Annotated in this window: 100 protein-coding genes and 1 other RNA gene (1 of these 101 running past the window's edge); 61 read left to right on the top strand and 40 right to left on the bottom strand. The window is 33.9% G+C overall.

The genetic code is table 11. From position 1 onward, the window contains the following. Positions 1–384, top strand: the 3' portion of a protein-coding gene (locus VOI54_RS16370; protein ID WP_326284208.1) for a head GIN domain-containing protein. The gene continues 342 nt to the left of window position 1, outside the view; the window shows 384 of its 726 coding nt (coding positions 343–726); its start codon lies beyond the left edge, outside the window; its stop codon occupies positions 382–384. 46 nt (positions 385–430) lie between these two features. Here the strand turns inward: VOI54_RS16370 and VOI54_RS16365 are convergent, their stop codons facing one another. Both VOI54_RS16365 and VOI54_RS16360 read right to left on the bottom strand, forming a co-directional pair. Further along, complete coding sequence (locus tag VOI54_RS16365) at positions 431–1,723, bottom strand: MFS transporter (RefSeq protein ID WP_326284207.1); 1,293 nt, start codon at positions 1,721–1,723, stop codon at positions 431–433. Positions 1,724–1,794: 71 nt separating this feature from the next. Further along, positions 1,795–2,616 (bottom strand): M48 family metallopeptidase, encoded by an 822-nt coding sequence (locus VOI54_RS16360; RefSeq protein ID WP_326284205.1) that lies wholly within the window; start codon positions 2,614–2,616, stop codon positions 1,795–1,797. Between the two features lie 160 nt (positions 2,617–2,776). Between VOI54_RS16360 and msrB the strand changes: the two genes are divergently transcribed. Next, the gene (msrB, locus tag VOI54_RS16355; protein ID WP_326284204.1) at positions 2,777–3,250 is read left to right on the top strand and encodes a peptide-methionine (R)-S-oxide reductase MsrB; all 474 of its coding nucleotides are present in this window, start codon (positions 2,777–2,779) and stop codon (positions 3,248–3,250) included. 17 nt (positions 3,251–3,267) lie between these two features. Next, positions 3,268–3,819, top strand: a complete 552-nt coding sequence (locus VOI54_RS16350; protein WP_326284202.1) for a DUF1572 family protein — start codon at positions 3,268–3,270, stop codon at positions 3,817–3,819. Positions 3,820–3,881: 62 nt separating this feature from the next. On the opposite strand, the gene VOI54_RS16345 is transcribed toward VOI54_RS16350, so the two are convergent. Continuing rightward, the gene (locus VOI54_RS16345; RefSeq protein WP_326284201.1) at positions 3,882–5,165 is read right to left on the bottom strand and encodes an NAD(P)/FAD-dependent oxidoreductase; all 1,284 of its coding nucleotides are present in this window, start codon (positions 5,163–5,165) and stop codon (positions 3,882–3,884) included. 106 nt (positions 5,166–5,271) lie between these two features. On the opposite strand from VOI54_RS16345, the gene lpdA reads away from it, so the two are divergent. Beyond that, the gene (lpdA, locus tag VOI54_RS16340; RefSeq protein ID WP_326284199.1) at positions 5,272–6,648 is read left to right on the top strand and encodes a dihydrolipoyl dehydrogenase; all 1,377 of its coding nucleotides are present in this window, start codon (positions 5,272–5,274) and stop codon (positions 6,646–6,648) included. A 117-nt stretch (positions 6,649–6,765) separates the two neighbouring features. Here the strand turns inward: lpdA and aroQ are convergent, their stop codons facing one another. Further along, entirely contained in the window at positions 6,766–7,182 is a 417-nt protein-coding gene (aroQ, locus tag VOI54_RS16335) for a type II 3-dehydroquinate dehydratase (RefSeq protein WP_326284197.1), read from the bottom strand. A gap of 195 nt (positions 7,183–7,377) precedes the next feature. On the opposite strand from aroQ, the gene xerD reads away from it, so the two are divergent. Beyond that, positions 7,378–8,274, top strand: coding sequence for a site-specific tyrosine recombinase XerD (xerD, locus tag VOI54_RS16330; protein WP_326284302.1), 897 nt, complete (start codon positions 7,378–7,380; stop codon positions 8,272–8,274). Between the two features lie 108 nt (positions 8,275–8,382). Here the strand turns inward: xerD and rny are convergent, their stop codons facing one another. The 4 genes from rny to VOI54_RS16310 all read right to left on the bottom strand — a co-directional run bounded on the left by rny (position 8,383) and on the right by VOI54_RS16310 (position 10,776). Then, the gene (rny, locus tag VOI54_RS16325; protein WP_326284195.1) at positions 8,383–9,957 is read right to left on the bottom strand and encodes a ribonuclease Y; all 1,575 of its coding nucleotides are present in this window, start codon (positions 9,955–9,957) and stop codon (positions 8,383–8,385) included. 56 nt (positions 9,958–10,013) lie between these two features. After that, positions 10,014–10,120: non-coding RNA, 6S RNA (ssrS, locus tag VOI54_RS16320), on the bottom strand. Between the two features lie 56 nt (positions 10,121–10,176). Next, a complete protein-coding gene (locus VOI54_RS16315) occupies positions 10,177–10,470 on the bottom strand; it encodes a cell division protein ZapA (protein WP_326284194.1) in 294 nt (97 codons plus the stop codon). A 15-nt stretch (positions 10,471–10,485) separates the two neighbouring features. Further along, positions 10,486–10,776 carry a coiled-coil domain-containing protein gene (locus VOI54_RS16310; RefSeq protein WP_326284192.1) on the bottom strand — a complete coding sequence of 97 codons (291 nt, stop codon included), beginning with the start codon at positions 10,774–10,776 and terminating at the stop codon, positions 10,486–10,488. Between the two features lie 176 nt (positions 10,777–10,952). Between VOI54_RS16310 and VOI54_RS16305 the strand changes: the two genes are divergently transcribed. Both VOI54_RS16305 and VOI54_RS16300 read left to right on the top strand, forming a co-directional pair. Further along, the gene (locus VOI54_RS16305) at positions 10,953–12,638 is read left to right on the top strand and encodes a M23 family metallopeptidase (protein WP_326284191.1); all 1,686 of its coding nucleotides are present in this window, start codon (positions 10,953–10,955) and stop codon (positions 12,636–12,638) included. Between the two features lie 12 nt (positions 12,639–12,650). After that, a complete protein-coding gene (locus tag VOI54_RS16300) occupies positions 12,651–15,110 on the top strand; it encodes a TonB-dependent receptor (protein ID WP_326284190.1) in 2,460 nt (819 codons plus the stop codon). Positions 15,111–15,138: 28 nt separating this feature from the next. Here the strand turns inward: VOI54_RS16300 and VOI54_RS16295 are convergent, their stop codons facing one another. Beyond that, positions 15,139–16,284 (bottom strand): cysteine desulfurase family protein, encoded by a 1,146-nt coding sequence (locus tag VOI54_RS16295; RefSeq protein WP_326284188.1) that lies wholly within the window; start codon positions 16,282–16,284, stop codon positions 15,139–15,141. 137 nt (positions 16,285–16,421) lie between these two features. Between VOI54_RS16295 and VOI54_RS16290 the strand changes: the two genes are divergently transcribed. After that, entirely contained in the window at positions 16,422–17,330 is a 909-nt protein-coding gene (locus tag VOI54_RS16290) for a hypothetical protein (RefSeq protein ID WP_326284186.1), read from the top strand. Here VOI54_RS16290 and VOI54_RS16285 read toward each other — a convergent pair. Together VOI54_RS16285 and VOI54_RS16280 are read right to left on the bottom strand one after the other, a co-directional pair. Continuing rightward, entirely contained in the window at positions 17,327–17,893 is a 567-nt protein-coding gene (locus VOI54_RS16285) for a DUF8465 domain-containing protein (RefSeq protein WP_326284185.1), read from the bottom strand. The two genes, VOI54_RS16290 and VOI54_RS16285, sit on opposite strands and share 4 nt — an antisense overlap. A 2-nt stretch (positions 17,894–17,895) precedes the next feature. After that, positions 17,896–18,087, bottom strand: a complete 192-nt coding sequence (locus VOI54_RS16280; RefSeq protein ID WP_326284183.1) for a hypothetical protein — start codon at positions 18,085–18,087, stop codon at positions 17,896–17,898. A 175-nt stretch (positions 18,088–18,262) separates the two neighbouring features. On the opposite strand from VOI54_RS16280, the gene VOI54_RS16275 reads away from it, so the two are divergent. The 3 genes from VOI54_RS16275 to VOI54_RS16265 are packed head-to-tail and all read left to right on the top strand — an operon-like array spanning position 18,263 to position 20,803. Then, a complete protein-coding gene (locus VOI54_RS16275; protein WP_326284182.1) occupies positions 18,263–20,134 on the top strand; it encodes a T9SS type A sorting domain-containing protein in 1,872 nt (623 codons plus the stop codon). A gap of 58 nt (positions 20,135–20,192) precedes the next feature. After that, entirely contained in the window at positions 20,193–20,468 is a 276-nt protein-coding gene (locus VOI54_RS16270; protein WP_326284180.1) for a DUF2752 domain-containing protein, read from the top strand. Positions 20,469–20,476: 8 nt separating this feature from the next. Continuing rightward, positions 20,477–20,803, top strand: coding sequence for a CCC motif membrane protein (locus VOI54_RS16265; protein WP_326284178.1), 327 nt, complete (start codon positions 20,477–20,479; stop codon positions 20,801–20,803). A gap of 60 nt (positions 20,804–20,863) precedes the next feature. On the opposite strand, the gene VOI54_RS16260 is transcribed toward VOI54_RS16265, so the two are convergent. The 4 genes from VOI54_RS16260 to VOI54_RS16245 form a co-directional block, all read right to left on the bottom strand. Then, positions 20,864–21,313 carry a DUF5362 family protein gene (locus VOI54_RS16260; RefSeq protein ID WP_326284177.1) on the bottom strand — a complete coding sequence of 150 codons (450 nt, stop codon included), beginning with the start codon at positions 21,311–21,313 and terminating at the stop codon, positions 20,864–20,866. A gap of 10 nt (positions 21,314–21,323) precedes the next feature. After that, positions 21,324–22,568 (bottom strand): ornithine--oxo-acid transaminase, encoded by a 1,245-nt coding sequence (rocD, locus tag VOI54_RS16255; RefSeq protein WP_326284175.1) that lies wholly within the window; start codon positions 22,566–22,568, stop codon positions 21,324–21,326. A gap of 157 nt (positions 22,569–22,725) precedes the next feature. Further along, complete coding sequence (locus VOI54_RS16250; RefSeq protein WP_326284174.1) at positions 22,726–23,112, bottom strand: DUF6768 family protein; 387 nt, start codon at positions 23,110–23,112, stop codon at positions 22,726–22,728. Continuing rightward, positions 23,102–23,656 carry an RNA polymerase sigma factor gene (locus tag VOI54_RS16245; RefSeq protein ID WP_326284172.1) on the bottom strand — a complete coding sequence of 185 codons (555 nt, stop codon included), beginning with the start codon at positions 23,654–23,656 and terminating at the stop codon, positions 23,102–23,104. Before VOI54_RS16245 ends, VOI54_RS16250 begins: the two co-directional genes overlap by 11 nt. 133 nt (positions 23,657–23,789) lie before the next feature. Between VOI54_RS16245 and rlmD the strand changes: the two genes are divergently transcribed. Genes rlmD through VOI54_RS16225 form a run of 4 tightly spaced genes read left to right on the top strand, consistent with a single transcriptional unit; the run spans position 23,790 to position 26,987 of the window. Then, positions 23,790–25,202: a 23S rRNA (uracil(1939)-C(5))-methyltransferase RlmD gene (rlmD, locus tag VOI54_RS16240; RefSeq protein ID WP_326284171.1), complete on the top strand. Its 1,413-nt coding sequence runs from the start codon at positions 23,790–23,792 to the stop codon at positions 25,200–25,202. Positions 25,203–25,217: 15 nt separating this feature from the next. Then, positions 25,218–25,760 carry a DUF6452 family protein gene (locus VOI54_RS16235; protein WP_326284170.1) on the top strand — a complete coding sequence of 181 codons (543 nt, stop codon included), beginning with the start codon at positions 25,218–25,220 and terminating at the stop codon, positions 25,758–25,760. Next, complete coding sequence (locus VOI54_RS16230) at positions 25,726–26,460, top strand: DUF6048 family protein (protein WP_326284169.1); 735 nt, start codon at positions 25,726–25,728, stop codon at positions 26,458–26,460. The genes VOI54_RS16235 and VOI54_RS16230 overlap by 35 nt, the downstream gene beginning before the upstream one ends. A 29-nt stretch (positions 26,461–26,489) precedes the next feature. Further along, complete coding sequence (locus VOI54_RS16225) at positions 26,490–26,987, top strand: YIP1 family protein (protein ID WP_326284168.1); 498 nt, start codon at positions 26,490–26,492, stop codon at positions 26,985–26,987. Between the two features lie 268 nt (positions 26,988–27,255). Here the strand turns inward: VOI54_RS16225 and VOI54_RS16220 are convergent, their stop codons facing one another. After that, positions 27,256–28,413: a THUMP domain-containing class I SAM-dependent RNA methyltransferase gene (locus tag VOI54_RS16220; protein ID WP_326284166.1), complete on the bottom strand. Its 1,158-nt coding sequence runs from the start codon at positions 28,411–28,413 to the stop codon at positions 27,256–27,258. Positions 28,414–28,724: 311 nt separating this feature from the next. On the opposite strand from VOI54_RS16220, the gene VOI54_RS16215 reads away from it, so the two are divergent. Genes VOI54_RS16215 through VOI54_RS16205 form a run of 3 tightly spaced genes read left to right on the top strand, consistent with a single transcriptional unit; the run spans position 28,725 to position 30,653 of the window. Continuing rightward, positions 28,725–29,456, top strand: coding sequence for a class I SAM-dependent methyltransferase (locus VOI54_RS16215; RefSeq protein ID WP_326284301.1), 732 nt, complete (start codon positions 28,725–28,727; stop codon positions 29,454–29,456). Positions 29,457–29,507: 51 nt separating this feature from the next. Continuing rightward, positions 29,508–30,182: a ZIP family metal transporter gene (locus VOI54_RS16210; protein ID WP_326284165.1), complete on the top strand. Its 675-nt coding sequence runs from the start codon at positions 29,508–29,510 to the stop codon at positions 30,180–30,182. A gap of 42 nt (positions 30,183–30,224) precedes the next feature. Beyond that, the gene (locus VOI54_RS16205) at positions 30,225–30,653 is read left to right on the top strand and encodes a DUF4268 domain-containing protein (protein ID WP_326284163.1); all 429 of its coding nucleotides are present in this window, start codon (positions 30,225–30,227) and stop codon (positions 30,651–30,653) included. Between the two features lie 21 nt (positions 30,654–30,674). Here VOI54_RS16205 and VOI54_RS16200 read toward each other — a convergent pair whose 3' ends face one another. Genes VOI54_RS16200 through VOI54_RS16190 form a run of 3 tightly spaced genes read right to left on the bottom strand, consistent with a single transcriptional unit; the run spans position 30,675 to position 32,479 of the window. Next, positions 30,675–31,172 carry a GNAT family N-acetyltransferase gene (locus tag VOI54_RS16200; RefSeq protein WP_326284162.1) on the bottom strand — a complete coding sequence of 166 codons (498 nt, stop codon included), beginning with the start codon at positions 31,170–31,172 and terminating at the stop codon, positions 30,675–30,677. 2 nt (positions 31,173–31,174) lie between these two features. Further along, entirely contained in the window at positions 31,175–31,801 is a 627-nt protein-coding gene (gene trhA / locus VOI54_RS16195; RefSeq protein WP_326284161.1) for a PAQR family membrane homeostasis protein TrhA, read from the bottom strand. Positions 31,802–31,804: 3 nt separating this feature from the next. Further along, positions 31,805–32,479, bottom strand: a complete 675-nt coding sequence (locus tag VOI54_RS16190) for a DUF4294 domain-containing protein (protein ID WP_326284160.1) — start codon at positions 32,477–32,479, stop codon at positions 31,805–31,807. A gap of 103 nt (positions 32,480–32,582) precedes the next feature. Between VOI54_RS16190 and VOI54_RS16185 the strand changes: the two genes are divergently transcribed. The 7 genes from VOI54_RS16185 (at position 32,583) to VOI54_RS16155 (ending at position 39,697) form a co-directional block, all read left to right on the top strand. Beyond that, positions 32,583–33,671 (top strand): M42 family metallopeptidase, encoded by a 1,089-nt coding sequence (locus VOI54_RS16185; protein WP_326284159.1) that lies wholly within the window; start codon positions 32,583–32,585, stop codon positions 33,669–33,671. Positions 33,672–33,713: 42 nt separating this feature from the next. Next, positions 33,714–34,868: an aminotransferase class V-fold PLP-dependent enzyme gene (locus VOI54_RS16180; protein WP_326284157.1), complete on the top strand. Its 1,155-nt coding sequence runs from the start codon at positions 33,714–33,716 to the stop codon at positions 34,866–34,868. 8 nt (positions 34,869–34,876) lie between these two features. Beyond that, positions 34,877–35,425: an NUDIX hydrolase gene (locus VOI54_RS16175; protein ID WP_326284155.1), complete on the top strand. Its 549-nt coding sequence runs from the start codon at positions 34,877–34,879 to the stop codon at positions 35,423–35,425. Between the two features lie 4 nt (positions 35,426–35,429). After that, positions 35,430–36,104 (top strand): PrsW family intramembrane metalloprotease, encoded by a 675-nt coding sequence (locus tag VOI54_RS16170; protein WP_326284154.1) that lies wholly within the window; start codon positions 35,430–35,432, stop codon positions 36,102–36,104. Between the two features lie 113 nt (positions 36,105–36,217). Then, on the top strand, positions 36,218–36,703 hold the full coding sequence (locus VOI54_RS16165; protein WP_326284153.1) for an acyl-CoA carboxylase biotin carboxyl carrier protein subunit: 486 nt from the start codon (positions 36,218–36,220) through the stop codon (positions 36,701–36,703). Positions 36,704–36,706: 3 nt separating this feature from the next. After that, positions 36,707–38,146, top strand: coding sequence for an acetyl-CoA carboxylase biotin carboxylase subunit (accC, locus tag VOI54_RS16160; RefSeq protein WP_326284152.1), 1,440 nt, complete (start codon positions 36,707–36,709; stop codon positions 38,144–38,146). 9 nt (positions 38,147–38,155) lie between these two features. Next, positions 38,156–39,697 carry an acyl-CoA carboxylase subunit beta gene (locus VOI54_RS16155; RefSeq protein WP_326284151.1) on the top strand — a complete coding sequence of 514 codons (1,542 nt, stop codon included), beginning with the start codon at positions 38,156–38,158 and terminating at the stop codon, positions 39,695–39,697. Between the two features lie 301 nt (positions 39,698–39,998). Here VOI54_RS16155 and VOI54_RS16150 read toward each other — a convergent pair whose 3' ends face one another. The 3 genes from VOI54_RS16150 to VOI54_RS16140 all read right to left on the bottom strand — a co-directional run bounded on the left by VOI54_RS16150 (position 39,999) and on the right by VOI54_RS16140 (position 43,031). Beyond that, positions 39,999–41,297, bottom strand: coding sequence for a hypothetical protein (locus VOI54_RS16150; protein WP_326284150.1), 1,299 nt, complete (start codon positions 41,295–41,297; stop codon positions 39,999–40,001). Between the two features lie 463 nt (positions 41,298–41,760). Then, on the bottom strand, positions 41,761–42,339 hold the full coding sequence (locus VOI54_RS16145; RefSeq protein ID WP_326284148.1) for a YceI family protein: 579 nt from the start codon (positions 42,337–42,339) through the stop codon (positions 41,761–41,763). Positions 42,340–42,446: 107 nt separating this feature from the next. Then, entirely contained in the window at positions 42,447–43,031 is a 585-nt protein-coding gene (locus VOI54_RS16140) for a Crp/Fnr family transcriptional regulator (RefSeq protein WP_326284146.1), read from the bottom strand. Positions 43,032–43,133: 102 nt separating this feature from the next. On the opposite strand from VOI54_RS16140, the gene VOI54_RS16135 reads away from it, so the two are divergent. Both VOI54_RS16135 and VOI54_RS16130 read left to right on the top strand, forming a co-directional pair. Continuing rightward, a complete protein-coding gene (locus VOI54_RS16135; protein ID WP_326284145.1) occupies positions 43,134–44,339 on the top strand; it encodes a multidrug effflux MFS transporter in 1,206 nt (401 codons plus the stop codon). Positions 44,340–44,448: 109 nt separating this feature from the next. Further along, on the top strand, positions 44,449–45,906 hold the full coding sequence (locus VOI54_RS16130; RefSeq protein WP_326284144.1) for an amidohydrolase family protein: 1,458 nt from the start codon (positions 44,449–44,451) through the stop codon (positions 45,904–45,906). A gap of 37 nt (positions 45,907–45,943) precedes the next feature. Here VOI54_RS16130 and VOI54_RS16125 read toward each other — a convergent pair whose 3' ends face one another. Beyond that, on the bottom strand, positions 45,944–46,465 hold the full coding sequence (locus VOI54_RS16125) for a DinB family protein (RefSeq protein WP_326284142.1): 522 nt from the start codon (positions 46,463–46,465) through the stop codon (positions 45,944–45,946). A gap of 11 nt (positions 46,466–46,476) precedes the next feature. Then, positions 46,477–48,249 (bottom strand): ABC transporter ATP-binding protein, encoded by a 1,773-nt coding sequence (locus VOI54_RS16120; protein WP_326284141.1) that lies wholly within the window; start codon positions 48,247–48,249, stop codon positions 46,477–46,479. A gap of 251 nt (positions 48,250–48,500) precedes the next feature. Here VOI54_RS16120 and VOI54_RS16115 point away from each other — a divergent pair, with 251 nt between their 5' ends. The 3 genes from VOI54_RS16115 to VOI54_RS16105 are packed head-to-tail and all read left to right on the top strand — an operon-like array spanning position 48,501 to position 51,729. Further along, complete coding sequence (locus VOI54_RS16115; protein ID WP_326284140.1) at positions 48,501–49,115, top strand: fumarylacetoacetate hydrolase family protein; 615 nt, start codon at positions 48,501–48,503, stop codon at positions 49,113–49,115. Between the two features lie 31 nt (positions 49,116–49,146). After that, entirely contained in the window at positions 49,147–51,063 is a 1,917-nt protein-coding gene (locus tag VOI54_RS16110) for a DUF294 nucleotidyltransferase-like domain-containing protein (protein ID WP_326284139.1), read from the top strand. After that, positions 51,064–51,729, top strand: coding sequence for a 3'-5' exonuclease (locus tag VOI54_RS16105; RefSeq protein ID WP_326284136.1), 666 nt, complete (start codon positions 51,064–51,066; stop codon positions 51,727–51,729). A gap of 136 nt (positions 51,730–51,865) precedes the next feature. Here VOI54_RS16105 and acs read toward each other — a convergent pair whose 3' ends face one another. The 4 genes from acs to VOI54_RS16085 all read right to left on the bottom strand — a co-directional run bounded on the left by acs (position 51,866) and on the right by VOI54_RS16085 (position 57,382). Continuing rightward, positions 51,866–53,773 (bottom strand): acetate--CoA ligase, encoded by a 1,908-nt coding sequence (acs, locus tag VOI54_RS16100; RefSeq protein WP_326284135.1) that lies wholly within the window; start codon positions 53,771–53,773, stop codon positions 51,866–51,868. 127 nt (positions 53,774–53,900) lie between these two features. Beyond that, a complete protein-coding gene (locus tag VOI54_RS16095; protein WP_326284299.1) occupies positions 53,901–55,598 on the bottom strand; it encodes a sodium:solute symporter family protein in 1,698 nt (565 codons plus the stop codon). A 16-nt stretch (positions 55,599–55,614) separates the two neighbouring features. Continuing rightward, on the bottom strand, positions 55,615–55,872 hold the full coding sequence (locus VOI54_RS16090; protein ID WP_326284133.1) for a DUF4212 domain-containing protein: 258 nt from the start codon (positions 55,870–55,872) through the stop codon (positions 55,615–55,617). A gap of 145 nt (positions 55,873–56,017) precedes the next feature. Further along, positions 56,018–57,382: an alanine/glycine:cation symporter family protein gene (locus VOI54_RS16085; RefSeq protein ID WP_326284132.1), complete on the bottom strand. Its 1,365-nt coding sequence runs from the start codon at positions 57,380–57,382 to the stop codon at positions 56,018–56,020. 195 nt (positions 57,383–57,577) lie between these two features. Here VOI54_RS16085 and VOI54_RS16080 point away from each other — a divergent pair, with 195 nt between their 5' ends. From VOI54_RS16080 to VOI54_RS16065, 4 genes are all read left to right on the top strand, one after another. After that, a complete protein-coding gene (locus VOI54_RS16080; RefSeq protein ID WP_326284130.1) occupies positions 57,578–57,943 on the top strand; it encodes a TfoX/Sxy family protein in 366 nt (121 codons plus the stop codon). A gap of 53 nt (positions 57,944–57,996) precedes the next feature. Beyond that, positions 57,997–60,360: a TonB-dependent receptor domain-containing protein gene (locus tag VOI54_RS16075; RefSeq protein ID WP_326284129.1), complete on the top strand. Its 2,364-nt coding sequence runs from the start codon at positions 57,997–57,999 to the stop codon at positions 60,358–60,360. Between the two features lie 140 nt (positions 60,361–60,500). After that, positions 60,501–61,292, top strand: coding sequence for a carbonic anhydrase (locus tag VOI54_RS16070; RefSeq protein WP_326284127.1), 792 nt, complete (start codon positions 60,501–60,503; stop codon positions 61,290–61,292). Between the two features lie 1,305 nt (positions 61,293–62,597). After that, a complete protein-coding gene (locus VOI54_RS16065; protein WP_326284125.1) occupies positions 62,598–63,029 on the top strand; it encodes a hypothetical protein in 432 nt (143 codons plus the stop codon). A gap of 649 nt (positions 63,030–63,678) precedes the next feature. On the opposite strand, the gene VOI54_RS16060 is transcribed toward VOI54_RS16065, so the two are convergent. After that, entirely contained in the window at positions 63,679–64,629 is a 951-nt protein-coding gene (locus VOI54_RS16060) for a phosphoribosylaminoimidazolesuccinocarboxamide synthase (RefSeq protein ID WP_326284123.1), read from the bottom strand. Between the two features lie 255 nt (positions 64,630–64,884). Continuing rightward, on the bottom strand, positions 64,885–65,838 hold the full coding sequence (locus VOI54_RS16055; protein ID WP_326284122.1) for a PhoH family protein: 954 nt from the start codon (positions 65,836–65,838) through the stop codon (positions 64,885–64,887). 154 nt (positions 65,839–65,992) lie between these two features. Between VOI54_RS16055 and VOI54_RS16050 the strand changes: the two genes are divergently transcribed. The 7 genes from VOI54_RS16050 (at position 65,993) to dnaN (ending at position 71,963) form a co-directional block, all read left to right on the top strand. Continuing rightward, a complete protein-coding gene (locus tag VOI54_RS16050; protein WP_326284120.1) occupies positions 65,993–66,889 on the top strand; it encodes an SAM hydrolase/SAM-dependent halogenase family protein in 897 nt (298 codons plus the stop codon). Next, positions 66,882–67,202 (top strand): putative quinol monooxygenase, encoded by a 321-nt coding sequence (locus VOI54_RS16045; protein ID WP_326284119.1) that lies wholly within the window; start codon positions 66,882–66,884, stop codon positions 67,200–67,202. The genes VOI54_RS16050 and VOI54_RS16045 overlap by 8 nt, the downstream gene beginning before the upstream one ends. A gap of 6 nt (positions 67,203–67,208) precedes the next feature. Continuing rightward, positions 67,209–67,754, top strand: coding sequence for a cysteine hydrolase family protein (locus tag VOI54_RS16040; RefSeq protein ID WP_326284118.1), 546 nt, complete (start codon positions 67,209–67,211; stop codon positions 67,752–67,754). A 52-nt stretch (positions 67,755–67,806) separates the two neighbouring features. Further along, complete coding sequence (gldF, locus tag VOI54_RS16035; RefSeq protein ID WP_326284117.1) at positions 67,807–68,526, top strand: gliding motility-associated ABC transporter permease subunit GldF; 720 nt, start codon at positions 67,807–67,809, stop codon at positions 68,524–68,526. Further along, the gene (locus tag VOI54_RS16030; RefSeq protein WP_326284115.1) at positions 68,523–69,011 is read left to right on the top strand and encodes a hypothetical protein; all 489 of its coding nucleotides are present in this window, start codon (positions 68,523–68,525) and stop codon (positions 69,009–69,011) included. The genes gldF and VOI54_RS16030 overlap by 4 nt, the downstream gene beginning before the upstream one ends. Continuing rightward, positions 69,004–70,671 (top strand): gliding motility-associated ABC transporter substrate-binding protein GldG, encoded by a 1,668-nt coding sequence (gene gldG, locus VOI54_RS16025; RefSeq protein ID WP_326284114.1) that lies wholly within the window; start codon positions 69,004–69,006, stop codon positions 70,669–70,671. Before VOI54_RS16030 ends, gldG begins: the two co-directional genes overlap by 8 nt. Before the next feature lie 173 nt (positions 70,672–70,844). Further along, positions 70,845–71,963, top strand: a complete 1,119-nt coding sequence (gene dnaN / locus VOI54_RS16020) for a DNA polymerase III subunit beta (protein ID WP_326284108.1) — start codon at positions 70,845–70,847, stop codon at positions 71,961–71,963. Between the two features lie 157 nt (positions 71,964–72,120). On the opposite strand, the gene VOI54_RS16015 is transcribed toward dnaN, so the two are convergent. Continuing rightward, on the bottom strand, positions 72,121–72,459 hold the full coding sequence (locus tag VOI54_RS16015; protein WP_326284106.1) for a DUF4870 domain-containing protein: 339 nt from the start codon (positions 72,457–72,459) through the stop codon (positions 72,121–72,123). A 169-nt stretch (positions 72,460–72,628) separates the two neighbouring features. After that, on the bottom strand, positions 72,629–74,665 hold the full coding sequence (locus VOI54_RS16010; protein WP_326284105.1) for an adenylate/guanylate cyclase domain-containing protein: 2,037 nt from the start codon (positions 74,663–74,665) through the stop codon (positions 72,629–72,631). 136 nt (positions 74,666–74,801) lie between these two features. On the opposite strand from VOI54_RS16010, the gene VOI54_RS16005 reads away from it, so the two are divergent. The 4 genes from VOI54_RS16005 (at position 74,802) to VOI54_RS15990 (ending at position 81,386) form a co-directional block, all read left to right on the top strand. Next, on the top strand, positions 74,802–76,634 hold the full coding sequence (locus tag VOI54_RS16005; protein WP_326284104.1) for a sigma 54-interacting transcriptional regulator: 1,833 nt from the start codon (positions 74,802–74,804) through the stop codon (positions 76,632–76,634). 176 nt (positions 76,635–76,810) lie between these two features. Beyond that, a complete protein-coding gene (locus VOI54_RS16000; protein ID WP_326284103.1) occupies positions 76,811–77,365 on the top strand; it encodes an OsmC family protein in 555 nt (184 codons plus the stop codon). Between the two features lie 65 nt (positions 77,366–77,430). After that, the gene (locus tag VOI54_RS15995) at positions 77,431–80,913 is read left to right on the top strand and encodes a 4Fe-4S binding protein (protein ID WP_326284102.1); all 3,483 of its coding nucleotides are present in this window, start codon (positions 77,431–77,433) and stop codon (positions 80,911–80,913) included. Beyond that, positions 80,910–81,386 carry a DUF4395 domain-containing protein gene (locus tag VOI54_RS15990; RefSeq protein WP_326284101.1) on the top strand — a complete coding sequence of 159 codons (477 nt, stop codon included), beginning with the start codon at positions 80,910–80,912 and terminating at the stop codon, positions 81,384–81,386. Before VOI54_RS15995 ends, VOI54_RS15990 begins: the two co-directional genes overlap by 4 nt. 54 nt (positions 81,387–81,440) lie before the next feature. Here the strand turns inward: VOI54_RS15990 and VOI54_RS15985 are convergent, their stop codons facing one another. Then, positions 81,441–84,815 carry a tetratricopeptide repeat protein gene (locus VOI54_RS15985; protein WP_326284100.1) on the bottom strand — a complete coding sequence of 1,125 codons (3,375 nt, stop codon included), beginning with the start codon at positions 84,813–84,815 and terminating at the stop codon, positions 81,441–81,443. A gap of 148 nt (positions 84,816–84,963) precedes the next feature. Further along, positions 84,964–85,809: a universal stress protein gene (locus VOI54_RS15980; RefSeq protein ID WP_326284099.1), complete on the bottom strand. Its 846-nt coding sequence runs from the start codon at positions 85,807–85,809 to the stop codon at positions 84,964–84,966. 172 nt (positions 85,810–85,981) lie between these two features. Between VOI54_RS15980 and VOI54_RS15975 the strand changes: the two genes are divergently transcribed. The 14 genes from VOI54_RS15975 to VOI54_RS15910 all read left to right on the top strand — a co-directional run bounded on the left by VOI54_RS15975 (position 85,982) and on the right by VOI54_RS15910 (position 102,634). Beyond that, positions 85,982–86,740 carry a DUF3108 domain-containing protein gene (locus tag VOI54_RS15975; protein ID WP_326284097.1) on the top strand — a complete coding sequence of 253 codons (759 nt, stop codon included), beginning with the start codon at positions 85,982–85,984 and terminating at the stop codon, positions 86,738–86,740. A gap of 50 nt (positions 86,741–86,790) precedes the next feature. Next, a complete protein-coding gene (locus VOI54_RS15970; RefSeq protein WP_326284096.1) occupies positions 86,791–87,150 on the top strand; it encodes an FUSC family protein in 360 nt (119 codons plus the stop codon). A 127-nt stretch (positions 87,151–87,277) separates the two neighbouring features. Next, entirely contained in the window at positions 87,278–88,330 is a 1,053-nt protein-coding gene (locus VOI54_RS15965) for a M28 family peptidase (RefSeq protein ID WP_326284094.1), read from the top strand. 66 nt (positions 88,331–88,396) lie between these two features. Beyond that, positions 88,397–89,401, top strand: a complete 1,005-nt coding sequence (locus VOI54_RS15960) for a M28 family metallopeptidase (protein ID WP_326284093.1) — start codon at positions 88,397–88,399, stop codon at positions 89,399–89,401. A 62-nt stretch (positions 89,402–89,463) separates the two neighbouring features. Continuing rightward, positions 89,464–90,141 carry a tRNA (guanosine(37)-N1)-methyltransferase TrmD gene (gene trmD / locus VOI54_RS15955; RefSeq protein ID WP_326284091.1) on the top strand — a complete coding sequence of 226 codons (678 nt, stop codon included), beginning with the start codon at positions 89,464–89,466 and terminating at the stop codon, positions 90,139–90,141. 360 nt (positions 90,142–90,501) lie between these two features. Next, entirely contained in the window at positions 90,502–90,852 is a 351-nt protein-coding gene (gene rplS / locus VOI54_RS15950) for a 50S ribosomal protein L19 (protein ID WP_326284089.1), read from the top strand. An 845-nt stretch (positions 90,853–91,697) separates the two neighbouring features. Then, a complete protein-coding gene (locus tag VOI54_RS15945) occupies positions 91,698–93,908 on the top strand; it encodes an NADP-dependent isocitrate dehydrogenase (RefSeq protein ID WP_326284088.1) in 2,211 nt (736 codons plus the stop codon). Between the two features lie 127 nt (positions 93,909–94,035). Continuing rightward, the gene (locus tag VOI54_RS15940) at positions 94,036–96,411 is read left to right on the top strand and encodes a TonB-dependent receptor (RefSeq protein WP_326284086.1); all 2,376 of its coding nucleotides are present in this window, start codon (positions 94,036–94,038) and stop codon (positions 96,409–96,411) included. 4 nt (positions 96,412–96,415) lie between these two features. Then, positions 96,416–97,234, top strand: a complete 819-nt coding sequence (locus VOI54_RS15935) for a DUF4249 family protein (RefSeq protein WP_326284085.1) — start codon at positions 96,416–96,418, stop codon at positions 97,232–97,234. A gap of 161 nt (positions 97,235–97,395) precedes the next feature. Further along, the gene (locus VOI54_RS15930) at positions 97,396–98,646 is read left to right on the top strand and encodes an efflux RND transporter periplasmic adaptor subunit (RefSeq protein ID WP_326284084.1); all 1,251 of its coding nucleotides are present in this window, start codon (positions 97,396–97,398) and stop codon (positions 98,644–98,646) included. Continuing rightward, the gene (locus tag VOI54_RS15925; RefSeq protein WP_326284082.1) at positions 98,646–100,004 is read left to right on the top strand and encodes an ABC transporter permease; all 1,359 of its coding nucleotides are present in this window, start codon (positions 98,646–98,648) and stop codon (positions 100,002–100,004) included. Before VOI54_RS15930 ends, VOI54_RS15925 begins: the two co-directional genes overlap by 1 nt. 100 nt (positions 100,005–100,104) lie before the next feature. Further along, positions 100,105–101,565, top strand: coding sequence for a TolC family protein (locus tag VOI54_RS15920; RefSeq protein ID WP_326284081.1), 1,461 nt, complete (start codon positions 100,105–100,107; stop codon positions 101,563–101,565). Positions 101,566–101,592: 27 nt separating this feature from the next. After that, positions 101,593–102,414 carry an N-acetylmuramic acid 6-phosphate etherase gene (gene murQ, locus VOI54_RS15915; RefSeq protein ID WP_326284080.1) on the top strand — a complete coding sequence of 274 codons (822 nt, stop codon included), beginning with the start codon at positions 101,593–101,595 and terminating at the stop codon, positions 102,412–102,414. Further along, entirely contained in the window at positions 102,326–102,634 is a 309-nt protein-coding gene (locus tag VOI54_RS15910) for a DUF6095 family protein (RefSeq protein WP_326284079.1), read from the top strand. Before murQ ends, VOI54_RS15910 begins: the two co-directional genes overlap by 89 nt. A 2-nt stretch (positions 102,635–102,636) precedes the next feature. Here the strand turns inward: VOI54_RS15910 and VOI54_RS15905 are convergent, their stop codons facing one another. From VOI54_RS15905 to VOI54_RS15885, 5 genes are all read right to left on the bottom strand, one after another. Continuing rightward, positions 102,637–103,143 carry a DinB family protein gene (locus VOI54_RS15905; RefSeq protein ID WP_326284078.1) on the bottom strand — a complete coding sequence of 169 codons (507 nt, stop codon included), beginning with the start codon at positions 103,141–103,143 and terminating at the stop codon, positions 102,637–102,639. A 123-nt stretch (positions 103,144–103,266) separates the two neighbouring features. Next, positions 103,267–104,658 carry a c-type cytochrome domain-containing protein gene (locus VOI54_RS15900; RefSeq protein WP_326284077.1) on the bottom strand — a complete coding sequence of 464 codons (1,392 nt, stop codon included), beginning with the start codon at positions 104,656–104,658 and terminating at the stop codon, positions 103,267–103,269. Between the two features lie 14 nt (positions 104,659–104,672). After that, entirely contained in the window at positions 104,673–105,782 is a 1,110-nt protein-coding gene (locus tag VOI54_RS15895; protein ID WP_326284076.1) for a twin-arginine translocation signal domain-containing protein, read from the bottom strand. Positions 105,783–105,792: 10 nt separating this feature from the next. After that, positions 105,793–107,295 (bottom strand): DUF1501 domain-containing protein, encoded by a 1,503-nt coding sequence (locus tag VOI54_RS15890; RefSeq protein WP_326284074.1) that lies wholly within the window; start codon positions 107,293–107,295, stop codon positions 105,793–105,795. A gap of 11 nt (positions 107,296–107,306) precedes the next feature. Beyond that, positions 107,307–110,549: a DUF1553 domain-containing protein gene (locus VOI54_RS15885; RefSeq protein WP_326284073.1), complete on the bottom strand. Its 3,243-nt coding sequence runs from the start codon at positions 110,547–110,549 to the stop codon at positions 107,307–107,309. 179 nt (positions 110,550–110,728) lie between these two features. Between VOI54_RS15885 and VOI54_RS15880 the strand changes: the two genes are divergently transcribed. Then, the gene (locus VOI54_RS15880) at positions 110,729–111,595 is read left to right on the top strand and encodes an AraC family transcriptional regulator (protein WP_326284072.1); all 867 of its coding nucleotides are present in this window, start codon (positions 110,729–110,731) and stop codon (positions 111,593–111,595) included. 12 nt (positions 111,596–111,607) lie between these two features. Beyond that, positions 111,608–112,480 carry a helix-turn-helix domain-containing protein gene (locus tag VOI54_RS15875; protein WP_326284071.1) on the top strand — a complete coding sequence of 291 codons (873 nt, stop codon included), beginning with the start codon at positions 111,608–111,610 and terminating at the stop codon, positions 112,478–112,480. A gap of 9 nt (positions 112,481–112,489) precedes the next feature. Here VOI54_RS15875 and VOI54_RS15870 read toward each other — a convergent pair whose 3' ends face one another. After that, positions 112,490–114,925 carry a helix-turn-helix domain-containing protein gene (locus tag VOI54_RS15870; protein WP_326284070.1) on the bottom strand — a complete coding sequence of 812 codons (2,436 nt, stop codon included), beginning with the start codon at positions 114,923–114,925 and terminating at the stop codon, positions 112,490–112,492. Positions 114,926–115,343: the final 418 nt, after the last annotated feature.

Genomic DNA, 115,343 nt, shown 5'->3' with positions numbered 1-115,343 from the left:
GTTTCTTTATCTGGCTCCGGGGACTTGATTAACAAAGATCAAATTACTGCAACAAATTTTGGTGTAGCCCTAGCTGGTTCAGGAGATGTAATTATTGATTTAAGCGCTACCTCTGTTAAAGGTGCCGTTGCCGGATCCGGAGATATGACGCTAAAAGGTAGTACCAATAACTTAGAAGCAAAGGTTGCAGGTTCCGGAGATTTTCATGGTTTTGACCTGGATGCCAATCATACTGAGGTTTCTGTTGCCGGTTCCGGAGATGCCAAAGTAGTAAGTAAAAAAACATTAAAGGCCAGAGTTGCAGGTTCAGGAGATATTGCCTATCGTGGTAATCCTGAAGTGGACTCTAAAGTTTCTGGTTCAGGAAGTATTTCCAATAAATAATCAGTTAAATAATTTTGAAAAAAAGGGTGGTTGTACCACCCTTTTTTTATTCGGTTTTTGGCATCTTAAATAATAAAATTATACCCATTAAAAAGAATATAAAAAGAAACAAAATAGCATTTCTCATGGTGCCCGTTATCTGATCAATAGTAGCAAAAATGACCATTCCTATAACTATTCCTATCTTTTCAGCAACATCATAAAAACTAAAATAAGACGTGGTGTCTTCTGTTTCAGGTAAAAATTTAGAGTATGTTGATCTGGCTAAAGATTGAATACCTCCCATTATAAGCCCAACAACAGCAGCAGCAATATAAAACTGTATTGGAGTTTCCATAAAATAAGCATAAAAACACAATCCCATCCAAATACCATTGATATAAATTAATGTCTTTATGTTTCCAAATTTAGCAGACGCTTTAGACGTTAATGTAGCTCCTAAAACAGCCACCAGCTGAATAACTAAAATACTAACAATCAACCCGGTAGTCTTACTGGAATCACTCCCCCATGCTATTTCTTCCTCTCCAAAATATACCGCTACCAGCATAATGGTTTGTACTGCCATACTAAATACAAAAAAAGCATATAGATAACGTTTTAATCTTAAATTTTTCTGTAAATCCTGCCACACTAAACGCAATTCTTTAAATCCATTAAAAACTACGGCTTTTGTTACTTTATGTCCTGTTGATGCCCCTTTAGGCAAAAAGTAAAACGAATACTGACTAAATAAGGCCCACCAAATACCAACTGTAATAAATGAATAACGCATCATCTGCATTTTAGATTCTCCATCAGCCTGGCTCATAACCATAACCAGATTTACTATCAATAATATAACACTCCCTATATACCCTAGTGAAAAGCCTTTAGCACTTATGCTATCCTGCTGTTCAGGAAATGCGATATCCGGCAAATAGGAATTATAGAATACCAAACTTCCCCAATACCCAATTAATCCCATAAAATAGAAGAGTAAACTTAAATGAATCTGCTCCAAGTTAAACCAGTATAACCCAATACAACCGGCACTACCAACATAACAAAAGAATTTTAAAAAGTTCTTTTTATTTCCAACATAATCTGCAATACCGGAAAGCAATGGAGATATAAATGACACAACCAAAAACGTAAAAGCCGTTACAAAAGTTATAAGTGCTGTACTTTTAAATTCAAGTCCAAAAGCACTAACTGTTTTTATTTCCGATAGAAATAAAGCTGAGTAAAATATTGGAAATATGGATGATGCAATGGTTAATGTATAAACGGAATTTGCCCAATCATAAAAAGCCCAGGCATTTAGGAGTTTTTTACTTCCTTTTTCAAGTTCTATCATATAAAAAAAGCTACCCTTTTATGAGCAGCTTCTAAAGTAATCAAATATTTTTATTTGAACACTAATTAATTCTATTCTCTAAACTGAGTAACTCCAAATTTTTTAGCTTCTTCAACAGCAGTAGGAGCCAATGCCGTTAAATTTGCTATACGGGAGTCGTTAGATGGATGCGTACTTAATATTTCCGGTGGAGCCTCTCCACTTCCGCTATTAGCTTTCATACGTTTCCAAAGCTCTGCTGCTTCACTAGGGTTATACCCTGCAATAGCCATAAGGTATAAACCTATTTTATCAGCTTCTGTTTCGTGGTTTCTGCTAAATGGGAGCATAACTCCAACTTGCGAACCAACGCCGTAATACTGATTAAAAGCGTCTCTTGCTTTGTCATCCTGAATGGCAATATTCCCTGCTACAGCCCCAAATTGCTGTAACATACCGGCGCTCATACGCTGTTGTCCATGATTGGCTAAAGCGTGTGCCACTTCATGTCCCATTATGGCAGCAACACCGGTTTCGCTTTTTGCTATCGGCAAAATACCCGTATAAAAAACAATCTTACCACCAGGCATACACCAGGCATTCACGGTTTTATCATCAACCAAATTATATTCCCATTTATAATCGTTCAAATAGCCATGGTAGCCATTTGCCGTTAACCATCGTTCTGCTGCTACTGCAATACGTTCACCCACACGGGTTATCATTTTTGCATCAGCTGTACCGGTTATTACCTTGCTCTCCGTTAAAAACTGATCATACTGAGCAAAGGCCGTAGGAAATAACTCTGCGTTTGAAACTAAAGCCATGGTTTTCTTTCCTGTAAATGGGTTTGTTGCACAAGAAAAAACAAGAACTGCCACAGCCAAAATTAAAATTGAATTTTTTATTTTCATCTTTAAGAAGGATTTTAATTGGATTTTTAAAAATACGAAAAATGTACCTTTTATAATAGGACACAATTTACATTTATTAGTCACAACATATATTAAAAAATTAATATTTATTTTTTTTGTTATATTATTATAGGATGACCGACTATTAGAAAAAATATTTATGAAAAAAATAGCAATACTTTTATTTAGCTTACTAATATTTAGCTGCAAAGGGAATTCACAAAAGACAATAAAAGAGCCATTTGAGGTCTCTAAAACTGAAAATGAATGGAAATCTCAGTTATCTGACCTTGAATATTATGTTTTAAGGCAAGCCGGTACCGAACGCGCATTCACCAGCCCTTTAAACAAAAATTATGACGATGGTACTTATGTGTGTAAGGGTTGTGATACACCTTTATTTAAAAGTGAACATAAATTTGACTCAGGCACAGGTTGGCCTAGCTTTGATAGAGAAATAAAAGGCAACGTGGCTTTTTCAACAGATTATGATTTGGGCTATGCCAGAACGGAAGAGCATTGTGCAGTCTGTGGCGGGCATTTAGGACATGTTTTTAATGACGGCCCAAGGGATACCACCGGAAAGCGTCATTGTATAAATGGGGTTTCATTAAAATTTATTCCCCAAAAATAAACCGTATATTTATTTATATGGAGAGTTACTTATCAGGCGTCTTAAAACAATTTGAATATTACAAAAGTTTAGGAGATAGAACTTTTGGCCAACTGACATTTGACCACATGCGTTGGCAAAGCTGTGAAAATTCAAATAGTATTTCCATTATTGTAAAGCATTTAACGGGAAATATGCTAAGCCGATGGACCAATTTTATGATTGAAGACGGTGAAAAAGATTGGAGACAACGTGATAGCGAATTTATTGGTAGTTTTGAATCTAAAGAGGACATAATTGCGTCCTGGGAAAGTGGTTGGACTTGCTTGTTTAAGGCTATAAAACCTTTAAAAGAAAATGACTTAGGACAAATTGTGTACATCCGAAATCAAGGACATACAATTACCGAAGCCATTAACAGGCAATTGGCTCATTATGCTTACCATGTTGGGCAAATTGTATTCCTGGGAAAACTTATTAAAGGCCCTGAATGGCAATCGCTATCTATCCCTAAAGGAGATTCTTCAACCTATAATAAGGATAAATTTAGTAAAGAAAAAGGACGACGCCATTTCACTGACGATTTATAAATTAAAGGTTTTTCTGAAACCAACTACTTTCAAGTCAGATCCTTTCAGAACATATTTCTAGATTATACCTTTCGCTTTTTCTTAAAAGGCCTGATTATTAACCTGGCTTCCCTATCAAAACGAATATAATTATACACCCAGTTTATAAATACCACCATTCTATTTCTAAAACCAATTAAAAAGAACAAGTGGACAAACATCCATACATACCAGGCAAAAACACCTTGAAACCTGATGTTTTTTAAATCTACAACAGCTTTATTTCTTCCAATAGTAGCCATAGCGCCTTTGTCCTTATATGCAAAAGGTGTCATAGGTTGCTCCTCAAGTAGTCTCAAAAGATTATCTCCCAACTGTTCTCCTTGCTGAATGGCCGGTTGTGCCATCATAGGTAACCCTTGTGGTGATTCATCCGCAATCATACATGCTATATCACCGATAGCAAAAATATTACTAAACCCTTTTATTTGATTGAACTCATTTACCAATAACCTGTTTCCCCTAGTCACAAATGTTTCAGAATCCAGCCCCTTTATTGTAGCTCCTTTTACTCCTGCCGCCCAAATTAACGTAGCAGTCTCAAAAGTCAACTCGGTGCTGGTAGTTACAGTCTTACCATCATAATTAGTTACCCGGACATTTTTCCAAATATTAACTCCTAACTTTTCTAAAAAATCCTCTGCTTTCTGGGAAGCTTTTTCGCTCATTCCCTTAAGAATACAATCTCCTGATTGTACAATATGTATTTGAGCCATTCTGGTATCCAGATCCGGATAGTCTTTTGGTAAAATACCTTTTTTTATTTCTGCCAATGCTCCGGCAAGCTCAACACCGGTAGGACCACCTCCTACAATTACAAAGTTCATCAAAGCATTTCTTTCATTCAAATCAGAAGTCAATAAAGCATCTTCAAAGTTTTCCAATATTAAACTTCTTAAATTTAAAGATTGAGGTATGGTTTTCATGGCCATACTATATTTTTCAATCTCGGTATTCCCAAAATAATTTGTTTTAGAACCTGAGGCTACTACCAAATAATCAAACTTTAAACTTCCAATATTGGTTCTAACTTTATTCTTTTTAATATCTATTTCCTCTACATTAGCCAATCTAAAGTAAAAATTAGGAAAGTCTTTCAATATTTTTCTAATAGGATACGCTATAGAATCCGGTTCCAAGCCACCAGTAGAAACCTGATAAAGAAGTGGTTGAAAAGTGTGATAATTATTCTTATCCAACAGTACCACCTGTACTTCTTGTTTTGATAATTTTTTAGCTAAGGAAACTCCGGCAAAACCACCGCCGATAATAACGATTCTAGGGTAACTTGTTCTAGGTATGTTCATAAAATAATACTTGCTTTACAAAGGTAGTACAAAGATGTAAAATTAAAGCCTTCTAAATTCTTTATTCAAATTCGATTTTGTAAATTCGTAGCCTAAAATTTAACACATGAGTAAATACGATATTATTGTTCTTGGAAGTGGTCCTGGTGGTTATGTTACGGCTATTAGAGCATCACAATTGGGTTTTAAAACCGCTATTGTTGAAAAAGAAAATCTTGGTGGGGTATGCTTGAATTGGGGATGTATTCCAACAAAAGCACTATTAAAATCTGCTCAAGTTTTTGAATATCTTAAACATGCTGAAGATTATGGATTATCTGTAAAAGATTATGATAAAGATTTTGAAGCTGTTGTAAAGCGTAGTCGTGGTGTTGCTGAAGGCATGAGTAAAGGTGTTCAATTTTTAATGAAAAAGAATAAAATTGACGTTATCAATGGTTATGGGACACTTAAACCTGGTAAAAAAGTTGATGTAGATGGAACCGAATATAGTGCTGATCATATAATTATAGCAACTGGAGCCCGTTCCAGAGAATTACCCAGCTTACCTCAAGATGGTAAAAAAGTAATTGGTTACAGAGAAGCCATGAGCTTACCTGAACAACCTAAAAAAATGATTGTGGTTGGTTCTGGAGCTATTGGAGTTGAGTTTGCATATTTCTACAATTCTATGGGAACCGAAGTAACTATCGTTGAATATCTACCTAATGTAGTGCCTGTAGAAGATCAGGATGTTTCAAAGCAGTTAGAACGCTCATTTAAAAAGAATGGAATAAAAATCAAAACATCTGCTGAAGTAACCTCTGTAGACACATCCGGAGACGGTGTTAAAGCTACGGTCAAAACAAGCAAAGGTGAAGAAATCCTTGAAGCTGATGTAATTTTAAGTGCTGTTGGTATTAAAACTAATATTGAAAATATAGGTTTAGAGGATGTAGGTATTGTAGTGGATAGGGATAAAATTATTGTAAATGATTTTTATCAAACTAATATTCCTGGTTATTACGCTATTGGAGATGTAACTCCAGGTCAGGCCTTGGCACATGTTGCTTCTGCTGAAGGCATTTTATGTGTTGAAAAACTTGCAGGACATCATGTTGAGGCTTTAGATTATGGGAATATTCCTGGATGTACCTATTGTTCACCTGAAATAGCTTCTGTTGGTTTAACTGAAAAACAAGCTAAAGACAAAGGTTTAGATATAAAAGTAGGAAAGTTTCCTTTCTCGGCATCAGGTAAAGCTAGTGCTGGCGGAAATAAAGATGGGTTTGTAAAAGTGATTTTTGATGCTAAATATGGTGAATGGCTAGGTTGCCACATGATTGGCGCCGGGGTTACAGATATGATTGCTGAAGCTGTAGTAGCTAGAAAATTAGAAACTACCGGACATGAAGTGCTGAAAGCAGTTCACCCACACCCTACTATGAGTGAAGCGGTCATGGAAGCTGTTGCTGATGCTTATGATGAGTGTATACATATATAAGCTAGCCTGTTAGCTGTTAGCTGTTAGCTGTTAGCTGTTAGCTGTTAGCTGTTAAAACATAAAAAAAGCGATTCAAATTGAATCGCTTTTTTTATGATATTTATTTAAGCTATAATTTTAAAGAAAACTTTGTATCGCCAACTCATAACTCTGCAAGCCAAAACCTAATATAACGCCTCTGGCGTTAGGAGAAATATAAGATTGATGCCTAAACTCTTCCCTTCCAAAAGTATTGGAAATATGAACCTCAATCACAGGTGTTTCAATAGCTTTTACTGCATCACCTAACCCAACCGAAGTATGTGTATAAGCTGCTGCATTTAAAACTATACCATCATAACTAAATCCTACCTCTTGTAACTTCCCAATTAATTCTCCTTCTATATTGGATTGAAAGTAATCAATCTTTACATTAGGATACTTTTCTATAATTTCATCTAGAAATTCTGTAAAGGTTAAGCTCCCATAAATATTAGGCTCTCTTTTTCCTAATAAATTAAGATTAGGTCCGTTGACAATCATTAATTTTTTCATAAAACAAATATATTTAAAAAATAGGCATAAAAAAGAAAGCTATTATAAAAACGCCTATGTTCTCTACAATTAAAGTTTATCATTTATTTTAAATACAATACAAATAGCTTTTTTTCATTATAAAATATTACAGTTCACTAAATCATGGGCAGTTACAATATGCCGCATTATATTAATTTATTTACTTTTACACTAATGAAATGGCAACATGCACTTAAAGACTATCAATTGTATTTAAAAATAGAACGTGGTCTATCTCAAAACTCTATTGATAATTATTCGTTGGATGTAAAAAAGCTAATATCATATTTAGAAGCCAACAATATAAGCCACTCCCCCATCACCATTACTTCAGAAACTATACAACAGTTTATTTACCAAATAGCCAAAAGTGTTAATACACGCTCTCAGTCCAGACTAATATCCGGTTTAAGAAGTTTTTTCAACTATTTGGTGTTTGAAGACTATAGAAAATCAAATCCTCTTGAGTTGATTGAATCTCCAAAAATAGGTAGAAAACTTCCTGACACACTCTCGGAAGATGAGATAGATAACCTTATAAAAGCTATTAATTTAAGCAAACCTCAGGGTGAGCGTAACCGGGCCATGCTTGAAACGTTATACGGCTGTGGCCTTAGGGTAAGTGAGCTTGTTAATTTGAAAATTTCAGATTTATTCTTTGAACAGGGGTTTATAAAGGTAACCGGCAAAGGAGACAAACAACGCTTTGTGCCTATTATTGATATTACTCAGAAGTATATTAATATTTATAAAGACGAGGTTAGAAATGGATTGAATATTCAAGCTGGTTATGAAGACACTCTTTTTTTAAATAGAAGGGGTAAACAACTAACAAGAGCTATGATCTTTACCATTATAAAACAGCTAGCAAAAAAAATAGGACTTAAAAAAAATATTTCTCCGCATACATTCCGGCATTCATTTGCAACACATCTTTTACAAAACGATGCCGATTTAAGGTCTATTCAACTTATGCTAGGGCATGAAAGCATTACAACAACCGAAATTTATGTGCATTTGGATAAAAGCTACCTAGCTGAGGTCATAGAAAAACACCATCCCAGGAAATAGTTCTTAGTGAAGTTATATAACTATAATCACTTTTAACTTTTAACTTTTAACTTTTAACTTTTAACTTTTAACTTTTAACTTTTAACTTTTAACTTTTAACAAAACTAATTACTTAGCAATATTTATTGCCCGTGTTTCTCTAATTACAGTTACTTTTACTTGTCCGGGATAGGTCATATCTGTTTGTACTTTTTGAGATATACTAAATGATAAATCTGCTGCTTTTTGATCATCCACCTTTTCACTTTCAACAATTACCCTAAGTTCTCTACCAGCCTGAATGGCATAAGCTTTTTTAACACCTGTAAACCCAAAAGCTATATCTTCCAAATCTTTTAAACGTTGGATATAACTATCTAGAACCTGCCTTCTGGCTCCTGGTCTAGCTCCCGAAATTGCATCACATACCTGAATAATTGGTGCAAGCAATGACTTCATTTCAATTTCATCATGGTGAGCTCCAATAGCATTACACACTTCGGCCTTCTCATTAAATTTTTCCGCCCACTGCATACCTAAAATAGCATGTGGTGTTTCCATATCAGCTTCTGCGTCCGGCACCTTACCTATATCATGTAATAAACCTGCTCTTTTCGCTAATTTAGGGTTTAACCCCAATTCTGCTGCCATCACTCCACAAAGCTTAGCAACTTCACGGGAGTGTTGTAAAAGATTCTGACCATAAGACGAACGATACTTCATCCTACCTACCATTTTAATCAATTCGGGATGTAAATTATGAATTCCTAAGTCTATAACGGTACGTTTACCAACTTCTATTATTTCCTGCTCTATCTGCTTTTTGGTTTTCTTAACAATCTCTTCTATTCGTGCAGGGTGAATTCTACCATCAGTTACTAATTTATGTAACGATAACCGTGCTATTTCTCTTCTAACAGAATCAAAACATGATAGTATGATAGCCTCAGGAGTATCATCAACTATAATCTCAACGCCGGTAGCTGCTTCAATAGCTCTAATGTTTCTTCCTTCACGACCAATAATACGCCCTTTTACATCATCAGATTCAATATTAAAAACAGAAACACAGTTATCAACGGCCTCCTCGGTTCCTATACGCTGAATAGTATTTATTATAATTTTCTTAGCGTCCTGTTCTGCCGTTAATTTAGCTTCTTCCAAAGCACTTTGAATATAGCCCATAGCATCATTCTTAGCCTCGCCTTTTAAAGATTCTACAAGCTGCTCTTTAGCTTCTTCAGCAGAAAGACTGGAAATGACTTCTAATTGTTGTACTTGACTTTTATGAAGCCTATCAAGTTCATCTTGTTTTTTATCAAGAACATCCAATCTATGATTGTAATCTTTAATTTTATTCTCTAAACCATCATTTAGCTTTTTGTTCTTAGATAATTCATTTGATATCTGAGATTCTTTATCTCGTGTACGCTTTTCAGCTTCAGCCATCTTTTTATCACGCCCCAGAATGACTTTTTCATGCTCGGCTTTAAGCTCTATAAACTTTTCTTTAGCCTGAAGGATTTTATCTTTTTTAATGTTTTCGCCTTCACTCTTAGCCTCTTTAAGTACCAGTGCTGCGTTCTTTTTGGCTTCTTTTACAAGTTTAGAAGCGTTATTTTTTTCCAGTGTCTTAGCAATAATAAAACCTATTATTAGTCCTAAAATGACACCACCTACTGCAAATATAATTGAGTTGTCCATCGTTTATTTAGTGATTTATATATAAAAAAAGCCTACACTGATATAAAGTTTTGTATAAACTCCTTAAAAACAAGTTTAGGGCTAACAAGTTGATCAAGGATCTGCTCAAGGCAGTTTGCTTTTACAACTTAAACTCACCCTTTTTAAAGAATTAATGTTGAGTTTATCAAAAAAAATAACCAATGTAGGCAGTAACTTTTTGTTTATTTTACAGAACGTTTAAGAGGCTAAATATGAATGTAACAATTCATTCAAAGCATTTAGTTTTTCTTCTACATGCTCATTATCATTAGCTTTATCTATAGATTTTTGCTCTACTTGAGATGCAAATTGTAAGGCACACATAGCCAGTACATCTTGCTTGTCTCTAACAGAATAACTTTGTTCAAATTGCCTTATCATAATTTCAATGTTTTTAGCTGCTTTGCGTAACCCTTCCTCTTGATGTGCTTCAATAGTTAAAGGGTATACTCTATTAGCTATAGGTAGCTTTATTTTAAGCTTTTCTGACATTAAATTTATGTTGCTTTAATCTGAAAGCTGGGCAATGCAATGATCAATATCTCTAATTAAAGCGTTTATTTTTAGCTTTGTTTCTCTTTTATTATCGTCACTACCAAGTATTGTATTTGCCATTTTTAGAGTTTCATGTTTTTCTTCCCATCTAGAAATCTCTTTCTTTTGGGTGGAAATTTTTTGTTTTAAAACTTCTAATTCTGTGCTTAATTTTAAATTAGTTTCCTTTAAAAGCTCTAATCTGTGTAATAATTTACTAATCTTGTTTTCTAATGAATCTACAATATCTTCAATATTACCCATTTACAAATTTCAATACTTATAACACAAAGTTAACATACCTGACCATAAATAACAATTGTTTTCACATAAATTTTCAAAACCATTCTTTTGGATCCATATTAATTACAATGGCTTGATTTTTGAATTATACTTTGTGTTTTAATCCCAAATTAATATTTTAGCCACAACATATTTGTATGCGACTAACACTCTCCGTTTTCTTTATTTTTTCTTTGTTTTCAAGTGCACAAAATAATTATCCCAAAGATTATTTCAGTAGCCCTTTAGAAATCCCATTAATACTATCTGGCACTTTTGCCGAATTGCGCTCAAACCACTTTCATTCCGGTTTGGATATTAAAACACAACATCGCACAGGTTTAAGAGTTAAAGCCTCTGCTGATGGCTTTGTTAGTAGAATAAAAGTATCTCATTATGGTTACGGGAAAGCCTTATACATTACACACCCCAATGGCTACACAACAGTTTATGCTCATTTAAGAAAATTTTCTCCGGAAATTGAAGCCTATATCAAAACTCTACAATACAAAAAAGAATCTTATGAAGTTGAAGTATTTCCTAGCGCAGAAACTTTGCCTGTAAAAAAAGACAGTCTCATTGCTTATAGTGGTAATTCAGGAGGCTCTGGGGGCCCTCATCTACATTTTGAAATTAGGGATAAAGCTGAACGTCCTATTAACCCCATGCTTTTTGGTATGGATATAAAAGACAACACGCCTCCGGTAATACAATCTATTTATGCATATCCATTAGATGAAAATTCATTTATCAATAAATCAAATACAAAGCAAAAACTGACACTGATCCCATCTAAAAATGGAGATTATAACACTAAAAGTATAGAAGCCATTGGTGCTATTGGTTTTGGAATAGAAACAATAGACCGACAGGATCTGGCAGCTAATTCAAATGGTGTATATAACATTCAAACATTCATAAATGGCAATAGAAGCTTTGAATTAGATTTTAAACGATTTTCTTTTGATGAAACCAAACACATCAATGCGCTTATTGATTATGAGCATTATATTTCAAAAAAGAAGCGGATTCAAAAACTATTCAAAAAAAATAATCCTTTAAGTATTTTAAAACCTAATTTAGATAATGGGTTTATTAAAATTGAAGATAGCACCTACTCTGTTTATAAGATAAGAGTAGCTGATTATAAAAACAATGAATCCTGGGTTACCATTCATATTAAAGGTTCCAATAAAACAACCGGTCTGAAAAAAGAGAAAAAAACAACCCCTTATTTTATTAAGGCCGATCAAAATATTAATCTGAAAGAAGGAAGAGTATCTGTTGATTTTTATAAAGATACATTTTATGACGATTTTTTCATTGACTTTGAAGTTAAAAATGACACCCTCAAACTACATGAAGATGTTATGGCTGCTAAAAAGACGTTTTCTATAACTTATGATGTTAGTCATTATAAAGACACCGATAAGAACCAGCTTTATATAGCCAGACTTATTGGACGTAAAAACTACCCCTCTTATACTTATTCTAAAAGAAAGGGAGATTTATTGATTGCCAACACAAAAAAGCTGGGCACTTATGCATTAGCAATGGATAGTATTAAACCTTCCATTAGGCCAATAAACTTTAAAAAGGGACAATGGCTGAGTAAATACCGCTATTTAAAGATCAAAATTGATGATTCCGGTTCCGGAATATCCAATTATCGGGCTACAATTAATGGCAAGTGGGTTTTGATGGAATATGATTACAAAACCAAAACATTAACACACGACTTTAATGATGGTATAGTTACCGAGACAAAGAATAATTTAAAGGTAATTGTTACTGATAATGTTGGAAATAATTCTACTTTTGAAACGTTGTTCTATAGAAAATAAACTTTTAGGCATTTGAAGGCAAAACTTTTACTAACCACAACACTACTCTTTTCTTTAATCACTATAGGTTTCAGTCAATCTGCAACAATTAGAGGTGTTATTTTAGACGAAAACAATCAGCCTATAGAAAAGGTTAGTATCAAAGCTGAAAACTCCGGAACAGAAACCAATACCAATGGGTTTTACAGTATAAATATTGCAGCCAATACAGATGTTTCGATTGAACTTACACACCTTTCCTATAAAAAAATAATAATAACGTTTAATTTAAAAAATGGGGAGGAATATGAATTCAACCCTGTAATGAGCGCTTCAATTGAACAAATAGCTCCGGTAATAGTAAGCAGTAATAAAAGAAAGGACGTTGAGGGCATTATTACTTTAAACCCGGAGGCCATTAGAAAAATACCAGGGGCTAATGCCGGCGTGGAAAACCTATTGATGACTCTTCCCGGTGTGAGTAACAATAATGAACTGAGTACCCAATACTCGGTTAGAGGCGGTAATTATGACGAGAACCTTGTATATGTAAATGATATAGAAGTGTATCGCCCGTTTTTAATTCGTTCCGGACAACAGGAAGGACTGAGCTTTGTCAATACAGATCTGGTTCAAAATGTTGATTTTTCGGCCGGTGGATTTCAAGCCAAATATGGTGATAAATTATCTTCGGTTTTAGACATCACCTATAAAAACCCGTATCAATTTGAAGTCAATGCAGATCTAAGCTTGTTAGGTGCCAGTGTTTCTGTTGAAAATGTTAGTAAAGACTCCAAGTTCTCCGGAATAGTTGGTGCCCGGTACCGGGATAATAGTTTATTGGTTAATGCCAAAGAAACAGAAACTAACTTCAAACCGACTTTTGCAGACATCCAAGGCTATTTTACCTATAGGTTTTCAGATAAGTTTCATCTAAGTTTTTTAGGAAATGCCTCTATAAACAAATACGATTACGAACCCAGAACGCGCCAAACAAATTTTGGAACACTTACTGAACCCATGGCATTATTGGTATTTTATGAAGGGCAGGAAAAAGACAAATACCAAACCTTATTTGGAAGTTTTAAGGGCTCATATTTTGCAAATAAAGATTTAACGCTACATTTTATTGCATCTACTTACAATACTAAAGAAGAGGAATACTTTGATATTTTGGCTCAATACAGACTGGGAACGGTTAATGGTAACATAGGCGATGAAAATTTGGGTGAAGTTGAATTTAGTGAAGGTATTGGAAGTCAATTAACACATGGAAGAAATGATTTGGATGCGCTTATTACCACACTCCAGCATAAAGGTGACTTTAAAATTGATGATAACCGAATTGAGTGGTCTGTAAAATATACCAATGAGGATATTAGAGATCGATTGGTAGAATGGGAAGTTATTGACTCTGCAGGGTTTTCTGTAAGACCTCCAAGAATACCAGCAAATGAACAGCCTTATGAACCTTATACAGGTCCGTTAGAACCTTTTCAAAATGTACGAGCTACAAACGCTACCAAAATAGATAGAATACAGGCTTACGGACAATGGAGTAAACGTAGTACTTTAGGTTCTAGTGACGTATGGTATAATGCAGGTGTAAGAGTACATAATTGGTCCGTTAAAGGAGACAACATAGCCTCGTCAAATCAAACGGTATTTAGCCCCAGAGCTCAATTTACCATAAAACCTAATTGGGATAAAGACATGCTTTTCAGGGTTGCTACCGGATTATATTACCAACCGCCATTTTATAGAGAACTTCGGGATGAGGAAGGTGTCATTCAGCCTCATGTAAAAGCTCAAAAATCACTTCATCTGGTTTTAGGTAACGATTACAGCTTTAAAATGTGGGATAGGCCCTTTAAACTTACCACCGAAGCGTATTATAAAAATTTATCCGATGTCAATACATACACTTTAGAAAACGTAAGAATTAGATATAGAGCAAATAACAATGCTAAAGCCTATGCTTATGGATTAGATATGCGCTTAAATGGTGAATTTGTACCGGGTACAGAATCATGGTTTAGTTTTGGCTTTTTAAAAACAGAAGAAAATATTGATAACAGAGGCTATATTTCCAGGCCTACAGATCAACGTTTAAAATTTGCAGCTTTATTTCAGGATTACGTACCAAGTGTACCTAATATGAAGATGTATTTAAACCTGGTTTATAATACCGGATTACCAGGTGGTTCACCCAGCTATGCTGACCCTTATGAATTTCAAAACAGGCTTCCTGATTATAAACGAGCAGATTTAGGCCTGCAATATGTATTGGTTGATAGCAATAAAAGGTTCAAAAGCGGATGGAAAAAACCTTTTAAAGTCTTGTCTTTTGGGGTCGAAATATTCAATATATTCGATGTTCAAAATTCTATAACAAATACCTGGGTTAGAGATGTAAATAATAAGCGTCAGATTGCAATTCCTAATTACCTGACACCACGAGTGTTTAATGTTAGAACTACTATGAAGTTTTAACCGGCTACACCCCTGTTAAATTAAAAAATTACGCTTTAACAAACGCCTTCAAGGTATTAACAACGTAATCCACTTCTTCTTTAGTATTGTAAATACTAAAAGAAAATCTGATGGATGGCTTTTTTAGGTCTTCTTCATTTAAAATTTCTGAAAGCACATGTGAGTTTTGGGAACTACCACTTTGGCAGGCACTTCCTTTAGAACAGGCTATTCCTTTTAAATCTAATTGAAACAATAACATTGATGCCTTTTTAGGAGGAATTGGTAAGCACACATTTACCAATGTATAAGTACTCTTATCTAAACAAGATGAATGTCCATTAAAACTTATGTTAGGTACTGCACTGCTGATGCTATCAATAAAATATTGCTTTAGAAATTTTATGTGTTTTACTTCTTCATTAAAGTTTTTACAGGCTATTTTTAAAGCCAGTTCCATACCTGAAATATTGTGTATGCTTTCGGTTCCAGCTCTTAAACCACGTTCTTGTTCTCCACCAATAATCAATGCTGATAACCCTGAATTCTTTCTAACAAAAACAAAACCAACACCTTTAGGCCCATGAAATTTATGAGCAGATGCAGCTAAAAAGTCTACCGGTACATCTTGTAAATCCAAATCATAATGGCCTATAGACTGTACAGCATCAGTATGAAACAAAGCATTATTGGATTTACATAAATTCGCTACACGTTTAATATCCAAAATATTACCTATTTCATTATTAATATGCATTAAACTAACCAACGTGTTCTGTTCAGTTTGCAGCAAACTTTCTAAATGTTCCAGATCAACATCACCCTGTTTATTTAAATGCACATAACTTACAGAAATTTGATAGTCCTTTTGTAGTTGTTCAACAGTATGTAAAACAGCATGATGCTCTATTTTTGAGGTTATAATATGCGTCACGCCTAAATCTTTCACTGCACTTTTAAGAACTAAATTATCTGCTTCTGTGCCTCCTGAGGTAAAAATAATTTCGCTGGCAGATACATTTAAATAACCGGCAATGGTTTTTCTGGATTGCTCTATTAAAACTTTAGATGCACGACCAAAACCATGTGAAGAAGAAGGGTTTCCAAAATTATTCTTCAAAACATTTGTTATTAACTCTATAACCTCACCTCTCAATGGTGTTGTGGCTGCATTATCAAAATAAACCTGTTTCATGTATTAGGCTTTATACACATTTGCAATAAATAATAGTTTATCATCATTTTAATGCCAAAAATACTTGAAATAAAATTATTACCAATATGATACGTTATAATTAACAATTCCATTATTTTTGCTTAAAAACAAGTCCCATGCGTAAGTTAGTTTTTGTCTTAATATGTTTTTGTTTAATCCCTTTTCAATCATGTGATGATGGAGATATTATAACTATTGAATTAGATTTTGGAGACACCTTTGAAAGTTGTGGGGACAAAAATTTAGTACTTTTCAAAACCAAAGACGATCCTTCAGAATCACTATCTTTAAAACTTACTAAAGTAACCTTAGATGACCTGCTTCAAGTAGACGAGAATGGTATTTTTGAAATGACCTATTCGGTTAACACAACTAACCCTTTTAATTACAGAACGTATAGTAATACGAATTTACCAAGTGATCTGTTTTGCTCTGATATTCCTAATTCTGAAGTAATAATTACACAAGATTTACAAAGCTTAGGTGGTTCTGCAGATGTTAAAACGGTTTTAACCGAAGATGACAACGATGGTATACCGGCAATATTGGAAGATATAAACAATAATGGTGATTTAGAAGACGATGATACTGATGGTGATACTATACCAAACTATATAGATGCAGACGATGATGGTGATAATATTTTAACCAAAGATGAGCATCCTGATATAAATGGTGATGGTGACATAAGTGATGCCCAAGATACTGATGGTGACGGTACTCCAGATTATTTAGATACAGACGATGATGGTGATGGCACTCTAACAAGAGATGAAGAAAAGGAACCTCAAGATGAAAACCCAGCTAATGATATCACAAATAGTGAGATAGGCCCTGACTACCTGAACCCAGAAGTAAAGGATGTACTTCCTGCAACAGCATATAGAAGTCATATTATTCTAAAAACTTATGTAGTTAGTCTAATTTTAAGAGATATTGACATACAAATTTTAGCTGCAGATGTTTATGATTTTGGTACTTTAGAGTTATCATCTGAAAGAGAAGGAAATCCTGTCTTTAACTAATTAGAGGTTGTATTCTGGTAAATGTAAACTTCTGTTGCTCCTAAACCATATTTTTGGTAGTTAGCGTCATAGAATTTTATATTATCATAGCGCCCAAAAAGATATTCTAATTCTAATTTAAGTATCCCCCCTCCCACACCATGTATAAATACTATTTTTTGAATACGCTTAGCAATAGCAAAATCTAATTGCCTTCTTGCCGTTTCTATTTGGAGTGTTAACATATCATGATTGGACATGCCACGTGCAGATTTAACCAATTGATTAATATGCAAATCAATCTCCATAGTAGGTTCATAACGGTCTTTAACTCTTTTCTTGGTTTGATGTTTCCTTTTGGGTAGTTCCTTTTCAGAAATAACCGTATCCATATTTGAATGTAAAAATGTTTTTGACTTTAAAGCTAAGTCTTCTTTGCTCTTAAGAACTAATTCACTTTCATCAAAATCAATTAAAAAACCATCATCAGTTTCAACAGAAACAATACGACCTTGAATTTTCTTAATTTTCCCGGACAAATCCTCATCTAACACCAAAACATAATGATCCACCTTGAAATCCATAATTAGTCATTCTCTGGTTTTTCATTATCCTCCTCATCGGTTCTACTAGGTATGGTTCTGGATACTCTATATACACCAATCATTAGCAGAACAATTCCTGCAATCAATATAAACTGATTTTGACCAGACCCTGATTTTGCATACATCGCTACAAAAGCCCCAATAATGATTAAGATATAATTTAAATACTTCATAATTATTCATTCAATAAACAGGCAGGCAAATTACATCAAAAAATTAGAATTTAAATCATTAAACACTTACAATATATTATGCATGAATAACGTTTAAATACAAAAATACCCGATAAAATACATTTATTGAAAAAAAGTTATTATATTTGCCTCGTAAATTGCTCTCTCTAAGCGTATGTTTTATCGATTATTAATAGTAATTGTCTTTACAATTAACTTCAGTTTTAGCCAGGACCTTTATGTTGCTGACGACAGTTATCTCTATTCCAGGGATGTTGTTGTATTTGTAAATGATGATATTAGATTAGACACATCTACATCTAATCTTTACTTAAGAGGGAATGCACAATTACTACAAAATACAGATTCAAAGAATTCAGATGAAGGTAAACTTTCTATTTACCAAAATCAAACCACTGGTATTTATGAGTATAATTATTGGTGCTCGCCTGTAGGAGTTCCTATTAATGGCACAGTACAATCTAATGTGTACTTTAATGGTTCTAATGTTTGGGACCCTATAGATGGTTCTGACCCAACCAATATTAACTCAAGTGCCTATACCTTTACCCCTTCCTATAATGGCACAGCTACTGCGCTCTCAAATTATTGGATGTTCACCTATATAGATGCTGAAGGTTATAATGACTGGAATCAAATTTTTGATACTGGTACCGTCAATCCCGGATATGGCTTTACATTAAAAGGGAGTCCAAATACTAACAATATTCTGGATTTTAGGGGCAGGCCTAATAACGGTGAAATAACGATTAGCTGCACTTTTGATGGTACTGACAATCAACCTAACTCAGGGACACTTGATAAAGTAAATACGTTAACCGGAAACCCCTATCCTTCTGCTCTGGATCTGAAACTGTTCTTTGCAAATTCAACCGATAATCAAAACAATTTAAGTGGCCATATTCTTTTTTGGGAACAAAAAGAAACCAATTCACATCGTATAGCAAACTATGAAGGTGGATATGGGGTATATACCCCAGGAGATTTAGGAAATTTATCAGACAACGGTACTTATGCTTCAGCTCCTTTTAAAAACTATAATACAGACGGAAGTACAATTGGAAATACTACAGGAAATACAACTGATTTTAGCGCCAACAATTCCAGACGCTATGCTGCGGTTGGTCAAGGATTTATGATTCAAAGTGAAGGTACGGGGGGAAATATCACATTTGACAACTCCATGCGTTTGTATTTAGCCGAGGATTCATCACCTACCGGTAATGGTTCCATTTTTGCTAAAAGCAATAAATCAAAAAATGGAAAAACAAAAGTTATTGCCATGTCACATAACGGGGTAGATTATGATAACATTATTAATAATCCAAATATTATCCCCGAAATAAGAATTCATACCAGAATAAACAATGCATTTTATAAAGAAAATGTTATTGCTTTTAGAGAAAATACTCCTGACAACTCTACATACAATCGTTTTTATGATGCGTTGAGCTTTAACGAATTAAACTCAGATTCCTATTTAGTTTCAAGTGCCCAAGCATTAGTCATAAAATCTATCAACTATGACGAAAACACAAAAGTGCCTTTAGGGTTTAAAACAGATCAGGATCAAACTGAATTTAATGTTAAAATAAACGAGCTCAAAAATATTCCGGATCATATAAACATTTATTTATATGACAAGGTGGAAAATAAATATACCGATATTAAAAACGGAGCTTTTGACATTACTTTAGATAGTGGGACTTACAACGATCGTTTTGAAATCAGTTTTATAAAAGACAATACATTAAACGTTGAAAACACACCTCTGAATGCTTTTAGAGTATTTCAAAACAATAGGGCTTCTAAACTAACAATCATTAATGAAAACAGATTATCTATTAAATCATTTACATTGTATGATGTTTCAGGAAAACAAATAGTAAACCAAACCTTAAATTCTTCAAAAAGAAAATATCATTATCCAACCGAATCAATTAGTGAAGGTGTTTATATTGCCAAGATTCAAACCTCAGATCTTACCATATTTAGTAAAAAAATCATTATTTTAAATAGAAAATAATTGTAATTAACATTCGTTTTCTTTTAGTACTTTAGCTTAGAATCAATAGTTTCAATGTATGGAGGAATACATGCTTCCTTGTTTAAATAAAAAATTGTTCGGGGTTGAATGCTTTGGTTGTGGTATGCAACGTGCTTTAGTTTTAATATTTCAGGGGGAGTTTGTATCGGCTTTTTATATGTATCCGGCTATTTATAGTTTAATTACGCTTTTTATATTTATTGCTATAAATATTTTCTTTAAATTTAAATATTCAAACAGAATAATTGGGGCTTTAGCCATCATTACTGTAATAACAATTATCGTTAGTTATATATTTAAAATAATCAATTAAAATCACACATGGAACAACAAAAACTCAATCCAACCCTTGTTTACGTATTAGCTATTATTGGTCTTTTATGCTGCTGTTTTGGCGGTTTTGGCTTTATTCTTGCCGGTATTGCATTTTTTATTGCAAACAGTAAACTAAAAGATGCCAAACTTAACCCCGAAAACTATGAGGTAAATAGTGTTAAGGCAATGAATACAGCAAAAACTGTTGCAATGGTTATATTAATTATCAATATTCTATATCTTGTTTATACCATTTATCAAATATCTACTATTGGCTGGGACGAGATGATGAGAAAGTCTCAGGAAATAATGGAACAAATGCAAAACAATTAAAATCTAATCATAAAAAAAAGCGACCAAAAGGTCGCTTTTTTTTATCCATTTCCAGAAACATTAAAACAACGCTGCACCAGTCATAACTCCAACTAGAATCAACAAGTAAAGCGAGATAATCACTATAGTAAATATGCCCATAAATTTATAATGCGACTTTAAATTTAAAAAGGCACTTTTAAGGTTCTTATTATTTTTTAGTTTTAAAGCTGTTTTCATATGCTTTGAAAACTTAAATAAATATAAAACAGGGAAAAAATAAACTAAAGCTAAAAGGATATACACTAATCCAATCCCTGCAGAATACCCTAACCCATAAGCTGTGTTTCCTTCAAAATTATTTAAGCCGGTATAAAAACTAAAGCCTACACCGCCTATTGCCATTAATCCAATACCCAAAAAGCCGAGTATGGATAAAAAATGCGACCACTTTGAAGTTTCATTTAAGTATTCTTTAATGTCCTGATTGATATCAAGTTCAAAGCTGTCAAAAGCTGATTTTTGTTCCATAAATATTTAATTAATCTTCGAATGGCTTTAAGGTTTTAGTGATAATACTAACGCAGTCCAACAGTTGATCTTTAGTCATTACTAATGGTGGAGCAAACCTAATAATATTGCCATGCGTAGGTTTTGCCAACAGCCCGTTATCCCGCAATGCCAGACAAATATTCCATGCAGTGTCACTGTCTTCTTCATTGTCTATTACTATGGCATTAAGTAAGCCCTTACCTCTTACAAGCTTCACAATGTTACTGGATGTAATATATTTATTTAGTTCGCTTCTGAATAATTCACCTATCTCATAGGCTTTATTAGCTAAATCCTCATCTCTAACAACCTCCAAAGCAGCCATGGCTACAGCAGCAGCTATTGGATTACCTCCAAAAGTACTTCCATGATTCCCCGGTTTAATAACATTCATAATGTTATTATTTGCCAATACTGCAGAAACCGGATACACCCCTCCGCTTATTGCTTTGCCCAGAATTAAAACATCAGGAGTAACATTTTCGTGATGCACAGCCAAAAGTTTTCCTGTACGTGCAATACCTGTTTGTACCTCATCAGCTATAAACAATACATTATATTGTTTACATAAGGCCTTTGCCTTTCTCAAATAACCTTCACTTGGTACATAAACCCCGGCTTCTCCTTGTATAGGTTCAACCAAAAATCCAGCAACATTAGGATTGCTTTTTAAAGCACCTTCAAGAGCGTCCAAATTATCATACTCAATTTTGATAAAGCCTTCGGTATACGGACCAAAATTTTCACGTGCTACAGAGTCATTTGAAAATGAAATAATTGTAGTTGTTCTGCCATGAAAATTGTTTTCACAAACAATAATTTCAGCTTTATTTTCATCTATGCCTTTTACTTCATAAGCCCATTTCCTACAAAGTTTTAGCGCTGTCTCAACAGCTTCAGCACCAGTGTTCATTGGCAAAAGTTTCTCAAATCCAAAAAATTCACAAGCAAATTTTTCAAACTTACCAAGCATATCATTGTAAAATGCTCTTGAGGTTAATGTTAATGTCTGAGCTTGATTTACCATTGCGCCCACAATTTTAGGGTGACAATGTCCCTGATTTACTGCGGAATAAGCTGATAAAAAATCGTAATATTTTTTACCTTCAACATCCCATACAAACACACCTTCTCCTTTGTTTAACACAACAGGTAATGGATGGTAATTGTGTGCACCATACTTGTTTTCTAAATCGATCGCACGTTGCGAAGTCAATTGGTCTAAAACAGCCATTTTAAAAGAATTTAAAAGTTTATACCTAATGATTTAGGTACTTAAAATAACCATTCCTTCTGTACCTTTATCCTTTCGAAGAGTCGAAAATTCAGCGTGGGAGAGAAATCATCCCTAGGGCTTGCAAATTACTAATTAAAAATTAGTTCAAAAAATCTTATTCAGACATTCTACCGGATAAGGAAGACACCAAGAGTTCCAAACGTTTTACCTCTCTAATAATAGCATTTTTATCCATTTGTAACCAGGCAAATATTTTTAACATACTTACTGCTAAAAGAAACACCACACTCCCTAAGCCCCATTTAATCAATTCACTTACAGTATCTGTGTTAAAAAATTGAACTATACAGTATACAAAAAGCGAAAAGAATATCAGGGTCATCACATTCATTAAATACATAATCCACTTGTTTTTTCCCCGGAACAACCCTCCTACCATTTGGAGTACGTTTTGTTCCTCTAACTTGTCATAAAATTTAGCTTCTTCTTGGGTCAATGCTTCCTTTATTAACTTGTCAATATCTTCCATTTTAGTTTTCATAATTTCTAATTTTTAAAATTTGTTTTAATTTTTCCCTCGCATGAAATAGTCTTGATTTTGCAGTTCCAACTGAAATATTTAAAATTTCGCCAATTTCTTTTAAGGAGTAATCTTCAACATAAAATAGTTTAATGACCACTTGTTGAGCATCTGGTAATGTCTTAATAGCTTCCAAAAGCTTTATCTTAATATTATCTTCATCATCACCTTCATTCTCGATATTTACTTGCTCTTGCTTATAAGTTTCAAGACTCTTTTGTAACCTTTTATTGGTATTGATCCAGTCTAATGATTTGGTATATACAATACGGGAAGCCCAACTCCCAAAACACTCTGGCTTTTTTAAATTTTCAATTTTATTTATAATAACCGTCCAGCTTTCCTGAGCAATATCTTTAGCAACATCCGGATCTTTAACTATCCAAAATGCTTTTTCGCAAAAGTACTTATGCCAGCGTTTAACTAATAGAGGAAGTGCCTCAAGCTTCCCTGACTGATAGTCAATAACCAAATGTTTATTAATTAATTGCTGTTTTTTACGCATTGAAAACTCAAACTTCTATTATAAAGACTTGCAATATCAAAAAAGGTTCATTTTATTTTGAATAAAATTAAAATCTCTTAAAGTTAATGGAATTTAAGGCATATTTATTTATTGCTATTGTTATTTTTGCAGCATGTCAAGAAGAAAATCAAGAAAACAAATTTTTGAGAACGTAGCTGTTATTGATGCCGGAGCAAAAGGAAAAACTATTGCTAAGGCACCAGATGGAAAAGTCATTTTTTTGCCCAATGCTGTACCTGGAGATATTGTTGATGTACAGACTTTTAAAAAACGTAAAGCCTATTATGAAGGCAAAGCAACAGTATTTCATAAGCTTTCGGATAAACGTACAGAACCTGTTTGTGAGCATTTTGGAACTTGTGGTGGTTGCAAATGGCAAAATATGGCTTATGAACATCAATTATTTTATAAACAAAAAGAAGTCACTAATAACTTAACCCGTATTGGGCATGTTGAGCTTCCTGAGGTTACACCAATTTTAGGATCTGAAAAACACTATTTTTATAGAAATAAAATGGAGTTTTCTTTTAGTGACAGCCGTTGGCTAACACTGGAGGAAATCCAATCTGATGTAGACTTAGGAGATAAAAATGCTTTAGGTTTTCATATTCCCGGAATGTGGGATAAAATTCTAGACTTAAACAAATGTCATTTGCAAGCCGAACCTTCTAATACTATTAGAAATGCTGTAAAGCAGTTTGCCATTGATCATAACTTAGAATTTTTTAACACCAGAAATCAAACCGGACTACTACGTACCATGATGATTCGTACATCAACCACCGGAAATATCATGGTTTTAATTCAGTTTTTTAAAGATGATAAAATCAAACGTGAGTTGTTATTAGATTTCATTGCAGAATCCTTTCCACAGATCACATCTTTGCAATATGTGATTAACGGTAAAGCTAATGATACTATCTATGATCAGGAAGTTATTTGCTATAAAGGGAATGACCACATTTTTGAAAACATGGAGGGCTTAAAGTTTAAGATAAATGCAAAGTCTTTTTATCAAACCAATTCAGAACAGGCCTTTGAATTGTATAAAATCACCAGAGATTTTGCAGGCTTAACGGGTAATGAATTAGTTTATGATTTATATACCGGTACCGGAACTATTGCTCAATTTGTATCAAAACAAGCCAGTAAAGTTATTGGGGTTGAATCTGTACCCGATGCTATTATAGCAGCAAAAGAAAATGCACAATTAAATAACATTAATAACGTTGAATTCTTTGTTGGCGATATGAAAAATGTATTTAATACTGAATTTATCCAAACTCACGGAGAACCGGATGTTATTATTACGGATCCTCCCAGAGACGGTATGCATAAAGATGTTGTTCAGCAAATTTTAAACATTGCCCCAAAAAAGGTAGTTTATGTAAGTTGTAATAGCGCCACCCAAGCCAGAGATTTGGCCTTAATGGATGCGCAATACAAAGTAATTAAAACTCAGGCGGTTGACATGTTTCCTCAAACTTTTCATGTGGAAAATGTTGTACTTTTGGAACGCCGGTAAATAGTACTTAACAATATGAAGTATTTAAAAATTCTTATAATTCCTGCTCTTCTTATCGCCATAATATCATTAGCATGTGAACCTGATGATATTTGCGCTTCTGCCACTTCTACAACCCCCAGGCTTATCATTGACTTTTATGATGCCGACAACCCCGATAGCAGGAAGAATGTTTTTGATTTAGTAGTTTTTGGTGTAGGCAATGATGACCCCCTAGAAGATTATATTTTTCAGGATACTGATGATGTTTTTTTGCCATTAAAAACGGATGTAAATACGACACAGTTTATACTAATAAAAGATGCTGAAATTAATGATAATGGAACGCCTGATGATCCGTCTGATGATTTTATAGACGGCAATGCAGATACTATAACCATAAATTATAGTCGTGAGGAGGTATATGTATCACGTGCTTGTGGATACAAAACCATTTACAAAAACGTGACGCTTACTCCAGAACCGGATGATGATAACTGGATAAAATCAAGAGAACCTATAAACGATAACCAATCTGTAGAAAATGAATTGGAAACACACTTCAATATTACACACTAGTAGTTTAATTTTAATGTTTGCTTTTTGTGTAACTTTAAGTGCACAAAATGACAGTATAGTAAACCCTGTTAAAAAAGACTCCACGGCAACTAAATTAAAATACGGATTACGTATTGGTGCTGATATTGGAAAAATACTCAGGTCTTCTTTTGATGACGATTATACAGGATTTGAAATTATTGGAGATTTCCGCTTGAAAGAGCGTTTATATATTGCCGGTGAGATTGGTGTGGAAGAAAAAAATACGGTTACCGACTATTTAAATATAACAAGTAAAGGCAGTTATTTAAAAGCTGGAATAGACTATAATATGTATGATAACTGGTTAGACATGGATAACATGGTTTTTGCCGGTTTTAGAATTGGAGCCAGTACATTTAGTCATGATTTAAATAATTTTACTGTTTATACTACCAATCAATATTGGGCTCCACAGTTTACGTCTGATGTAAAACAGGAATTTAGTGGTTTAACAGCCTTTTGGGCTGAAATTATATTGGGTATAAAAGCTGAGCTACTCACTAACCTTTACATGGGCTTGAATGTACAGCTTAAATTTCTGGCTTCTGAAACGGTTCCTGAAAATTTTGAAAATGTTTATATTCCAGGCTTTAATAAAACCTATGACAGCAGCTCTATTGGTGTTGGATATAGTTATACCTTATCATACAGAATTCCGCTCTACAAAAAGGATAAGTAATTTGCCTAACCAATAGCTAATCAACTATAATGAGTAAAACTGCCTTTGAAGATTTTGATAAAGATTACCAAAAAATAAATCAAAAAGAATTGATTTACTCAATTTGGAACAAACCAAAATTAACTTTACAATATATTTTGGAAAGATGTCCCGAAAAGCATGTTTATGTTTTACTTGTTCTAGGAGGTATTGTTCGTGCAGTTTCCAGAGCATCTGACAAAGGCATGGGAGATAACATGTCTACTCCTTATGTTTTATTATTAACATTTTTCTTAGGCGGCTTGCTTGGTTGGGTATCTTATTACATCTATGCATGGGCTCTAAGCTTTACAGGTGGTTGGCTAGATGGCAAAGCAGAATCTGATAAATTTAGAACGATAATAGCATGGGCTCTTGTACCATCCATAGCATCTCTTATATTGCTAATTCCGGAGGTTATCATCTTAGGCGATGATTTATTTAGGTCAGTTCCTTTAGATAATTCTACTTTTAATAGTATAAGTTGGGGGGGTATTTGGAGTTATTGAATTAAGTTTAAGCCTTTGGTCTTTGGTAATTCTTGTAATTGGAATTAAGTTAATTCAAGGTTTCGGTACAGGAAAAGCTATATTAAATATGATACTTCCAGGTTTGATAGTTATTATACCCATAATCTTTATTATTTTTTTATTAACTTAAGATTAAAGAATAAAACCCAAATATCTGTTTGGAATAAGATTAACATTTTATAAAACCTAAAAAAGAATATTATTAAGGTTATAATAATTGACTATCCACACCCCTAACTTGAAACTATTACTTCATATACTTTCCTTTTTTACTCCCTTCATACATCACATATTTAACTAAACGTGATTCCAGTTTAGCGTTATAAAGCTGTATTTTTCTTGATGGGCGCAACCCTACATATTTAAGCGCATCAAGGTTTGAAGTAATAAACCAGGCATCAGTACCTGGATAGCTCCGTTTTAAAGTATCGCCCATGTTAGCATAAAATGTCTCCAAATCAATATTTAAACGTTCTCCATAAGGTGGGTTAAATACCATATGTAATTTTGCATCTCCTCCTTTTTGAGTTTTAAAGAAGTCTTCATGTTTTACCTCTATAAAATCCTCCAGTTGGGCATTCCTTACATTATCTTTGGCTTTATACACAGCGCTTGGGGCTTTATCATAACCTAAAATTTTATAATGAAAGTCGCGTGTTTTTTTGAGCAGAGACTCTTCTATTTTTTCAAACAGATCTACTTCCCAATCTTGCCAGCGCTCAAAAGCGAATTCTTTTCGCATCAGGTTTGGAGGTATATTACAGGCTATCATAGCTGCCTCAATTAACATAGTACCTGAACCACACATAGGATCCATAAAATCACATTGACCGTCCCAACCGGATAGCATGATAAGGCCTGCTGCTAAAACTTCGTTTATAGGTGCTATATTAGTTGCCGTTTTATAGCCTCTTTTATGTAGGGAATCTCCTGATGAATCTAAAGAGACAGTGCATTTTCTTCTATCAATATGTACATTTATTTTTAGATCCGGGAACTTTAAATCTACATTTGGGCGTTGCCCATCTGTATCTCTGAACTTATCTACTATGGCATCTTTTGTTTTTTGAGCGATAAATAAAGAATGTGAAAATAAATCTGAATGAATAGTAGCATCAATAGCCAATGAACCTGTAGTTTTCAAATACTTAGCCCAATCCATGGCATAGATTTTATTGTATAGATCTTTTTCGTTTTTAACATTGAACGAATGAATAGGTTTCAAAATCTTGATCGCCGTACGCAAGCCTAAATTAGCTTTATACATAAACCCCTTGTCTCCGACAAAGGACACGTTACGCACCCCTTTTTTTACATGTTGCGCCCCAAGTTGTACTAATTCTTTTTCTAATAAATCTTCAAAGCCAAATAATGTTTTGGCTACCATGTTGAAATTTTCTCCCATTTTTTGCGTCTGATAGACTTTTACATCTAATAGGTTGCAAAAATAGTGTAATTTTGCGGTTAATTACTAGCAAATGCAGATAATGGGTTAAGGATTGCAGCGGCATCTTTTTGTCTTTATTAATAAATTGTCATTACGAGGAGTTACGACAAAGTAATCTCCTTTCAATTAAGAAATTGTTACAGGTAATTAGAAATCACCTTCGCAATGACAAACAAAAAAGATATAGTGAAAAGCCTGACTACGCTAAAAGCGTGATAACCCCTAAAAAATAATTAAAAGAGAGATTCTTGCCGGTGCAAGATATGTTTATGACTGATAACACTAAAACTTGGTTTACATCTTGGTTTGACACACCGTTTTACTACATTCTATACAAAGACAGGGACGATACGGAAGCTCATATATTCATGGACACGCTTACCAGTTATTTAAATATTCCGGAGCATGGATCTATATTGGATTTAGCCTGTGGAAAAGGACGTCATGCCAGATACCTTAATAAAATAGGATATGATGTAACAGGTGTGGATTTGAGCGAAAACAGTATTGCTTTTGCAAAACAGTTTGAAAATCATCGGTTACGTTTTGATGTGCATAATATGTGTAAACCGTATCATAAACAGTTTGATGCCGTATTTAACTTGTTTACCAGTTTTGGATATTTTGAAGATGATGCTGATAACCTAAAAACTATTAAATCCATTAAGGCTAATCTAAACGACTTTGGCTTTGGTGTTATTGATTTTATGAACAGTGAATTTGTAATTGATAACCTGATCCCTGAAGAGGTTAAAACCATTGATGATATTACTTTTAATTTAAAACGCTTTGTGGAAGGTGAATATATTATAAAAGATATTACTTTTACAGCCAATGGCAAATTGTACAACTTTCAGGAACGTGTTAAAGCATTTACATTAGCTGATTTTGAAACACTTTTTGAAGCTGCTGGTGTACATTTATTGGATGTTTTTGGTAATTATAAACTACATAAGTTTAATGCAAAGACTTCTGAACGTTTAGTTATGATTTTTAAATAAGTGGATGATCCACATTAATTTTTATACTCACTTTTGTGAATTGATTTTTAAATGAATAAATATCTTTTTCCTATATATGCTGTTATTTTAGGAGTTGTCATCGCAAAGCTCTCTAAAAATAAAAAAAACTGGAACACTAAGCTTCTTCTCTCTTTTAGCGGGGCCTTTTTATTGGCTTTAACACTTTTTGAACTATTACCGGAAGTATATAATCATCTTGATACCAAGATGACAGGTCTTTTTATTATGTGTGGTATTATGCTGCAAATTGTTTTGGAGTTATTTTCAAAAGGAGCTGAGCATGGGCATGTGCATATCAATAAAGATAAAACGGCTTTCCCGTGGATGTTATTTATTAGTTTGTGTATTCACAGTTTTTTAGAAGGTTTTCCAATACATCAACACAATGACATGGTTTATGGTGTTTTAGTGCATAAAATACCCATTGCCACCCTGATAACCATGTTCTTATTTCAATCAAATTTTAATAAAACACAGATAATAGCTTTTTTAGTGGTTTTTACAGCTATGACACCACTAGGAACTTATATTTCAAATACCTCTGATATTAGTATTCATTTAGCCCATAGTATTAATGCTATTGTAATAGGTATCTTTTTCCATATTTCTACTACCATTTTGTTTGAAAGCGGTGAAGGCCATAAGTTCAATCTTTCAAAATTTATTGCTATTATTTTAGGTGTTGGAATTGCGTATTTGATTTAGTTTTAACTGCCGGAGTGAATATTAACTTGAAATTAAAAAACAGTGTTTTCTAAAGAAGAATCAAAACGATTAAGACAAGAATTTTGGATCTGTTTTGGAAAATCTTTTCCAAGAAAATGGCTCTTATACAATACTAAATTAAAAGGCTTAAGCTTTAAGTTTTATTTTGATAACAAAAAGGCTTTAGTGGCATTAGATTTGGAAGATGATCTTGAAAACCGTATTAAATACTGGGAGAAATTATTAGCATTAAAATCTATTCTTTTAGAGGAATATCTCCCTGAAGCTATTTTTGAAGAAGAATACTTTTTAGAAAATCACAAAGAAATTTCCAGAGTTTATGTGCCTTTGGAACAGAAAGTTTCTATTCATAATAAAAACTCATGGCGTAATGTTATGGAATTCTTTAATGAGAAAATGGCTTTATTTGAAGCCTTTTTTGAAGAATACAAAGATATTATTGAGGGATAATGAATAGTAAAAACTAGGGTTTTAACTTTTAACAAGCTTAACCATCTCGTAATCATCCATAACAAAACCATTACCTATCTCTGTTACCAACGGGCCAATATTTTTAAAACCCAATTTTTCATAAGCTTTAATTGAATTGGTATTATTTATATTAACCGTTAATCTAATTTTATCTAAATCATAAGTTTTTGCTTTCTGTTTCACAAAATCCATAGCCAATTTCCCGATTCCTTGCCCTCTATAATGACTTAAAACATATATTTTACTTAAAAATAAGGTTTCTACCTCTGGCCTGATGGCAATATAACCAACCGGGATATTACTATGATTTAAAATAAAATATTCAAAGCCATCTATAACCTGTTTTTCTATGGCATTAACGGATTGAAATTTATCAAGCATATAATCTATTTGGGGCTTACCAACAATAGGGATGTAATGTGCCCTCCAAATAGTATCTGCCAGAGATTCTATTTTAATAAAATCAGATTTTGTTTTTGCTTTAAGTACTTCAACCATATTTAAATAACATAAATATAAATCATAAAAAAATGAAAAATTGCTCCTGCTAAAACAAAAAAATGCCAAATCACATGATTGTATGGTATGCTTTGAATAGCATAAAAAATAATGCCTACCGTATAAGCCACTCCACCGGCAAACAATAATAAAATGCCGTTGCTTCCAATGGCTTCAGACAAATTAGAAAAATCAAATACAATAAGCCACCCCATAATTAAATACAGTAAAGTGGAAAAAAATTCAAATTTCCCTGTAAAAAACAGCTTTAGTATCACCCCAAAAGCCGCAATTCCCCATACTATATAAAATAATGTCCAGCCTAAGCTCTGCTCTAAAGCAATTAAAGCTACCGGAGTATAGGTGCCGGCTATCAAAAAATAAATACTGATATGATCTACAATTCTAAAATAATGCTTCAGGTTTCTTTTGCTGATTGCATGATAACAAGTTGAAGCAGTAAACAAAAGAATAATGGAAATACCATACATGATCACGCTAAATAAACTGAAACTTGTTTTATCAGAATTATGAGTTATCAATAGAACCAACCCAATAATACCAAATAAAACTCCAAGAGCATGTGAAACAGCGTTAAGCCTTTCTTCAATTGGTGTTTGCAAGCGCATGTATTATGATTTTTTTTGATGAATCCACTTATCTGTTAAATCGTAAAAGTCAAACTCGACGGCCGATTTTTGATGTTCTAAACGCCCACTCTGAAAATTCCGTTGCAAAATATCTTCAATGAAGTAATCTTCTTTTTCATTATTGGGATCAAATTCTCGTTTCAACGAAATATCAAACATGCTTGCTGTTGTATTATACCAAAACGCACGCCAGCCACTACGCAACTCTTTTACCAGGCTAAATGCGGTTTTACCCGTTTGCCTGTGGATAAGCTTTACCAAAATTTGCCCCTCAGTCCGGGTTAGTTTCTTCAATTCAGCTGAAAACTCACCTTCAATGTATTTTTGAATCTTTTTAGTATAACGTTTTTTATGACGTTTTTTAGTAAGTGTTTCTAAATGTATATTCATAGAATCCAGTCGCTCTACTGCCATTTTAGCATAAGGATAAACCTTTAATGTCTTTCTTCTTAAGATTAAATAACGGATGCGCTCTTCCCTATTACCAAATTCTAATTTATGCAACAGCATGACTTCATCTAAATCAATAGCCCTACGCGGAATAGAATCACCTTCTATAATAAGGTATTCAATAGACGTTGTATCCTGTTCTTTTTCATGTACTTGAGCAAAAAGAAAAACAGGAAATAATAACGCTATAAATTTTAAATAGTTCATAAACAAAATGCTAGGGCATTTAACGTGCCAAAATTAAGAATTTACAATATTTAAAACATTCTTTTTGTATTTATATTATTATTTTAGTGCAAAACTTTTATACATGGCAAACAAAAGCATTCTTAACAAAAAGTCATTAGATTTTTTAAAGAACTATTTAAATAATGCAGCTCCTACCGGATATGAATGGACTGGGCAAAAACTGTGGATGGATTACTTGAAACCTTATGTTGATGAGTTCATTACTGATACTTATGGAACTGCTGTTGGTGTAATTAACCCCAAAGCAAAATACAAAGTTGTTATTGAAGGTCATGCTGATGAAATTTCATGGTACGTTAATTATATCTCTGATAATGGTCTTATTTATGTTATTAGAAACGGAGGGAGTGATCATCAAATAGCCCCCAGTAAAATTGTAAACATTCATACTAAAAATGGTATTGTAAAAGGTGTTTTTGGATGGCCTGCAATACACACCAGAAACAGAGCTAAAGAAGAGGCTCCAAAACCTGATAATATATTTATTGATTGCGGTTGTACCACTAAAGAAGAGGTTGAAAAACTGGGTGTACATGTAGGATGTGTAATCACCTACCCTGATGAATTTCATATACTTAATAATGACAAATTTGTATGTCGTGCTTTAGACAACAGAATGGGGGGCTTTATGATTGCTGAAGTTGCTAGGTTACTTAAGGAAAATAAAAAAGAACTGCCTTTTGGACTCTATATAACTAATGCGGTACAAGAAGAAATTGGATTACGCGGTGCTGAAATGATTGCGCATACTATAAAACCAAATGCCGCAATTATTACCGATGTAACTCATGATACCACTACCCCGATGATTGAGAAGAAAAAAGAAGGGCATTTAGAAATTGGTAAAGGGCCTGTAGTAGCTTACGCTCCTGCTGTTCAGCAAAAATTTCGAGACCTAATTACCGAAACAGCTGAAGCCAAAAACATACCTTTCCAGCGTTCTGCCTTATCAAGAGCCACAGGAACAGATACTGATGCCTTTGCCTATAGCAATGGCGGAGTAGCTTCTGCATTAATTTCTCTGCCATTGAGATACATGCATACCACAGTAGAAATGGTACATAAAGAAGATGTTGAAAATGTCATTAAGTTGATTTATGAAACATTACTTAATATTAAGGGCGGTGAAACTTTTAGTTATTTTGAATAAACTTATAATTCCCGCATAAAGCGGGAATTTTTTTAGATATCCATGAAAAATCAAAAACACTTATTTGATATTCCGGAAAACGTAGTGTATCTAAATGCTGCTAATATGTCCCCTTTGCTAAAAACAACCAACACAGTAGGTAAAGCAGGAATTGATCAAAAAAGTAAACCGTTTACAATTAGAAGTACAGATTTTTTTGAACCATTGGCTGAACTAAAAACATTGTATGCCCAATTAATTGATACGGATGAGCCACAACGTATAGTAGGAATTCCATCAGTATCTTATGGCATAGCAACCGTTACTAACAACATAACACTACAAGCCGGAGATGAAATATTAGTTATTGAAGACCAGTTTCCAAGTAATATATACTCCTGGAAACGTCTTGCCGCTAAATACAATGCCTCTATCAAAATTATACAAAAACCTAAAGAAGACATGAACTGTGGGAAAGCTTGGAATAATCATATTTTAGATAGTATATCTGAAAAAACTGCAGTCATTACCATGGGGAATATACACTGGGCAGAAGGCACCGTGTTTAATTTAAAAGCAATCAGCACAAAAGCAAAAAAACACAGCGCATTACTAATAATTGACGGTTCACAATCTATAGGGGCTCTCCCCTTTTCTATAAAGGAGATAGAACCAGATGCTCTTATATGCGCAGGGTACAAGTGGTTATTAGGAGCCTATTCATTTGGATTGGCTTATTACAGCCCTTACTTTGATAACGGTCAACCTATAGAAGAAAATTGGTCAAACAGGTTAAATAGTGAAAACTTTGCAGGTTTAACCGATTATGAGGATAACTACAAATCTTTTTCCAATAGGTTTAATATGGGAGAAAGCGCCAATTTTATAGCAATTCCCATGTTAAAAGATTCTATTACCCATATTTTGGATTGGTCACCTAACAACATCCAGGACTATTGCCATTCTATTTCAAAACATATAATAGAACCTTTAAGAAAGTTAGGTTGTATAATAGAAGAAGATAGTTACCGTGCTAAACATTTATTTGGCATAAAATTACCGGACAGCATAGACTTGGACAAACTAAAAACAGAATTTGATAAAAACAAAGTCTATATTGCTAATAGAGGAAATTATATCAGGGTCTCTAGTCATTTGTTTAACACTTCAAAAGATTTTGATATACTTTTAAGATCAGTTGCAGCAGCTTTAAATTGAAAAGTATTATGGATGAGCTTATAGATATTACAGATAAACACGGTAATCTTCTGGGAAAATCAGAATTAAAATCTGTAGTACACCTAAAGGGATACTATCATCACACATCTCATGTTTGGTTTTATACCAAAAACGGTGAGGTTTTATTATCTCAACGTTCAGCTAAAAAATCCATTTGCCCATTATTATGGGACGTTTCTGTTGCCGGCCATATAGATTCAGGAGAAACAGCAAAACAAGCTGCTATTAGAGAAACCAAAGAGGAGATAGACTTGAATATTCAAGAAAATGACTTGTATAAAATAGGTGTTTTTGAATGTTTTCAGTCCTACAACAATGGTATTATTGACAACGAATTTCATAACACATTCATCTCAGAACTTAAAATTCCGCTTTCTCAATTAACTCCCCAGCATGAAGAAGTTGAGGCTTTAAAGCTAATAACCCTTGATGAATTTGCCTCATTAATTCTAAACATAGCAGCTAACAACAATCACCTTGTGTCTTCAAACAAATCATATTATGAGTTTGTTTTACAGGAACTAAAAAAGCTCTAATACAATGGATTTAATACTTATAGCCCTTGCTCCAATATGTGTTGTTATTATCTATATATATTTTAAAGATAAATACGAAAAAGAGCCCAAACGTTTATTGGTTTTAAACTTTTTATTAGGTGCAATTGTTAGCATTATAATTACAACCATTATCTACTATGTCTTTGATTTTATACTCCCACTGCCTAACCATACAAGTATCCTGCAACAATTCATCAAAGCTTTTTTAGTTGTAGGCTTTACTGAAGAGTTCAGCAAATATATTATTGTACGCTATGTCGCACAAAACTATAAAGCGTTCAACGAACCTCTTGATGGTATTGTTTACGCTGTAATGGTTTCCATGGGTTTTGCTGCTACCGAAAACATATTTTATGTTTTAGAAGGGGGCTATGCAACAGCCCTGGCTAGGGCATTTACAGCTATTCCGGCACATGCCACTTTTGGTATTTTAATGGGGTATTTTATGGGAAAGGCAAAATTTTCAAACAACAGAATATCATTAAACCTAACCGGACTATTTTTAGCCATACTATTTCATGGTTCGTATGATTTCTTCTTATTCATTGACTTTGTTCCAGGGATTTGGATTGGCGCTATAGTTTCGCTAATTGTTGGCATCATCTTATCTTTAAAAGCTATAAAAAGGCATCAAAAAAACTCACAGTTTAAGCAATAAATACAAATTTTGAGTTGCTTTTCTTTTCGAAAATAGTAGCCACCAAATCTGTTTTAAGTATTGTGATTCCGCTTTAGAAAATTCTTATATTTACTAATACCAATTTTTCAATTATGAGCAAAGATTTTAAGGTAAAAGTAAACGACACTTTTAATTTTGAAATAACCAACCATGAGCTAAAAAAGCTTGACATACTCCGGGTTTCTGACAGCTCGTATCACATTCTTCAAGACAATAAATCCTTTAATGTTGAAATAGAAGACTCTAACTTCAACAACAAATCATACCAGATTAAGGTTAACGGTAATGTGTTTCAGGTATCTATCTTTAATGAGCTAGACACACTAATTAATACTATGGGGTTTACCGTTGGAACTACAAAGCAAATTGATTTTATAAAAGCACCAATGCCAGGTCTCATCCTTGAAATTAATGTACAGGCCAAACAAGTAGTAATGGAAAATGAGCCTTTATTAATATTAGAAGCTATGAAAATGGAAAATGTTATTACCTCACCTAGAGAAGGGGTAGTAAAATCTATAACTGTCAATAAGGGAGATGCTGTAGAAAAAAATCAATTGTTAATAGAGTTTGAATAAAGCATGAAAAAAATACTAGTTGCAAATCGTGGAGAAATAGCCCTAAGAGTTATGAAAACAGCTCAAAAAATGGGTATAAAGACTGTTGCCGTTTTTTCTGAAGCAGACAGAAACTCCCCCCATGTTAAATTTGCCGATGAAGCTGTGTGCATAGGTCCGGCTCCTTCAAATGAATCTTATCTTAAAGGTGATAAAATTATTGAGGTAGCTAAACAGCTTAACGCCGATGCCATTCATCCGGGATATGGGTTTTTAAGTGAAAATGCATCGTTTGCCGAATTGTGTGAAGAGCATCATATTATTTTTATAGGGCCACATTCAAAAACCATTAAAATTATGGGGAGTAAGCTGGCTGCCAAAGAAGCTGTAAAAGCTTATGATATTCCTATGGTACCCGGTATTGATGAAGCCATAACCAATATTGATAAAGCAAAATCTATTGCTCATGATATTGGGTTCCCTGTTCTTATAAAGGCATCTGCCGGTGGTGGCGGAAAAGGAATGCGTGTGGTAGAACAAGCAGCCGATCTAGAATCTCAAATGAACCGTGCTATTAGTGAAGCTACTTCGGCTTTTGGAGATGGATCAGTTTTTATTGAAAAATATGTGACCTCACCAAGGCATATTGAAATACAGATAATGGCAGATAATCATGGAAATATTCTGCATTTTTTTGAACGTGAATGTAGTATTCAAAGACGTCACCAAAAGGTAGTTGAGGAGGCTCCTTCTTGTATTTTATCACCAGAATTAAGAACAAAAATGGGGGAAGCTGCTATAAAAGTAGCTAAATCATGTGATTACCTTGGAGCCGGTACCGTTGAATTTTTGTTAGATGCTGATCATAATTTCTATTTCTTAGAAATGAATACCCGGCTACAAGTAGAACATCCGGTTACTGAACTCATCTCTGACGTTGATTTGGTTGCATTACAAATTAAGGTCGCTCGCGGTGAAGCCCTACAGTTAAAGCAGGAAGACTTAAAAATAACAGGACACGCTTTAGAACTACGGGTTTATGCCGAAGATCCCTTAAATAATTTTCTTCCCAGCGTAGGACATTTAAATACTTATAAAATCCCAAAAGGTCATGGTATACGTGTTGATAATGGTTTTAAAGTAGGTATGGATATCCCTATTTACTACGATCCTATGCTTGCTAAACTAATTACCTATGGAAAAACCAGATCGGAAGCTATTCAACTTATGATAAAGGCTATAGATTCGTATCATATTGAAGGGGTTCAAACTACGCTTCCATTTGGTAAATATGTATGTGAGCATGAGGTTTTTCGTTCTGGAAATTTTGACACACATTTTGTGAAAAATTATTATGCTCCAGAAATCTTAAAGGAACAGGCCAGTGAAGAAGCAAAAATAGCTGCTTTAGTGGCGGTAAAACAATATTTAGAAGATCAAAAATTATTAAGACTTCCTTCCTAATCAGACACTATGGAATCAAAACTAAATACATTAAAAGATAAACTGGCTCAGGCACACCTGGGCGGTGGACAACAACGCATTGATAAGCAACATGAAAAGAAAAAACTAACCGCAAGAGAACGTATAAGTTACTTATTGGATGAAGGGTCTTTTGAAGAAATTGGTGTCTTGGTAACCCATAGAACTACAGATTTTGGCATGCAGGACCAAATCTATTATGGTGATGGTGTAGTTACCGGTTATGGTACAATACATGACCGACTAGTATATGTTTATGCTCAGGATTTTACTGTTTTTGGAGGGGCTTTATCAGAAACTCATGCCGAAAAAATATGTAAAATCATGGATATGGCAGTAAAAGTTGGAGCACCAATTATTGGATTAAATGATTCTGGTGGTGCCCGTATTCAAGAAGGCGTGCGTTCATTGGGCGGTTATGCCGATATATTTTACAGAAATGTTCAGGCATCTGGAGTTATTCCTCAAATTTCAGCGATAATGGGGCCATGCGCCGGTGGTGCTGTTTACTCGCCAGCTATGACCGATTTCACTATTATGGTAGAACACACCAGCTATATGTTTGTTACTGGCCCTAATGTAGTTAAAACAGTAACCAATGAAGAGGTTACCAGTGAAGAACTGGGAGGTGCAAATACACATGCTTCTAAATCCGGTGTTGCCCATAAAACCTCTGCCAATGATGTACAGTGTTTGGAAGATATAAAATTGCTTTTAAGCTATCTACCTCAAAATAATACTGAAAAAACAAAAAAAATTGAGGTTAACTTAAACGATGAAGTACGAGATGTTTTATCAAATATAGTCCCAGAAAACCCCAATAAACCTTATGACATGCATCAGGTTATTTCCGGAATCATTGATACGGATTCTTTTTATGAGATTCATAAAGATTATGCGGAAAGTATTATAGTAGGTTTTGCAAGATTAGGAGGCCGGAGTATAGGTATCATAGCTAATCAACCCATGTCATTTGCTGGTGTATTGGGAGTTAAGAGTTCTAGAAAGGCAGCACGTTTTACACGTTTTTGCGATTGTTTTAATATTCCGCTTTTGGTTTTAGTTGATGTTCCGGGGTTCTTACCTGGCACAGACCAAGAATGGAATGGTATTATTGTACATGGGGCTAAATTATTATATGCGCTGAGTGAAGCCACAGTTCCCAGAGTTACTGTTATTACGAGAAAAGCTTATGGTGGCGCCTATGATGTTATGAATTCTAAGCATATAGGAGCTGACATGAATTTTGCATGGCCAGGGGCAGAAATTGCTGTTATGGGCGCAAAAGGTGCCAGTGAAATTATCTTTAAAAGAGAAATTGCTAATGCTGAAGACCCGGTAAAAAAGCTTTCTGAAAAAGAGAAAGAATACGCTGATAAATTTGCCAATCCTTACGAAGCAGCAAAGCGTGGATTTATTGACGAAGTTATTCTACCTAAAGATACCAGACGCAAACTAATAAAAGCTTTTGCTATGTTAGAGAATAAAGAAGTAGACAGACCAAAACGCAAGCATGGCAACATCCCGTTATAAAAAAAGGAAGCTCTAATAGAACTTCCTTTATACCCTCAATTAATTCTTTGATAATACAACTTCTCAAATAACATATTATAACCAACCAATTATGTTATTAAGATAATATGCAATCAAATTAACCTTTAATCATAAATTAACCTTAAAATAATATGAAATCAGGTTTTGAATTAATAACTGTCGCAAATATGCATAATATTTAATTTAAGGACTACAAAAACAACTACTCATTAACTACTCAAATCCCTAAAAAATAGTATTTAAAAGTTATTTACCATTTTTTATTGAACTCTCAATAAATTTACTGAAACTCCTTATTAAAAAATTCGAACATGGTCATATTGCGTTCCCTTATATTCAATTTCTTTCTGATTCTATAGCGCTTACTTTCAATAGCCCTGGTTGTAGTCCCTAAAAAAAGAGCAATTTCTTTACTTTTAAACTTAGTAAACAAATAATAGCAAATGATGATCTCAGATTCATTCAGCTGAGGATATTTTTCAGAAATTTGCGTAAAGAAATCTATATTTAAATCATTTATTAGCTCTAGTTGGCTTTCATTTTTAGATAATACCGTAGAAGAATTAAGGCGTACGTTTTTATAAAGTTCTTTAATTTTATCACGTTGCTCATCAACGGCATCTATAGTAGATATGGTCTTTACTTCTTTCTTTACTTCATCAATATACCCTTCTAAACCCCTCACTTTAACCTTCAGCTTTTCATGGTTGGTTTTTAAATATGAAAAGCTACTTTCCCGACTACTTAAATTTGAGATTTTAACTTTTTGCTTTCTGTAAAAAATCAGATATAAAACAGATATAACCAATAAACAAAATAATAGAACACCTACCAATATCCCATTTAAATATTTCTTATCACTTTCTTCCTCCAATTCAGATTCAGTCTGTAGAAGTATATCATTAATTTCTATACTGGAATCAATAACATTTCTGAACATTTTATCCTTATAAATTTTTAAGGAATCCAAATAGGCCTTTGAAGTGTTTAAATCTCCTGAGTAGGAATAAAAATCAGCATAAAGCTTATAATAATTACTTCTTGCTTTTTCCCCCATGTACTTTTGTAACTTAGATGATTTAGCCAAATAATGGCCTAACGAGTCTAATTGTTTTCTTTGAAAAAACACCTCTGCAAAATTGACATCAATAGAAGCCTGAAAAGAGTTATAGTTATAAAAAACTGTTGTTGGATTGTTAAGTGTGGTTTTAAACGCTTTGTGATAGTAATGAGCTTTATCAAAATCCTCCAGATAAATGTAGTTAGAAACTAACATATAAGTAGCAAATAAATAATAATAAGCATCGTCTTCTATTTGTTTGTAAGAATCCAGTTTTTGCAGTATCAAATCATTACATTTCTCATACTCATCGTCAAGAAATTTAATATAAGCTGTCATCTGGTCTATCTCAACAAGGCCATGTTTATAATCACCTAACTCATAATATTTTTTTGCCTCTTCTAAATATTTGAATGCTGTTGTATCCTTTTTAGTAAAATAAATACGTGAAAATAGCTCTAAGCTGGACGCTCCTGCCACTTTGTAATTTTTTTCTTTTTTAGCATACTTGAGAGCCAAGACATAACTTTGAAATAGCTTAGGGTAATCTTGAGAATCATCATGAATTAATGCCTTTATGGCATAATAATCAGCAATACGGCCTTTAATTGAAGATTCAAGAGGTAATGGAATAGAATCTAAAAAACGTATGGCCTTTTTAGTGTTAACGTCTATACTAATATCGGCAGAATCAATATAACGTGTATAATCCTGACTATGGCATGTGATGCAATAGATAGTAACTAAAAAGAATATTATTTTTTGAGAGCGACAGATTTTGTTTCAGTTAAAAATTATTGGGGTAAAAAATAATGGTGCTAATGTAATAATAATCCTATATTAATAAAAACATGTAAAATACATTTCTTACACATATTTTATTTTGAAAAAATTATCACACTTTTAGTCTTTTATTTTAATTATAAAACAAAAAGACACTCTATTTTGAGTGTCTTTTACCTTTTTTATGAATGCATCTTAATTAAAACTCTAAATCTGCAACCAAGTCAAATTCATCATATATGGCTTTATCTTTTAAATTATCAAAGAAACTGGTAGAACCATAACGCACATCAAACTTACTTCTGTCAATTTTTAAATTGGCAGTTGCTTTATTTCCATACACAGAAATCACAAAAGTAATAGGGTTTGTTTTATTTTTGATGGTTAAATCACCGGTTACTTCATAAGCATTCTTGCCGGTAGCTTTCACTTCTGTAAATTTTAATTTTGAAATCGGGTGTTTTTCAACTCCAAAGAAATCATCAGACTTCAAATGTCCTTCCAATTTACCTTGGTATTCTCCTTGTAAATCAGTAACTGCAATAGATGCCATATCTATAGTAATCTCCCCTCCGATCAACTTGTCATTGTTAAATACTAATGAACCTGCCTTGATATTAATAAGTCCTTCATGAGATCCTGTTACTTTGTATCCTTTCCAAACTACTTTACTTTTCTCAGTTTTAATCTCCTTCTTATCCCCATCAACTACTGTAAAAGATGAAGCAAAAAATGTAACTAATACTACTATTGCTAAATTTTTAATTGTTTTTTTCATTTTAAAAAATTTTGTTCTTTATTAAATATTATAATGCAAATATCAGAAACAATTTATATTAAGAAAACAATATAGTTTATAAAATAATGTTAAACTAGTTTAATATTTTACTCTTCTAAAAGTAATTGCTTTTTTATTTTACTTAAAAACTCTTTGGTTATGCCAAGGTAAGAAGCAATCATATACTGTGGTACACGTTTTTCAATTGTTGGATATTGTTGCTTAAAAAACAAATATTGTTCTTTGGCGTTAAGGCTAAGTCCTCTTACAATACGTTTTTGAGAAGACACTAAATGCTTTTCCAGCATTTTCCTAAACAAACGTTCCAGTTTTGGAACAGCCTGAAACAGTTCTTCTTGTGTTTCATATGAAAATTGAAACACCTCAGTGCTTTCTAAACACTGAACATTATAATCTGCAGGTGTTTGAGTAATAAAGCTCCCTATATCTGTAACCCACCAATCTTCTACGGCAAACATCACTATATGCTCTTGTCCCTTATCATCAACATAGAATGTCTTGGTACACCCTGAGACTAAAAAGCTACTATTTTTACAAATATCTCCCTGCTGAACAATAAACTGGCCTTTTAAATATTTTCTATAACCTACCTTAGATATTAAATATGTCTCCTCTTCTTCTGTTAAAAGAACATATTTCTTTATATAATCTAAAAGGGGTTGTATTTGCATTTGAATACTTTATATATAAAGTATCAAATTTAACAATAATAATATTGTGTTAATTAATGACTAACTGATTTCTACGGGAAATAATTCAACTATTTTTGCGCTATGAAATCACCCCAAAATTTTAAGTTAGAATTTGTGGCATTAATGGCTTCTTTAATGTCTATTGTGGCATTATCCATTGATGCTTTATTACCTGCTTTACCTCAAATTGGTTTGCACTTAAGTGTCACCAATACTACCAGTAATCAGTTATTAATTACCATGATTTTTTTGGGGTTGGGTTTTGGGCAACTTATTTTTGGACCACTTTCAGATAGTTTTGGAAGAAAACCTATTGTATACTTTGGATTTATAGTTTTTATTATAGCAAGCATCATTTGTGTTACAACTAAAGATTTTGAAATGATGATTATAGGTCGTATTCTTCAAGGGGTTGGACTATCCTCTCCCCGAAGCCTGGCACTCTCCATGATACGGGACTCTTATAGTGGTGATTATATGGCTAAAATAGTATCAATAGTAGTCATGTTCTTTATTTTAGTTCCTGTTATTGCTCCTACTCTGGGACAGGTATTAATGACTTTTTTTAATTGGGAATCTATCTTTTATTTCAACCTGCTGTTTGGTATAATAATTATGATTTGGTTTTGGCAACGGCAGTCTGAAACCCTACCAAAAGAAAAGCGTATAAAATTCACATGGCATCTTTTTATTGATGGCACCAGAGAATTTTTTAAATATAAAGATGCCGTAGCTTTCACTTTAGTATCCGGCTTTATTACAGGATCATTCATGGTCTATTTGAGTACAGCTCAACAAATTTTTCAAGAGCAGTATAATTTGGCTGATATGTTTCCTTATATATTTGCCAGTTTAGCTATTTCTGTTGGTTTAGCTACCTTTTTAAATAGCAGATTGGTTGTAAAATACGGGATGTGGCGTATTGCCTATATAGCAACTATAGCATATGCTGCCGTATCTATTTTATACCTTTTATTATACTGGTCCGGAAATAACCCCAGTATTTATATTTTATTAAGCTTTTTTGCTTTACAATTCTTTGCTGTAGGTTTTCTATTTGGAAACTTAAGAGCTATTGCCATGCAGCCATTAGGACATATTGCCGGTATTGGAGCTGCCATAAATGGTTTTATATCTACCGTAATGGCTGTTCCTATTGCCAATTATATAGGTGGCTTTGTTGTAGACTCCGTTTTACCTTTGTTTATTGGGTTTTCTATTTTTGGTGTTTTATCTTTTTTAGTTTTTATTTTAAATAAACAAAAACCAAAACTTGTTCATACTTGATTTTATTAGGAAAATTATTGTAATTTGCTTAATAATTAGTTGTAATAAATTATAACTAATTTATTTTTATTTTTTACATAAATTCTTCTAATCAAAAAATCAACTCATTATGAAAAAAACCCTATTATTTATTGTGCTTGTAATATGTTTTGCTTGTCAGGATAAAAAAGAGACCTCCTATGACTTAGTCATATTAAATGGGCACATTGTAGATCCTGCCTCAGGTATGGACAAAGTTATGAACATTGGTATCAATGCAGATACTATTAGTGAAATTTCTGAAGCCGCTTTAAAAGGCATTAAAGTCATTGATGCTAACGGAAAAACAGTTATCCCTGGCTTTATTGACCTACATACACATACGCCTTTTCCCTTTGGTGAATCTTTACAGGTAAAGGATGGTGTAACTACATCTTTAGACCTGGAAGCAGGAGCACACCCACAAACCGCTTATGGAAAATTTTTAAAAGGAAAGGCCAAAGCTAATTATGGAGCTTCAGTAGCACACTATGCGGCACGTATCAAGGTCATTGAAGGAAAAGACCAGGGTTATGCCATTACAGAAAACGGTGCAATGCTTCCCGGAGCTGCATTTGTGCAAATTGCTACTCCTGAACAAATAGAAGAAATGAGAAAAATACTTGATGAGGGTATTAGTGAAGGAGGTTTAGGAATAGGCTTACTACTTGATTATATGAGTCCGGCAATTAGTGATGATGAATTAAGAATGGTCTTTGAAGTTGCCAAAAAAAGAAATGTGGTTGTGTGGGCACATATTCGCAGAGGTATAAATGGAGATATTCAAGGCTTGAATGATGTTTTAGATTTATCCTTAGAATTAGGTACGCCATTACATATCTGCCATATTAATGCAAACGCTATGGGGGAAGTTGGTAATTGGCTGAAGGCCATTGATAAAGCTAATGCCAACGGTGCAGATATCAGTACAGAAATATTTCCATATACTGCTGGATCAACAAGTATTTCGGCCGATGTGTTTGACAGAGATTGGCAAACCATTTTTAATATAAGTTATGAAGATGTACAATGGTCAAATACCGGAGAATGGTTCACCAAAGAAACCTGGGAAGAAAAGCGTAAAACACACCCTGAAAGCTTCATCATACATCACTATATGAAAGAAGAGTGGATACAAGAAGCACTAAAATACCCACAAATGATGATTGCATCAGACGCCACGCCTGCCGTAGATCCGGAAGTAAAAGCTAATCCCAATGTATCTGGAAGTTTTACCAGGGTTTTTGAAAAATATGTAAAAGAAGATCGTTTATTAACACTTTCTGATGCTGTAGCCAGATGTAGTTATTATCCAGCAAAAAGATTAGAACCCTTTGCGCCTATTTTTAAGAAAAAAGGTAGAATTGCAATCGGTGCTTATGCAGACTTATTACTATTTGAATTGGATAATTTAAAAGTTGAAGCCACTTATACAGAGCCTAATCACCCTTCTGTAGGCTGGGACTATGTTATAGTAAACGGTAAAGCAGTTGTTGAAAATGGTGAATTCACTGGAGAAACACCTGGCAGACAAATGTTAGCTAAATAAAATACAACTCGTAAGTTATAAACAAGATCGTTATTTGCTAAGTCAAATAACGATCTTTTAATATATCTATATGATGAATTTCATGACCTATAACCGAAAATGCGGCTGCTCTTGCTGATATAGGGCTCCCGTTAGCATTACCTATAAATTTTAAATCGTCATCGCTTAAACTCTTAAGGAATGTAATGGAATGATTTCTAACAGATTGGTATTCCTCAATTAAGAGTTCTAATGTTTTCTTATGGCTCCGGGAAGGTTTTATATAATCATTTTGATCAAAGCCTGCTAAAGGCGTAGTATCATGCCTGGAAATTCTAAAACATCTATATATAAATACACGCTCCGTATCTATAATGTGTTGAAAAACCTCTTTAATACTCCACTTATCTTCCGCATAACAATATCTTAATTTGTCTTCCGGAATACCCCGGAAAAAGGCAACAACATGTGTTAGTCCTAATTCATAAGCTTCAATAAGCTTATAATCTTTAGGAACTTTATTCATATAAGTACTATAGTACGGATTGTACTCTTCTTGCTTTACTTCTTTTATTGTCATATTAAAACAGTTTAAATTTTTGCCTGATAGGTATATAAGTCATAATACCTGCCACCTTGAGCTATTAACTCATCATGAGTACCTCGTTCTACAATATGACCAGATTCAATAACTAAAATTTGGTCTGCTTTTTTAATTGTACTCAATCTATGTGCAATAACTATGGTTGTTCTGTCTTTAACCAATTGGTTTAAACTTTTCTGAATCAAAGCTTCACTTTCGGTATCCAAATTAGAAGTAGCCTCATCTAAAATAATGATTTTCGGGTCTGCCAAAATGGCCCTGGCAATGGCCAATCTTTGACGCTGGCCACCGGAAAGTTTTATTCCTCTTTCCCCTATTAGGGTTTCCAACCCCTTGTCAAACCTATCCGTAAACTCATTAACATAGGCCGCCTTAACGGCATTTTCTAATTCTGTTTCTGTAGCATTAGGCCTTGGAAACATAATATTTTCTCTTATAGTGCCTTCAAATAAGAATTCATCTTGCAGTACTACACCTAAATGCTGCCTGTAACTACTCAGTTTTACTTTAGATAAATCCTGATTATCAATAGTGACTATCCCCGATTTTGGATTTAAAAATGTAGCAGATAATCCTGCTATTGTTGATTTTCCTGAACCAGAACTCCCCACTAAAGCCGTCACAGAACCTGCAGGAGCCTTAAAACTGATATTATGTAATACTTCTTTGTCTTCTTCATAAGCAAATGACACATTATCAAATACAATCTCCCCGTTTAATTGCTCTAATTGAATAATACGATCCTGATTATCTTCTTCAGCTGTCATATTCATAAGTTCTTCCGTTCTATCCAATCCAGCTAGTGCCTCCGTTAATTGGCTACCAATATTACTCATTTGGACAATAGGCGCAATCATAAAACCTAAAATTAAAGTAAAAAACAGGAAATCCCCTGTGGTCATATCACTTTGAATCATATAATATCCGCCAATTCCCATAATTCCGGTTGTGGCTACTCCAATTAAAAAAGTTGATGAACTGGTCATTAAAGCCGTAGCGGTTAAACTCTTTTTTACATTTTGATATAATTTATCCACCCCTTTTTCAAAAACTCTATTTTCCTGTTCTTCTGCATTAAAAGCTTTTATCACACGAACCCCAGCTAAAGTTTCGGTTAACCGTCCTTTAACCTCCGCATTTATTTTACCTCTTTTTCTAAAAACAGGCCTGATATATTTAAAAGCTCTTAAAGCTATATATCCAAAGATAGACAACGGAATAAACACAAAAAGGGTCATCCATGGGTTTAGCTTTATTAATATGATAAGCGAAACAATGGCCGTAAAGGTCCCGCCTACAAGTTGTACCAAACCGGTTCCTATAAGATTTCTTACGCCTTCTACATCGCTCATAATTCTGGACACTAATGCTCCTGATTTAGTATTATCAAAAAAACTAATAGGCAGTGATAATACTTTTTTCTGAACCTGTGCCCGCAATTCACTAATTAAATATTGTGCCTGAACACTTAAAATTCGTGTCAATGAAAAAGATGTTATAGCCTGTATTAAAATAGCGGTCAAAACAATTGCTATCAAACTAAATAGCTGAGAGGCGTCTTTGCTCGGCACGACATCATCTAAAAGCACTTTGCTCTGCCAAGGTAAAACTAAACCAGCCAAACTACGAATAACGATCAATACCAAACCAATAAAAACTAAGTTACGCTTGGGCCAAATAATGGTTTTAAAAGCCTTTACCATAGTAACTTTGGGCCTACTTTTATCTCTTTTTTTCGAAGAATCTTTAATGTGTTCCATTCCATTTTTTTGAGTTTAGAAAGGTAAGTGTTTTTCTTGAAAATTATTTCATCCACTTCATTAATGAATAAATGGTACAGAAACAAATTTGAAAAATAGAAAAGGTTTATGCTTCATAAAAAAAATAGTCTTCAATGACCATACCTTCTATATTATTACTAAAAATTAGCATAAAAAACCTAGTCTACAACGTGCTTAATTCATTACTTTTAATGCTCTGTATATACAACATATAAAATTAATATAGACACATGAAAATAATTGGTATTGGTAAGAATTATGTGAACGATAAAAATGAAGCTTCCGCACTTAAAACTGGTAATCAGCTTATCTTTTTAAAAGCAGAAAGTACTTTAGTTACTAATAATAAAGATATTGTTTTTCCTAAAATTACTAATGAATTGCTTTATGAAGTAGAATTAGTTGCAAAAATAGGAAAAACAGGTAAAGATATACCTGAAAATGATGCTGTTTCTTATATTGGAGAAATAGGTCTTGGTATTGATTATACAGCAATTGATGTTCTTAAGGCCAGTAGGGCATTACAACAACCCTGGGCTCTGGCTAAAGGGTTTGACGGAGCTTCACCGATATCAAACTTTAAACCGGTTTCTGATTTTCCGGATTTAAACAATATTAATTTTAACCTGCTTATTAATGGCGAAGAAAAACAAGTTGGAAATACCGGCTATATGATTTATAACTTTAGCGAGATTATTGCCTATGTTTCAAAGTTTATGACTTTAGTACCCGGAGATTTGATTTTTACAGGGACACCGGCTACTGGAGCAGGATTAAACATAAAAGGCGATCATTTACAGGCCTTTATTGAAGACACGTTGTTATTGGATTTTAAACTAATTTAGCTACCTTAACAGTATTACTCCTTCAATATACATGAAAAATTCCATTGCAGAACGTGTTAGTGATTTTTTAAAGCGTTACCCGCCCTTTAATATGGTTAAGCCCAAAAACTTAAGGAATATAGCTGCAGAGGTCACCATCATGTATTTAGAAAAAGGGGATACCGTCTTTAAAAAGGAGGATCCCTCTCATGAGTACATTTATGTGATTAGAGATGGTGCTGTGGGCCTGCACTATGAAAATGGAGAGGTAGATGAGATCATGAACATTCATGATACAGGTGATGTATTTGGTTTACAGCCTTTAATATCAAAAGACCCATATCAGTTAACAGCTACAGCCAATGAAGAGTCTATTGTCTATGCAATTCCTGTCAACTTATTTCAATCTGTAACCGATAACAGTGCAAAAATTCAAAAATACCTCATTACGGCTTTTGCTTCAAATATATATGCGCCGTATACTTCTGAAGTAGCGGATAAAATCTTTGTTGATTACCTTCCAAACCGTTCTGAAGATATTGTAAACTTTCAAACCGCCAATTATACCGAAAAACCTATTACATGTGGTGTGCGTTCAACACTAAAAAGTGCCGCTAAAAAAATGAGTTTACATAAAATTGGGTGCATCATTGTAGTTGATTCTGATAAAAAGCCTGTAGGTATTATTACTAATAGTGATATAAAAAACAAAATAGCCACAGGGCTTTTCCCTATTGAGACTCCAGTTACAAACATCATGACTTCCCCGGTAATTACCGGAAAGAAAGATTTAACAGTAGCCAACGGACAGTTGCAAATGATAAAAAACAGCATAGGCCATTTGTGTATTACTAAAGATGGTACAGTGAACTCTAAGCTCATTGGAGTACTTACCCATCATGATGTTTTAGCAACTTTAGGCAATAGCCCAACAGTAATTCTAAAAGAAATAAAACGTGCCAAGCAAACTAAAAAGTTACGTGCCGCTAGGTTAAAGGCAAATGGCTTACTTAAAAGTTATCTGGAACAAAACATTCCCATTTCACATATCATTAATGTGATCTCTCAGGTTAATGATGCCGTAACGGCCAGAGCCATTGATCTTGCTGTTAAAAAAATGGATTCACCTCCTCCGGTTTCCTTTGCCTGGTTAGCGTTAGGAAGCCAAGGTAGACGAGAACAACTCTTATTTACTGATCAGGATAACGCCTTAGTTTTTGAAAATGTATCTAAGGCACAGTATAAAGACACCCAATCTTATTTTTTAGAATTGTCTCGCTTAGTAACCGGCACATTAAACAAAGTTGGTTTTGAATATTGTGAAGCCGATATGATGGCAAGTAATCCGGAATGGTGTAAATCTATTAAGGAATGGCAAGAACAATTTAAACACTGGATTTTAAAGCCTGACCAAAAAGCCATTCTGTTATCATCTATTTTTTTTGATTACAATTGTGTATATGGTAATCAGGATTTAATTGATACGCTAACAGACACTATATATACCAGCTTAAGTGAAACCAGTTTGTTTTATAAATATTTGGGCAGCGATGCTGTTAAAAGCCCATCTCCTTTAGGGTTTTTCAAGCAATTTCTGGTAGAGCAGAACGGCGAACGCAAAGAACTTTTTAATATAAAAAGCAGGGCAGTCATGCCATTAGTTGATTCGGCAAGGTTACTTATTTTAAGTAAACAGATAAGAGGCGTTAACAATACTTATGAACGTTTTGAAAGATTAGCTCAATTAGAGCCAGAAAATAAGGAATTACACGAGTCTTGTGCTTATGCCTTCAAAGCCTTATCAAAATTTAAAACAAAACAAGGTTTATTACATGGTAATTCTGGTAAACTTATAGACTTAGAAACTTTAACTAAAGAAGAAAAGTTGAAACTAAGACGTTGTTTTAAACCTATCCAGGAAATTCAAGAGATTTTGAAAATTCGTTTTGATTTAAAAAACCTTATCTAAATGGTATTGAAATGGTTTAAAAAGGGCAATAAGAATTATCCTGATTTCTGGATGGACTACCTCGAACATTTTAAAAAATTTGAAAAAACACCTATTAAGGAAACGCGCTTTATTGCTTTTGATACTGAAACAACAGGGTTTGACAGAAAAAAAGACAGGGTCCTATCTATTGGTGCTGTAGCATTTACAGGCAAATCTATTCCGGTAAATGGTAGTTTGGAACTGTACCTAGAACAAGATATTTTTAACCCGGACACCGTTGAAATTCATGAATTAATGAAAAGCAGCAAAGTGAATAAAGTATCTGAAATAGAGGCATTAAAAACATTTCTGGCTTATATTAAAAATTCTGTTTTAATTGCTCATCATGCCAATTTTGATAGAAATATGATGAATGAAATGTTGTCAAGGCATGGGCTTGGTATGTTAAAAAACAAGTTTATAGATACCGGAATCCTATTCAATAAATCAAAGCATATTATTTACCGTGAAAATCTAAAAGAGCATTATACTTTAGATGATTTGAGCAAAGCGCTTAACGTACCTATGATTGATAGACATACAGCAAGCGGAGATGCCCTTATAACTGCAATTGTGTTCTTAAAAATTTTATCGCGATTGGAAAAACGTAAAAATTTAGAATGGGGGTATTTGTTGAACAGATAATTAAAAATTATACAGTTTTTGATCATTTTTATTATTAAAAAACCGCACAACAATTAGTAGTTATGCGGTTCTATAATGGTTCACATTTTGATTTGAAAACTATTAAGAGTAGCGTATATATTGTTAAAACATTCTACTACAAAGCATTATCCATAATATCCTGAACAACTTCAGGATTTAGCAACGTACTGGTATCTCCCAAATTGCTCGTATCTTTACAGGCTATTTTTCGTAATATACGTCTCATGATCTTTCCTGATCGTGTCTTTGGAAGACCACTGGTAAATTGAATTTTATTCAACTTGGCTATGGGACCAATATGCTCTGTTATTATTTGATTGATTTCTTTACGTAAATTATTATGGTCTCTGCTTTCTCCTGTGTCTTTTAATATAACATAGCCATATAAAGCGTTGCCTTTAACCTCATGCGGGAATCCTACAATTGCAGATTCTGCCACTGCCGGGTGCTCATTGATGGCATCTTCTATGGGAGCCGTTCCCAGATTATGGCCGGATACTATAATGACATCATCCACCCTACCTGTTATCCGGTAATACCCAACCTCATCACGAAAGGCACCATCTCCTGTGAAATATTTATTCTCATAAGCCGAAAAATAAGTGTCCCTATAGCGCTGATGATTGCCCCAAATGGTTCTTGCCATGCTAGGCCATGGGAATTTTATACAAAGACGCCCCTCTACCTGGTTCCCTTTTTGTTCTTTGCCGTTTTCATCTATTAAAGCCGGCTGTATCCCTATAAATGGCAATGTGGCATAAGTTGGCTTTGTGGGTGTTACAAATGGAATGGGGCTGATCATTATTCCTCCCGTTTCAGTTTGCCACCAGGTATCTACAATGGGGCTTTTCTTTTTGCCTACATTATCGTTATACCAGTGCCATGCTTCTTCATTTATTGGTTCGCCTACTGAACCTAATACTTTTATGGATGATAAGTCATATTGCTCTACCAATTCTATACCTTCTTTTGCCAGAGCCCTTATTGCCGTTGGGGCTGTATAAAACTGATTGACCTTGTGCTTCTCTACAATTTCCCAAAAACGTCCATAATCCGGATAACTGGGTACACCTTCAAACATAACTGTAGTAGCTCCGTTAATCAACGGCCCGTAAACTATATAACTATGCCCTGTTATCCATCCTATATCTGCTGTACACCAATAGATATCTTCTTCTCTATATTGAAATACATTTTTAAAAGTATATGCCGTATGGACCATATACCCTGCTGTAGTATGAACCATTCCCTTGGGCTTACCTGTAGAACCTGACGTATATAAAATAAACAAAGGGTCTTCTGCATTCATAATTTCTGCCTTACAATCTGTTGAGGCCTCATCTAAAAGGGGCTGTAACCATTGGTCTCGCCCTGTCTCCATATGAATATCAGACTCAATGCGTTTAGTCACCAATACAGTTTCTATGCAAGAACAGTCTTTTAAGGCTTCATCTACTATCCCTTTTAAATCAATTGTTTTTGCTCCTCTATAGGAACCATCACTGGTGATGACCATTTTACATGCACTATCATTTATTCGGGTAGCTAAAGCTGTTGATGAAAACCCTGCAAATACCACTGAATGGATGGCTCCTATCCTGGCACAGGCCAGGACTGAGATAGCCAGTTCCGGAATCATAGGCAGATAGATACACACCCGATCTCCTTTTTTTATCCCTTGATTTTTTAAAACATTGGCCAATTTATTGACCCGCTCATGTAGTTGACCATAAGTAATATGTTCCGCAGGTTCTTTTGGATCATTGGGCTCAAAAAGTATAGCCGTTTTATCTTTTCTTGTAGCCAAATGGCGATCTATACAGTTTTCAGTTATGTTCAATCGGGCACCCTCAAACCACTTTACCTCAGGCTTAGTAAAATCCCAACTCAGCACCTTGTCCCATTTTTGTTGCCACATAAAATGCTCCTCAGCGATCTCTTCCCAAAAGTTTTCCGGTTCTCTTACTGATTTTCTGTAAACCTGATAATATTCCTCTAAATGCTTGATGTGATAGTTACTCATGAATTCTATTTAAATCTTATTGTTTATGTTTTGTTTTTAATGCGTTCTAATTTAGTAATTTAATGTAAATAGGATAAACTTTTTTCTACAAACAACATAATTCCCCCTACAGAAAAATAGTTACATATCAATGAGTCGCTTTCCCTGCCCCGCTTGGAATCCTAATGTTTTCAACAATGTCCTGAACATTTGCTGGTGGTGCCGGAGTAAATTTCATAATGATAATAGACACCATAAAATTGAGTATCATAGCTACTGTACCAAACCCTTCCGGCGAAATTCCAAACCACCATTCGCTTTTGTCCGGTAACACCTCATCAAACCAGCCTAATTTATATTTTATCATATATAAAAGCATGGATGTTATCCCTACAACCATACCAGCAATAGCCCCTTCTTTATTCATTCGCTTATAAAAAATTCCAAGAATAATTGCCGGAAAAAAAGACGCTGCTGCTAAACCAAAAGCCAATGCTACTACTGCAGCTACAAACCCGGGCGGATTAATACCAAAGTAACCGGCAACACAAACTGCACCCACAGCTGATAAACGAGCTGCGATCAATTCTCCCTTTTCGGAAATCTTAGGGTTTATTATTTTCTTTATCAGATCGTGAGAAATTGAAGCCGAAATTACCAATAATAATCCTGCTGCCGTTGACAATGCTGCCGCTAAACCACCAGCGGCCACTAAAGCAATAACCCAATCCGGTAATTTTGCAATTTCCGGATTTGCTAATACCATAATATCCCTGTCTACAGTTAGTTCGTTATTATTCTCATTAGCTACATATTGAATACGTCCGTCATTATTCTTATCTGTAAACGTTATTAATCCGGTAGTTTCCCATTTTTTAAACCATTCCGGGACACCTTCATAAGGTTTATTTGAAACTGTTTCAATCATATTGGTTCTTGCAAATACAGCAACTGCCGGTGCAGTGGTATATAATATAACAATTAACAAGAGTGCTATCCCTGCTGATTTCCTTGCATCTTTTACACGTTTTACTGTAAAAAACCGTACAATAACATGTGGTAATCCTGCTGTACCTACCATTAATGCTAAAGTTATAGCAAAAACGTCAATCAAAGGTTTTGAACCTTCAGTGTATTCAGCAAACCCCAACTCAGTACTCAATCCATCTAACTTATCCAGTAAATAGGTCCCGGAACCATCAGCCAAACTTCCTCCAAACCCAAATTGAGGAATTGGATTTCCGGTCATTTGAATAGAAATAAAAATAGCCGGAACCATAAAAGCAAAAATCAGAACACAATATTGTGCTACCTGTGTATATGTAATACCTTTCATACCTCCTAAAACAGCATAAAAAAGCACTATGAGCATTCCAATAATTACCCCTGTATTTATATTGACCTCTAAAAACCGTGAAAACACTATACCTACGCCACGCATTTGCCCTGCTACATAAGTAAACGACACCAGTAGAGCACATAAAACGGCAACAATTCTTGCCGTTTTAGAATAATATCTGTCTCCTATAAAATCGGGAACCGTAAACTTTCCAAATTTTCTTAAATATGGTGCCAGTAATAGAGCTAATAGCACATATCCACCGGTCCACCCCATCAAATATACGGCACCGTCATATCCGGCAAAAGAAATAATACCAGCCATTGAAATAAAGGACGCCGCACTCATCCAATCCGCCGCCGTAGCCATTCCGTTAGCCAATGGCGAAACGCCTCCTCCGGCAACATAAAAGTCTTTTGTAGAGCCTGCTCTGGACCAGATGGCAATTCCTATATATAGTGTAAATGTTATTCCTACTAAAATATAGGTCCAGTTTTGTACACCTATACCTTCTGATAATAAACTATACATCATACCCATATTTTTTATCTAGTTTGTTCATAATACGAACGTAAACAAAAATTAAAATAACAAATACGTACATGGAGCCTTGCTGGGCAAACCAGAACCCTAATTTGAATCCCCCAATCTTAATAATGTTAAGCGCATCTTTAAACAAAATGCCAGCGCCAAAAGACACTAAAAACCATATTAACAATAAAATAAAGAGGTACCTGATATTTTCCTTCCAATAGGCCTTTGCGTTTGCTTTTTCAGACATAAATATTTGTTTTAGTTTAGATATAGATGCTTTATGATTTGCTAAAAAACACTTTTTTAGCTTATAATCCTAATACAAAATTCACATAAAAAGACCCTGTTTTTATTAAAAAAGAAATTGTTGTAGTTAAAACTTGTTATTTTTATTAAAAATTTTTCAGTTTTTTAAAATACATCTTAATTTCATTAACAACTTTAGGAGCCATTATAAGAGTTGCTAACATGGTAGGTATGGCCATTAAAGCAAATACACCATCAATCAAATTCAACATGACACTAAAAGGTGTAGTTGCAGCCAATATAATACTGATTATATAGAGGTAATTATAGTAATGCTTTTTGTCCGCTCCTATTAGAAAAGATAAGCATTTTGTACCGTAATATGCATATGAAAAAAGTGAAGATACACTAAAAATCAATACACAGATCATCAACAAATATTTACCATAACCGGGCATTGCATAATTAAAAGCTGAAGCTGTTAAGCTCACTCCATTATCTGAAGTAGTTTCCCAAACACCGGTCACCAAAATTGCCAAAGCCGTTAATGTACAAACTATCAACGTATCTATTACCGGCCCAAGCATAGCCACTAATCCTTCTCGTACCGGTTCATCAGTTTTTGCCGCACCATGGGCCAATGGAGCTGTACCGATTCCTGCCTCGTTTGAAAAAGCTCCCCTTCGTATTCCTAATAAAATAAGTCCTCCCAAAGCACCACCCATAAAAGCTTTTTCTTTATAAAAATCGGCGCTAAAAGCATCGGTGAAGATCATAACGAAATACTTTGGAACAACATCATAATTGGAAATCAAAATAAATAATACCAAAACAAAATAGAGCAACACCATAAAAGGCACCATTTTGGATGTAGCATTACTAATTCGTTTTAATCCTCCTAGAATAATAATGGATGTAAAAGCCACTAGTACCATTGCTAAAATAAGATTTGATTTTAAACTGACTCCAACACCATTAGGAACTAAAACAATATCATTGATGGCCTGAGTTAATTGGTTAACATTTACAACCGGCAAAGCACCTATCATTCCAAATAGACTAAACATAACCGCCAATGGTTTCCAGGATTTGCCTAAGCCTTCCACAATAAAATACATAGGACCACCCTGCAATTCTCCAGAACTGTCCTTTCCACGATACATAATGGCTAATGTTGATGTAAAAAACTTGGTAGACATACCCACTATAGCGCTTATCCACATCCAAAACATAGCGCCTGGGCCTCCTACAGAAATTGCAACAGCAACACCCGCTATATTTCCCATACCAATAGTAGAAGATAAGGCTGTAGTTAAAGCCTTAAAATGGGAAATTTGCCCCGTAGCATCAGGGTCATCATACTTCCCTCTTAAAATCTGAATAGCATGTCCTAAAAAACGAAATGGCAAAAACCTGGATACTATTAAAAGACACAAACCTCCACCTATTAGTAAAACAACCAAAGGTAAACCCCAGGCATAATTTGAAAACATTTTTATAAGTTCCTCCATATAACATTTTATGATTTTATAAATATATTACTTTACTAATATTATGTTCAAGTAATTAAAAGTATATTTATCCGCACCAAATAATCTACTGAATTAACCTCATGACATAAATTTTGTGGTAAAAAAAGATTTTCATCATATCAGATACTATAACTTTTGTTGATTTTCAACACTAAGAATTAAAAAACGAACACTATGGCTTATGACGAATATTTGGCAGACAGAATACGCCAACAATTAAAAGAAAAACACACTGCATTTTCCGAACTTAAAATGATGGGAGGTCTGTGTTTTAAAGTGAATGATAAAATGTTGTGTGGTATTCATATTGATAAAAAATATGGAGATAGTTTACTTATGGCTCGTATTGGTGAATCTGTTTATGAGAAAGAATTGGAAAAAGATGAGTGCCTGCCTATGGATTTTACCGGCCGCCCAATGCGCGGGTATATTTTTGTGACTCCAGATGGTTTTGATACTGACAACCATTTATCTTATTGGTTAGATTTATGTCTGGATTTTAATCCACTTGCTAAAGCCAGTAAAAGAAAAAAAAAGTGAGATCCCGGTTTCTATTTATATTTGTTTAATTTCAAATCATTTGGTGTTAAATTATGCACAACAAACTCATTGCTATATTGTTTATGTCTTTTGGGCTAAATCTTATTTCTGCCCAAACCTTTAAAATTACAGGTAAAGTTGTAGAGAGTAAAAATAAACAGCCCATTGAATATGCAACTATATCTTTATTGCATACAACTTCTCAAAATCCCATTACAGGAACTATAACCTCTCAAGATGGTTCATTTACATTAAAAACAAATGATACAAATTTCTATATTGAAGTAAGTTTTATAGGGTTTAAATCTAAAACCTTCAAAGATTTTAAAATTACAAACAATAAGATTGACTTAATGACCATTGTTTTATTTGAAGATAATGAAGAACTGGATGAAGTGGTTATTCGAGCTGAAAAATCTCAAATGGAATTCAAATTGGATAAGCGCATCTTTAACGTAGGAGCTGATTTAAGCTCAACAGGTGCCAGTGCCTTAGAAGTTTTAAATAACATCCCTTCGGTAAATGTAAATATTGAAGGAGAAATAAGTTTGCGTGGTAGCCAGGGTGTTCAAATTCTGATAAATGGCAAACCATCAGTTCTTGCAAGTGCAGAAGGTAATGCCTTGGGAAGTATTACCGCTGACATGATAGAAAAAATAGAGGTAATCACCAATCCATCAGCTAAATATGATGCAGAAGGCACATCAGGGATTATTAATATTGTTATAAAAAAATCAGAAAAAAAAGGATTAAACGGTTCTGCTACCCTGAATGTAGGTATCCCTAATAGTAATAGTTTTGGTTTAAGTGTCAATAAGCGAACCGAAAAATTTAACCTGTTTAGTCAACTGGGATTTGGAATTAGAACTTATCCTAGTGAAACGGCATCTATTAATCGTGATTTAGTAAATAACAACACCATAAGTAGTACTGGAGAAAGTGAATTCAATGAGAAATTCAGCAATATTCTTATTGGAACAGATTACCACATAAATGATCTTAACGTAGTTACACTTTCGGCATCCTATGCCTATGAAGTGGAAGATCAAAATTCAACTGCTGATTTTATTCAAAATGATGCTTCAAATACAATAACAGATCGCTGGTTACGCGAAGAAAAAACAGAAGCCACTAATCCTAAATTACGGTATGAATTACAATACAAAAAGGACTTTAAAAGACATAAAGAACAAAGCTTACTATTTAGTGCCCTAGGAAGCTCCTTTAGGAAAGATCAGTTTTCTGATTTTGAGAACACAACACTTATAGGTATCATAGAGGGGTTTAAACAAAAAACACGTACAGATTACAAGTTAGAAGATTATACCTTTAAATTAGACTATACGCACCCGTTTTTAGAAAAGTTCACTATTGAAACCGGATCTCAATATGTTATAAACAGCGTATCCAATGATTTTTCTGTAAGTAATTTTGTAAATGGAGATTGGGTTAACAACCCAGATTTGACCAATGTTTTTGACTTTGGTCAAAAGGTTTTGGGCATCTATTCAACTGCAGCGTTTGAAGGTGACAAATGGGGACTTAAATTAGGGCTTAGACTTGAAAACACAGATATTAATACCTTATTGGAGACCACCAATATAAGTAACCAAAATAATTACACAAACCTATTTCCCAGTGCACATACATCTTATAAGGTTAACGATAATTTTTCATTACAGGCCGGGTATTCAAAAAGAATACGAAGGCCAAGACTGAGGGAATTAAATCCTTTTTCAAATATTAGAAACGATTTTAATATCTCTACCGGTAACCCTGACCTACAACCGGAATTTACAGATTCTTATGAAATTACCAGTATTCATAAAATTGGTAAAGCGTCTTTAAATCTCAGTCTTTACAACAGGTATACCGTTGATGTTATAGAACGTATTACCTCCTTTATAAATAACATAAGCGTTTCCAAACCGGAAAATGTGGGTACAAACCAAAGCACCGGTTTTGAAGCTAATGGTAAATATATGCCTGCTAACTGGTTTACTATTAATGGTGATTTTAACATCATCTATTTTAAGAGAAAAGGGCATTTTGAAATGACTTCATTTGATTTTAAAGGGAATAGATGGTCTACCAGTTTGACTGCCAAATTTAAACTCCCAGCACAGTTTGATTTGGAAATATCAGGAGATTACAGGTCTAAATTTATAACCGTGCAAAGTGAAATTGCTGACAATCTATTTGCCGATTTGGGTTTAAGAAAAAAAATATTCAATGGAAAAACAATTTTAAACCTCAGTATACGTGATGTTTTTGCATCACGTATTGATCAAACTACAACTTCACAACCGGAATTCTATCTATTTAACAGTAGACAGCGCGGACGCTTTATAACTTTTGGAATAAGTTATGGTTTTGGGAAAGGAGAAGCTATGGAGTTTTCTGGTCAACGAAGATGATAAGGGCATTTCTTAACAACAAAATCCGAAAACGAAATAGTTAATAACTTAAGAAAATAATCACCCCAAAACCTGATAAATGTAAGGTTTAAAAACCATGGTATGATTAATTTTGTATCATGAAACATTATTAAGTGATTATGAAAGTGAAATTTACGCTACTTCTGTATCTATTAGTATTATCAACTTTTTCCTGCAAACAGGCCGGCAAAGAAGCACATTCCGATTTAAATCATACAAATCAAAACTCGCATTGGAGTTATTCTGGTGAAACCTCACCGGAACATTGGACTGAAATTGAAAAAAATTCTGATTGTGATGGTCAATTACAATCGCCTGTAAATATTATTCATAGAAGTGCAGATTCTGTAAAAACAGATCATAACTTAAAAATATTATACACTCCAACCACTCTTATAAGTGAGGTTGAAAATAATGGCCATTCTATACAATTTGATTTTGAACCAGGAGATTCCATAAATTATAAAAACGACACTTACTTTTTAAAGCAGATTCATTTTCACGAACCCTCAGAACATAAAATAAACGGGGTTATTTACCCTATTGAAATGCATTTGGTTCATGTAAGTAAATCTGGTAAAATTACTGTATTAGGAGTTTTAGGTGAAGAAGGAGATGAAAGTCAATTATTTGAATTCTTTGAAAGCTTTTTACCTCTTGAAAATGGTTCAAAAAAAGAAATTCATCAAAAAATTGATTTATCCAGTCTATTCTTAGAGGATAAGCATTATTATTCTTATGGTGGTTCATTAACCACACCACCTTGTACTGAAAGTGTGAATTGGGTGGTCTTTAAAGAGCCTATTGTTTTATCGGTTGAAGAGGTTTTAAAGCTAAAAAGCAATATGCCCATTAATAACTATAGAAATGAGCAGCCTTTAAATGGCAGAATAGTACATTATAACTATTAAAGCTTTTAGCGCATTAGCATTGTGTATTTAATTTTAATTGAGAGTCAATTATGCTATCCTCATCATGTCGATACAAATTATAATTGAGGTATGTCATCATACTTTAAAATATATAATGTTGTGAGATTTCTCATTGCATTCTAAATGACAGACAATACTATATTACTAACTTTTCCAGTGCCCTGTCCTAAAATTTAATTCACTTTAGGTTAAGAGCATTTCACTTTTGATTTTGGATGTTTCACCCAATACATCCCAAAATAACACCCCTAACGAATGTATATTTGAATAGAATTAATAACAAAACCGGTTTATAGTAGGTTTAATTGGTTTTACTTCGTTATTAATTAACATAATAGTAAGTTTTTCATATAGTTAGTTTGGTTAGTTTGAAACCGCTCAATCCTCTAAAGGTTGAGCGGTTTTTTTTAGAACGTTATCTTCCTTATTCTTTATTATAATCATTTATGAGATTTCTCACTACGTTCGAAATGACAGACAATACTATATTACTAACTTTTCCGGTGCCCTGTCCTAAAATTCAATTCACTTTGGGTTAAGAGCATTTCACTTTTGATTTTGGACGTTCCACCCAATACACCCCAAAATAACACCCCTAACGAATGTATATTTGAATAGAATTAATAACAAAACCGGTTTATAGTAGGTTTAATTGGTTTTACTTCGTTATTAATTAACATAATAGTAAGTTTTTCATATAGTTAGTTTGGTTAGTTTGAAACCGCTCAATCCTCTAAAGGTTGAGCGGTTTTTTTTAGAAAGTCATCTTCCTTATTCTTTATTATAATCATTTATGAGATTTCTCACTGCATTCGAAATGACAAACGAAACTCTAAATTGGTGTATCTATTTAATATCTTACGAACTTTTCCAGCATTCTAACCCAAAATTCAATTCACTTTAGGTTAAGGGCATTTCACTTTTTATTTTGGACGTTCCACCAAATGCATCCCAAAATATCACCCTTAACGAATGTATATTTGAATAGAATTAATAACAAAACCGGTTTATAGTAGGTTTAATTGGTTTTACTTCGTTATTAATTAACATAATAGTAAGTTTTTCATATAGTTAGTTTGGTTAGTTTGAAACCGCTCAATCCTCTAAAGATTGAGCGGTTTTTTTGTAAAAACAACACCTACATCACTATCAACACATAATTGCCTTTAAATCAAATGTATTTATGGTCGTTTCAAGTTATAATTTGGACGGTTCACCTGAAATGAACTAAATTAAAGCGTAACGTAATAATATATTTGTGCAGAAATAAAAAATAAAAGTAAGATGAAAAATTTCAAGTATTTATTAGTTATAATCGGTGCCCTAACCTTATCTGTATCATCATGTAGCCTTGATGACGACAGTGGCCATGACTACCACCTGGAGTATGTAAATGTTATAAGTGCGGAGCTTCCAGAGACATTTGTTCATGGAAATTCTTATCAGATTGATATTACCATAGAATTACCAAATAGTTGTTATTATTTTTATAATCAATATGATTACATCAAAGACGGCACTTCAAGGCTTATTTACCCTATTGCGCATGTAGATGATGGTGTGCCTTGTACTCTAAACATTTCTGAAACCACATTTTCAATTACCGTAGACGCCTTACAGTCTGAGCCCTATATTTTTAAATTCTATCAAGGGGAAGATGCTGATGGACAAGAGATGTTCTTAACTATTGAAGTTCCTGTTATTACAGAGCGATAGCAGACATTAATTTAAAAATATTATAAAAAAACAGATATATAATATTAAAGAAATTAAAACATAAGCAGATAGTGAACTTTCCTACTGTTAGTATGAGGCCGCTCAATCTTTTAAAAAGATGAGCGGTTTCGCTTTTTTTTATCAAGTCTCCTAACCTTATAATAAGAAAATGATTTCTATGATATATATTATAAAATTCTTGCTGTATTTGAAAAAGACAAACGTGGTTATACTTTAAGGCACTGCCTAACATATACTTTTCCTGCGTTATAACCTAAAATTCAATTCACTCTGAGTCTTGGTTATTTCACTTTATATTTTAGACACTTCACTTAATACATCCCAAAATAACACTTCAAACTAAAGTATATTTGAATAGAATTAATAACAAAACCGATTTACAACAGGTTTTTCCTCGTTATTAATTCAAACTTAATAGTAAGTTTTTCATATAGTTAGTTTGGTTAGTTTGAAACCGCTCAATCTTTAGAGGATTGAGCGGTTTTTTTATAAAGTCACCTCCCTTATACTTTTTTAACTATTTTATAAGACTTCTCCTCGTTTGCTAAACAATATACTTTCAATCAAAATATATTTTGATTTAAGTAGTGTTTGAAATGACAAGCGTGATATAATTTGAAAATAAATGCTACTTTTTCAAATACTCCAAAACATTGCTTTCTATACGCTTTTGAATATCACTGACATCGGCTTTTATAAAGGGTTCTCCGGTGATGTTTTCATAAAGTTCTATATATCGCTCTGAAACCGTATTGATATAGTCATCAGTCATTTCCGGTACGGTCTGTCCTTCAAGCCCCTGAAAGTTGTTGCTGATCAGCCATTGACGTACAAACTCTTTTGATAATTGTTTTTGGGCCTCACCTTTAGCTTGTCGTTCCTCATACCCATCAGCATAAAAGTAACGCGACGAATCTGGCGTGTGGATCTCATCTATTAAAACAATTTGCCCATCTTTAGTTTTTCCAAACTCATATTTGGTATCAACTAAAATTAAGCCTCTTGATGCTGCAATTTCAGAACCTCTCTGAAACAATTTACGTGTATAATCTTCAAGGATAACATAATCTGCTTCTGAAACAATACCTTTAGCCAAAATATCTTCCCTGGAAATATCTTCATCATGATCACCTTGTTCTGCTTTGGTTGCAGGTGTTATAATAGGTTCCGGAAAGGCATCATTTTCTTTCATACCCTCCGGCATAGGCATTCCACAAAGCATACGTTTACCTGCTTTATACTCCCGTGCTGCATGACCCGACATATAGCCACGAATTACCATTTCTACTTTAAAGGGTTCGCATAGATGCCCTACCGCCACGTTTGGATCTGGAGTGGCAGTTAACCAATTGGGTACCAGATCTTCTGTTGCGGCCATCATTTTAGTCGCAATTTGATTTAGTATTTGCCCTTTATATGGAATGCCTTTGGGCATAACCACATCAAAAGCCGATAGCCTATCTGTGGCTATCATAACCAGCTCCCGGTCGTTAATATTATAGACTTCTCTTACTTTTCCTTTGTAAACATTGTTTTGTCCCGGAAAATTGAAATTGGTATCTGTTATGGTGTTACTCATTTTCTTTACTTTTAACTATTAGCTTTGGACTAATAGCTTTTTTTGTTTATTTGTTTTCGTCATTACTAAAAAATAATCACGACGTCATCTGCTTTTATTTGTTAAATGGCCTCATCATATCAAAATAACATGACCTCTCAACATGCTTAACTTTTATGTTTAGCCCCGATTAAGGCATTTGTTGGAGCTCCTCAAAGAGAGCGACTGCCGAAAGCGGGAAATAGCTTCTCATTATTTTTGACTTAATTATATTAATCAATCCCTGTTTTCAATACTCTTATAAGCTGCAATGACCTTTTTAACCAGTTTATGTCGTATCACATCTTTATCGTCTAAAAATATCATTCCTACGCCTTCTACATTCTTTAAGATCAACAAGGCTTCTTTTAACCCGGATATGGTACGTCGGGGTAAGTCTATTTGTCCGGGATCCCCCGTTAAAAGAAATTTTGCATTTTTGCCCATACGTGTTAAGAACATTTTCATTTGCGCATGTGTTGTATTCTGCCCTTCATCAAGAATCACAAAAGCATTATCCAGAGTACGTCCACGCATAAACGCCAAAGGAGCTATTTGTATGGTACCATTCTCAATATAATGCGCCAGTTTTTCCGGGGCTATCATATCGCGTAATGCATCATATAGCGGTTGCATATAGGGGTCTAACTTTTCTTTTAAATCTCCTGGTAAAAATCCCAGATTCTCCCCGGCTTCCACTGCAGGGCGCGTTAAAATAATACGTTTTACTTCTTTATTTTTTAGAGCCTGAACCGCCAGTGCTACTCCGGTATAGGTCTTTCCTGTTCCTGCCGGGCCTATAGCAAAAACCATATCATTTTTTCGCATAAGCTCTACCAACTTACGCTGGTTTGCTGTTTGTGCCTTTATTAACCTGCCTCCTATACCATGCACTATAACCTCCCCACTTTGTTTTGAGGTGGTATAATCGTCACTGCTCTGACTGGTTAATACGCGTTCTATAACATTTTCATCTAATTTATTATACTTAGCAAAATGTTTAAGTAACATGGTAATGCGTCTGTCAAATTCTTCAAGCAATTCTTCATCGCCAAAAGCTTTGATTTTATTTCCGCGTGCTACAATCTTAAGTTTTGGAAAGTACTTTTTAAGAAGTTCAATGTTAGTGTTTTGGGCTCCAAAAAACTCTTTTGGAGTAATCTCTTCAAGTTCAATAATAATTTCGTTCAAAAGCGTTTATTTAATATAGTCCGGGTTAAAACATAAATAAAAATAATGTTTACTCTGATAAAATGATTTATTAGCTTTGTATCACAAAGCGTGAGACTCAAAAATACATAAAATTGAGCGACCTAACCTTAAAAACATATCAACAATTTTGCCCATGGCAATCATCACTTTAACAACTGATTTTGGAGAGAAAGATTACTTTGCTGGTGCGACAAAAGGCGCTATTTACAGTGAACTCCCTGATGTTAAAATTGTTGATATCTCTCATTCGGTATCACCGTTTAATATTCCTGAGGCGGCATACATTATCCAGAACGCTTATAGTAGTTTTCCTAAAGGCACCATTCATATTATTGGAATAGATTCTGAGATCAACCCTGAAAACAAACATATAGCCATTAAGCTAGACGACCATTATTTTATTTGTGCTAACAATGGTATTATGAGTATGATCTGTTCTGAAATTGCTCCTGAGCAAATTGTAGAGATTAATATTCATGATAAGATTAGAACCAGTTTCCCTGTTTTAGATGTGTTTGTAAAAGTGGCTTGCCATATAGCTCGTGGTGGTACACTGGATGTTATTGGAAAACGTATTCCTGAAATTAAGCCTATTAAGAATATTGTACCTTATGTTAATGATGATAAAACCCAGATTATTGGGAGTATAATTTATATTGATAATTACGGTAATGTAGTCACCAATATTAAAAGAAACTTTTTTGAAATCATTCAAAAAGGACGTGACTTTGAAATATCTGCACGTAACTATACCTTCAAAAAAATACATCAAAAATATAGCGATATTGTCAATTTTGAGATTCCTGAAAATAAGCGCCATGATGAAGGTAGAAAGTTGGTTGTATTTAATTCAGGTAACTTTTTAGAAATTGCAGTTTATAAAAGTAACAGTGCTACAGTAGGTAGTGCCTCTACCCTTTTGGGGCTTGGCCTTATGGATGCTGTAAGTATCAAATTTATTCCAAATCCAGTACTTCCAAAGGGTATCGATATTCCCATAAGTACTCATAAAATCTCAGATTTTGAATAAAGAAAAGCTTTCTGGTGTATTTGTTAGAATTGTTAAGATGGGGTTTCATGAGAATCATGTAAAAACCTTTCTTTTTCATTTTAATACCAATAAACAAAAAATCAGAGGTTTTCAAGGATGCCGGTTTTTGGAACTATACCAGGACAAAAAAGATCCTACTATTTTTTTTACTTACAGTTATTGGGACTCTGAAGCGCATTTAGAACGCTACAGACAATCTGAATTATTTAGGAGTGTATGGTCTAAAACCAAACCGTTGTTTAACAGACCTCCTGAAGCCTGGAGTGTTGATAAAATTGAATCATTGGAATAATTATTTATGACTAAAAAAGCACTTCTTATTATTGATATGCAAAAGGGGTCTTTTACTCCAAAAACACCAAGGTATGACACCAATGGGGTCGTAAAAAAAATCAATGACCTTACTGATACTTTTAGAGCAAAGGGTTACCCTGTAATTTTTATTCAACATGATGGATCCGGTGGTAATGAGTTTATACCCAACACCGAATCCTGGGCTCTACTTGATGACCTAACAACACAAAAAACCGATATTTTTATTGACAAATACGCCAATGATGTGTTTTACAATTCCAAACTCAAAATCACACTTGATAAATTAAATATTAATCAATTATATATAACCGGCTGCGCTACTGATTTTTGTATTGAAGCTACTGTTCAATCGGCCTTGTCCAAAGATTATAACATTACAGTGGTTAAAGACGGACACACCACCGGAGATAGGCCGCATTTAAGTGCAAAACAGGTTATAACACATTATAATTGGGTGTGGCAAAACATGATTCCTACTAAAGGAACTATAAAAGTTGAAGATTTTTATACCATCAATGCATCTTTATAAAAATATTTACGTTAAAAATTTTACCTTTAGCCCAAACTCAAAAGAATAGTAGATGCTAGCCATTTTAAAAAAAGAAATAAATTCATTTTTTGCATCTCCTATGGGCTATTTGGTCATTGCAGTGTTTCTGGTTTTAAATGGACTATTTCTATGGTTGTTTAGAGGCGAATTCAATATTCTGGATTATGGTTTTGCTGATTTGTCGGCATTCTTTTTACTGGCGCCCTGGATATTGATTTTTCTTATTCCTGCTGTAACCATGCGCAGTTTTTCTGATGAGAAAAGACAAGGTACTTTAGAATTATTATTAACCAAGCCCATTTCACATTTCAGCATTGTTTTAGGTAAATATTTTGGGGCATTCATATTAATCTTAATTGCGTTATTACCAACCTCATTATATGTTTATACCGTTTATCAATTGGGTAATCCTGTTGGTAATTTAGATATGGGAAGTACCATCGGCTCTTATTTTGGGCTGTTATTTTTGGTAGCTGCATACACAGCTATTGGGATTTTTGCTTCCACATTATCTAACAATCAAATTGTAGCGTTTATTATCGCTGTGTTTATATGTTTTACGTTTTATATTGGTTTTGAAGGTATTGCAGATTTTATGTCAAGTAACTTTATTGAACAATTGGGTATGAGCATACATTTTAAAAGTATGAGTAGAGGAGTTATAGATACCCGGGATATTATTTATTTTTTAAGCATTACAGTGTGTTTTTTAATGTTAACCAAATTTAACCTGAATAAAGCTCACCGATGATCATAACCCCAACATTTATTATTCTAATCGGTATTGTCTTTATTTTGACCTGGCTATTTGTAAAGACCATAGATAAACGAAAATGGCTAACCATATTGGTGAGTTTAGCTTTAACACCAATAGCCTATTTTTATGTAGTCTACCCTATACTTAATATATTTAGTAGTTATCATCATGAAAAACGTTTTAATCCCGAAACCTGGCAAAGCAAACCGGAATTGCGCTTTGAAATGTTAAACCATATAATAACCACAGATAGTTTGTTTACAGGAAAACCAAAACACGACATAGAATTGCTATTAGGGAAACCGGAATGGTACGGCTGGGATGACCATAGAAAAGTAAATTCACAAGACCTGTGGAATTATAATTTAGGATTCAAACCGGGAGCTTTCAATACTATGCAGGAATGTATTGAACTTAATTTTGAAAACAATATTGTAACAACTCTTAGAACCTATCAATTAGAAAAGCCTCTTGAATAACTCCATAAAACATATATCAATTCTTATCATCACCTTAGTTGCTATTAATCTCATTAATAATAAGGTTTACCAACGATTTGACCTAACTTCTGATAAACGTTACACTTTAAGTGAATCTGCCATTCAGATCATTGAAGATTTGAAATCGCCTATTGTTGTCGATGTATTTTTAGAAGGCAATGATTTTCCTTCGGAATTCCGGCGCCTTCAAAACGAAACCAAACAATTACTTGAAGAATTTGCTGCAGAAAATCATAATATTATATTTAATTTTATTAATCCCCTAGAAGACGATGCCACCCGGGATAGGAATATTCAGCAACTTACCCAACGTGGGTTAACGCCTATGCAATTAAGTGTTTCCGAAAGCGGAAAATCATCCAAAGCCATTATTTTTCCCTGGGCATTAGCAAGCTATGACGAACAAACTGTTAGTATCCCATTAGTGAAAAATAAAATAGGTGCTACACAACAGGAATTGGTTAGCAACTCTGTACAACATTTAGAATACGCTTTTGCTGATGGATTTAGTAAACTTACCAAACCAAAACGGCGAAAAATTGCCATTTTAAAGGGCAACAAGCAGTTAGAAGATAAATATATTGCAGACTTTGTCAAGACCCTTGGAGCGTACTATTATATAGCCCCCTTTACTTTAGATAGTGTATCTGGAAATTCACAAAAAACACTTAAGGCTATTAGCGAATTTGATTTAATTATTTCTGCAAAACCCACAGCCCCCTTTACAGAAAAAGAAAAATTGGTGTTAGATCAATATACCATGAATGGTGGTAAAAGTTTGTGGTTAGTAGATGCCGTGGCCATAGAAAAAGATAGTTTATATAATACTACAGGCACAAATTTTGCCGTAGGCAGAGATCTAAACTTAACCGATTTCTTTTTTAAATATGGTATCCGTATTAACCCGGTTATGGTAAATACACTGTATTCTGCTCCCATTACTCTGGCTATTGGAGAAGGTAGTGAATCTCAGTTTCAGCATTTGCAATGGCCTTACTCTCCTTTAGCGGGGTCTAACAGTAATCATCCTATTGTTAACAATTTAAACTTAGTTAGATTTGATTTTGCTAATCAAATTGACACTCTAAAAAACAGCATTAAAAAGACCATCTTACTGGAATCAGCACCATTAACAAAACTAGATGGCACCCCCCGTGAGGTAAGTTTAGACCTTGTTACAAAAGAACAGGATCCTAAACTATTTAATAAAGGCAATCAAACGCTTGCCGTATTATTAGAAGGTGCATTTAACTCGGTTTACAGTAACCGTATAAAGCCATTTGAACTTGATGAAATAAAAAATACAAGTATACCTACTAAAATGGTTATAATAGCTGATGGAGATGTCATTAAAAATGATGTGGTGAGGAATACACCACAAGAATTAGGCTTTGACAGATGGACCGGAAAAACCTATGGCAACAAGGAATTTTTACTTAATACTGTGAATTACTTACTTGATGACAATGGACTTATAAACATTCGGTCAAAAGAAATTACCGTTGCTTTCTTAAATCAGCAAAAAATAGCCTCTCAAAAAAACAAATGGCAGCTTATAAACATTGTATTACCACTGGCTTTACTGAGTATTTTTGGTTTTACTTTCAATTACTATAGAAAGAAAAAATACAGCGCCTAAATGTTAATAAGTTTGTTTCCAAATATTCTGGCTTTAGAATATATTTGTAAGAAGCATAATTACAATTTAAACAAGGAAAGTTTTACGTTACTAAATATTTTTTGGTCTGTACTTTTAGAAAATGATTAAAATCTGTTTGGTAAACAACCTTATAAAAATCATAATATTTTCGCATGAAATTTATAGTATCAAGTACTTATTTATTAAAACAGTTACAGGTTCTAGGTGGTGTTATTAATAGCTCAAACACTTTACCTATCTTAGATAATTTCTTATTTGAATTAGACAACAGTCAGCTTACTGTTTCTGCCAGTGATTTAGAAACCACAATGGCCTCTACTTTGAATGTAGAAAGTGAAAGCAAGGGCAGTGTTGCTATTCCGGCGCGGTTGTTATTAGATACTTTAAAAACATTCCCGGAACAGCCTTTAACCTTTGTTGTAGAAGATAATAACACCGTTGAAATCAGTTCTAATCACGGTAAATATGCTTTAGCTTATGCTGACGGTAATGAATTTCCCAAAGCAGTTGCTCTTGAAGACCCTAGTAAAACAGTTGTCACCGGGGATGTATTAGCCACTGCTATTAGCAAAACCATTTTTGCTGCTGGTAACGATGATCTACGCCCTGTAATGAGCGGTGTATTTTTTCAATTTTCAACAGAAGGTTTGACTTTTGTGGCTACCGATGCCCATAAATTAGTAAAATATACACGTGAGGATATTAAGGCAAATCAGGTTGCTGAATTTATAATGCCAAAAAAACCTCTAAATCTTTTAAAAGGTATTTTAGCGGCAAGTGAAGATGACGTAACCATTGAGTACAACGAGAGTAATGCAAAATTCACTTTTGAAAATTCAGAATTAATTTGCCGATTAATAGACGGGAAATATCCTAATTATGAAGCCGTAATTCCTAAAGAGAACCCTAATAAATTGGTAATTGGTAGAAACCAGTTTTTAAATTCTGTACGCCGTGTTAGTATATTTTCAAACAAGACCACACACCAAATTCGTTTAAAAATTGCCGGAGCAGAACTTAACATTTCTGCTGAGGACATTGATTACAGTAACAAAGCAGAAGAGCGTTTAACTTGTGATTATCAAGGGGACGATATGCAAATTGGTTTTAACTCCAGGTTTTTAACAGAGATGCTTAATAACCTAAACTCTGATGATGTACAATTAGAAATGAGTATGCCTAATAGAGCGGGAATTTTAACTCCAATTGACGGCCTTGATGAAGGTGAACAAGTAACTATGCTGGTTATGCCTGTGATGCTGAATAGCTAGTTCATTTCTGAGCAAACAAAGCAGAATATCTGATCATATAAAATAAAAAAACACTCACTTTTAGTGAGTGTTTTTGCTTATCCCATCTAACAATACTAACTAATAAAATTAAGAGATAATGACTATTTTATGAATTTTTATTTGATTTTTGTATGTTTTAGTTTATAAACCTAAATGATAATGGATAAGTTGGCACTTCACCATTACTTGCTTTTACCGCATTAATTATAGGGAATATAAAGCCTATAACACCTAAAATAATAAAGCCTACTAAACCTAGACCAAATAATAAAATAAGTGGAATACACATTAAGCAGTAAACAATTAAACTTAATTGAAAGTTTATAATGTTTTTTCCGTGGTCATCCATTTGATATACCTTATCTTTTTGGGTCAGCCACAGTATTAATGGTACAATTAAACTGCCAAACCCTATAACTAAGGTGATTAACTGACTTAAATGGGTGATAACTAAAAGTTGGTTGTCCTGTCTCATGATGGCGATTGATTTTGATTGATTACGCATATATGACGCATCAAAATCAAAAATGTTACAACCCTCAATTGAAAAATAAACCTTTTACACCTGACACCTCTAAAACAATATGCCTTATCTAACTTTTTTTGACAAACTTCAATCAGATGAGCTACTACATAGCTAAAATTTAAGAAATTCTATTTAGCAGGGCAATAAAACGCGGTTCATTCCGAAGTGATCTGAATTTCACATCTTGTTTCAGTCCCCAAAAAAATAATCCCTGCCCTCCAAATTCATAATCTTTTTCTAAATATTTTAAGGCATTTTCTTTATCGCCCAATCCTATATAGATAGTTGCAATCATATAGGCCGGAACATAAACCTCTTTATTTTTATTAAGCTGATATTCCAATATCAGTCTAGCTTTATCATGTTCTCCAACCATACCATAACAATATCCAAGCATCCAGTTAGTGTTAGAAGCCACACTTCTTGATGTATAGATTGCTATGGCCTCATGGTATTTTCCTAAAGCAGAAAGACTAGTGGCTTTAACCCACTTTAGCATATTATCATCAGGAAATTTGACCAATGATTTATCCATCAAATCGATTCCTTTTTGAAACTCATTTAAATAATAATACGCCTGCCCCATATCTCCAATGTATTTAGTAGATAAGGGATCTAATCTTAAAACCTGATTAAAGTTTTCTTCCATCATGGTTAAATTATTTTCAAACGCATAAATCCATGCCAATTTATTATAAGCACCAACATAACTGTGATTAAGCTCAATGGCCTTCTTTAAATACCGCTTTGCGGTTTCTTTTTCGTATCTGTAATAACTTATGGCACCCAAAGCTCCAAAAGTACCGCCGTCATTAGAATTAATAGCTAAGGCCGTCAATGCCGGAGTAGAAGCAAGTTCCAACATTTTTTTTGGAGATTCCCTACCCCAAAATATATACTCCATATAGGTTTCAGCAACACCAACATAAGCCCTGCAAAACTCGGGATCATATTCTATGGCCTTTTTAAACAAACTTTCAGCTTTCTTTAATTCTTCAACTTTACCACCTCCCCTGTGGAAATACATTTGGGCCTCTTTAAATGCAGTATAAGCTTCTGTATTTGTTGTGGGTTCGTTATCAATCCTTAACGCTTCCCCCTCGCTCAAAGTAATTTGCAAAGCGCTGGCTATATCTTTTGAGACACTACTCTGGATTTTAAAGATTTCTACTAAGGGACTGTCATAATTATCGGCCCATAAATTCTTGTCATTACCGGCATCTACCAGATTAGCATTTATACGAACCTGATTGTTATTAACCCTAACACTTCCTTCTAAAATATAATTAACCCCCAGCTCTTTGGCTATTTCCTGCAAGGTTTTTCTAGTGTCTTTATAAAACATTGCTGAAGTTCTCGAAATCACTTGCAAATCCTGGATTTTAGAAAGGTGAGTGATAATGTCTTCTGTAATCCCATCTGCAAAAATATCAGATTCATCATCGTTGTTCATATCAGTAAAAGGTAGTACAGCTAAAGTAGCCGCTCCAATATTTCTATCTTCATTTACACCATCCATCATAAAGTAAACCAATCCTAAAATTATGATTGAAAGGACACTCAAAACATATAAACTTTTTTTCCTGTACTCTTTGTATTCTTTAAAATCTTTAGGCTTCGTTTTCCCAGATAAATCTTCCTTATTTGGAACTATTAAATCACCATTAGTCACCGCAAAAATTGGAATAACCCTACTTACATTCTTAAACTCAACCTCATCAATAAACTGCGTTCTTATATTATTCTTGTTTTTGAGCTGGTCATTAACTTTATCAGAAATTAAAATAGAACCTGCAACTCCTATAGATTCAACTCTTGAAGCCACATTAACAGCGTCTCCTATTATATCATCTTTAGACTGAATAATATCACCTACATGGATCCCTATACGAACTGGTATTTTCGGTTCTTCATAAAACGCTTTTTGTAACTCAATAGCACATTCCACGGCCTCTATCGTACTTTTAAATACACTTAGGGTCCCATCACCAAAATATTGAATAATCTTACCGTCATAGGCTTCTGTAGTCATTTCAAAAGTCGTTCTATGACGGGTTCTTATTAAAACTGCCTCTCCCTCATCCTGCTGCATTAAGGAGGTATACCCCTCAATGTCTGTAAACATTATTGCGGCAAGTTGTCTATTGCTTGGCATTTTGATCTATTTAGTTAGGTCTCACTAATTTAATCAATTATCTTTAAAGAATGAATTTATCTTAAAACTCCATCTACATTGTATCACAAATAATTAATATCTTTAACATAAGACAGCAATCTAAATTTTAACAAAAGTGCCTGAAAACCTTGAAGATTTCCTTTCTAAAATCCCTTTTTTCTCAGAGGTTTCAAATACATCTCTTAAAAATCTGGTAGCAAATTCTCAAAAAGAAACCTATATAAAAAATGAACTGATCTTCAGGAAAAATGATATAGGAAATGCCATGTATGCTATAGTTAGTGGCTCAGTTAAGGTACATGACAGCACTCATGTTTATGATACGCTTTCTTCCGGGGATTGCTTTGGTGAATATGCTTTAATTGATAACGAGACACGTTCTGCCTCCATTACAGCTATAGAAAAAACTACGGTTTTAAAAATTGAACGTCAGCACTTTTTAGATTTAATGGTACAGGATAGTGGATTTTCTCAAGGCATTTTATCGGTTATGATTAAGCGCCACAGAGAATTGGATACTTTTCAAGAGCACTTAGCCCGTTCTAAAGAAGCTCTTGAACTGGCTAATTCTAAAATGAGCGGGCTTATTAATGGTGCTATGGATGCTATTATCATGTTTGACAGTCAGTATAAAATTGTACTCACCAATAAAGCGGCAAACCTTATACTGGAAAATGATGATGCCCTACAGCGGAATGTACTCTACTTTTTTGATGATAAAAGCTCCAAATTAATTGAGACTATAGTAAGGTCTAACAACGAAGATGAAACCTCAAATAAATACCTGCCTAAAATTGTAAATATTATTGGATCCAATGGAGGAACCTCACTTAACGAAGGCACTTTAAGTACCTATGGTCTGGGTGCAGAGACTTTTTATATTTTAATTTTAAGAAATATTGATGAGCGTATTATTGCTGAAAACAAGATTAATTTATTAACCAAACAAACCCAATATCTGGAAGAAGAGATAAATAAATTAACCAATAGTTATGGCATTATAGCAGAAGACCAAAGGATGAAAGCAACTTTAAACTTAATCCACCAGGTTGCAAAAACAGATGCCACGGTATTAATTCAAGGGGAAACCGGTACCGGTAAAGAATTAATTGCCAGAGCTATTCATAAAGAAAGTCATAGAAACAACAAACCTTTAATTCGCATAAACTGCGGTGCTATACCTGTTAATCTCATTGAAAGCGAGCTATTTGGCCATGAAAAGGGGGCTTTTACCGGGGCAACCATTAGAAGAAAAGGCCGGTTTTTGTTAGCAGACAAAGGCACCATATTTTTAGACGAAATTGGTGAAATGCCTTTAGAATTACAACCTAAACTACTTCGGGTTATTCAAGAAGGTGAATTTGATCCTGTTGGAAGCTCAGAAACCATAAAAGTAGATGTTAGAATCATTGCAGCAACACATAGAGATTTATTTAAGTTTTCAAAAACCGGAGAATTCAGGGAAGATTTATATTATCGGCTAAATGTGTTTCCCATTAATGTTCCGGCACTAAGAGACCGAAAACGAGATATTTGTGTGATTGCCCAGGAAATGATAGATCAGTTTTCAAAAAAGCTAAATAAACATGCTATTGCTCTATCCGACACAGATAAAGCCCTTCTTAAAACCTACTCCTGGCCTGGTAATGTCAGGGAACTCCAAAACCTAATTGAGCGGGCAGTTATTGTATCTAAAGACGGCGCTATCAACTGGCGCAATATCATACCAAATGAATCCAATAGTCAGGAAAATCCTCTGGAACCTATACAAGAAAAAGTATTGACTTCTGTCGAGTTGATTGAATTAGAAAAGCAAAATATCTTAAATGCACTAAAGCTCTCCAAATGGAAAATCTCCGGTAAAAATGGCGCTGCTGCCCTTTTAAAACTACCCCCAACTACATTAGCCTCAAAGATCAAGTCTTTAAAACTAGAAAGACCCGTTTAAATTCACGAAATCTCATAAATAACATAACGATATTTCGTTAATAAACGAATTTTCGTTAACACATGTAATCATTAATTTAATACAACTAACTGATTACAAGTTTCTTATATAGATTGGCACGCCATTAGCTTTATTCTAGTCAAACAACAACGTTTAACAATTTAAATTTTAAAAAAATGATTACAACAGACAATGTAAAAAACGGAGTAAATGTAGACCAGCTAGTAGAAACTATTGGACACATTCAAGAACAACCTGAATTAGCAAAATTTGAATTCAGAGCAAAGAATAACTGGATTGATGGTGGACATTGTGCATCCAGTGTTAAAAGCTTTTATGGCGCCGGACAGGAAGATACTACCCGTGAAAAAACGTTCACCATGGAATGTAGCCACCCTCAAGTACTTCTTGGACAAGATGAGGCTCCAACGCCGCCAGAGGTAGTATTACACGCATTAAGTTCATGCTTAACCGGAGCTATGGTATATCATGCTGCAGCTAACGGCATTGATATTGAAGGTGCTGAATCAACTATTAAAGGAGATGCAGATTTACACGGGTTTTTAGGATTAGATCCTGAAGTAAGAACCGGTTTTAACGGTATTACCATGCAGTTAAAGGTTAAATCTGACGCTTCTGCTGAACAACTTGAAAATTTAGCAAAATTCTCCCCTGTATTTGATATGATTTCTAATCCAACTCCTGTTAAGATTGAAATTGTAAAAGGGTAAAAACCTATTAAAAAAGACTGTACTTAGAAGTGCAGTCTTTTTATCAAATTAAACACCACAGTAAAATGAAAACTTCATCTTTTAGCATCTTAACAGCAAATCAAGCTGTAGCTCAAATAGCTTATAAAATAAATGAGGTTTTTCCTATATACCCTATAACTCCGGCTTCTGATATGAGTGAACTTGTTGAACAATGGCATTCTGAAAATATGACCAATGCCTTTGATAATGCAACCTCTGTTTTTCAAATGCAAAGCGAATCTGGTGTTGCCGGTGCTATGCATGGAGCTATTCAAACCGGATCTCTTGTATCTACATTTACAGCCTCTCAAGGCTTACTGTTAATGCTGCCAAACCTATATAAAATTGCAGGAGAATTGCTCCCCAATGTTATTCACGTAGCTACAAGATCTATAGCTACACATGCGCTTTCTATTTTTGGAGACCATAGTGATATTATGGCAGTTCGTCAATCAGGTTATGCCATGTTAGGTAGTGCTTCGGTTCAGGAATCACATGACCTTGCTTTAATTTCACAAGCTGCATCTCTCAAATCACTAATCCCTTTCGTTCACTTTTTTGATGGTTTTAGAACCTCTCATGAAATCAACAAAATACAAACCATTGATAATAACATCATTCATTCTTTAATCGATCAAAACACTATTAAAAAACATAAACAACGTGCCTTAACCCCTAATAACCCTGTTATAAAAGGAACTTCCCAGGGTCCTGATCTATTTTTTCAAAGCAGAGAAGCCATCAACCCGTTCTATGATCAATGCCCGGAAATTGTTCAAAATTATATGGACCTGTTTGGTACACTGACCGGAAGATTCTATAAGCTTTTTGATTATTACGGTCACCCGGAGGCAGAACATATTATTATCTCCATGGCCTCCTCTACTGACACCATTGAAACTACTATAAATGAGCTTAATAAGTCCGGAAATAAATATGGCCTTATAAAAGTTAGATTATTCAGGCCGTTTAGCACAAAACACCTTATTAAAGTACTGCCTAATTCTGTAAAGTCCATTGCTGTTTTAGACAGGACCAAAGAGCCAGGGGCTCCCGGAGAACCTTTATATTTAGATGTTCTTCAATCTATTTCCAATGCCTATCAAAATAAACAGACATCTACATTTCCTATTGTTATTGGTGGTCGCTACGGTTTGTCTTCAAAACAATTTACACCGGCAATGGTTCAAGCCATATATAACCACCTCAAACAGGAGCACCCCAGGCACAATTTTACCGTTGGAATTAAGGATGATATAACACATTTAAGTCTCGATTTTTCAGAGGACATTACAATGAAAAATGACTTCTATGAAGCTATTTTTTATCAGGGTAAAACCAACAATACAGCTTCAAGCTTTTCAAATACATTAAAATTAATTGGAGCAAAGGAAAATACCTTTATCCAAGGTTATACTGAACGTAACTACAAAAAATCAAATACAAACAATATTGCACATTTACGTATAAGCAACACCCTTATTAAAGCACCTTATTTAATTGAACAAGCTGATTTTATTGGCTGCCAAAATGCAAACTTCACACAAAACGACGAGGCAATAAAAAAATTAAAACCCAAAGGCACACTTTTGGTCAATACTTCTCTAACGTCTAAAGCATTTTGGCAGTCATTATCGGCAAATAAACAACATGAAATCATTAATAAAAATATCAATGTGTTGATTGTAAACATTGAGGAATTAAAGGCTAATCAGGTTTTAAAGACCAATACAATAACAGAATTACATGCTTGCTTTTTGAGCTTAAACTCAGAGCTGTTAAATGATGGCAGTATTACCGATTTGAACGAATTCATATATAAAGTCAATACCTCAATTGATAACAATACCTCTGCTCCCTCCAAAACTGACAGTCTTTATGAGAGTACCTTCTTTGAAAAACTACTGAAAAATAACGGCGATACTATCCCGGTCAGTATGATACCTGTAGACGGCACCTATCCTACAAATACATCTATACACAATCCTGTACAAATCAGTTACACCATCCCAGATTGGAATACAGATTTATGTACACAATGTGGCGCTTGCAGTATGGCTTGTCCGCAAGCTGCATTACGATTAAAAGTCTATGAAGATTCTTATTTAAACAGTACTCCTAAAACATTTAAATCTATAAAATCTAAAGATTTTGACTTACTAAATTACACCATTCAGATCAACCCGGAACAGTGTAATGCATGCCATAACTGTATTGATGCTTGCCCTACAGATGCTTTAAAAGAAACAAACAAAAACAAGGTTTTAAATAACGAAAAAGACAACTGGACTTACTTTGAGTCCATTCCTGAATTTGACAGAACGCAAATTGATGTCAATAAAATTAGCCAACAACAATTACAGGAACCTTTATTTAAATATTCAAGTGGTGTTGAAGGTTGTGGGGAAGCACCTTATTTAAAACTGATGTCTCAACTTTTTGGAGACCGTCTTCTTATTGCAAATGCAACAGGAGCCAGTTCTATTTTTGGAGGTGCTTTGCCAACAACACCCTGGGCAAAAAATATAAACGGACATGGTCCTGCATGGTCTAACTCTTTATTTGAAGATAATGCTGAATTTGGACTGGGATTCAGAATGTCCATTAACCAACAGGAAAGACAGGCCAAAATATTATTAAAAAAACTGATCCCGCTTTTAGATTCCAATTTGGTTCAAGATATTTTAAATGCTCATCAAACAACCGAATTAGAAATAAGCCAACAACGCATAAGAGTTGAACGACTAAAAAAGTATCTTGAAAAGACTGAAACACCCGAAGCTAAACGGTTATTACATATTGCTGACAATTTAATTAAAAAAAGCGTTTGGATAATAGGTGGTGATGGCTGGGCCTATGATATTGGTTATGGAGGCATAGACCATGTATTAGCTTCCGGAGAAAATGTAAATATATTGGTTTTAGATAATGAAGTCTATGATAATACCGGTGCTCAGGCATCAAAGGCAACACCTTTTGGAGCGACGGCTAAATTTGCTTTCAACGGAAAACAAAAACAGAAAAAAGATCTTGGTCTGTTAGCCATGACCTATGATAATGTATATGTTGCCTCTGTAGCTATTGGCGCCGATCAGGAACAAACTTTAAAAGCCTTTAATGAAGCGGAGAGCTTTGATGGCCCTTCAATAATAATAGCCTATTGTCATAGTGAATCTCATGGTATCGATATGAAACGACCAGGTAAATACCACAAGGCAGCTGTTGATTCCGGACAGTGGTTACTTTATAGGAACAACCCCCAAAAGTCAAACAATAACCTAAGCACTTTACAATTAGACTCTAAAGTGCCTTCAATCAAAATCAAAGATTATTTAAAATTAGAAAACCGGTTTTCAAAATTATTTAAAAACAATCCGGAACAACTCAGCAATGTAATGCACCAAATTCAAAAATATACAGACAAACGGTTTGATAAATATCTGGCCATGTCTTTATCAAATATTCCACACCGTTCAAAATTACTTCAAGATTATAAAATCAAACAGCAATTAACTTTTAGAAAATGAAAACGTCACAAAAAAGAATAAACCGAATTAAAGCCCAAGGGTACTTTGATTGTACTAATTCAGAAATATCAAAACTAGCCTTTGGAAATAGATTTGCGTATATACTCTGCACTATAATTGTTATCACTGGTGTTGCAACGGCTAACATTCCAATACTATTATCTATGTTTTTAGTAGCATTCTTAAGCATCCTCCTTCCAAATCATCCTTTTGACTATATATACAATTACCTGCTAAGAAAACTAATGGATAAACCCAAATTACCACCGCGTTCTAAACAATTGAAATTTGCTTGTTCTATAGCCTCAATATTTTTAGCCGCCACAGTCTCTTTGTTTTATTTAAATCATATGATAGCCGGATATATTGTTGGTACACTATTAATTATATCTGCTTCTCTAGTTGCCGGCTTAGACATTTGTATTCCGTCTATAATCTATAATGCGATATATAAGATCAAACCAAATTCATAATTTTTTAATACGTGAATTTTAGTATTATTGAAAAAACAGATTTCAACTACTATATTATTTTTCGCGCATTTCATTTACCATCCCCCAATCATCTGATACTCCAGAAATAGTATATTCGGCAGATTTAGTTATAAAGTATTTTGCTACCTTATCATTTGGGTTTTGAATCAACACCTTATCAAAGGCCGCTGAAGCTTTCGGGAACTCTTTATTAAAGAAACATTTTAAGCCTTTCTCAAAATTTTTGAGTGTTTTGAGTTTTAGGGCCACACAGTCATCTTGATCGCCGTCAAAACACTCATAAATATCCACAATATTGTTTTTTCCTTTCGCTTTAACTTTTCCTAAATATCTAAAATTAAAATGTTCTACAGTTTCTATAGTTTCTAAACTGTCTCCGCTAATTACAATATTTGCTCCGTAATATTTTGTAATACCTTCCATTCTTGAAGCGGTATTTACAGTATCAGCTATAATAGCAGTATCATTTCTATAGACATCCCCTATAATTCCCATAACCAATGATCCTGTATGCAGTCCCATCCCCACAGAAATTGGAGCATATCCTTCTTTTTCACGTTGTATATTGTATTCACAAATTGCTTTTTGCATAGCTATAGATGCCTGTAAGGCATAATTAGCTTCATGCGGAAATAAGGCCATTATTCCATCACCTAAAAATTGATTTACAAATCCGTAGTTTTTTTGTATCAATGGCCCCATTCTACCCACATAAGCATTTACAAACTTGAAATTTTGTTCCGGAGTCATGGTTTCTGAAAGACTTGTATAATCTCTAATATCAGTAAACAATACCGTAACCTTTCGTTCTTTATGGTCTCCTAAAACAACATCAGTTACCGTTTCCCGCCCTACGGATTTTAAAAATTCTGAAGGCACAAATTTACTGGTTGCTCTATAAATTCCTTTCAGGTTTAAATGTGTCTTTATTCTACTTAACAGCTCATTTTTTGAAAAAGGTTTGGTTAAGTAATCATTGGCTCCAACATTGAAGCCCGCTACCAAATTGCTTACTCTATTTTTAGCCGTAAGTAAAACTATGGGTAACTCACTGGGTGAATATTTTTTTCTAATGTGTTCACAGACTTCATAACCAGACATATTTGGCATCATAATATCTAAAAGAATTAAGTCATATATATGATCTGCATTAATTAACTTTAAAGCTTCTTTTCCATTTCCTACCTCCTCTACATTATACCCAGCTACCCTTAAATGATTTTCTAAAACACGACGATTAATAGGCTCATCATCTACTATTAAAATGGTAGCTTCAACACTATTTTTGATACTTTTTTGCTCATTCGAATCCTTATAATCATCATCTAGTTCTTGGATATCCTGTTGATCAAAAGTATCTATCTCTAAATTAGTTGTTTTACGATCTGTAGTACTAATTGGCAATGTAAAACTAAAGGTTGAGCCTTTATCTACCTGAGAGCTCACTTCAATAGTCCCACCATGAAGTTCTACCAGTTGTTTTGTTACTGATAAGCCTAAACCCGTCCCGCCATATTCCCGTTCTACAGAACCATCTATTTGTTCAAAAGACTTAAAAATGGTTTCAAACTTGTTGGCTGGAATTCCAATTCCGGTATCACAAACTGAAATTGAAAGCTTACCATCAAGTGGTTTAGTCTTTATCTCAATCTTTCCCTTTTCTGTAAATTTAATAGCATTACCAATTAGGTTATATAATATTTGCTGTAGCCTGTTTTCGTCCGCATCAACTAATTCAATGTTCTTGGGAATGGAGTTTATCAACTTTAAATCTTTGCCTTTAGCTAAAGAACTTGAAACTTTTAAAACCAAATTCACCAGAGGGTAAATATCTACGGCTCTAATTGAAAGGCTCAAATCTTTATTCTTCAATTTTGAAAAATCCAGAATATCATTTACCAAATTAGAAAGTCGCTTGCCACTATGCGTTATCATATCTAAATTCTCTACGGCTTTTTCCGATAATTCTCCGGCTACCCCATCTTTTAGAGATTCTGAAAGCCCAATGATTCCGTTTAAAGGTGTTCTCAACTCATGAGATGTATTGGCCAAAAACTGGTCTTTGAGCTGATCAATTTGTTTTAGTTTTCCAATAACTTTACGCTCCTGTTTGAGTTTAATACTTTTTTGCCTGGATCTCCAGTAAACCCATCCCACTATTAGCAATCCAATAGTTCCAAAAATGATCAGATTAATTTTATTTTGTTGCTTACTCAAATCATTAGCAAATTGTAATTCCTGAGCTGCTTTCTCTTTATTAAACGCAATACTATCTGCAAGTTGCTCTTTTTCAAACTGATATTGCATTTCTTGGCGTGTAATCTCCTTTGTTTTTTGGTTATTAAATAAAGAGTCTTTGGCTATTATTGACTGCTTAAAGTATTGCAAAGATTTATCATAATCACCAAGTTTTTCCCATACTGAACTTAAGCATTCACAAGATTCTTTTTGAGCAATCAATACACCCGTCTCCAGCGCTAAACTTAGACTTCTTTCACAATCAACTTTAGCCTTTTGGTAAGCTTTAGTCTTTAAATAATTTACCCCCCTGTATAAGTGTGCAGAAATCAACCCTTCTTTATCTCCAATTTCCTTCTTTATTTGTATACCCTTATTCAAATATTCTAAACCTTCAGAATATTTTCCAAACTTACCATATAACTTTCCTATGTTATTGTATGCTCTGGTCATGGACCGTTTATCTCCAACAACCTCAGCAAGTTCCGCTGACTTTAATAAGTTCTCTAAGGAAAGTTCAAAATTCATTAAGTTCTCATATACTATCCCAACATTATTGTACGCATGTGATAGCGTATATTTATTTCCTAGTTTCTTTTTTAAACTGAGGCTATAGTTATAATATTCAAGGGCTTTTTCTTGGTTTTTTTGCCTAAGAAAGACATTACCAAGATTATTTGTTAACCGCGCTAAATTAGTTTCATCATTTAGGTCTTCAGAAATTTTCAGTCCTTTTAATAAATTATCAAGGGCTTTTGGAAAATTCCCTAATTCATAATGTGCTGTTCCAATATTATTATACGTAACTGCAATACTCTTTTTATCAGAAAGTTGTTTTAACAATTCAAGCCCTTCATTAAAATAGTTAAGAGATTCATTAAAACTACCCTGAATTGCATAGGTGTTTCCAATATACCTCAACGTAGTAGCCTCCCATTCTTTGTTTTGTCTTTCTTTAGAGAACTTCAAAACATTGTCTCCAAAAACTCTTGCAGAATCCAGGTTTTGTCTAAATAATAGCATAAAAGCATTCAGACCGGCATCAAATCTAATAGAATCAATTTCTTTTTGGTTTTCAAAAACTAATTCAAGGCTATCTAACTTAGATGTTTGACCATAAAACAAGCCGCAAACTATAATGAAAAAAAATATACAGAGCCTGTATTTCATTTTAAAATTGAAGGATTGGTTGGATTGATTACCCTATAAAGTTAAGAGTTAATCTTTAAACTTTATAAAATTACCCTAATTTAAACGCTAACTAAGTCACTAAAGGTAAACTTCTTACGTGACTTTTTATATTAAATCCGGAATAAAACTATGCCTCTTGACTGTGCATTACTAAAAACGGAATATTAATTTTGAAGGCAAAAGTTTCAACCGTATGCCTTGTAAACAAACGCTCTAAAAAAGAGTGCTTTTTACTCATCATAGCCAACATTTTAATGTTGTTATCCTTAATATAGTTTTGAACGTTATTAAATATTTGACGGGAATTTGAATCTAAATAATCATGTGATGTGTCAGAAAAATAAGTTTTAAAAAAAGCTACATTATTATTTTGGTTATGCGCAATATGATGTTCATCTGCAACATGCAAAATATTAAGTTTAGAATTATTCAATTGCTTTATGAAATTTAATACCGCTAATGCTTTGGAAACTAACAGTGTTAAATTATTTGTGGTATATGCTATGGTAGATAAGCCTTCATAAACACATCCATCAGGAATTGCCAAAACCGGTACTTCACATCGTTGAATAACTCTAACTGTATTACTACCAAACAATGCTTTTTCCAAACCTGATGCCCCTTTAGTGCCCATGATTATGAGATCAATATTATAGTTTTCTGAAATCTGGTTTATAGAATCAATAAAATTATCATAATCAACTACTGAGAAAAAATTATGCTTTTCATTATTATATTCCTCTTTCACAATAGATATAATATTATTTACAGATTTTTTAGAGGCACCAATTAACGTGTTATAAATGCTGGTGGAAACGCTTGCAGACATTATATCATCAGAAATAAAAGAAGAAGCCGTTTGCACATTAACTAAGTAGAAATTACAGGATTCATTTTGAAGTAAGTTCATGGCATAATCAATGGCATTCAAAGAGTTTTTTGAAAAATCGGTAGGTAATAATATATTTTTCATCTCAATAATACTTTGATTACTAAATAAATATATTAGTAATTCTATTAAAAAAATATGACATATATCATTTACCCATTTACATGCAATAATAAAATTAGTATAATAATGTTAAGGGTTGTACTTTAGGCATACTAAATAAGTACGAATACGTTATAACTAAAAATAAATCTAAATGCCTCGAATTTCTTTTTTCTTATTGGTTTACTTTTTTTCGGCTTCAGTTTATGCTCAAAACAATGCTATAGGTTTTGGTGAAAAACTCACCTATACGGCTTCATATAATATGTCAGGAATTTTAACCGATTTGGCTCAGATTACTATGGAAACAAGTCCTGTAAAAACTTCAAAAGCAACATTACTAAGATTAAAGTGTACCGCTACTACCTACAGCAAATGGGACAACTTTTTTAAGATTAGAGATTTGTATGAAAGCTATGTAAACCCAAAAACACTAACGCCATATTTATATAACCGAGATATTAATGAAGGGGGCTATTTTAAAAATATGAAATACACATTTAGTCATAAGAACAAAATGGTTAAATCTGTTTTAAAGAAGAAAAATAATTATGTAGAAAAAAAGGATGTTTCAATACATTCCGGTACAAAGGACATTGTTTCCACCATTTATAATATTAGATTATTTGATTATGAGAACATGACTAATGGTAGCAAAAAAACATTTACAATTCTTTTTGACCGTGAAGAAGCCAAAGGGCAATTAACCTATTTGGGAAAAGAAACCTTATCAACAGCCATTGGAAAAAGAGAATGCTACAAACTGGAGGTAGGTTCTAACACTTCAAAAACTATCAAAGGTACATTATGGCTAACTTCAGATGAAAATAAAATACCGGTTTACGGAATATTTAAAATTCCTGTTGGCAATGGTGAATTAAAAATAAAATCGGCTTCAGGTTTAAAGCACTAAACTTGTAAATTACAGCTAAAAATCTTAGTATTAAAACAAATTTGTTATAAATGAAAAAACTGTTTACCGTTCTTACTGTTGTTGCTTCAATATTAGCCATAATCCTTGCAGCCTTACCCGTGTCCAATCTAGCTATCATTCCATCAATAACTTCTTTAATTTTTGGACTAATAGCAATTTACTTATCAAAAAAATCAGGACATATTAAGAAGATTATTACATTCTCTTTTTTATTAACTATCATGTCCTTAGTACTGATTACTTATAAAGCTATATTTACTATAACAGAGGTGACCAATACCGAAGATCTTAAAGCCACTGAAACAAAACTTGAAGAAGAAGCTATTGAGGAATTAGAAGAATTAGAAATTGAAGAGACTGACCTGGAAGAGTTAGAAATTGAACAGTAAGTAATTTCCGCATTTATTTGTATATTTGACCACAGCTATTAATTGTAAATTGCTATACTAAAGTTTTCAGGTATCTGAAAAAGTTTTAGTTATAGGTCGTGATAGGATAAAACCTATTAATATACTTATGAAAACTCTTTATATTCTCTCCTTTTTTGCATTAGTAGGCACTTGCGCTACACCCAAATACACCACTAAAATCCAAAATATTAAAGACCGTATTGAAATATCTGATACAGCGCTTATTAAAAAATATTGTAGTTCTATTACTAAGGATGAATTAAAAACACATCTCTATGCGTTTTCATCAGATAAATTTGAAGGTAGAAAAACGGGAGAAAAAGGACAAAAAATGTCTGCTGAATTTTTAAAAGCTTATTATCAGGACCTGCAAATAGCCTCCCCTTTTGGCGGGAATAACTACTTTCAGATGATACCCGCCAGTTTTTTTCCTAAGAACATTAAAGCTTCAGAAAATGTTTTGGCCTATATTGAAGGTGATGAGAATCCGAATGAAGTTGTGATAATTTCTGCCCATTTAGATCATTTGGGGATAAATAAAGACGGGAAAATAAACAATGGCGCAGATGATGATGGTTCCGGAACTGTAGCTATTATGGAAATGGCCGAAGCCTTTAAATTAGCCAAAAAGGATGGCTATGGCCCAAAACGAAGTATTTTATTTTTACATCTAACGGCAGAAGAAATTGGTCAAAAAGGAGCCGAATTCTATATAAAACATCCTGTTTTTCCTTTAGAGAATACCATTGTAGATCTTAATATTGATATGATAGGGAGAGTGGATGATCTACATCAAAATGACGAAAATTATATTTATTTGATTGGGGCCGATAGACTAAGCAAAGAACTTCATTATGTGTCTGAAAAAATAAATAATACGTTTTTTGACATCAATATTGATTACAGGTATAATGCTGAGAATGATAGTAACCATTATTATGAACGTTCAGATCATTATAAATTTGCAAATCAGGGCATTCCTGTAATTTTTTATTTTAATGGAGTTCATGATGATTATCACAAAGCCAGTGATACTCCAGATAAGATTAATTACCCACTATTAGAAAAACGTACCAAACTTATTTTTGCTACAGCATGGCAAATTGCAAACCAAGAACATAAACTGGTCACGGATGAAAATAACGAACTGTTAAATTAAACTGAAAAGGCTAAACCTGTAAATACATTTTTGTAATATAGCAGCAAATTATTAAACCCTTTTATTTTGAAAAATCTAGTTACTCTATTTTGTGCCACGGTTTTATTATCCTCTTGCAGCACATCACAAAATAAAAATAAGAAAACAGCTAACCCTGAAACCTACGCCAAAACAATCACAGCTCATGAGCTAAAGGACATGCTCTATACTTATGCTTCTGATGATTTTGAAGGTAGAGAGACGGGAGAACCCGGGCAAAAGAAGGCTGTAGAATTCATAAAACAACAATATGTTTCAAATAGTATTGGATCACCAATAGCAGAAGGAGATTATTTCCAGGATATCCCCGCATCTTATTTTAAAAATGGAATAAAGGGTTCTGAAAATGTGTTGGCCTATATAAAAGGCTCAGAGAAACCAGATGAGATCATTATTATATCTGCACACTTAGACCATATTGGAATTTCTCAAAATGGAGATATCAATAATGGTGCTGATGATGATGGCTCTGGAACTGTAGCTATTTTAGAAATTGCCGAAGCTTTCAAAGAAGCAGAGAAAGAAGGAAACGGACCAAAGCGCTCTGTGCTTTTTTTACATGTAACAGGTGAAGAAATTGGTCTTTACGGTTCTCGGTATTATACAGATGAAGATCCGGTTTTTCCATTAAAAAATACAGTTGCTAATTTGAATATAGATATGATTGGTCGTATTGACCCTAAACATGAAGGTGGTAAAAACTACCTGTATCTAATCGGTTCAGACAAATTAAGCAAAGAACTACATGACCTTTCTGAAAAAATCAACAAAACATACACTAATTTAGAGTTTGATTATACTTATAATGATGACAATGATCCGAATCGTTTTTATTACCGATCAGATCATTACAACTTTGCTAAAAACAATATTCCTGTTATTTTTTATTTTAACGGAACACATGCAGATTATCACAGGCCTACAGACACCCCTGATAAAATAAATTATGAATTCCTGGAAACACGAGCTCGTTTAATTTTTCATACCGCATGGGAATTGGCAAACCGGGAAGAACGCATTAAGTTGGATTAATTAATCCATTATATTCACTTGTAATTAAATTATCTTTGCCACATATTTTTTAAAGTAAACTTATGCGCATAGATATTATAACCGTTTTACCGGAATTACTTAAAAGCCCGTTTGAAGCCTCCATATTAAAGCGCGCTATTGAAGCCGGTTTGGCAGAAGTGCATTTTCATAATTTAAGAGATTATACTACAAATAACTATAAAAGTGTAGATGATTACCAGTTTGGCGGTGGTGCCGGTATGGTAATGATGATTGAACCTATTGATAAATGTATTTCAGGCTTAAAAGCAAAACGCCATTATGACGAGATCATATATATGACTCCAGACGGAGATACTTTAAACCAAGGCATAGCAAATCAACTGTCTCTTAAAGAAAATATAATCATTCTTTGTGGACATTATAAAGGTGTAGACCAACGTGTACGTGACCATTTTATAACCAGAGAAATATCTATTGGGGACTATGTGCTCTCCGGCGGAGAATTGGGTGCTGCAGTTCTTTGTGATGCGGTTATTAGATTGATACCAGGTGTTTTGGGCAATGAAACCTCTGCCCTAACTGATTCTTTTCAGGACAACCTATTAGCTCCTCCCATTTACACCAAACCTCGTGAATACAAAGGTTGGAAAGTACCGGAACTATTATTTAGCGGCAACTTACCTGAAATTGAAAAGTGGAGAGAGGAACAAGCTTATCAACGGACCAAAGAACGTCGACCAGATTTATTGGAAGATTAAAAACAATGATGATATACCAATTTTCTATTACAAGCTATTAGTATGATTGACAAAACAATAACTAAAGCCCTGAGTAACTTTGCTTATTCTTTAAATATGTAAGGGGTTGAACGATTCAATTATGTTCATCACAGACTAATCATTTTGAGCTCACCGGATGTAATATCAGGAAACGGGTAGTGAAAACCTGACTCTAATTAACTTTAGAGTACCCCCAACAAAAACTACTTTATTCAAAAAACTTTTAATTTATTACTTTTAACTCTTAACTTTTTAATTATCTTTGCACCCAATTTCGGGTTAACCTCTGGCGAGAATCGTGAATGTTGTTCTGAATCAATCAATTTTAAATTTAAAGATATGGAATCTTTAGTAAAGTTTGTACAAGACGAATTTGTAACAAGAAAAGAATTACCGGAATTTGCAGCTGGTGATACAATAACTGTTTACTACGAAATTAAAGAGGGTAATAAAACACGTACTCAGTTTTTTAGAGGTGTAGTAATTCAAAGAAGAGGATCTGGAACTTCAGAAACTTTTACCATCAGAAAAATGTCAGGGTCAATTGGAGTAGAGCGTATTTTCCCGGTAAATTTACCTGCATTACAAAAAATTGAAGTCAACAAACGTGGTAAAGTACGTAGAGCAAGAATTTACTACTTTAGAGGTCTTACTGGTAAAAAAGCCAGAATTAAAGAACGTAGACATTAATAAAAATAGTTCTGCAATAGCAGTATTTAAAAACCTTGAGCTTTCTCAAGGTTTTTTTTATTAACAAAAGTTAATAAGTATCGTTTATAAACGGTTAACATCTATTTAATTGAAAATCTTGACTTTATGGTTTTTGATTTGTATTTTAGCTAAAGAAATAATAACAGCCATTTTGGTTGGTTTCGGATTTAAAACGAATTTATATTTTTTCAAATTAAGGTAACGTTCTTTAATATAATTGTTTTTTGAGGTTTGTTTACACCACGTGTATGCGTAGGAAAGTAAAGAAATCATGACATTATAAAAAATACTGTATGTGCAAACAGATAGTATTTGATATAATGAAAAGCTTAAAAAGCTATATAAACGAAAGTGAGTATAGTAATGCGAGCAATGCTGTTGATTATTTGACGCGCAAGCGAAAAGGGGTTTAATAGCATCAAGAAAAACAATTAACCGAAACATTTGTTTGATAGGTCAATACATTTTGAAAATCAAAAAAATGTTTCATTGAAATAACAACACTTGAACTGAAAGTTTAAATGAAAATTTTAAATGCATTTGGTAGACATACTAAATAGGTCACGTTAAGTTATTTCAAGAAAGCCATGTCAACGGAGATTTAGTTCTGCAGTGATATGGCTTTTGTTTTTATTATAACTTCAACACCTGTTTTTTAAACTATTCTCACCTACACCTTACATTTTTATCATTATTATAAATCTGTTCTGCCAAAATATTTTCATTTATAAATTGAGCCTATATAAGCGTCTAATTTTGTATATTCGCATCGCTAAAATCAAGCCTTTTTTTAGCATTATAATAATTCTTTAAAATCGACACGAATGTCTAAAATAATTTATACAAAAACTGACGAAGCACCGGCATTAGCAACGCGTTCTTTATTGCCAATTGTTGAAGCTTTTGTTAAATCTTCTGGTATTAATATTGAAACTAAAGATATTTCTTTAGCAGCAAGAATCCTAGCTGTGTTTCCTGATTTTTTAACCGAAGACCAACAGGTTTCTGACGATTTAGCGATACTTGGTGAATTAGCAAAAAAACCAGAGGCTAATATTGTAAAATTACCTAACATTAGTGCATCCATTCCTCAATTAAAAGGAGCCATTAAAGAATTGCAATCTTTAGGGTTTAATATTCCTAATTATCCTAATGAAGCTTTAACCGATATTGAAAAAGATATCAAAGGACGTTATGATAAAATTAAAGGTAGTGCTGTAAATCCGGTATTACGTGAAGGAAATAGCGATAGACGTGCCCCTAAAGCTGTAAAAAACTATGCGAAGAAGAATCCACACACCATGGGTGTTTGGAGCAGCAATTCTAAATCTCATGTCGCTACCATGAGTACCGGTGATTTTGCTCACAACGAAAAATCAGTTACACTACCTGAAGCAACAAGTGTGACTATTCAACATACAACTGAAAGTGGTGAAATCACTACTTTAAAAAATAGCATTGATTTATTAAAAGGAGAAATTATTGATGCTACAGTAATGAGCAAAAAAGCATTAATAAGCTTTTTAGCAGAACAAGTAGCTGATGCTAAAGCAAGTGGTGTACTTTTTTCATTACATATGAAAGGAACCATGATGAAGGTTAGTGACCCTATCATTTTTGGTCATGCGGTAAAAATATTTTTTAAGGATGTTTTTACCAAACATGGACAGGTTATTGAAGAACTTGGTGTAAATGTAAACTCCGGCCTTGGAAACTTATTAGAACGAATTCAGGAATTACCTGAAGATAAGCGTAAAGAAATAGAAGCTGATATTGAAGCTTCTTATGAAAACGGACCTGATATTGCCATGGTTAATTCTGATAAAGGCATAACTAATTTACACGTACCAAGTGATGTGATTATTGATGCTTCAATGCCGGCAATGATCCGTACTTCTGGTCAAATGTGGAATGCAGATGGTAAACTTCAAGATACAAAGGCAGTAATTCCTGACAGTAGTTATGCCGGTATTTATGCAGCAACTATTGATTTTTGTAAAAAACATGGTGCTTTTGACCCTATCACAATGGGTACAGTTCCCAATGTTGGACTTATGGCTCAAAAAGCCGAAGAATATGGTTCTCACGACAAAACCTTTGAAATTCCTTCAAACGGAACAGTAAAAGTTATTGATGCAAAAGGACACGCCTTACTAGAACATCATGTTGAAAAAGGGGATATCTGGAGAATGTGTCAAACTAAAGATGCTCCAATTCAGGATTGGGTAAAATTAGCAGTAACCCGTGCCAGAGCATCACAAACACCAGCAGTATTTTGGTTGGATGAAAACAGGGCTCATGACACTGAATTAATTAAAAAGGTAAACACCTATTTAAAAGATCATGACACAAATGGATTAGATTTAAGAATCTTATCACCAGTTGATGCTACAGTTTTCACTTGCGAAAGAATTAAAGACGGAAAAGATACTATTTCTGTTTCGGGTAATGTATTACGTGATTACTTAACAGATTTATTTCCAATTTTAGAAGTTGGAACCAGTGCTAAAATGTTATCTATAGTACCCTTAATGAATGGTGGTGGCCTATTTGAAACCGGTGCAGGAGGTTCTGCTCCTAAGCATGTTCAACAATTATTAGCAGAAAACCATTTACGTTGGGATTCTTTAGGAGAGTTCCTGGCTTTAGCTGTGTCTTTGGAACATTTTAGTGAGGTAAATAATAATGTAAAAGCCAAAATCTTAGGAGAAGCTTTGGATAATGCCACTGAGAAATTATTGGAAAACAAAAAAGGACCTTCCAGAAAAGCAGGTGAATTAGATAATAGAGGCAGTCACTTTTATTTAGCAATGTATTGGGCTGAGGAATTAGCTAGCCAGGATACTGATCAAGATTTAAAAGCAGAATTCACTCCAATAGCTAAACAATTAGCTGAAAATGAAGATAAAATTGTAAGTGAATTAAATGACATTCAGGGTAACCCATCAGACATTGGTGGTTACTACGAACCTAATAATACACTTATAAATAAAGTAATGAGACCAAGTAAAACGTTTAATGCTATAATAGGATAGGATAATAGTATTATAAAATAAACATATTAACTAAACAAAAAAAGCTTCCAATATTGGAAGCTTTTTTTATATTTTTAACATATGCTAAAAGTTAAGAGATGACCAATCATTTAACAGCTCCCAATAGATGAAACATATTCTTTCTTGGCTTACACTTACCCTTTGTTTAAATCTGATCCCTGGAAATGCTCAGGATAAATTCACATTAAGTGGTACTATCTCCGAAAAAAAAAGTAATGAAACCCTTATTGGCGTAAACGTCATATTTCCTGAAATACAGACAGGTACTACAACCAATGAGTATGGATTTTACTCAATAACATTACCAAAAGGCACATATAACATTGTTATAAGTTATTTAGGGTTTGCCGCACAAACAGAGACTATAAGCCTGACTGAAAACATTACCAGAGACTACAGCTTAGTGGACGAACTTGAAAGTTTAGATGCCATAGTTATAACCGAAAACATTGAAAAACTTAACATCAAGACTCCTCAAATGAGCGTAAATAAGCTCACCTCAGGAACCATTAAAGATATCCCTGTTGTTTTAGGGGAATCGGATATAATCAAAGCTATCACATTACTTCCGGGAATTACCAATGCCGGTGAAGGTGCTTCAGGGTTCAATGTTAGAGGTGGTTCAGCAGATCAAAATTTAATTCTTCTGGATGAAGCCATCATTTATAACTCCTCTCACCTATTTGGCTTCTTTTCTGTATTCAACCCCGATGCTATTAAAGACTTAAGACTTTATAAAGGAGGGATTCCTGCCAGATATGGTGGGCGTGTATCTTCTGTTTTAGACATTTATCAGAAAGAAGGTAATAGCAAAGCATTTCATATAAACGGTGGTATTGGACTTGTTTCAAGCCGATTACTCGCAGAAGGCCCTCTTAAAAAAGATAAAGGTTCTTTTCTTTTTGGAGGAAGGTCTAGCTATGCGCATTTATTCTTACCCCTTTTTGATATTGACAATATTGCTTATTTCTACGACTTAAACACAAAACTAAGCTATAAACTAAACAACAGAAATAGTATATATCTCTCTGGGTATTTTGGAAGAGATGTTTTTAGTATTGAAGACACCTTTGAAAACTCCTATGGAAATGCCGTCTTAAATTTTAGATGGAACCACCTGTTTTCAGACAAACTCTTTTCCAACCTGTCCTTGATCTATTCAGATTATGATTATGATCTAAAGCTCAATTTTGTTGAATTTGATTGGGTTTCAGGAATTAGAAACTTCAACCTTAAATATGATCTTAAACATTACCTGAGTCAACACATAAAACTCCAATATGGGTTAAACAGTATTTATTACAAGTTTAACCCCGGAGATATAAAGCCTACGGTTCCCACATCAGGTATAAACCCTTTTAAATTGATAGATAAATATGCCTTTGAGAATGCCATTTACCTGGATGTTGAGCACAAAGTTTCAGATAAATTTGCGCTGTCCTATGGCGCCAGGCTTAGTGCCTTCCACAGACTTGGTCAGGATGAACTAAATATTTATGAAAATGATCAGGCTGTAGTATTTAATGAAGATTTTCAAATCTATGAAAAAGCAACTCCTATTGGTGTTGAGACCTTTAAACGCAGTGAAGTTATAGCCCGCTTTTTTAATCTGGAGCCCAGAATATCTTTTGCCTATCAGCTTAATTCTAAAAATTCGGTGAAATTGAGTTACAACAGAATGAACCAGTATTTGCACCTGTTATCTAACACCAATTCTCCAACTCCATTAGACATATGGACACCCAGCGGTAAATATGTACAACCTCAGCTGCTTGACCAGTATGCCATTGGCTTCTTTAAAAACTTTAGTAACAATACCTATTCTTTAGAATTGGAAAGTTTTTATAAAACTGTAAAAAACAGAATCGATTATATAGACGGAGCCGATTTAATTGCTAATAATGCCATTGAACAAGTCATTTTAAATGGTCGGTCAAGATCTTATGGATTAGAAATGTTACTCCGAAAAAATGAAGGTCGGTTTAAAGGATGGTTAGCCTATACCCTATCAAGGTCTGAGCAACAAACTCCAGGCAGAACACCTTTTGAAACCGGTATAAATAATGGTGATTGGTACAAAACACCATTTGATAAAACTCATGATATTTCATTTACCGGAAGTTATAACTGGAGTAAAAAATGGAAAATCAATATCAATTTTTTATTTCAAACCGGTCAACCAACTACCTTCCCAAATAGTCAGTATGAATATAATGGACTTAACGTCCCCAATTTTAGTGGAAGAAATTCAGACAGGCTGCCTGCCTACCACAGATTAGATATGGCTTTGAATTATACTCCAAAGCCAAATAAAAGAAAAGGCTGGCAAAGTTATTGGGTATTTGGCATTTATAATATTTATAACAGGAGAAATGCAGCATCCATTTCTTTTGGACAAAGTCAGGAGACCGGTATGAACGAAGCCACACGATTATCAATTTTTGGTATTGTCCCATCGGTATCTTATAATTTTAAGCTTTAAGAGGATGAAAAAGCTACAACACATCTTATTATTGGGACTACTTTTAATAACATCATGCCAAGATGTTATTGATGTTGAATTAAATACCACCGACCCTAAATTGGTGATAGATGCGTCCTTAAACTGGATTAAAGGTACAAGCGGTAATAACCAATTTATAAGACTAACACTTTCCGCCCCTTATTTTGACAGTGAAATTCCGCCGGCAACCGGTGCTACCGTTACCGTTACAGACTCCAAAAACAATACTTTTAATTTTATTGAAGACAACAATACAGGGCTCTACATAAACAACAACTTCATACCTGAAATTGATGGTATATACAATCTCTCTATCATTTATAACAATGAAACTTATACGGCAACCGAAAGGTTATACGCTGTTGTTCCTATTGATTTTGTTGAACAAAAAGATGATGGTGGTTTTTCCGGAGAAGAGATCGAAATAAAAGCATTTTATACCGATCCTCCCGGCATTGAAAACTTCTATTTATTTGAGTTTCTGGTGACAAATAAAAACACCTTGAGCTTAGAAGTTTATGACGATGAATTCACCGATGGAAATCAAATATTTGCATTTTATTCTGATGAAGACCTTGAAACAGGTGATGAATTAATTATAAGAAATTCCGGTATTTCAGAACGCACCTATCAATTTATTAATATTCTACTTCAACAAACAGATGAAGATTCAGGCGACCCTTTTGAAACTCAGCCGGCAACAGTTAGAGGTAATTGTATCAACCAAACCAATCCGAGCAACTTTCCCCTAGGTTATTTTAGAGTTACCGAAACTGACGTGTTTACATATACTGTTAAGTAAAAGTTCACAACATAAAGACCACAGAACGTATAAATGTAATATTTATCACACTTCTTCGTTTAAGTAATATCATACATAAACTATGAGTTTTTTATGATTTCATTAACTTATTCTTAGCATTTTAGCATTTAATTTTGGTTGAAGCAATCAATCTTGACATAATGACATCAAAAAAAAAATTAATCATTGCAGGTGTGGCTATTTTTGTTATTGCCTTATCCTATTCTCTCTTTGGGAGCAATAATGAAGAAAACAAGCCCATTACTACACAAGTTATAAAAGGTAAGTTTATAAATGAGGTTATTATTTCTGGGGAAGCACAGTCTACAAGCTCAAAAAAAATCAACGGTCCCATTAATGCCAGAAGATTTAATATTTACCAACTAAAAATACAGGATTTGGTACCGGAAGGTACGGTTGTTAAAAAAGGTGGATATATTGGAAAGTTAGACGTGTCTGAAATTAATGGAAAGATCAATGATGCCATGCTCAATCTTGAAAGTGCAGAATCTAAGTACACCCAACAAAAACTTGACACCACCCTTACTTTAAAACAAGAACGAAATAAGATAAAAGACTTATTGTTCAGCATTGAAGAAAACAAACTTGAGTTAACACGCTCAGTTTACGAACCACCCGCCACAATTAGAAAGCTTGAAATACAAATTGAAAAGAATGAAAGAGACCTAAGGGAAAAACAAGAAGATTACTTTATAAAGAAAAAACAGGCCAATGCAAAAATGATACAGGTTGGTACTGAGGTTTCAAAAATTAAAAAGAAAATTGAGGAACTAACTGCACTCCAAAATGAGTTTACTATCTATTCTGAAGATGAAGGCATGGTTACCTACGTAAAGGATTGGAATGGCACTAAAAAAAAGGTAGGTTCTACAATTTCTCCTTGGGAGCCGGCCATTGCCAGTTTACCAGATTTAACAAAAATGGAATCCAAAACCTATAGTAATGAAGTGGACATTAGAAAAATAAAAAAGGGGCTTACCGTGACCGTTGGCTTTGATGCTTTTCCAGATATTGAATTGAAAGGTATTGTAACCGATGTTGCCAATGTAGGAGAAAACAAAAGAGGATCAGATATAAAGTTGTTTCAGGTTTTAATTAAGTTAAATGAGATCAACTCTAACATCAGACCCGGAATGACTACGTCAAACAAAATATTGACTCATGAGGAGGACAATGTTTTGATGGTACCTTTGGAGGCTATTTTCACCAAGGATTCTATAAGCTTTGCTTATGTAAAATCCGGATATTCCATTCAAAAAAAGCAAGTGGAACTAGGTTTATCAAACAACAGCGATGTTATAATAACCAAGGGGCTGTCAGAAAACGAAATTGTCTATTTAAATAAACCTGAAGATACAGAAGATAAAAGTATAAAACTACTTAGCAACTAATGATAGACAAAGTACTTTTAGAAAAGTTAAAATCAAACTTCACTGAAGCTTTTAGGGTAATTAAAACCAACAAATTTAGAACCTTTTTAACGGCACTGGGAATTATTTTTGGTGTTGCAGCAGTTATTACAATGCTTGCCATTGGTAATGGAGCCGAAAAGGAAATATTATCACAACTGGAATTGGTTGGAGTCAACAACATTGTTATCACGCCCATTCCTGATGAAAAAGATCCAGACAAAAGTGATGACGATATTGAGAACGAAAATAACAACGAGCCCAAAAGGTTCTCTAAAGGTTTAGATATTTTAGACGCCCAAAATGTTAAAAAAAATATCCCGGGTGTTAAAATGATTAGCCCCGAGATTATTCTAAACACCTACGTCATTAACAACGGGAAACAAAACTCAGTAAAACTCATTGGGGTTACACCTTTCTTTTTTGAGTCATCCAACATTAATATTGAGCAAGGTAAGTCGTTTTCCGAATATCAGATCAATAATGCGCTTCCGGTATGTATTATTGGAAGAAAGGTTGAAAAAAAACTTTTTACCGGAGAAAGTGCATTGGGCAAACACATAAAAGTTAAAGATGTCTGGCTTCAGGTAATCGGTATTATTGAAGAAAAATTAATCTCTGATAAAGCCCAGGAGAACCTTGGTATACGCGATTTGAACCAAGACATTTTTATTCCCATTAAAACATTTTTAGTGCGCTATAAAGATCGAAAAATAATTACCGATAACTATAATGTTAGCAGTAGTAGAAACCAAAATGGTCCAAAAAAACGAATTCCAAGAGGTAACTATCACCAAATTGACAAGCTCACGGTACAAGTTTCAAACACCAACCAACTAAAAGCTACGGCTGAGGTTTTGAGTAAAATGCTAAAAAGAAGACATAATGGTGTTCTTGATTTTGAAATCACAATACCCATTCATTTATTAAAACAACAACAAAAAACAAAGCAAATCTTTAATATAGTTTTAAGCATAATTGCAGGTATTTCACTATTAATTGGGGGTATTGGCATCATGAATATTATGTTAGCCTCAGTGCTGGAACGTACTAAAGAAATTGGAATAATTAGAGCTATTGGTGCAAAACAGGAAGATGTTATTTTACAGTTTTTATCAGAATCCGTGCTTATTAGCGTAGGAGGAGGTATTATTGGAATTATAGTCGGTATTATTGGCGCATATGCTATTGAAATTGCATCTGGAATTGAAACTATTCTTTCATTAAACTCTATATTAATTTCCTTTTTTATTGCTGTTTTAGTCGGATTAATTTTTGGAATTTTACCTGCTAAATCTGCAGCCAACAAAAAACCAATTGAGGCATTAAGGGCTGATTAAAGGCATTAATTAGGCACCTGTTAAAACATACTAGTTCTAGAAAACATAATGTAATAATCTAATAATGACAACATTTATCAATCACTAAAAGACTTAAAGTTTGAAAAAATTATTCATGGCATTACTTGTTATTCTTCCCTTAATATCTTTTGGGCAGACCAAAAAAATAACATTGAAAGAGGCTATTACAACGGCTCAAAAACAATCTCCTGATTATAAAATAAACCTAAATAGAAATCAATCCAGTTTTTGGAGATATAGAAACTATAAAGCTCGTTTTTTACCTCAACTCAGGCTTGATGCTACATTGCCGGAGTATAGCAATTCTATTAAAAGGCAAACAAATGATAATGGTCAAGACGTTTTTGTTAGCCAAAACCAATTATTCTTATCGGGCAGGGTATCTGTATCTCAAAACATTCCATATACTGGTGGTACGCTTTCTCTATATTCTAATTTAGAAAAAGTAGATCTTTATGGTGACGAAAATTTTACAAACTATTCGGTAATCCCATTTTCAATCCGCTATAATCAAAATTCACTTTTTTACAACCAATTCAAATGGGATAAAAAAATTGAGCCTCTAATCTTTGAAGAATCTAAAAGAGATTTTATTGAGAGTATGGAACAAATTTCAATAAATACCTGTAGGCGTTATTTCAGCTTATTAAAAGCCCAAATGCAGCTTAAAATTGCTGAACAGAATTTATCCAATCAGGACACCTTATATCAAATTTCAAAGGGACGTTTCAAAATGGGGAAAATTGCTGAAAACGAACTATTGCAAATGGAATTATCCCTTTTAAACTCTAAGAATAACGTTACTACCAATACCATAGATTTAAAGCGAACATCTCAAAATATAGCAAGGTATCTGGAATTGGAGAGTGAAAATATTGAATTAGCAATACCAAGTGATTTGGCTCTTTTTGAGGTCAATACCGAAAAAGCATTAAAAGAGGCTCAGGCCAACAGGAAAGCTGTAATTGAATTTAGAAGAAAAAGACTTCAAGCAGAAAATGAGGTAGCTAGGGCAAAAGGTAACAACAGGCTTCAAATGAGCTTGGTTGCTAATTTGGGTATATCACAAAATGGAGATGATTTTAATAATCTTTTTAACAATTACAACAAACAGCAATTTGTGTCATTAAACCTAGGGATTCCTATTTTTGATTGGGGCGTGTCAAAATCAGAACGCAGAATGGCTGAGGCCAATTTAGATTTAACAAAGAATAATATTTCTCAGGACGAACAGGCATTTGAACAGGAGATTTATCTTCATGTTTTAAACTGGTCTAGCAAAAGGGACTTTTTAGTCACAGCTGAAAAGGCTATGGAAATTGCCGGAAAGAGTTATGAGATAACAAAAAAGAGATATGTATTAGGAAAAGTAACAATTACTGATTTAAACATAAGTCAAGAAAATAAAGATCAAGCTTTTGTAAGGTATTTAAATTCCCTTGAAGGTTTTTGGGTTGATTATTATATTTTAAGGCAGCTTACGCTTTACGATTTTATAAATGACAAAAAAATAGAAGTTGAAGACATTCTTTATAACTAAATAGCTTTTAATTCATATTTTTGAACTATGAGTTTCACTAAAACTACCGAACAGGATTCAAACTACGACCATCTTGAAAAGATGAGTATTTCAGAGCTCTTGCTAAATATTAACAACGAGGACAAAACGGTGCCTTATGCCGTAGAAAAGGCTCTTCCACAAACAGAAGCATTAGTCTTTCAAATAGTTGATAAACTAAAACAAGGTGGACGCTTGTTTTATATGGGTGCTGGTACCAGTGGTAGACTAGGAATTGTTGATGCCTCAGAATGCCCGCCTACTTTTGGTGTTTCGCATGAACTGGTAATCGGGCTCATAGCCGGGGGCGATTCTGCCATTAGAAAAGCCGTAGAATTCGCTGAAGACTCTACTACTCAAGGCTGGAAAGATTTAAAAGCGTATAACATTAATACAGATGATGTGGTGATAGGCATTGCTGCATCCGGTACAACGCCTTATGTGATTTCTGCTCTTGAAATGTGTAACAAAAACAATATCATTACCGGTTGTATTACCTGTAATAAAAACAGTCCGTTATCTCAAGTATCCCAATACCCTATTGAAGTTATTGTAGGCCCGGAGTTTGTTACCGGCAGTTCTAGAATGAAAGCAGGCACAGCACAAAAATTAGTTCTTAATATGATAACCACATCTACAATGATACAACTTGGGCATATAAAGGGAAATAAAATGGTAGATATGCAACTAAGCAATAACAAATTAGTTGACCGCGGGACTAAAATGATTATGAACGCGCTTGATGTTTCTCAAGAAGAAGCTGATGAACTGCTTCAAAAATATAAAAGTGTACGCGCAGCTATCCAAAATTATTCAAATGGAAACACATAGAACAAACAAGGAGGTTCTCTTTAAAGGAATAAAATTAATGGCGATATCATTGGCGTGTATGTTTTTGGGACCTACACTAGTTTATGTGTCCCTTACCAACCAAGATAGGAGCTTATACATCCTCTTATTGGCCATAGCCATAATTATTTGTTGCCTAGCTATGTTTTTTGCCTTCAAAGGTATTAATACCATTCTGGACAGCATGTTTAAAAAAAAATAAACTTAATTTATTGGAGTTGGAGTTTGCTTGGGAGTTGTTGGATTGTAACCAAAATCTGAATCGTCAAGTGTAACACCTAAGCTATCAAAAATATAGTTAATAATGGCGTAGTGATGAATGGTATGACTATTAGCTTGTGCCAGTAACGCTCCGTATGTATATGGTATTTCAGTTTTCCCCAAGCCTAAATTATCAATAACCTCAACTATATCATTCATATTAAATTTAGCTGTATTTAATTGATCTATTACAGATTTTAAGTAATTCTGAGCACATTCGCAATCGGATTCTACAGTCTTATTTCTACTCCTGGCCGTTAAATCTATTTTGCCTTCAGAATTTGTTGTAAATAGACAATCGTAAAAATCTAAAATATGGCGTATATGCGATCCAATACTGGAATAATAAGGAGAAACTGATGCATCACACAATTGCTCATTGGATATTAAATTTAATAAAACCTGAGACTTTTGTAATGTTTTTAAAGTAGATTGAATAATAATGTTCATGGACACTAATTTAACCAAATAATTTGAATTAAAAATTATTTGGCTTTAGTCTTGCAACAAGCTTTTCCTTACACAATTATTCTTAAAGTTAAAAACTACTAAATGCCTTAACAATATTATCTCTTATTTGCTTCCTAAAATCACATCAGGAAATTCTTCATAATTTAGATAATCATCTAATTCTTTTTGTGTTATATCCGTTTGCCAAGCATAGACTTTTTGTAAGTTCTTCATCTTAGAAAAACTTTCCAAACTCGTTTTTGCTATTTTATTATCATAAATATTTAAACTCAACAAACTGGTATGATTTTCAAACAGCTTAACTCCGGCATCAGTAATTTTATTTCTGTTCACTATAAGCTTTTGTAAATTAGTAAAGGAAGCTATAACCTCCATATGCTTATCATTAAGTTCATTATCTTCAATGTATAGCCAAATAATATTATCCTTGATTTTAGAAAGCTTTTCTAACTTTACCCTTAAACCTTTAGTCCCTTTTATCATATTATGTGGAGGAAGAACAGCCTCATACACATTTGAATCAAAAACCAATTCTCTTATATTAAATCCTTCAGAGATCAGGTCTTGAAGAATAGAATCATCTATCTGTGATACCTTAGGTAAGTCTACCGTTCCCTTTTTGGAGCCACCTTTAATTCCCAATAAACTGGAAGCAATATGATATACATCTTCCGGAGTATCTACTGCTACTACTTTGGTATTAAAATCAGCATTTGCATTGTTAATCCAATATTGTAAAATTGTAATTTCTTCATCAGTTAAGGGTGTCTTCCCATCCGGTGGCATAAAATCATCGTGTTCCGGATTAAGCATTACACGCTTGATTATTTCTGACTTTGATGAATTACCCGCTATCAGAGCGTCTCCCCCTTTTCCTCCTTTCATAATAGAAAGTGAATCTACAAGAGACAGCCCTCCTTTTTTCTTACTTCCATTATGACAACTTGTACATTTATTATCTAATATAGGTTCCACCAGGTAATCAAAAACAACGGCATCTTCAAGTTTTTCAACAGGAACCAGAACTTTCTTTTCTTTTTTATTAAACGGAAGATATTTTATTAAATAATCACTGCCATGAGTCAAATTACCACCGTAATGCCCAGTGATGCTAAGCAATATCACAACAAGTGTTAAAACCGAAATATTAGCTTTTACTCCTTTTAACTTACCTATTAAAATTTTTTCAGTTCTAATCAACCATGCCAATAAAACTATTATGGTTGTTATTATGCCAAACCAAAAATGATTGTCCAGCATCAATGGGTCATAGTCCCCACTTAATGAAAGAAAATAACCTAAAACACAGGCTACTAATGCTGTTATAAACCCCAAAAACAAAGCAAATGGAATTGCTAACGTAAGTGATTCATACTTTTTCTTTCTACCAGCCAATTCCAATAGAAAAGCAAAAAACAAGAATCCTATGGGAAGATGTACTATTAACGGATGGAACCGGCCTAAAAACAATATAAAATCTGGTGCTTCATTCATAAAACATAAATTCTTTATACGCGCTCTAGCTTATAAGGCGCAGTATGATTAGCATTCCACTGACATATATATAGATTTTTATCTTCATCTATGCATACATCATGTCCATGATAAATAGGTTTATTCTCTAATTGATATGATTTTTGTAAAACACCATCCTTATAAATTGGCTCGGTGCCACCTGGATTAGATATCACTTTATCTCCTTCCATAATAGTAACAAAACCTGTATGATCTTTCCAGGTTGTCTTCCCCACTTTTGGCTGTGACCAACACACACCGGCATATAGATTATTGTCATCAAAAACGGCTCTACAAACAGACATATTAGGCATCTTTACCGTTTTGACATACTTACCATCTAATGTAAAATATTTAAAACATTGTTCTGAACGTGATGTACACACGACCATTGGATTACCTTTTTCTCTATAATCAATAGCTACCCCATGCGCACTCACTAATCTATAATTAGGATCCGGATTATCACTCCCTCCCCAATGGCGAATGTATCTTCCGTTAGCATCATATTGAATAATTCTACTCAGACCATACCCATCCGCCACATAAATATCCCCATTAGGGCCTACTGCTGTTTCTGTTGGACAAAAATCTTCGTCAGGTTTATAGATTCCAATAGTTACCGGGTGTCCAATATCAAAGACTACTCTACCGTCTAACCTGGTTTTGGTAATTCGTCCGTTGTGCTTTATCCATTTACCAAGTTTATTTAAATACCACCCTGAATCAGCTAAAAACAAAAACTCTTCATCTCCTTCATTTGAAACAGTCAACCCATGTCCTCCTGGATAGGCGGTACCCCAATAATCAAGTAACTTGCCGGATTTATCAAAAATCAGCACATTATTTTTTGGATGGTCTCCAATCATAATCAATCTACCTTTACTATCCATCATCATCTCATGACAATTTAATAGTGGTACATTCACATGGCCTATTTGAGCCCAGTCTTTAATAAGTCTATACTGATAATCTCCATGGCCTAAAATAACATCAGCAGTGGGTTTGTTTTTATTAATAATGGTAAAACCAAATGAAGGTGTTGCAGCCAAGGCTGCACTTGCTAACCCTGTTGTTTTTAAAAAGTTTCTTCTTGTAGACATGATATATTTTTTAAGTTAGGAGGTCTTTTACAACGTGACCATGAACATCGGTCAGCCTGTAGCGCCTCCCCTGATGCTTAAAAGTTAATCGTTCATGGTCTACACCAAACAGGTGTAATAATGTGGCATGAAAATCATGAACATGCACTGGATCTTTTGTTACATTGTAGCTAAAATCATCTGTTTCGCCATAAGAAAATCCGGGTTTGATACCTGCACCGGCCATCCACATGGTAAAAGCTTTTGGGTGATGGTCTCTACCGTAGTTCTTCTTAGTTAATTGACCTTGCGAATACACAGTCCTACCAAATTCACCTCCCCAAATTACAAGCGTATCATCAAGCATCCCGCGTTGCTTTAAATCTTTAATTAAAGCCGCTGTAGCTTGATCTGTTTGTCTGGCCTTATTTTTCACACCCCCTGGACAACCAATATGCTGGTCCCAGCCCTGATGGTATAACTGTACAAATTTCACCCCTTTTTCTAACAACTTCCTAGCCATTAAGCAATTGGCCGCATAAGTTCCGGGGTCTCTACTGTCTTTCCCATACATCTCAAAAATATGGTCTGACTCATCAGATATATCTGTTACTTCAGGGATAGACGTTTGCATTCTATACGCCATTTCATATTGGGTCATTCTGGCTTGAATTTCCGGATCACCATAGGCATCATGCTGAATAGAATTCAACTTATCCAAATAATCCAGCATTTTTTTACGATCAGTTCCATCGTAATTATCAGGATTATTCAAATACAATACTGGATCTTTTCCTGAACGGAATTGTACACCTTGATGCTCTGTTGGCAGGAATCCATTTCCCCATAAACCAGCCTTTAAAGGTTGGCCATTTCCGTTTTTAGAGATCAAGGTTATAAACGTTGGCAGATTATCATTATCAGATCCTAGACCATAACTTAACCAAGAACCAATAGATGGACGCCCGGGAAGTTGATGTCCCGTTTGCATAAAAGTTACGGCCGGTGTATGATTAATTTGATCTGTTTGCATAGACTTGATAAAACACAAATCATCAACTACTTCTGATAAATGCGGCATAATTTCACTCACCCAGGCTCTAGACTCTCCGTATTGTTTAAACTTGAATAAAGATGGTGCTACAGGCAAGGTACTTTGACTTCCACTCATTCCCGTTAGGCGTTGTCCTCCAATTACAGACTCCGGTAAATCCTGTCCAAACATATCTACCAATTTTGGTTTGTAATCAAACAAATCTAATTGAGATGGCCCTCCGCTTTGAAACAAATAAATAATACGCTTAGCTTTTGGTAAATGATGCGGTAAGCCCAATTTGTTTTTTGTAAAAGTCTCAACTGCTCCATTAGAATTCCCAATAGAACTCCAGGCCTTTTCAGCATTAAGCAAGCTACCAAGTGCCATAGCCCCAATACCTAAAGAGGTTTTCTTTAAAAAATGCCTTCGGTCTATTTGCTTTTCAATATTTTGAAGATCTTTATTGTTAGATCTTAATATATCATGATGATCACACATAATGAATTGTTTTATCGTTTTGTTATAAAAGCATCTGAGTTAATTATTGTAGATGCTACTACTGCATTAGCTGCTACCAAAGCCATATCATCATCAGGATCGATTTTATGTTCGCCAATACTGATCCAGCCCTGAGCTTTAGCCTTATTATTTTTGAATTTTTCAAACTCAGACTTTTGCAACTCTGACAGAATTTCAAGCTCATTTGGTTTTATATGCCTTCCTGTTAATTTTCTATATGTTGCTGAAATGCCTTCACTTAGGGTATCATATTCAACCATTTTCTTTCCTAAAACCCTGGCAGCTTCAACAAATGTTGGATCATTTAACAATACTAAAGCCTGTAATGGCGTATTAGTTTCTTGTCTTCTTGTAGTACATAAATCTCTTGATGGCACATCAAAAGTTGCAATAGTGGGGTGCGGAACGGTACGTTTCCATATAGTATACATGCTCCTTCTGTATAGTTCTTCTCCTTTTCCGGTAGTATACGTCCCTCCACTAACGCGCCATAATCCTGGTGGTTGATACGGATAAACACTTTCTCCTCCAATAGTTTCGCTTAATAAACCTGAAGCAAATAAAGCATTATCACGAAGCATTTCTCCTGATAATCGTTTAGAAGGTCCTCTGGCCAATAATTTATTTTCATGATCAATTTCCATTAACTCATTACTGGCTATACTACTCTGTTGGTAGGTGTTAGACATCATTATAAGTTTATGTAAGGCCTTAACATCCCAACCAGACTCCATAAACTTTATAGCTAACCAATCTAAAAGTTTTGGATGACTTGGTAATTCTCCCTGATTACCAAAGTCTTCAGAAGTTTTTACAATGCCTTTTCCAAAAATATTTTGCCAATATCTGTTTACGGTGACTCGAGCCGTTAACGGATTGTCTTTATGTGTAATCCATTTAGTCAAACCAATTCTGTTTTTAGGTAAACTATCTGGAAAAGCAAATATTTTTTCGGGTGTATTTGGAAACACAGAATCTTTAGGAGCATCATACTGCCCTCTGTCTAAAACATAAGCCTGTCTTGGGGTTTTCTTTTCTTTCATGACCATAATTTGCTTAATAGGCTCAATACTATCCACTAAAGCCTGCCTGTTCTTTTCCAGTTTTTTAAGAGCTTTATGATACGTTTTAGAATTAACTAATAAATAATATTTAACAAGTTTTTCCTTGTCATCATCAGATAAATCTGCATAAGATTTTTTCTTAATCCCTTCTAAAGCATTAGTGTTTGAAATTTGTAAAACTTCAAATTCACTAAGTTCTTTATTAAACACCAGCAAATCATCTACAACAGCTCCTCCAATCCCTTTTCCTCTCCATACAGCTCCAATACGTAAGCCCGGTTCAAGTTTTGGACTTTCTTTTCCATAAAGTCTTAAACCATCAAAAATGATATCCTTATAAAGGTTATCAAAAACAGTTTTGGTTTCAAGCTTTTCCCCATCCATGTAGATATGTACTCCATTTGCTTTGCTCGAACCGTCATAGGTCATGGTTAACTGTACCCATTTTTCTTTTGGTATGTCTTTTAAAGATTCAATAACAATAGCGTTATCAGGATATACATGTGCTAACAACGCTTCTATTTTATTGTCTTTTAGTTTTAAATGATAACCTCTAAAACTATGTAATTCAGGTCCATTCATTTTATGAAAAATAACCCCGGTTTCTAAATCTTCAGGTATAAAAACTTCTATACCTATGGAAAAAGGTTGATTTCTTTGGTAAATACCAATTTTATCTAGATCAAGCCATGTGTCTCCATCCATAAAAAGCCCTTTTCCCTTAACTCCCTTTTTGTAAATGGCTTTTTCATTATCAGCAAATTGCTGACGCATTCTTATTTTGTTTTTTCCATTACCGCCAGCGGTATTGATAAGCTTTTCATTATCAAAATTAAAGGCAGCAATTAACCCTTTTGGCTTTTTGTATGTTGGGATTGATTTATAACCTTGGTTATTGATCCATTTTTCTGCTTCTATACGTTCTTTAGCTGCGGTTATTTCAACTTGTTCTTCAGTGTCGTCAACCAGCGTTTCTAAATAAGCTAAAACGCCTTCCTGCTCCTTAGTAGGAAGCATCATAGCTGGAACAGGTGTTGCTAAATCCCAAGGAATCAATCCGGTTTCATCTACATTATTGAAAAAACTATACATCTCGTAATAGTCTTTTTGAGAAACGGGATCGTATTTATGATCATGGCACTTGGCACATTCAAGTGTCAATCCCAGAAAACCTTGTCCCATAACAACCGTCCTGTCCGACACATATTCTGAACGAAATTCTTCATCAATAATACCGCCTTCAAGATTTTGTGGATGTAATCTATTAAATGTAGTAGCTAATCGCTGTTCTTTAGTTGCATCAGGCAGCATATCCCCAGCCATTTGCCATAGAATAAACTGGTCATAGGGCATATTTTCATTAAAGGCTTTAATAACCCAATCGCGCCACGGAGAAACGTCCCTATACCAATCAACACTATAACCATGTGTATCTGCATATCTTGCTAAGTCCATCCAATCTAAAGTACGTTGTTCTCCATATTTGGGTGATGCCAAAAGACGATCTATCTGTTTTTCAAAAGCATTTGGTGAATCATCCTTTAAAAAGGCCTCCAATGCTTCAATTGTAGGTGGCAATCCTGTTAAATCAATAGATACTCTCCGTAATAATAACTCTTTATCTTCTTTTTCTGAAAGCTTTAACCCTAGAGGTTCCAATTCTTCCAATACAAAATTATCTATAGGGTTGCCCACCTGATCTGCATTTTTCACCTTAGGTAGTTCTTGATTTTCAGGTTTTAAAAAGGCCCAGTGGTCTTTATATTCAGCTCCACCTTCAATCCATTTTACAAGTACGGCTTTTTCATAATCGTTTAAGGTTAGATGAGAACCCGGTTCTGGCATAATCAACTTAGGGTCATCTGTAAAAATACGATGAAACAACTCACTTTTGTACAAATTTTTAGGTTTTATAGCCACTTTACCTGGACTTTCTGGCAGCTCAGCATAAGCCAACTCTGCAGTATGTAATTGTAAACCTCCTTTTATATTGTCTTTATCGGGCCCATGACACAAATAACACTTGTCTGATAAAATGGGTTTAACATCCTGGTTAAAGTCTACCTTTTTTGGAAGTTTTTGATATTCTATATATACCGATTCAGGCAAATCTACTTTGTTACATGCACAAAGTAACAGGGTAACCAATATTAGGAAACTTAATCTCATACCTTAGTTTAACTTAATGTTTCTGCTATTGCTACAAAATTAGAGTTAATGTCTAAAAAACACCTATTAAAATCAGGCTAAAAAATGTACATTTCCGATATTCATATTTTTAGAATAACGCAAAACAATCTATTTTTACATATTATTAATATAATTCACCTGACACATTTTATTACACAATGAATGATTTACTACATCACTTAAAGTTCAGTATGTTACATGTTGGGTATGAAAAACTGGACAATAAATGGAATTACGATAATGTAATCAGTCCTTTTGTCAGATTATTTTTAGTCACAAAAGGACAAGCTTATTTACATCATACAAATCAGACATTTAATTTAGAGACCGGCTATATGTACCTCGTTCCAAGTTATACGTATAACAGTTATGGTTGCGATGCTTATCATGAGCAATATTATACCGGATTTTTTGAAGAAATAAAATTTGGCATGTCCATATTTAATATTAAACAATTTAAATTCAAAGTAAAGGCTGTTCAAACGGATATAGACCTTTTTGAACGCTTAATAGCAATACATCCTAAAAAAGTTGTAACAGACAGAAACCCCAAATCACACATTAATAACTCTCTATATAATTATAATAAAGCAGGTAGTATATCATTAAATCACGATATTGAAACACAAGGAATTCTAGCAATACTTTTCTCCCGTTTTATTGAAAATATAGATGTAGCAACACGAAACACCATAGGTTTTAAAAGTGGAGATTTAAGCAAAGTTTTGGTTTATATTGGAAAACATATCCATGAGGAAATTACAGTAAAGGCGTTGGCTGATTATTGTCATTTAAGTCCCGACCATTTTACCAGAAGTTTTTTTGCCAACTACGAAATAACACCTAATAAATATATACAGCTAAAACGCATAGAACGTGCTCAGTTCTTATTACTTACCACGAGAGATAGCTTAAATCAAATTGCCGAAAGGGTTGGTATGAAAAATATATCCTATTTCTCAAGAAAATTTAAAGCCATTACAGGAATGAGTCCGGCACAGTTTAGAAAAAAACAACTCTATTAGAATAGTTATATCATGCATCAATTTCAATCATTAAAACTTAAATTACTCAATGCCGGTTATGCTAAACTGGATCATAAATGGGATTTTAATAATGTAATTAGTCCGTTTAGCAGGTTGTATTTAATAACTAAAGGCCAGGCCTTTGTCTATCACAATAATATTAAATATGATTTAATCCCGGGCTATTTGTACTTAATTCCCAGTTATACCTATAGTAGTTATAAATGCAATTTATACCATGAACAATATTACATAAGCTTTTTTGAGGAACTGGGTAATAGCTTATCCATTTATAATTTTGCAAATTTTAAATACCAGATAAAGGCTAATGCACTTGATAAAATCCTGTTTGAAAGGTTACTGGATTTAAACCAGAACAGAGCCTTGGTTAACAATGCTCCAAAGCATTATGACAACTATAAAACATTATTAGAATTTGAGAAAAAAAACAAAGAACTTTCTTCCAGTGCTTTTATAGAAACACAGGGAGTTTTAAAGGCATTGTTATCCAGGTTTTTTGATGGCTCTGATATTTTTCATAACAAAACACCTATTACAAATTTAAATCAGGTCTTACAGCATATTTCAGAAAACCTAAATCAAAATATTACAGTGAAAAGTTTGGCAGAATTTTGTCATTTGAGCACAGATCATTTTTCAAGGCGTTTCAAAAAAATATTTGGTTTACGCCCCAGCAAGTATATCCAAAACAAAAGAATTGAACGCGCTATACTTTTAATCTCAACAACTAACTATTCTTTAACAAGAATTTCAACCATTATTGGTTTTGAAAACTACAATCATTTTTCCCGAATTTTTAAGCAAACAGCTGGTATTACACCCAGCAATTTTAAAAAACAACAACACAAGGACATCATTGTTTAAAAAACACCTCTAGTTTTTTAAGTCTTCCAGTACTAACCGCAGCTCTCCATAACTGTATTTCTCATCCAACTGATGCTTTAGATCCGATAGGTTCTCAAATTTTTTACCTGGTATGAGGGCTTTTAACTCTTTATAATGCGTTGCAGATATTAAATCGGTTACCTTAACCTCTCCGGAAGGAATAAAACTGGCCAAATGCCCAAATATTGTATTCTCATTAAGCCCGCGTTCACTTGCAATTTGTTGGGCAGACTTCCCTAAGTTAAATAAACTCAACGATTCTTTTTTGGTATCTCCCCGTTTTCTTTTAGGTTTTAATACTTCAAAAATTTCAGGTTCTTCTGACGTTTCAATATCATGGTCATCACAATATATTCTAATAACTTTTAAAATAGCAGTGCCATATTTGTCTACCCGGGTTTTCCCCATTCCATTAACTTTTAACAGTTCGTTTTTAGTAGTTGGTAAAGTTTCGCACATTTCATAAAGTGCTTTCTGTGTAAACACTTGGTAATGAATTAAGTCTTTCTCTTGAGCGATATCATTTCTTAGTATACGAAGTTTTTCAAACAATTCTACATTACTGGTACCTTCAATAACCATTTTTCTGGCCTTTTTGGGCTTGTCTTTACCTATGAATACTGATTTAGCTCGCAGTTCCAAAAGCTGTTTTGTTTCAAACCTATTAGTCAAACCTTTAAAATAAAGCAACTTCACAGCCAGAAAATCTTCAAAAGTATCTAAATGTTTGGTAACCTCCCCACCTACTGTTTGATTATCTGTAGTAAAAGCAAAAGCCTTCAATGGTTCCACAATCTTAGTTTCCGTTTCAGTCTTAAAGTAATCAATCGCTTTTTTAAAACGTTCTTGAATCAGTTCGCTTTCTTCAGCTAAGCTCTCATTTACAGAAAGTTGTTTCAATTGACTATTAAACCCATTACTCACTTTTAAAAAACCTGTAATACAGTCCTTTATTAGTAAAAATGTGCTTTCAACCGGGCCTTCAATCACAGTTCTGTTCTTATAATAAATATCCAGAATTCTACTTAGCGGATATAAAAACTCATAAAAATCAAAAATCTCGGCAATCAAATCCAACTGAAAATCTTTTTGTGAATCTTCTAAAATTGAATCATCAGGAGCATTCTGTTCTGCCTGTGCATTAAAACTCATCACATTCCCATCACTTATAATCTGATTTGAATGAATCTTACTCTTCAATACCAAACCTTCTAATGATTTGCACCTACTTAACGCCACATAGGTTTGCCCATGTGCAAAAGCCCCCTGAGCATCAATAATAGCCTTTTCAAATGTTAATCCTTGACTTTTATGAATAGTTATAGACCAGGCTAAACGCAGAGGTATTTGGGTGTATGAGCCTATTTTCTCTTCAACAATAGCTTTAGTCTCAGGGTCAACCGAATAGTTTATATTCTCCCAGATTTCTGATGTAACTATAATATTAAAATCATCATCCTGACAATGAACCACTACTTCATCAACATCTAAATGAATAACCTTACCTATTTTCCCATTAAAATAACGCTTCTCATGACTACTGTCATTTTTCACAAACATGACCTGGGCTCCTACTTTTAGTTCTAAAATCTCCTTATTGGGATAGGCATACTCCGGAAATTTACCATCTACTTCTGCTGTATATGTAACTGTTTTTGTCTTTAATTTCTCTAGCTCAGTTCTATTGGTTGCTTCTGCTTTATTGTTATGTGTGGTTAATGATATATAGCCCTCATCAGGTTTTGGAGTAAAATCAGGAATATAGCGTCTATTCAATTCCGCAGCGGCCACATCAGTTAATGTATTATTCCTGATTTCGTTTAATATTTTAATAAATTGGGGATTCTCCTGTCTGAAAATATGCTTTAATTCTATAGTTATAGCCTTGCACTGTTGAAATGCCAGACTGCTAAAAAAGAATCCATTTTTGTATACATGCTTTAAAAGCTCCCACTCCTGCTCCTTAATTACCGGTGAGAGCTGTTGCAAATCACCTATCATTAATATTTGTACACCACCAAACACCTTATTTTTATTTCTAAAACGACGCAGTGTTCTATCAATACCATCCAATAAATCAGCTCGTACCATACTTATCTCATCAATAACCAGAAGATCCATTGACTTTATAATATTAATTTTGGTCTTGCTAAATTTTCTATTAAATCCTTTTGAGGCATTCAAATCTGTATCGGGCAAAATAGGACCAAACGGCATCTGAAAAAATGAATGTATGGTAACACCTTTGGCATTAATGGCAGCCACACCGGTAGGTGCCACCACTACCATACGTTTCAAACTGTGCAGTTTCAAACGATGTAAAAATGTGGTTTTACCGGTTCCTGCCTTTCCCGTTAAAAAGATAGATCGGTTTGTGTCATTCACAAATGCCCATGCCAATTCCAGTTCCTTATTTTCAACCATTTAACAGATAACAATTAGAATTTGAATATACTAATTCTCATGTTTTAATTGGATGGTTTTTAGGAAAAATAAAAGCTTTTAAGCCAAGTACAAAAGGCATTACTACTATCGTTCCCGTATATTATCTGCTTAAAAATATAGATTACGACGATTCAAATGCTTATATCAAATACTGAATTAGAATTTGAGAAGTTACTTTGGAAGTAATTACAACACTTACACGATTTAGATGCTTCAAAAAGCGAATTTTAGTTTTAGTATCTCCAGATTAGTGTTTCATAAGTTTATTTAAATCAAAAAAAAATCCCGATTCTTAAAAAAGAATCGGGATTTATAAAAACACTGATTATACAGTATCAAAAAAGGCAGCGACCTACTCTCCCACGAGTGTAGTACCATCGGCGCTAATGGGCTTAAC

Source organism: Alterotamlana spongicola (assembly GCF_035818475.1).
In the GTDB taxonomy this organism is placed as follows: Bacteria; Bacteroidota; Bacteroidia; order Flavobacteriales; family Flavobacteriaceae; genus Cognatitamlana.
This window is presented reverse-complemented; position numbering and strand designations above follow the sequence as displayed.

What these genes read in the sequence shown, in the direction of transcription:
- VOI54_RS16365 (WP_326284207.1), bottom strand. Translation starts at nt 1,723, where the DNA reads ATGATAGAACTTGAAAAAGGAAGTAAAAAACTCCTAAATGCCTGGGCT.
- VOI54_RS16360 (WP_326284205.1), bottom strand. Translation starts at nt 2,616, where the DNA reads ATGAAAATAAAAAATTCAATTTTAATTTTGGCTGTGGCAGTTCTTGTT.
- msrB (WP_326284204.1), top strand. Translation starts at nt 2,777, where the DNA reads ATGAAAAAAATAGCAATACTTTTATTTAGCTTACTAATATTTAGCTGC.
- VOI54_RS16350 (WP_326284202.1), top strand. Translation starts at nt 3,268, where the DNA reads ATGGAGAGTTACTTATCAGGCGTCTTAAAACAATTTGAATATTACAAA.
- VOI54_RS16345 (WP_326284201.1), bottom strand. Translation starts at nt 5,165, where the DNA reads ATGAACATACCTAGAACAAGTTACCCTAGAATCGTTATTATCGGCGGT.
- lpdA (WP_326284199.1), top strand. Translation starts at nt 5,272, where the DNA reads ATGAGTAAATACGATATTATTGTTCTTGGAAGTGGTCCTGGTGGTTAT.
- aroQ (WP_326284197.1), bottom strand. Translation starts at nt 7,182, where the DNA reads ATGAAAAAATTAATGATTGTCAACGGACCTAATCTTAATTTATTAGGA.
- xerD (WP_326284302.1), top strand. Translation starts at nt 7,378, where the DNA reads ATGAAATGGCAACATGCACTTAAAGACTATCAATTGTATTTAAAAATA.
- rny (WP_326284195.1), bottom strand. Translation starts at nt 9,957, where the DNA reads ATGGACAACTCAATTATATTTGCAGTAGGTGGTGTCATTTTAGGACTA.
- VOI54_RS16315 (WP_326284194.1), bottom strand. Translation starts at nt 10,470, where the DNA reads ATGTCAGAAAAGCTTAAAATAAAGCTACCTATAGCTAATAGAGTATAC.
- VOI54_RS16310 (WP_326284192.1), bottom strand. Translation starts at nt 10,776, where the DNA reads ATGGGTAATATTGAAGATATTGTAGATTCATTAGAAAACAAGATTAGT.
- VOI54_RS16305 (WP_326284191.1), top strand. Translation starts at nt 10,953, where the DNA reads ATGCGACTAACACTCTCCGTTTTCTTTATTTTTTCTTTGTTTTCAAGT.
- VOI54_RS16295 (WP_326284188.1), bottom strand. Translation starts at nt 16,284, where the DNA reads ATGAAACAGGTTTATTTTGATAATGCAGCCACAACACCATTGAGAGGT.
- VOI54_RS16290 (WP_326284186.1), top strand. Translation starts at nt 16,422, where the DNA reads ATGCGTAAGTTAGTTTTTGTCTTAATATGTTTTTGTTTAATCCCTTTT.
- VOI54_RS16285 (WP_326284185.1), bottom strand. Translation starts at nt 17,893, where the DNA reads ATGGATTTCAAGGTGGATCATTATGTTTTGGTGTTAGATGAGGATTTG.
- VOI54_RS16280 (WP_326284183.1), bottom strand. Translation starts at nt 18,087, where the DNA reads ATGAAGTATTTAAATTATATCTTAATCATTATTGGGGCTTTTGTAGCG.
- VOI54_RS16275 (WP_326284182.1), top strand. Translation starts at nt 18,263, where the DNA reads ATGTTTTATCGATTATTAATAGTAATTGTCTTTACAATTAACTTCAGT.
- VOI54_RS16270 (WP_326284180.1), top strand. Translation starts at nt 20,193, where the DNA reads ATGGAGGAATACATGCTTCCTTGTTTAAATAAAAAATTGTTCGGGGTT.
- VOI54_RS16265 (WP_326284178.1), top strand. Translation starts at nt 20,477, where the DNA reads ATGGAACAACAAAAACTCAATCCAACCCTTGTTTACGTATTAGCTATT.
- VOI54_RS16260 (WP_326284177.1), bottom strand. Translation starts at nt 21,313, where the DNA reads ATGGAACAAAAATCAGCTTTTGACAGCTTTGAACTTGATATCAATCAG.
- rocD (WP_326284175.1), bottom strand. Translation starts at nt 22,568, where the DNA reads ATGGCTGTTTTAGACCAATTGACTTCGCAACGTGCGATCGATTTAGAA.
- VOI54_RS16250 (WP_326284174.1), bottom strand. Translation starts at nt 23,112, where the DNA reads ATGAAAACTAAAATGGAAGATATTGACAAGTTAATAAAGGAAGCATTG.
- VOI54_RS16245 (WP_326284172.1), bottom strand. Translation starts at nt 23,656, where the DNA reads ATGCGTAAAAAACAGCAATTAATTAATAAACATTTGGTTATTGACTAT.
- rlmD (WP_326284171.1), top strand. Translation starts at nt 23,790, where the DNA reads ATGTCAAGAAGAAAATCAAGAAAACAAATTTTTGAGAACGTAGCTGTT.
- VOI54_RS16235 (WP_326284170.1), top strand. Translation starts at nt 25,218, where the DNA reads ATGAAGTATTTAAAAATTCTTATAATTCCTGCTCTTCTTATCGCCATA.
- VOI54_RS16230 (WP_326284169.1), top strand. Translation starts at nt 25,726, where the DNA reads ATGAATTGGAAACACACTTCAATATTACACACTAGTAGTTTAATTTTA.
- VOI54_RS16225 (WP_326284168.1), top strand. Translation starts at nt 26,490, where the DNA reads ATGAGTAAAACTGCCTTTGAAGATTTTGATAAAGATTACCAAAAAATA.
- VOI54_RS16220 (WP_326284166.1), bottom strand. Translation starts at nt 28,413, where the DNA reads ATGGGAGAAAATTTCAACATGGTAGCCAAAACATTATTTGGCTTTGAA.
- VOI54_RS16215 (WP_326284301.1), top strand. Translation starts at nt 28,725, where the DNA reads ATGACTGATAACACTAAAACTTGGTTTACATCTTGGTTTGACACACCG.
- VOI54_RS16210 (WP_326284165.1), top strand. Translation starts at nt 29,508, where the DNA reads ATGAATAAATATCTTTTTCCTATATATGCTGTTATTTTAGGAGTTGTC.
- VOI54_RS16200 (WP_326284162.1), bottom strand. Translation starts at nt 31,172, where the DNA reads ATGGTTGAAGTACTTAAAGCAAAAACAAAATCTGATTTTATTAAAATA.
- trhA (WP_326284161.1), bottom strand. Translation starts at nt 31,801, where the DNA reads ATGCGCTTGCAAACACCAATTGAAGAAAGGCTTAACGCTGTTTCACAT.
- VOI54_RS16190 (WP_326284160.1), bottom strand. Translation starts at nt 32,479, where the DNA reads ATGAACTATTTAAAATTTATAGCGTTATTATTTCCTGTTTTTCTTTTT.
- VOI54_RS16185 (WP_326284159.1), top strand. Translation starts at nt 32,583, where the DNA reads ATGGCAAACAAAAGCATTCTTAACAAAAAGTCATTAGATTTTTTAAAG.
- VOI54_RS16180 (WP_326284157.1), top strand. Translation starts at nt 33,714, where the DNA reads ATGAAAAATCAAAAACACTTATTTGATATTCCGGAAAACGTAGTGTAT.
- VOI54_RS16175 (WP_326284155.1), top strand. Translation starts at nt 34,877, where the DNA reads ATGGATGAGCTTATAGATATTACAGATAAACACGGTAATCTTCTGGGA.
- VOI54_RS16170 (WP_326284154.1), top strand. Translation starts at nt 35,430, where the DNA reads ATGGATTTAATACTTATAGCCCTTGCTCCAATATGTGTTGTTATTATC.
- VOI54_RS16165 (WP_326284153.1), top strand. Translation starts at nt 36,218, where the DNA reads ATGAGCAAAGATTTTAAGGTAAAAGTAAACGACACTTTTAATTTTGAA.
- accC (WP_326284152.1), top strand. Translation starts at nt 36,707, where the DNA reads ATGAAAAAAATACTAGTTGCAAATCGTGGAGAAATAGCCCTAAGAGTT.
- VOI54_RS16155 (WP_326284151.1), top strand. Translation starts at nt 38,156, where the DNA reads ATGGAATCAAAACTAAATACATTAAAAGATAAACTGGCTCAGGCACAC.
- VOI54_RS16145 (WP_326284148.1), bottom strand. Translation starts at nt 42,339, where the DNA reads ATGAAAAAAACAATTAAAAATTTAGCAATAGTAGTATTAGTTACATTT.
- VOI54_RS16140 (WP_326284146.1), bottom strand. Translation starts at nt 43,031, where the DNA reads ATGCAAATACAACCCCTTTTAGATTATATAAAGAAATATGTTCTTTTA.
- VOI54_RS16135 (WP_326284145.1), top strand. Translation starts at nt 43,134, where the DNA reads ATGAAATCACCCCAAAATTTTAAGTTAGAATTTGTGGCATTAATGGCT.
- VOI54_RS16130 (WP_326284144.1), top strand. Translation starts at nt 44,449, where the DNA reads ATGAAAAAAACCCTATTATTTATTGTGCTTGTAATATGTTTTGCTTGT.
- VOI54_RS16125 (WP_326284142.1), bottom strand. Translation starts at nt 46,465, where the DNA reads ATGACAATAAAAGAAGTAAAGCAAGAAGAGTACAATCCGTACTATAGT.
- VOI54_RS16120 (WP_326284141.1), bottom strand. Translation starts at nt 48,249, where the DNA reads ATGGAACACATTAAAGATTCTTCGAAAAAAAGAGATAAAAGTAGGCCC.
- VOI54_RS16115 (WP_326284140.1), top strand. Translation starts at nt 48,501, where the DNA reads ATGAAAATAATTGGTATTGGTAAGAATTATGTGAACGATAAAAATGAA.
- VOI54_RS16110 (WP_326284139.1), top strand. Translation starts at nt 49,147, where the DNA reads ATGAAAAATTCCATTGCAGAACGTGTTAGTGATTTTTTAAAGCGTTAC.
- VOI54_RS16105 (WP_326284136.1), top strand. Translation starts at nt 51,064, where the DNA reads ATGGTATTGAAATGGTTTAAAAAGGGCAATAAGAATTATCCTGATTTC.
- acs (WP_326284135.1), bottom strand. Translation starts at nt 53,773, where the DNA reads ATGAGTAACTATCACATCAAGCATTTAGAGGAATATTATCAGGTTTAC.
- VOI54_RS16090 (WP_326284133.1), bottom strand. Translation starts at nt 55,872, where the DNA reads ATGTCTGAAAAAGCAAACGCAAAGGCCTATTGGAAGGAAAATATCAGG.
- VOI54_RS16085 (WP_326284132.1), bottom strand. Translation starts at nt 57,382, where the DNA reads ATGGAGGAACTTATAAAAATGTTTTCAAATTATGCCTGGGGTTTACCT.
- VOI54_RS16080 (WP_326284130.1), top strand. Translation starts at nt 57,578, where the DNA reads ATGGCTTATGACGAATATTTGGCAGACAGAATACGCCAACAATTAAAA.
- VOI54_RS16075 (WP_326284129.1), top strand. Translation starts at nt 57,997, where the DNA reads ATGCACAACAAACTCATTGCTATATTGTTTATGTCTTTTGGGCTAAAT.
- VOI54_RS16070 (WP_326284127.1), top strand. Translation starts at nt 60,501, where the DNA reads ATGAAAGTGAAATTTACGCTACTTCTGTATCTATTAGTATTATCAACT.
- VOI54_RS16065 (WP_326284125.1), top strand. Translation starts at nt 62,598, where the DNA reads ATGAAAAATTTCAAGTATTTATTAGTTATAATCGGTGCCCTAACCTTA.
- VOI54_RS16060 (WP_326284123.1), bottom strand. Translation starts at nt 64,629, where the DNA reads ATGAGTAACACCATAACAGATACCAATTTCAATTTTCCGGGACAAAAC.
- VOI54_RS16050 (WP_326284120.1), top strand. Translation starts at nt 65,993, where the DNA reads ATGGCAATCATCACTTTAACAACTGATTTTGGAGAGAAAGATTACTTT.
- VOI54_RS16040 (WP_326284118.1), top strand. Translation starts at nt 67,209, where the DNA reads ATGACTAAAAAAGCACTTCTTATTATTGATATGCAAAAGGGGTCTTTT.
- gldF (WP_326284117.1), top strand. Translation starts at nt 67,807, where the DNA reads ATGCTAGCCATTTTAAAAAAAGAAATAAATTCATTTTTTGCATCTCCT.
- VOI54_RS16030 (WP_326284115.1), top strand. Translation starts at nt 68,523, where the DNA reads ATGATCATAACCCCAACATTTATTATTCTAATCGGTATTGTCTTTATT.
- dnaN (WP_326284108.1), top strand. Translation starts at nt 70,845, where the DNA reads ATGAAATTTATAGTATCAAGTACTTATTTATTAAAACAGTTACAGGTT.
- VOI54_RS16015 (WP_326284106.1), bottom strand. Translation starts at nt 72,459, where the DNA reads ATGAGACAGGACAACCAACTTTTAGTTATCACCCATTTAAGTCAGTTA.
- VOI54_RS16010 (WP_326284105.1), bottom strand. Translation starts at nt 74,665, where the DNA reads ATGCCAAGCAATAGACAACTTGCCGCAATAATGTTTACAGACATTGAG.
- VOI54_RS16000 (WP_326284103.1), top strand. Translation starts at nt 76,811, where the DNA reads ATGATTACAACAGACAATGTAAAAAACGGAGTAAATGTAGACCAGCTA.
- VOI54_RS15995 (WP_326284102.1), top strand. Translation starts at nt 77,431, where the DNA reads ATGAAAACTTCATCTTTTAGCATCTTAACAGCAAATCAAGCTGTAGCT.
- VOI54_RS15990 (WP_326284101.1), top strand. Translation starts at nt 80,910, where the DNA reads ATGAAAACGTCACAAAAAAGAATAAACCGAATTAAAGCCCAAGGGTAC.
- VOI54_RS15985 (WP_326284100.1), bottom strand. Translation starts at nt 84,815, where the DNA reads ATGAAATACAGGCTCTGTATATTTTTTTTCATTATAGTTTGCGGCTTG.
- VOI54_RS15980 (WP_326284099.1), bottom strand. Translation starts at nt 85,809, where the DNA reads ATGAAAAATATATTATTACCTACCGATTTTTCAAAAAACTCTTTGAAT.
- VOI54_RS15975 (WP_326284097.1), top strand. Translation starts at nt 85,982, where the DNA reads ATGCCTCGAATTTCTTTTTTCTTATTGGTTTACTTTTTTTCGGCTTCA.
- VOI54_RS15970 (WP_326284096.1), top strand. Translation starts at nt 86,791, where the DNA reads ATGAAAAAACTGTTTACCGTTCTTACTGTTGTTGCTTCAATATTAGCC.
- VOI54_RS15965 (WP_326284094.1), top strand. Translation starts at nt 87,278, where the DNA reads ATGAAAACTCTTTATATTCTCTCCTTTTTTGCATTAGTAGGCACTTGC.
- trmD (WP_326284091.1), top strand. Translation starts at nt 89,464, where the DNA reads ATGCGCATAGATATTATAACCGTTTTACCGGAATTACTTAAAAGCCCG.
- rplS (WP_326284089.1), top strand. Translation starts at nt 90,502, where the DNA reads ATGGAATCTTTAGTAAAGTTTGTACAAGACGAATTTGTAACAAGAAAA.
- VOI54_RS15945 (WP_326284088.1), top strand. Translation starts at nt 91,698, where the DNA reads ATGTCTAAAATAATTTATACAAAAACTGACGAAGCACCGGCATTAGCA.
- VOI54_RS15940 (WP_326284086.1), top strand. Translation starts at nt 94,036, where the DNA reads ATGAAACATATTCTTTCTTGGCTTACACTTACCCTTTGTTTAAATCTG.
- VOI54_RS15935 (WP_326284085.1), top strand. Translation starts at nt 96,416, where the DNA reads ATGAAAAAGCTACAACACATCTTATTATTGGGACTACTTTTAATAACA.
- VOI54_RS15930 (WP_326284084.1), top strand. Translation starts at nt 97,396, where the DNA reads ATGACATCAAAAAAAAAATTAATCATTGCAGGTGTGGCTATTTTTGTT.
- VOI54_RS15925 (WP_326284082.1), top strand. Translation starts at nt 98,646, where the DNA reads ATGATAGACAAAGTACTTTTAGAAAAGTTAAAATCAAACTTCACTGAA.
- murQ (WP_326284080.1), top strand. Translation starts at nt 101,593, where the DNA reads ATGAGTTTCACTAAAACTACCGAACAGGATTCAAACTACGACCATCTT.
- VOI54_RS15910 (WP_326284079.1), top strand. Translation starts at nt 102,326, where the DNA reads ATGTTTCTCAAGAAGAAGCTGATGAACTGCTTCAAAAATATAAAAGTG.
- VOI54_RS15905 (WP_326284078.1), bottom strand. Translation starts at nt 103,143, where the DNA reads ATGAACATTATTATTCAATCTACTTTAAAAACATTACAAAAGTCTCAG.
- VOI54_RS15900 (WP_326284077.1), bottom strand. Translation starts at nt 104,658, where the DNA reads ATGAATGAAGCACCAGATTTTATATTGTTTTTAGGCCGGTTCCATCCG.
- VOI54_RS15895 (WP_326284076.1), bottom strand. Translation starts at nt 105,782, where the DNA reads ATGTCTACAAGAAGAAACTTTTTAAAAACAACAGGGTTAGCAAGTGCA.
- VOI54_RS15890 (WP_326284074.1), bottom strand. Translation starts at nt 107,295, where the DNA reads ATGTGTGATCATCATGATATATTAAGATCTAACAATAAAGATCTTCAA.
- VOI54_RS15885 (WP_326284073.1), bottom strand. Translation starts at nt 110,549, where the DNA reads ATGAGATTAAGTTTCCTAATATTGGTTACCCTGTTACTTTGTGCATGT.
- VOI54_RS15880 (WP_326284072.1), top strand. Translation starts at nt 110,729, where the DNA reads ATGAATGATTTACTACATCACTTAAAGTTCAGTATGTTACATGTTGGG.
- VOI54_RS15875 (WP_326284071.1), top strand. Translation starts at nt 111,608, where the DNA reads ATGCATCAATTTCAATCATTAAAACTTAAATTACTCAATGCCGGTTAT.
- VOI54_RS15870 (WP_326284070.1), bottom strand. Translation starts at nt 114,925, where the DNA reads ATGGTTGAAAATAAGGAACTGGAATTGGCATGGGCATTTGTGAATGAC.